This is a genomic window from Winogradskyella sp. MIT101101, assembly GCF_047126865.1.
Classification (GTDB): domain Bacteria; phylum Bacteroidota; class Bacteroidia; order Flavobacteriales; family Flavobacteriaceae; genus Winogradskyella; species Winogradskyella ouciana.
In genome coordinates this window covers 3,270,663-3,386,005 of sequence record NZ_CP138982.1, presented here as the reverse complement: position 1 = coordinate 3,386,005, position 115,343 = coordinate 3,270,663, and the positions used below count along the sequence as shown (strand labels likewise).

The following is a 115,343-nucleotide window of genomic DNA, read 5'->3' as shown; positions in this document are numbered from 1 at the left end:
ATAAACTCAATCGTGATAATTGCAAAATTGATTGGGAACAAGATTTAGACTCCATATATAATAAGATACGTGGCTTAAATCCTTTTCCGGCAGCTTGGTGCTATTTAGACAATGGCGATGAGGAATACCTTACCATTAAAATATATGGTATTGAAAAAGAATTAGACAAACACAGCCATAAACCAGGATCTATTTTTGTTTCGAAGGACGAGTTAAAAGTAGCATGTAGAGGAGGTTATATTAAAGTGAACGAAATTCAGCTTCCTGGAAAGCGAAAAATGGATGTAAAATCACTTTTAAATGGTTTTGAATTTTCAAAAAGTGCAAAACTGCTGTGAACCCTTATCGCTGTTGGTATCGTAAAAAATCCGACAAAATGCATTCCTTTATTAACAAATGCTATAACTTATTAACAAAATCGCTTATTTCCCTTGCTATTACTTGCGTAGCTTAATATTCCTAATAAATTTGTGTACGGATTTTTAAGAATCATAATTAAAAACCGAATTTTTAACAATTTAAATTTAAAATTTTATGAACAAAACAGATTTAATCAATGGTATGGCAGAGAATGCTGGAATTACAAAAGCAGCTGCAAAAAAAGCATTAGACTCTATGTTAATTGACATCGAAGGAGCTTTACAAAAAGGAAACAGAGTTTCTTTAGTAGGATTTGGTTCTTGGTCAGTTTCTAGAAGAGCGGCAAGAGACGGAAGAAACCCACAGACTGGTAAGACTATCAAGATTAAAGCTAAAAATGTAGTGAAATTTAAGGCAGGTTCTGACTTAAGTAGCGCAGTAAACTAAGACATTTTTTCTTAAAAATACAGAGCCTGCTCAATGAGTAGGCTTTTTTTTGTTCTAATTTTAGGAGTTTAAGTTGTTTAAATGGCAAAAATACCATAGATTTAGTAAGCGAAAATAGCCAGCTAAGATGACAAAACCCGAAAAAGGCAATTTGTTAATTGCAGAACCATCCATTATTGGAGATATGTCTTTTAACCGTGCAGTGATACTTTTAGCAGATCATAATGCGCTAGGCTCTGTTGGGTTTATACTAAACAAACCATTAGATTATAATCTTAAAGATCTTATTGATGGTACCGAATCAGAATTTACGGTTTACAATGGTGGACCTGTAGATCAGGATAATCTTTATTTTATTCATAAATCTCCAGAATTGATACCAAATAGTGTAGAGATTTCTAATGGTATTTTTTGGGGAGGAGATTTTAATATTGTCCTAGATTTGATCAACAACCAAAAGATTTCACAAGATGATATTCGGTTTTTCTTGGGTTATTCTGGTTGGGCAGAACAACAATTAGACAGCGAGTTAGAGTCTAATGCCTGGTTGGTTTCTGAAAATATATACAACAATGATATTATTGCCAAGTCATGTAATTCGTTTTGGCGCGAAAAGATGCTAGAACTTGGTGGAGATTATAGCATTTGGTCCAATGCACCAGAAAATCCGAGTTATAATTAAGACATCAGCCTCAATTTGGCATTAAGTTTTCCCACTACTTTCTGAGCAAAATCACTACCATAATTCTTCTTACGATATTTTGATATTGGCACAATACCCTTTATAACATTTGTAATAAACAATTCATCAGCTTTCTGTAGTTCAAACGGGCTAATAGAGGTTTCTTCTACATAGAGATTAACATCCTTGGACAAAATTTCTAGAACTTGCTTACGCATTACACCTTTAAGACAGCCATCCTCCAATGGTGGTGTTTTAATTTTGTCTCCTTTTACCAAGAACAAATTGCCATTTAGTGCCTCAATCACATTTTTATTGGTATTGAGAACCAAACAATTGTCAAAATCATTCTCCTTAGCATAGATGCTCCCAATGACCTGTATAGATTTGTTGTTAGATTTTAAACCCGATAATAAGCCAGGTGCCATAAAAAAATCCTTATACAAATCAACTACATAAGGTTTATCAGCATCAATTGTATAGAACGGATTATTGTGAGGTTCAGCTACTATATTAAAATTAACTTTCGAGTTTTCATCAGGTAAATACTTGCCACCTTCTCCTCTATCAACATTTAATCTTACTCTGGCTGAAGCATCAATCAATGTGTTAGCTTCAAGAGTTTTTAAAATTTCTGCTTCGAGAAATTCCATGGTAAAGTTCATGGGAATATCCATCCGCATAATACGCATTGAAGCCATGAGTCTAAAGTAATGATCTTCCCAAAAGAAGATTTTACCATTTACAACTTTTAAAGTTTCAAAAAGAGCGTCACCGTATTTATATCCTCTATTTTCTGAAGTCAATTTAGAGTTTGATTCAGCGACAAGATTTCCGTTAAAATTTATCATAAAAAAAGTCCCGATTTAGTTTAAAATTAAATCGAGACAAAGATATAATAGTTGAGTTAGTTACTTGTTACCTTGAGCCTAAAACTTGCTTAAGACTAGAGATTTGGTTATCCCAAAGCATTTTTCCTTCTTCTATCTCGTCTTCTTCCGCAAAGTCTGTAATCATAAGAGATACATCCTTAGTAATTTCATCTACCTGTATACGGATTTCAAAATAGCAGCTTGCACCATCTTCATCATCACTGAGCCAGCGAAATTTTACACGTTCACCACTTTTCTTGGTTAGTAATTTTGCTTGTTCTTCTGAACCGTCCCAAATAAACGTAAATAATTCTCCTCGAGAATTAACGTTATCGGCAAACCACTCAGACAAGCCTGAAGGTGTAGATATATATTGATATATAAGTGAAGGAGATGCCTGTATAACAAACTCCATTTCATATTTTTCTTTGTCCTCCATATACGCATTTTATTGTGTGCTCAATATATACAATTATGGTACAATTCAAAACTTTAAACTAAAATAATTTTTTGGATTGTTATGTTTGTTGTCGTTGAATTTGTTTTTATATTTGCAGCCGCAATTATGGCGAGGTAGCTCAGTTGGTTAGAGCGTCGGATTCATAACCCGGAGGTCTCGAGTTCAAATCTCGATCTCGCTACAGCAGTAAAAGTCCAGCACGAAAGTGTTGGGCTTTTTTTATGCCTTCTATTGAAACTACTCCATAAATTATTAGGTTTAATAACTAGGTTATGTTTTACTAAGTATTCTAATTTATAACTCAAGGAAATTAACCGTGAAATCAATATTAACTCTTTAGTTTTTCAGATTAAATAATATCTAAGCGTACGATTATATAAGTAGATTTTGATATTAAAATGCATTTCATCGGTTTTTTTATGCGTTTTATAGATTTTTTTAATATAATTTATATATTGCACTCAACATAAATTTCATTTAATCCCAAATCTGATGAAAAAAATTACTTTGTGGCTTTTGGCCTGTATGCTATTGTCAACAGCCTTCTCTCAAGAACTTCAAAAAAGAGAAGTTGACAATTTACTTAAAACCCAAGGAGAACTGACTTTCAATTTCAAAATTGAAACTAAAGAACAGCTAAAATCGTTATCAAAAACTTTAACGATTGTAAACTTTAATAGTAATACAAAAGAAGTTAAAGCATGGGCTAACCAAGAGCAATTTGAAAACTTCTTGACAATGAATATCTCCTATAAAGTATTTGAAGAAGATAATGATATTAATGAAAGATTAATGTCAGACGACATAAGTGTATTTTCAAGAGCTCCGAAGCCAGGATATACATTAGAGTTCCCTTTGACGGCCTATCCAACCTATGCAGACTATGCTTCTCAAATGCAAAATTTTGAAACTGAGCACTCAGACATTGTTGACTTTTTTAGCATTGGTACAACAGGCCAAGGTGATAAGGAAATTCTATTTGTTAAGATCTCTGATAATATCTCTACTGATGAAGCTGAACCAAAATTATTATATACATCATCTATGCATGGTGATGAAATAGCAGGTTATCCTATGATGTTAAATCTCATCGATTATATAATAACGGCTTACAAAGACAACACACATCCCGACCATACAAGGATAGCAGATCTTGTTAACGGTTCAGAAATTTGGATCAATCCTAATGCAAATCCAGACGGAACCTATCATTTAAGTGCAGATAATACTTCGGTTGCAAACGCCAGAAGAGGTAACGGCAACAATGTAGATTTAAACAGAAACTACCCAGATAATTTAGGTGGAGCACATACAGATGGTGAAGTTTATCAAGCTGAGACGTTATTGTTTATGCAATTAGCAGAAGATAATCACTTTGTAATATCTGCAAATTTTCATGGAGGTATAGAATTGGTAAACTATCCTTGGGATAATACTTATGACAGACATCCTGATGACTCTTGGTTTATATTAACAGCTGGAGAATATAGAGATAATGCACAAAACGATGGGCCTGCAGGATATATGGATGATGAAAACAATGGAATTACCCACGGTGCAGATTGGTATTTAGTTAATGGTGGACGACAAGACTATATGAATCACGATCACCAATGTAAAGAGGTAACAATTGAATTATCAAACACAAAAAAACCACCAGCCAATCAGTTAGATGATTTCTGGAATTATAATCGAGAGGCATTATTAGATTATTTAACTCAAGGAACATATGGTTTTAGAGGTATGGTAAAGGATGTCAATACCGGCAATCCTATTGAAGGAGCAACTATTAAAGCTGTAGGCCATGATGATTTAGGTTCATGGACCGTTTCTGATGTAGATGGTGACTATTACAGACCAATTTACGGAGGTACCTACGACCTTATCTTCGAGGCTCCATGCTATCAATCTGTAACATTATCGTCAGAAACCATTAGTAATTATCAAACTAAAATACTTGCAGACGTATTGATGACTCCTTTAACACCTACAGTTCCTGGGAGTTTAAATGCAACCAATATAGTGTCATCTTCTGCTACTTTAAGCTGGTCTTCTGCCACAGGATCTAGTTATGATTTAAGATATAGAGAAGTTGGCTCTGGTACTTGGGAGGAAGTTTTAGATATAGATTCAGATTCTTATAGTTTAACAGGATTGAACCCAGAAACAAATTACGAATATGAAGTACGTTCTAACTGTGGAACAAATTCATCGGCATATTCACCGACAGAAAATTTCACTACTGCTGTAGTTTCATATTGCGCTGCTCAAGGTAATAACATAAATGATGAATATATTGGAGAAGTTAGCTTAAATGGAACTGCTAACAATTCTCTAGGTACTACATCTTCCGGATATTCAAATTACAGAGGTTCTTCCATTTTTAGTCCCATAGAAATTGGTAGTACGGGAAACACCATTTCTGTTATGAAGTATTGGGAAACTACTCAGTATAATGAAGCGGTTTCTGTTTGGATAGATTATGACCAGGACGGAATATTTACTAACGCTGAAAAGATACTTGAAGCAGGAGCTTACATTAACCCACAAACAGTATCAAATACGTTTACAGTACCAAATTCTGCAAAAACAGGAGATACTGTTATGCGTGTTATTATGAAATACTACAACAACGCTAATGAAGGCACAAATCAAACAGATCCTTGTGAAACTTTTGCTTATGGTGAAGTTGAGGATTATACAGTTAATTTATTTGATCAAACTTTAGGTTTAGAAAATAATAATATTGAAAATATCAAAATATACCCTAATCCATTTAGTAATACAATTGATATAATAGTACCAAGTAATATCTCTGATGATAACGTTTTAGTAACTATATATGATGTATTAGGTAGAACCGTTTATAATCAAAGTGCAAAATCAGTAAATCAAACTATCAAACTATCGTCATTAAATCATTTAAAAGGTGGATCTTATATTTTGAAAATACAAAATTTAACCAAAAACCAAACCCTTGTTAAACAAATAGTTAAACAATAATAAATATTTAAATCCCTTTAAAAAAGCTCAGTTTTTGTAAAAATTGAGCTTTTTTTTATCACCCTGATTATTAATCATTTAAAAATTAAAATTGCATTTCATCGATTATTTTTGCTGTTTATGGAATAATGTTCTATGTTTGGTGCATAAATTTAGTCCCAAACTAAACTTAACCGCTTATGAAAACTATTACTCTAACCCTAGATAGGTATGCACTAATTGTATGTGCTATTCTTTTTACCACATCCATCTATTCCCAGACTTGTGGAACTACAATTTCGAGTTATCCTTATTCTGAAAATTTTGAATCTGGTGTAGGTTCATGGACACAAGACACTGGAGATAATATAGATTGGACAAGAGATTCAGGTGGAACTCCATCTGGAAGCACAGGCCCAAGCACAGGAAATGGGGATACATGGTATATGTACGTTGAAGCTTCGGGTAATGGAAGTGGCTTTCCAAACATGGTTGCCAATTTTGAAAGCCCATGTTTTGATATAACGTCTGAATCTAATGCATATTTTAGTTATAGCTACCATATGTATGGTGTAGATATGGGCACTTTAAATGTAGATATAAGTACAGATAATGGCTCAACGTACCCAACGACCTTAAGAACTTATTCAGGAAATTTGGGAAACACCTGGAATACTGATCTTATAGATTTATCATCATATGTCGGTCAAACAATCAAACTAAGATTCAATGCAACGACGGGTACAAACTATAGAAGTGACTTTGCTATAGATAATGTAAGTTTTACCACAACACCAAGCTATTGTGCGTCTAATGGTAATAGTACCAACGATGAGTATATAGGTAGATTTCAATTGAACACCATAGACAACTCTTCAGGTGTTGGTACTACAAGTACAGGGTATTCTGATTTTACGGCAATTTCGACCAGCCTCACTCAAACTAATAACTATACATTTACAATTACACCAACTTGGACAGGTACAACTTACGCAGAAGGTTATGCCATTTGGATTGATTATAATCAAGATTATGACTTTGCGGATGCTGGTGAATTAGTTTTCACGCAATCAGCAACGACAGCAACTCCTATATCAAGTAATTTCACTATACCATCTGGTGCCACTTTAGGAAACACAAGAATGAGAGTTTCCATGAAGTATAACGGAATTCCTACAGAGTGTGAGTCTTTTGGGTATGGAGAAGTAGAAGATTACACCATAAACATAGTAAGCGCTACACCTCAACCAGAAATAAATATTACAGGTAATGGTTCAACAATTGTTGATGGAGATGTTACACCAGCTGTGAGTGATGACACTGATTTTGGTAATGTCGCTACCTCTGGAGGGACGCAAGTAAACACATTTACAATTCAAAACACAGGAACTTTAAATTTAAATTTAACCGGTGGATCACCTTACGTTAATATTACTGGTGCCAATGCAGCAGATTTTACAGTAACGGCAATTCCAGCAACGCCAATTGCAGCAAGCGGATCAACAACATTTCAAATTACATTTAATCCAAGTGCAAATGGACTTAGAACAGCTTCTGTTTCTATAGCAAATAATGATAGTGATGAAAATCCATATAACTTCGATATACAGGGAACAGGGTTTACACCTGCACCAGAAATAAATATTCAAGGTAATGCTACTACTATTACTGATGGAGACATAACACCTACAACTGCAGATGACACCGACTTTGGTGCGGTATCAGTTACTGGCTCAACAGATACAAATACTTTTACTATTCAAAATGTTGGTACTGCAACATTATCTATTGGTGCAATCACTATTGGTGGTGCACACGCATCTGATTTTACAGTAACAGCCTCACCTGCCTCATCTGTAGCAGCATCTGGCAACACAACATTTGATATCACTTTTGATCCTAGTGCTGTAGGTCTAAGATCTGCTACAGTAAGTATAGTTAATGGTGATAGTGATGAAAACCCTTATAATTTTAATATTCAAGGTTATGGTGTTACACCTGGCACATGTTCGTCGACCGTATCATCATACCCATACTCAGAAAGTTTCGAAGCAGGCTTTGGGCTTTGGACACAAGAAATCAATGGTGTAGAAGACGATTTTGATTGGACAAGAAGAAACAGTGGCACACCAACGTCTCAAACGGGCCCTAATGCCGCACAAGATGGAAGTTATTTTATTTATACCGAAGCTACGGGAAATATTAATACAACAGCAAGATTAGTAAGCCCTTGTTTTAATTTAACAGGTACAGACAACCCAAGATTTACTTTTTTCTATCACATGTATGGAAATAATGGAACAACAAACTATATGGGTGATTTAACTGTAGAAATTAGCACAGATAATGGCTTATCATATTCAAGTGTATTGTACAGTGCATCTGGTTATGCCCAACCAAGTGATAACTCATCATTTACACCGATAGGTGTGGATTTAAGTAGTTATGTGGGTCAAACTGTTAAAATAAGAATTGGTGGAGATATATTGGGTGATGACCGAAGTGATATGGCAATTGACTTGGTTTCAATGGTAGATAAGGCCAGCCCTACCGTTGCGCCGGGCGGTGTAACATCAGGTTTAGCTCTATGGTTAAAATCTGACGACGGACACAGTTATACAGATGGACAAAGCGTTACGGCTTGGCAAGATCAAGGACTTGGTTCAGATGCTAGAGTTCAAAATAGTTCCCAAGCTCCAACATATCGAGATAATACAACACAGAATGTCAATTTTAATCCAGTGATTGAGTTTGATAATTCTTATGGAACATACACCGAAGACACAGATTACTCACACGACGATACGGGCTCTGAATTCCTATCAGGTGATTATGGCTTCTATACTCAAGATATTTTTATAGTTCTTATACCAGATGACACGCCCATCAATAACTCTTTTGGCTTTATGGATGTCTTTTGTAGTGATGCCCACCTCCATACTGCTGCTGAAGATGCAACCGGAATTGGTTTCGGCTTTTATACAGGTAGAGTAGATGGTGAAATCATTTGTTATGCACACGATTCTTACACGCAAGGGCAAACACCACCAGATGGCTATGCAGTAGCAGAAATCGGTACAGGGTCTAGTTATGACAATGTCGGAATTATAAACACAAGAAACAACAGCGCAAATACACAACAAGAGTTATATTATAATGCCAATGATATTGAAACCACTCAAAACGACATCGCAGAATACATGAATACCAATGATTCGAGATGGTGGATTGGACGAAGTGAAGGTTGGGAATCATCCTTAAATGCAAGAGTTGCTGAGGTTATCACATATTCTTCAAGAAAAACTGATGCAAACTTAACACAAGAACGTAATAGAATTCAGTCTTATTTAGCTATAAAATATGGTATTACTCTCGGCGTTAATGGTACTTCACAAGATTATGTAGATAGCGATGGTACAGTAATTTGGGATCAATCAGTTAATTCAGGGTATAATTATGATATTGCTGGTATCGGTAGAGATGATGATTCTGATTTAAACCAAAAACAATCTAGAAGTGTTAATAACGCTACTGATGGCACAGGCAGAATTCAAGGGTTCTTACTATGGGACTAACTGATATTTACGACACAAATAACCTAAACAAGTCAACAAACGCGACAACCTTTAACGATAAAGAGTTTTTAATGTGGGGAAATAATGGTGCAGATTTAAATCTAGCACCAACAACAATTACCGTAAACATGAGTTCTGGAATTACGCCGGCGCTTACAACTCAAGTTAGTTTTAACGGTATGCAGCGTATTTGGAAAGTCGTAGAAAATGGTGGAGATATTCCTGAAGTGAAGGTACGATTGCAAGAAGATGCCGTAAGAAACATTACACCTCCAGGAAGCTATTATATGTTTATCTCTAGTACCGGTGTATTTGATCCAACCGCAGACTATAGAGTTATGACTTCTGATGGTAACGGTAATTTAGAAACTGAGTATGACTTCGATGGTACAAAATATATCACATTTGGATATGCTCCGCAAGTCGTTACAGAACGCTCTGTTTATTTTGATGGTGCTGTAGATTATATAGACGTAGAAGATAATCTAGATTTAAATCCAACTGGTTTTACCATATCTGCATGGATAAAGCGTGATGCTGCAGACAGTGGTACTAAATCTATTATTTCAAAAAGACCGACATCATTTACAGCAATCTATGAAGGATATGATTTAAGAATCCTAAATGATAACAGAATACAAATGTATTGGAGAAACGGAGGTCTACAAACCGTAGTAACTACAACAAGTATTCCTGACGATGAGTGGCATCATGTTGCTGCTGTTTATGACGGTTCAACAATGTATTTATATATTGATGGTGTGCTAGATGCCTCGGCAGGCAGATCAGCGCCAGTTGCAACCGATCATTCTTTCGTAATAGGTGCAGCAGGTAAAGGCACTACCACACAACACTTTAGAGGTTTTATTGATGAAGTACGTGTTTGGGAGACTGATTTAACTGCAAACCAATTACGCTTTATAATGAATCAGGAGATAGAAGACAATTCGGGTCAGGTAATGGGCAAAGAAATACCTACATCAATTACAAAGCACGATATTGATGCTATTCCGTGGAGTGACTTAGCGGGCTATTACCCAATGTCTGTTTATACTTATACAAATACAGATGATGCTTCAGGAAATGGAAACCAAGGAGCTTTAAGAAACTTAAATACCGTTGCAAGACAGACGGCTCCACTACCCTACGAATCAACTCAAGATGGTGATTGGGACACAAAAGCGACGTGGGTAAATGGTAGCGAGCAATATATCCCTGGTTCTACATCAATAGTAGATTCTAATGTAACGGTAGATTGGAATATTGTAAGAACGGCACATAATATCTCTATAGATAACTCAAGCTTGCCAGCTTCTAAATTAGATAACAGAAAAGTATTGGGTCTTTATGTGGATGCCAACGAGGTAACTCTAACAGGTGATAACGCCACAAATACTGGTAATGGATTAACCGTATCGCACTACTTAAGGTTGACTGGTAAAATCGACTTAGAGGGCGAATCTCAATTGATTCAAGAAACAGGTAGTGATTTGCTGGTTGACGCTACTGGTGAGCTTGAAAAAGATCAACAAGGTACAGCTGACACATATACCTATAACTATTGGTCTTCACCAGTCGGTGAAACTGATATGGCGACAAATGATTACCGTTACACTGTACAGGATGTTATGTTCGATGGTACTAACGGAGTTAATTTCTCAAGTTCAGGACTTGACGGAGCAGCAACCAGTCCTATTAGAATTGCAGATTACTGGATATGGAAATTTGCCAACTTAACAACTGATGATTATTCTGCATGGCAACACGTAAGACGCACAGGCACCATAAATGCAGGTGAAGGTTTTACAATGAAGGGTCCTGGAACAGGTTCAATACTCACAGAACAAAACTATGTGTTCTTAGGAAAACCGAATAATGGCGATATTACTTTAACCATCAATAGCGGTAACGATTATTTAGTTGGTAATCCTTATGCTTCTGCTATAGATGCGGACGAGTTTATTTCTGACAACACAGATACTTCTGGTACCCTTTATTTCTGGGAGCATTGGGGAGGAGGTTCCCATATACTACAAGAATATCAAGGAGGATATGCATTGTATAACCTTTCAGGTGGTGTGCCAGCTCCAGCGCCAGATCCAGATGTGGCTCAAGTAGGTGTAGGTACTAAGACACCTGGCAGATATATTCCTGTTAGTCAAGGTTTCTTTGTAAGTGGCATCAGTACTGGAACTATAAATTTTGAAAATGACCAACGTGTTTTCCAAAGAGAAGGTGGAGCAAGTTCTGTGTTTTTGAGAAATTCTCATACTTCAAACAACGATGTGGAAACAGATGATAGAATGAAGTTTAGAATTGGTTTTAACGCAAGTCACTCAATGCAATTGCACAGACAACTGTTATTGACCATTGATGAAAATACAACAACAGATGTAGATTGGGCTTATGATGCTAAGTTAAATGACAATCAAACAGATGACATGTTCTGGATAATCAATGATGAACAATATATTATCCAAGGAAGTAACGATGCAGAAATTTCTGCTGTTTATCCAATAGGTGTTAAAGTTAATGAAGATGGTACAAATTCTATTACCATAGATGAATTAGAAAATGTACCTAGTGATTTAAATATCTACGTCCATGATAAGGATCTAGAACTTTATCATGACCTACGCGCTAGTGACTATGAAATTTTCCTAAACGCTGGTGAATATCTCAATCGTTTTGAAATCACTTTCGGAACAGCTGCTGATATTCTTGGTATTGATGATGAAGTTAGCGAAAATTTAGATGTGTTATACTCTAATGACAAAGAGAAAATCATATTAATAAACCCTAACCAAATAGAAGTAAAATCGATTGAATTATTCAATGTATTAGGACAATCTATTCATACTATTGAAAATATTTCAGAGAGCGGTTACTCTGAATACGAAGTTAAGAATTTAAGTACTGGAACTTATATCATTAAGTTATATGCTGCAAGCGGTTCAGTATCGACGAAGAAAGTTTTAGTAAAGTAATTTTTTGCCCCAAATCTTAAATCTTAACCTCAAAAAAGCCCTGATTTATTCAGGGCTTTTTTATTTTATGAAATAATACGGAAGTTATTTTAGTGCTTTTAACAAATCTTGAAACCCTAGCTTTTGTTGTTCGCCAGTATCCATTTTTTTTAGGGAAAATGTATCGGATTTCAATTCTTCCTCTCCCACCAAAACCACAAAAGGAATATTACGTCGGTTGGCATAAGTCATTTGTTTTTTCATCTGTTTACCTGAGGTAACTCCATCAGGATATATTTCTGCTTTTATATTACTTTCTCTTAATTTAGATACAGCTTGTATTGAAGCCATAGCTTCTTCTTCACCAAAACTAATAAACAATACTTTTGTCGCTTCCGTAATCGTATCTGGAAAAAGGTTCAACTCCTCTAAAACCAAATAAATTCTGTCCAAACCAAAGCTAATCCCTACTCCACTCATGCCTTTTAATCCAAAAATTCCTGTTAGATCATCATAGCGACCTCCACCACCAATAGAACCCATTTTTACACCTTCTGGTGCGGATACTTCAAAAATGGCACCTGTATAATAGTTTAGTCCTCTGGCTAATGTAACATCCAACTGAAGCTTGGCTGTTTTGAGTTTTAGTTTTGAAATAGCTGAATTAATGAATTCCAGTTCCTCTATTCCTGTTTTACCAATTTCTGAAGTACTTAAAATAGACTTTAAACTTTCTACCTGATCACCGAAATCTCCAGATAAAGAAAATAAAGGTTGAAGTTTGGCGATTCCATCCTCTGGAATGCCTTTGCCTCGCATTTCATCTTTTACTTTCTCCTCTCCTATTTTATCTAACTTGTCTAAAGCAACTGTAAAGTCTATCAATTTGTCTTGCGCTCCAATAACTTCGGCTATACCAGATAAAATCTTTCTGTTATTGATTTTAATGGTTACACCTTTCAACTTCAAAGCTGAAAAGACCGCATCGTACAACTGTACAAACTCCACCTCCTGAAATAAGGACTTAGAACCCACAACATCAGCATCACACTGATAAAACTCTCTAAAACGTCCTTTTTGTGGACGGTCTGCGCGCCAAACCGGTTGTATTTGGTAGCGTTTGAATGGAAATTCTATCTCATTTTGGTGTTGTACCACGTAACGAGCAAAAGGGACTGTGAGGTCGTATCTTAGGGCTTTTTCTGAGATTTTTGGTGTAATTAAACTTTCCGATTTAGAATTATAGTCTTCATCAGAGATTTTCTTCAAATATTCACCACTATTTAAAATCTTAAAAATCAAGCGATCACCTTCATCTCCATATTTCCCCATTAAGGTTTCTGAGTTTTCAAAACTTGGTGTTTCAATAGGTTGAAATCCATAGAGCTGAAACTGTTCCTTAATCGTTTCCATAATATAGGAACGTTTTGCAACCTCTTCGGCATTAAAATCCCTAGTTCCTTTTGGTATACTTGGTTTTTTTGACATAACATTTCCCGTGAAAACGGAAATCTATTTAAATGAAACTTAATTTAATTTGAATTCAATTGTCACACTAAGTGCAGTCGAAGTACTTTTTAATGAACAACACTGATGTGCCTCGACTGCGCTCAGCATGATAGCAGTTTAAAATTCAACATTCATCACAAAAATATTATAAATTTTAGAGGCATACCTAAGTAATTTCATTTTTATAGTAACTTTATGCGGTTTAGAACGTCTTATGGTTTTAAATAACCCAACTAACTTTAGATACAACTATGTTTTCACTGGCTAAAGAGAATATTAAAATTGCTTTCGGTTCTATTAAAAGTCAATTACTACGTACTATTTTAACGGTATTGATCATCGCTATTGGTATTATGGCTTTGGTAGGTATTCTAAGTGGTGTGTCAGCTTTAGAAAATACCATTTCAGGTAGTTTTTCTTCTATGGGTGCCAATACGTTCAATTTTCAACGTTATGAGTTTACCAATCAACGCCAAAGTAGTAGGGAACGTCAAAAGATAAATCCGGTTATTAATTATAGGAATGTAAAGGAATTTGAAGAAAACTACGATTATCCATTCACTAAGGTCGCAGTATCGTTTATGGGTACTTTTGCTGCTGAGGTAAAGTACGAAAACAAAAAAACAGATCCTGAAGTTGCCGTTATTGGGTCTAATGAAAATTTTATTGAAAATTCTGGTCTCGAGGTAGCAAATGGTCGATCACTTAATTTTTTTGACATAGAAAACAGTAGCTCGGTCTGTGTTATTGGTAGTGATTTGCAAAAAGCATTGTTCCCAAATGAAAACCCAATTGACAAAACCATTAGCATAAGAGGCTCAAAATTTAAGGTTATTGGTGTGTTAAAGGAAAAAGGCTCAACCTTTGGAAACAACCAAGATTTAAGGGTTATTATGCCGATACAAAAGGCACGTTCTATTTTTACCAATCCTAATATCAACTACACGCTTAGTGTAAAAGTTGAAAAAAACGATATGCTAGAAGGAGCGCAAGAGGATGCTATCTTAACCTTTAGAAATATTAGAGGACTCAACCCAATAGAAGAGAATGACTTTGGCATTGAGCGAAGTGATGACTTATTGAATCGTGTTGCTGAAAATACCAGCACACTCTACATTGCAGCATGGATAATAAGTATCATTACAATTTTTGGCTCCACTATTGCCTTAATGAACATTATGCTAGTTTCCGTTAGTGAACGTACTCGAGAAATCGGTGTACGAAAGGCTTTAGGTGCCAAACGCAGAACCATTGCCTTTCAATTCTTTATGGAAACTGTTATTATAGGTCAATTAGGTGGAATTTTAGGTATTTTTCTGGGTATTTTAATAGGTTGGGGCGTTGCCAAAGGGTTTGAACTCGATTTCTCCACACCTTGGGTCGCTATGATTTGGGCAACGAGTATAGCCTTTATAGTTGCTGTGATTTCAGGGCTTTATCCTGCAACGAAAGCCGCACGATTAGATCCTATTGAGTCTTTACGTTATGAGTAAAAGTTAGAATTTATGAAAAACTTTTTTCTAAGACTAAATAACTTTTTCAGAAATCTTCTTTTAGATGATGTTGATAAAGATTACGGCATATCTTTACCTTATCGATTGAAACCTCGCACTTTTAGGCAGTTAAAAGATGTGATAAAACAAAAAAGAGCCCAAGAACAAAATGAGCAAAGTAGAGGTATTTAATTATTGCCTTTTATCAATTTCTCAAAATACTGAAACAGTTCCCCTTTTGTAATGTTAGCACCTTGCTGTATCAGTTTAAAAATATCTAAGTGTTTATCGTCTGAGTAGTCTTTTTTCGCATTGAAAAATTCTATATCATCAGATAACAAATTATCTCTAAGCCACTGAAAACCATCTTTTGTAGTTAAATCGACCTTATTCTCCTTTACTTTTAATGCAATAAGATGCATATCTTTTTCCTTACACTTAAACAGATGAATCTGGTTTGGAGAGATATGCTCCAAGTATTCTACCTTATCTAAAACTCCATACCATACCAAATCGCTAAATACGTCAAGTTCTTGCTCAGCAACTTCTGGTTTGTTCTTTTTTATATCTTCCCATTCATCAGCTGTAATGGACTGTGTTGCCAAAAAATTTATAAATTCTTGGTGTAATTCTTCAAATTGTTCTTTTGTTAATCTCGCGTACTTCATAATCTTATATCTTAATTAATCGCTTTATAAGCTTCAAATGGTCTGTCTGTTGCCAAAACATCTGCTCCAAATTTGTGCCAACGCTTATACATCTCTTCGCCTCTAACTTCCGCTTGTTTGTCTAAGTTACCCAGAGTACCTAAAATGCAAACTATATTTTCATCATGCAATCTTTTGTACAATGACGCATTGGATAAGCGGGTTCCTGTAAAGGCTATCATATTTTCGGTTGGAATTTCGGTCTGGAGCAATCTATCTAATTCCTCATGATTTCTTGCAGATACAGACAGCAACAATTCTGGTGCCAATTTGTAAGCAGATTGTGCCTGTACAACATCATAAGTAATTATAATACTATTGTCTTCGGCCTTGGCCTTTTTAATAGCATCAATCACATCTTTTTGACGCACGCTGCGTTTAATATCTACAGTTAAGATTACATTATTTGTTTTGCACCAATCCAAAACCTCAGAAAACAATGGGATTTTAAAATTGGTTTGATTTCCGAAGTCATCAATGAGATTATAATTTTTTATTTCATCGTAAGTTAGATTCTTTACAGAGCCGCTTCCATTGGTAGTTCTATCTATGGAATTATCGTGCATTAGAATGAGCTGTCCGTCTTTGGTTTGAGCTACATCCACTTCAAAAATCGCCGAAATATTATCGTTTATGTATTGTATGGTCTCTAAACAATTCTCAGGATAATTTTTTAAACCTTTTCCGCCACGATGTACACTAATGTTAGGATAATCAGATTTTGAAGTTCTAAATATCTCAACTGGTTTAGACTTTTCAGTGTAATTATTTTTATCACTCTTACAATTGGTAAAAACAAATAAAACTGACAGAAAAAGTACGTATTGTAACTTAAATTTTTTCATAAAAAATGCGCCCTTAAACAAGAGCGCAAATTTAATTAATTATTATGTGTTTTGCGATTAGAAAATATATCTAATTCCGAATTGCGCCTGCCATCTAGACAATAAACTTACATCCGCACTAAATGTCTCTTCTAAATTACCGTCAAACGTGTAAGTTGGGTTATTGTTACCATCTACAGAAACTCCCAATGGTTGAATACTGTTAGGCACCTCAACAACTCCCCATTCACTATTAAGTAAGTTTCCAACGTTCAAGACATCTGCACTTAACTGAATGGTATGTGTTCTCTCACCTATCTTAAAGTTGAAATCTTGAAGAATTTTAATATCCCAACGACCTCTCCATGGAGATAGAGCACCATAACGCTCTGCATAACTACCTCGGTTTTCACTTAAATAATCATCTTGTTGAATATAGGCTTCAAAAGCTTCAGCTTGTCCTGCACCAGAAAAGTTCATTTGTTGTACCTCTCCACTGGTAGGAATGTATAATAAATCGTTGAAATTAGAGCCATCTCCATTTAAGTCACCACCATAAGTATAACTAAATCTTCCACCACGAGCATACTCAAAAAATGTTGAAATCGTAGTTGCAAATTTACCGTTGCCATATTCAAATTTCTTAGAACCTACACCTATAAATCGATGTTTGTCACCATATCTAGAATGAGATAACACATCATCATTGGCATTGCCAGAAATCGCATTACCAGCAAAAGCATCACCAGTAATTTCAGCTTCAATTGAATTAACATCTTTAGCATCTAAATAGTTATATGCTAAACTTGTATAAAATCCACCTTCAAAGGTTTTTTGAGCTTTTAACGTTCCATTCCAAATTCTTCCTTTATCAGAATTGGTAAATACATAAGCGTTAGTAGGTCCTCCGAACTCATTGGTTGCGATGTCTGAAGATTCATAAACCGGTCTGTTGTCAACACCTTGTAATGTACCAGAAGGATTATCCAATGCCCAATTTTGTACATGTGCACCATTGATATCTTTAGTGTATGAAATGTCTGCTGATAAGGTTAGACCATTTTCAAAACGATGATCTGCACCTATATTACTTCTCCAAACCTGTGGCCATTTAAAATCTGGATCAACCACTTGATAGAAGAAAAAGTCAACACCTTGTACTTGGTTACCTAACCATACAAATGGGAAACGACCTGTGAAAACACCTGTACCACCTCTAACTTGAGTGGTATTATCTCCATTTACGTCCCAATTAAACCCTAATCTCGGTGAGATCAATAATTCATTAGAAGGTAGTGTTGTAGAATCTAGATTAACCATCTCACCTGTATCAGGATCAAAATAATCTATCGTAGGCTGATAAGTACCTCCGGAGAAATCAGCAGGATTAAACGGACCACCTTTTCTATCTATATTTTCCCTGATTTTATCAGCGGTGTCAAAGTAAAGCGGTCTATCGAATCTTATACCATAGGTCAATTTAAAGTCTTCGGTAATATTCCATTCGTCCTGAGCATAAAAAGCCAATTGTCCTACGTTAGTTTCTGCCAAAGCCCAACCGCCTGGATTACCTACACCAGCTGATTCTAACGCATTGTGATTGGCAATAGCCATATCAAATAAATCTTGATAAAAAGCGACTAAATTTGCTTCTGCACCAGGATCTCCGGCTGCATCCCTAAACGACTGAATATCTGCAGTTGGGAAAAACACTCCCTGAGCACCATAAGCTCCTAAATTAAATGAGTTATCAAATTCAAACTTTTCGTAAGAAATACCAAAAGTAAACGTGTGATCCCCTTTAACCATGTTTAGATTATTGGTAAACTGAAACACTTTTTGGTCTAGAGTATTATTGATAGAGAATGGTTCATGACCAGCAATAATATAGTTTGCACCTCCATTAGTTATAGTGATAGTTGGAGCTGGTGTAGAAAATGGATTTCTAAAGTCATCAAAATGTGTGTAACCTATTTGAAGTTTGTTACTTATACCTTCATCCAAGTCACTATTTAATTCTAGTTGAAAAGAATCAATGTTATTGTTTATTTGGTATCCAGCATTTTGAAATTGTAACTGATTTGGACCAGGCCCTCTAAAGCCTAATGCCGAAGGGTGTGCAGGTTGCTCTCTAGATGCTTCCAAAAAGTTGTATATAAATGCAAGTCTGTTCTTGTCATTAATGTTCCAATCTAATTTGAAAATACCTTTTGTAGAGTTACTATCAAAGGTAAAGCCTTCGTAAGCACCAGGATTGTAAAATTCACCATTTCCTATGGATACTTGTCTTAAGATATTATCAACCAGCATAAAATCGGATTCTAATACACTAGACTCGCCTGCTGCATTACCTCCATTTCCTGGAAAAAAACCGTTTGTACCTAAATCTGTTCGCTGATCTTTCTCAAAATTAATAAAGAAAAACAGCTTATTTTCTACCAAAGGCCCTCCAAGGCTAAAGCCAAATTGGTTTTGTTCTAAATCTGGCTGTAATACGTCATCACCATTTACTTGACTACCAGTAAGGCTTTCATTTCTAGAGAAACCATATACGGTTCCATGGAATTCGTTTGTTCCACTTTTAGTTACCGCATTAACACTTGCACCTGTAAAACCAGATTGGGTAACGTCATAAGGTGCTAACGATACTTGAATTTGTTCTATCGCATCTAATGAGATTGGTTGTGCTCCACTCTGTCCTCCTGGTGTTGGCGAATCTAATCCGAACGGATTATTAAAAATAGACCCATCTAATGAAAAGTTATTAAACTGATCGTTTCTACCACCGAAAGAATTTCCTGTTGAAGATGGTTCTAAACGTGTAAAATCTGACGCAGACCTAGATATGGTTGGTAATCTCGTAAGTTCTCTACGGCCAACACTTGTCTCCGCTCCTGTTCTATCACTACTAAATGTACCAGATGAACTAGCTGTAATGACTACAGTATCTAATGCTTCATCACCAGGTGTCATTTGATGATCTATATTTTCTGTCTTACCTAAAGTTAAATAAATGTCCGAAAATACTTTTTCGGTATAACCTACATAAGTTATGGTTACCGTGTAAGGACCACCGACCCTAAGGTTTAATAAATTGTAGCGGCCTTCAAAATTTGAAATCGCACCATACTTTGTACCTGTAGGTGTATGTATAGCTACAACATTTGCTCCAGGTAGTGGTTGTCCTTCTTCGTCTTGTATAAGACCTTTGATGTTAGATGTCGTTACTTGTGCATATGAAAACGATGCAAAAAGTAAGCAAATAACCAGAATTGAATGTTTCATGAGAAAGTTATGAATTAATTGTTTAGTGATTATTAGTTGACGTAAATTTAATAATAAAAAAAAGAGCCTCTAAAAAGAGACTCTTTATTTATTAACTAAATACTTCTTTTATTAACTTTCTGCGATAACTTCAAAAGTAAAATCTACGGTTACAGATCTATGTAATCTAATTTCAGCATCGTACTGACCTAAACGCTTAATGTTACCACCTTGAATAGAGATAAACTTCTTTTCAATTTCGTGACCTTCGTTTCTAAGTGCATTCGCCAAATCCATATTGGTAATAGATCCAAATAACTTGTCACCTGCAGTTGCACCAGTACCAGCTTTTGCTGTTATCTTAATGTCTAATCCTCTTAGAGCTTCAGCAGTTTTTTCTGCTTCAGCAATAATAGATTTTTCTTTATAAGCTCTTTGCTTTAAGTTTTCTGCCAATACTTTCTTAGCAGAAGCCGTTGCCATTACAGCTTGGCCTTGAGGAATTAAAAAATTTCTACCATAACCGTTCTTAACCGTTACAATGTCGTCTTTAAATCCTAAGTTCTCAACGTCTTGTTTTAATATAAGTTCCATTGTTATGATATTTTTATTTTAATAAATCAGCAACATATGGCATTAAAGCTAAATGTCTAGCTCTTTTTACCGCCACAGATACTTTTCTTTGGTATTTTAAAGATGTTCCTGTTAAACGTCTTGGTAACAATTTACCTTGCTCGTTTACGAAACTCAATAAAAAATCTGGATCTTTATAATCGATATACTTAATACCAGACTTTTTAAAACGACAATACTTTTTTTGCTTTGTAGTTTCTATATTTAAAGGAGTAAGATATCTGATTTCTCCGTCCTTTTTTCCTTTAGCTTGTTGTTCTATAGATGACATAATTACGCTTTTTGTTTGTTTCTATCTCTTCTCTTATCAGCCCAAGCCGCTGCGTGCTTGTCTAATTTCACAGTTAAGTAACGCATAAAACGCTCATCACGTCTAAACTCTACTTCTATTTGCTCGATGACTTCACCAGCAACAGTGTAATCAAATAAGTGATAAAAACCACTTTTTTTGTTTTGGATTGGATAAGCCAGCTTTTTTAAGCCCCAATCTTCCTTGGCTATCATCTTCGCACCTTTAGAAACAAGAAAATCTTCGTATTTCTTTACTGTCTCCTTTATCTGATCTTCAGATAAAACGGGATTTAAGATGAAAACAGTTTCATAACGATTCATAAATATTTGTTTTTTGTTGTTAAAACGGCTGCAAAAATACACATTAATTACTATTCTACCAACGATTTATAGCGTAAAATTTCAAAATATTCAACTACTAAAGATTGTGTTAAATTTTACACTTTGTCGGTAAAATTTGTTTTTTAACCGAATTTATCGTACTATTGTCGATATCTTAACCTAATAAAATATTAATGTTATGACTTTAAACTGTGTAGTTGTTGATGATTCTGCGATTCAACGTCTTTCTATAGTAAAGTTAATCGAGAATCATTCTTCGCTTAACCTTATTGCAGAATACAGCAGTGCGTTAGAAACAAAAAACGGTCTTAATACCCACAAAGTAGATCTTATCTTCTTAGATATAGAGATGCCTGTATTAAACGGTTTTGAACTCTTAGATGTACTCAACAACAAACCCCAAATTATTTTTGTTACAGGTAAAACGGAATATGCTTTTAAAGCATTTAATTACGACGCTACCGACTATCTTCAAAAACCAATCACTAAAGAACGTTTTAATACTGCCGTAGAAAAAGCTATTGAGCAGCATAAGTTGAAATTAGATTTCAACGAAACGGATGGTGAACACATCTTTGTGAAAAGTAACCTTAAAAAACGTAAAGTTTACATTAAGGATATTAAGTGGATTGAAGCCTTAGGCGATTATGTAAAAGTTGTAACAGAAGAAAATAGCTTAGTGGTATTATCTACCATGAAAGCTTTTGAAAAGGAATTACCAGAAGGTAAATTTTTAAGAATTCACAAATCTTATATCGTGAATTTAGATAAAATTGACCGTTTTAACAGTAAAAATGTTGAAGTTGGTGCTTACGAAATTCCATTGAGTCGAAATAAAAAGACACAATTGGTTGATGCTTTGAATAATATGTAAACCATTATTTTATCATTTAAAGCATTACATTATAATTTATTGAAAATCCCATCAGAAATGCTGGGATTTTTTTTGTTACAGGCCTTCCCAGATCTTTCAGGTTTTAAAAACCTGAAAGATATCTAATTGGTTAATAATTATCCACATTCAATACCACTCTTACTGATCTAAAATCCTTTACGGCATTAAAGCTATTATCAATCTTTAAAATAGCCTCTTTAGTTTTAGCTAATGATTGCTTTTGTGGAATCTTAACAAGGATATTTTTATTGTAAAGGTTTCTAATCCTTGAAATAGGTGGAAATTCAGGCCCAAGGACATTAGCTTTAAACACCTGTCGAAGTGATTTTGCGTACCAATCTGCTGCTAAATTCACTCTGTTGTAGTCTTTATGTTTAAAGGTTATTTTAATCAATCTATAAATCGGTGGATATTTATAGTTATATCTATCATTCATCTGCTCAGCATACATGTCCTTGTATGCATTGGTAGAAACTTGCTGCAGAATATTGTGATGAGGATTATACGTCTGAATCAATACCTTGCCTCTAATATCAGTACGCCCTGCCCTACCCGAAACCTGAGCCATTAATTGGTAACTACGCTCATGCGCTCTAAAGTCCGGAAAATTCAATAGGTTGTCAGCATTCATAATACCAACGAGCTTCACATGTCTAAAGTCCAATCCTTTGGTGAGCATTTGGGTACCCACTAAAATATCGACTTCGCGTTGTTCAAAACTATTGATGATTTTCTCGAAACCATACTTACCTCGTGTGGTATCCAGATCCATGCGAGCCACTTTCTTTTCAGGGAACAACACCTTCACCTCTTCTTCTATCTGCTCGGTTCCGAATCCTTTGGTATCTAACGTCGTATTTCCACAGGCCTGACAGCTCTTTAGCATTGCCGAATTATAACCACAATAATGACAACGTAACTGATCTCTATACTGATGGTAGGTTAAACTAACATCACAATTTGGACATTGTGGCGAATTACCGCAGGTTGTACATTCAACTATAGGCGAAAACCCTCTTCGATTCTGAAATAATATAATCTGAAAGCCTTGTTCCAAGGTTTCGGTCATTTCTTCAATCAGTCGATCCGAAAAATGACCTTTCATGCGTTTACGTTTGTACTTATCTGCCAAATCCACCAATTCAATATCTGGCATTAGTACATTGTTGTATCGTGTTTTTAATTCTATTAGCCCATACTTACCTTGGCTGGCATTGAAATAACTTTCCAAACTTGGTGTAGCAGAACCTAAAAGTGTTTTAGCGTTATGCATATTCGCTAATACTACAGCTGCATCCCTTGCGTGGTAACGTGGTGCTGGGTCGAATTGCTTATAGGATTGCTCGTGCTCTTCGTCAACAATAATTAAACCTAAATTTGAAAATGGCAATAGCAATGCAGAACGCGCACCTATGACCACCTGTGCTTTTTCAGAATTATTAAGAAGATGGTGCCAAACCTCAACACGCTCGTTACCGGAATATCGACTATGAAACACAGCGACCTTTTCTCCAAAATAATCTTGTAAGCGCTGCACCAATTGGGTTGTCAACGCGATTTCTGGCAACAAATAAAGGACTTGTTTTCCAAGCTCCAATTGCTTTTCAATCAGCTGAACATAGATTTCTGTTTTACCAGATGACGTTACTCCATGCAATAACCCAACAGACCTAGTGTTAAAGGCTGTTTCTATTTGATTAAAAGCTTCGGTTTGTGCTTCATTCAAAATTTTAGAATCGGCATCACCTTCACCTTCAAATTGAATTCGGTCTGTTTTGATGTGGTATTCCTCTAAAATCCCTTTATCAATCAGTGCTTTTACCGTAGCTGAAGACGCTCCACTTCGTTTTACCAATTCTGAAACTTGTATGGGTTTGTTTTCAGAAGCCTCTAAAGTGAATAGCGTTAAAATTACTTCACGCTGTTTTGGCGCTCTACTGAGTTCATCCAATAATTCTTGAAGTTGTTTTTCGGATTTATGATGTTCATGAAGTTTTACATAGCGAACCAATTTAGGCTGATACTTTTCATAAAGTTCTTCTTGCAGATTGAGAACACCTTTTTCAACCAAACCATTAATAACAGGTAGTACACGTTTTTTATCTAAAATGGAAACCACATCCTGAATCTTTAAAGAAGACTGATATTGCAGAGCTTCGTAGATTAAAAACTCGTCATCCTTTAGCTCTAGATCATTGACTTCATTTTTTTCGTTCTTAGAAATGATGGTTTCACTTTCTAATATAAAAGCGTTGGGCATTGCAGCACGCATTACTTCACCTATACTAGACATATAATAGCTGGCCATCCATTCCCAATGTTTTAATTGCACTTCAGTAACAATTGGTTTTTCATCTAAAATCTGATGGATGGTTTTTGCTTCGTATGCTACTGGTGGATTGTTATGAATTCTATAAACTAAAGCCGTATAGATCTTACTCTTTCCAAAAGGAACTGCGACTCTCATTCCTATTGTAAGAAATTCTGCTTCAGCCTTGGTAATGTGATAGGTAAATGCTTTTTGAAGCGGAATAGGTAGTATGACGTCCAGGAAATAGGTCATACTATTCGTCCTTGTCTTTTTTAGGGTACTTTCTTAGAAACTGTAGGGATGCATTAAGTTCATAGCCCAGAAGTAGAATGTTGGAGTTTAACCATAGATAAAACAGTAGTATCAATAGCGCTCCAACCGATCCATATAATTCGTTATATCTTCCAAAATTTTCTATGTACAATCCAAATAGAAATGAGGTTAGTATAATCAACAAGGTGGTCAGTAATGCACCAACGGAAAAAAACCTGGAATGGCGTCCTTCCTTTGTTCCAAAATAATACAGTGTTGCTGTTGCAAAGTATATAACTATAACAAAGAACAAGTATTTGGCAAATACTATCCATCCCAATTCCTTACTTGGGTCCACTCCAATTTTGCCACCAAAGCTTTCGTAGAGCGGTAGGATAACATATATCTGAACATACCCAAACACGGCAACCGACAGTATGAGAATAAATGCAAGTATGAGTGCAATACCAAGTGCGAACATGTATTGCTTAAACACATTTCTATAAACTTGTCTATGGTAAGAGCTTTCAAAACCAGAAAAAACAGCATTAACACCATTTGCCATTAAAAAAACGGACAATACAAATACTGTTGAAATCAATTCTGCACTGGTGTTGTTTTGAATGTCCTCAAAAATATAACCGAAAAAGAAGTCTGAAGTTTGAGGAGGTAAGAACGAATTAAGAAACTCTAAAAAGTCGGTTTCAAATCCTTCAATTGGTATTTCAGGGATTACAATGATTACAAACAACAAAAACGGAAAAATCGCCGTAAAAAAACTAAAGGCAATAGCACTGGCTCTTGTGGTGAGTGCACCTTTAATTATACCCATCACATAAAGCTCCAGCAGATCGTAAATAGATAACCCTTCAAAACCAGGCAACCTTATCTGCTTAAAAAAACGAGCGATTAGATTAAGAACAGGAATTTTATCGAGTTTATCTTCAATATGTTTTGTCATATTATACTGCCTTTAGGCTCAAATCCATATTATACACCGAATGTGTTAATGCTCCTGATGAAATATAATCCACACCACATTCGGCATACTTTCTTAGGGTATGTTCATTTATTCCACCAGAAGATTCCGTTAGACATTGGTCACCTATTAACTTTACTGCTTTGCGTGTGTTTTCGTAATTAAAGTTGTCTATTAAAATTCTGTACACACCACCACAGTCTAAAATCTCTTTTATTTCTTCAAGATTACGAGCTTCTACGATTATTTTTAAATCTCTGTTAGTGTCTTTTAAATATTGCTTGGTGAGGTTAATGGCCTTAGTAACTCCACCAGCAAAATCAATGTGGTTATCCTTTAGCATTATCATATCATAAAGCGCGAATCTGTGATTTTCTCCACCTCCGATTTTTACAGCCCATTTTTCTAACGCTCTAATGCCAGGAGTGGTTTTTCTGGTGTCTAAAATCTTGGTTCCTGTACCTTCGAGCAAATCGACAAACTGCCTTGTTTTGGTTGCAATAGCACTCATACGTTGCATGGCATTTAACACCAAGCGCTCCGCTTTGAGAATGGACTGTGAAGCTCCTTCAATATAAAATACAATGTCACCATGCTTTACTTTGCTTCCGTCCTTTATTAGGGTTTCAACTTTCATATCGGCATCTACATAAGCAAACACGTGTTTTGCAAATTCAACTCCTGCGATTATACCTTTATCCTTAACCAATAATTTAGCTTTTCCTTGAGCTGACGCAGGTATACAAGCTAATGAGCTATGGTCGCCATCACCAACATCTTCGCGGATGGCATTGGCTATGATTAATCCTATTTCTTTATTGAATTGTTCTTGTGAAATCATGAAACCTAATATTTACTGTAAAAATAGGAATTGAAAGGTTAAAACTTCAAAAACTAAATACCAAATTCCAAAAAAGCATAACTTTGAAACCATGAACATAAAACTCATAGCCATAGGCAAAACCGACAATAAAAATCTTCAAGCTCTTATTGACGATTATAAAAAACGTCTTGGACATTATATTAGGTTTGAGTTTGAGATCATACCAGACCTAAAAAAGGTTAAACATTTGTCTGAAGCTCAACAGAAAGTTAAGGAAGGTGAACTCATACTTTCTAAAACCGAGAAATCAGACATACTTATTCTACTTGATGAAAACGGTAAGCAAATGGATTCGGTGGCTTTCTCAAACTATTTACAAAAGCACATGAACTCTGGTATAAAAACCCTAGTCTTTGTCATTGGTGGCCCTTATGGGTTTTCTGATGAAGTCTATAGTAGATCTAACGGAAAGTTAGGTTTGTCTAAAATGACATTTTCGCATCAAATGGTTCGGCTGTTTTTTATAGAGCAATTATATCGAGGCTTTACGATTTTAAGGAATGAACCTTATCATCATCGTTAGTAGCTAAAATCAAACATGTTGTTCGGATGCATTCAATAAGTCATTTACGCTTGCTCTAAATACTTTGTATGAATCTGATTCCTTTTCTTTCGGAGTAACATTTTCCAAGTAGGACTCAAGCAGTATTCTGCTATTCATAACCTGTTTAACATTACCAGAAAAGTCTAGCATCGCCATAGACCAATCACTCCATATTTTTTGCTCAGTTGATTGCTCTAAAAGAGTTGTAACCTTAAAATGTCTTTTATCTGCCTTTATCTCCTTATATAGATCTATAATAGCATCCTTTGGTCCCTGTATGAGTTGAATAAATTTATTATCACCATAAACAATACATCCTGTAATTTTAAGCCTTTTGTTTTTACGCTTGGCTTTCATAAGCATAAGCTCTATATCCATTGGCGCGAAATGAGACTGGGATTTTGATTGGTATATTACGGAATAGTACATTTTTTTAACTACTAAATTTTAAACTGCCATTAATAAACTAGGATTAGACACACATTGCGATGGCAGCACTCCAAATTTTTGTTTAAATATTTTACTGAAATAACTTCTGCTTGAGAACCCAATACTATATACCAACTCAGAAACATTATAATCCGTTTCTTTTATAAGTTGCGCAGCTTTATCTAAGCGTTTGTCTCTGACATACGAAGAAATTGTTGCATTAAAGAGATAATTAAATCCTAATTGCAACTTAGCTGGATTAAGCCCAGATATTTTCACTAATCTATCAATTGATAGATTCTCTGTTATATTTGAGTTTATAAAACTTTCTAAAGCTACTACTTTATCCAACTCTGAAGGTCTTAAGGGAGCTTCAATACCGTTAGTCTTAGAATCCTCTTGGTGTCTCTCCCATTGCGATGCCATAATATTTAAAATAGCGGCTTCAATAAACAATAAATCTGAAGATGACGGATTATTGTTATCTATAATTTTTTTGGCATAGATCGCTGGTTTAAAACAGATTCGACCTAAATATCTAAAATCTTCTTGTTTAAAATTATTTGATAATTCCTTAACTGCAGCTGTTCTTAAATCCAAGTTTTTATCCTCATCAATAATCCTCATACTATATGTATTGTCAAAAATTATAATACAAGCTTTAACAGGAACGCCACTTAAAAATGTAATGAAATTTGTCGTCTTTGGTGTTCTGCCAAATATAGAATTCTGACGAAAGGATATACATTCTAGTCTAGAGTTATTTAAGAATTTTTGCTTTACATGACCTTCCAGGCAATATATAAAGTCAATATTATGAGAAGTTTTGTTCTGAAGACTTATGCTTTGATCTTCACTAAAAACCACATCAAACGTAATCGCAGAAATAGAATCAGAAATTCTAACAATTGATATAGAACCGTTACCAAAAGTCGTGCTAAGAGTCATACTAACATAACTCTCATTAAAATAATGACTTGCATCTGAAAAAGCCGATAAAGACTTAGTTATCTCACCAATATCTGACCCAACGATATTTACATTTGTCATTAAAAAAAACCGATTGTTTAATCATTAAAGATATGACTTTAGTAAAAAATAGTAAAACATTTAATTTAACAGAGTTAAAATAAATTATAAATTTCTGTATTTCAACTATATATGAAATGTATTGTTTTAAGCTATTTAATAAATCTAAGCGTATAGAACGTTAAACAAAACTCTATTCTGAGCATATTTCTTAATAGACTTTATAAATCTCTTTCCGTTTTTCCAATTGTCTTTTTAGATCGTTAATGGTTTGATTAACTGCCAACTCATAGGTGTGCTCATTTGAGGTGGCAAACAGTCTCGGGCCAGGTAAGCTCAATTCTATATTACAGATTTTTCCAGCATCATGGTTTTTATCATTGTGTTTTATATATACTTGCGCGGAAATTAGAAACTCATATTTATTAGCTAATTTATCCAATCTTTCTTGGATGTACGTAGATAACGCTTCACTTACATCTGTGTTTACATACTGAAAATTTACTGTCATAATTCCTCCTTTTTTAAGTTAATATTAGCTAACCCTAAGATACAAAATTTAAAGTTTTTTACCATTGACATTTGTCATAAAAAAGGATTAAAATTATAAATGCCTGAAAACCTGAAAGACAAAATTTATTGTAGTATTGTGGTACTGTTGATACTTGGAAGTAAAAACTTAATTGCTGTAAAAATAAATTTATATTTGGGTTAAATTCTTAATTCATGCAACTCGTCTTCGCCACCAATAACCAAAACAAGCTAAAGGAAGTACAAGCTTTAGTACCTAATCATATTAAATTATTGAGCTTGGCAGATATCCTTTGTATAGAAGACATCCCAGAAACCCAACCTACCATAGAAGGCAATGCCATACAAAAGGCAGAATACGTTAAAACCAATTATGGCTACGATTGCTTTGCAGATGACACTGGCTTAGAGGTGGAAGCCCTAAACGGTGAGCCTGGTGTGTTTTCGGCGCGTTATGCTGGTCCGCAGCGCAATGCCAACGACAATATGGACAAACTACTCTCTGAATTAGAAAACAAAGACTCCCGAAAAGCCCAATTTAAAACCGTCATCGCCTTACACCTTAACGGAAAACTCGAAACCTTTACAGGGATTTGCAAAGGTGAAATCACCATCAAAAAACACGGTGACAAAGGCTTTGGCTACGACCCTGTTTTTAGACCAGAGAGCTACCAAGACACCTTTGCCGAGATGGATCTAGAACTTAAAAATAAAATAGGACATAGAGGAAAAGCAATTGCATTACTTATTTTCCATCTTAATACATTACAATAATGAAAAAGCACTTATGTATATTGTTGATACTGCTTACAACAATTAAAGTATCAGCTCAAGACCACTCTAAAACACCAGAAATAAAACCACTGGTTATTGGTGAAACGGTCACATTCCATTCTTCAGTACTAGATGAAAATCGTAAACTCAATATTTATTTACCTCAAAACTATGTGGCGGACTCAACAAAAACCTATCCTGTAATATATCTGTTGGATGGAGCTTTAGACGAAGATTTTATCCATATCGCTGGGATTGTACAATTCGGGTCGTTTTCTTGGATTAATATGGTACCAGAATCCATAGTTGTGGGTATTGCCAATGTGGACAGAAAACGCGATTTCACCTACCCAACCACAATTGCGCAAGACAAAATAGACTTTCCTACATCTGGTAAATCCGAGGATTTTATCAATTTTATCGAAAAAGACCTTCAACCCTTTATACAAGAGCATTACAGAACAGAAGGCACTACAACCATCATTGGGCAATCCTTGGGAGGCTTATTGGCCACAGAAATTCTGTACAAAAAACCTGAGTTGTTTGATAACTACATCATTGTAAGCCCAAGCTTATGGTGGGACGACCAATCGCTTTTACAATTAGAACCCAAAGCCTATCATTCTGAAAAGCAAATTTATGTCGCTGTAGGTAAAGAAGGTGAGATTATGGAACGTGATGCCAAATCCCTGTACCAAAACTTAGATGCCAACAAAAAAGAAAACACCAAAGTGTACTTTCAGTTTTTAGAAGCACAAGACCATGGTGATGCTTTACATTTGGCTGTTTATGGTGCTTTTGAGGTGTTGTTTGGAAAAGGGTAACTGATTTATTAATCTAATTTAATGAATTGTAAACTTAAGTTGTGTATAAAACCTTAAAACAATTCTTACACTATGAATTGTGAGTAATACGGGCAAAAATTTACCGTTATAATTTTATGATCAATTAAAATTTATGAAAAACTCAGTCCTTCTTTTATTCTTAGCATTATTGTTTTGTTCATGCAATAAAGATTCAACTAGTGGAATTGAAATTAATGGATATGTCAAAAATTCTGAACAAGAATATATTAGTTTGAACTATGCACCACGATTAAGAGGAAATCTAAATTTTGATAATTTTAAAACTATTGGTTCCTATATTGATTCAAATGGGAGTTTCAGCTTCCATTCGGACAAGATTACGGATGGAGCCAATTATACTTTGGAGTTTAAAAACAAAAGAATACCATTAGTCCTATTCGGTAACGATGACGTTAAACTAGATTTTGACATAGACAGCCCTCAAACTTCACTCTTCGCAACCGGTAATGGTGCTGGAAAAATAAACACATTAAATCTAACTCAATTTGGGTATGATAATTTTGATTTAGAAATAAAGAAAAATCTTGATGAATTCAACAATCATATTCTCAATATCATTTCGGAACAAAAAAGATTATTAGATGCTATTTATTTCAAAAAAACAAGTGAAAAAATAATATTAAGTGCCCAAAACAAAGCCGAGATTCAACGAATAATTAAAAACTCTCCACTTACTAAAAAAGAATATAATTTTCTTCTAGACCGAATTACCTTTCAAAAATACTCATTGATTACTAGTTTTTTATCCAAAATAGCTAACAACAAGAGTTTAGATTCTTCTCAAATCGATTTTGATAATGATGTTTTCAAATATTTCGACATTAAAGAGTACAGTAAACTCGACAATATCAATGATTGGCATTTAACAAATGATTTAGAAAGTATCCTACAAATAGAATATTTGCGTTACTTAAAAAAGCAAAAACGAATAAAGATCACCTACGGTAACTGGAACAAGTTTTTTAGCGATTCCCAATACACTAATTGGGTAGCAACATATTTGAAGTCTAACTTCAACGAAGATATTTACAATAAATACTTTGCAGATTTATCATCTTGGTTAATGACATTAGGCCATGACTATAAAACATTTTATGGGAAAATTGACACAATAAACCAACCTAATAAGTACTTTTTAAAACTTAATGCATTCGAAGATTTATTGAACAATGGACTTAATAATGAGGATTATGGACTTAATCAAAATAACTTGAATTTAAATCAAACTAAATTTGACTCCTTATTGGAAAGCTATAAAAACAAACCTTTATTGATTGTTTTTTGGTCCGCACAATTTGCTGGTGCATCAATAATCAATAATATTCAAGCCATTAAATTATTTGAGGATGCTAACAAAGAAAAGATTAACCTAATATATGTCTGTATTGACAAAGAGGTAAATAAAAAATTATGGGCAGCAAGAATTATTGACAACTCTTGGAAATCTAAACATTATTTTTTGCCAATTGAAGGAAATGATACTATATTGGATAAATTCAGTAACAAGAAAATATCGGAGTTTTGTTCTGGTGGCGCTACTTATGCTTTTATTGATAAAAATGGAAAAATTAATAATGAAATTGAATTTCCCTTTCATAAATCAATTCAAGAAATTGAAAAAAATAATTGAATAAAAACCGTTAGCTAATAGTGATTATTAGTGATAACCAAACCCAAAAATTGCCAATCCAATTAATTCCCCTACCTTTGCACCTTCAAAATCAAAAGATTGTATTTTGAGTACTCCTCAGAGTGAGGATGTGTTACCGGAAGTCTAAGGTTTAAGTATGTCGATACACTTCTTATGTAACACTGCATAACGTTATCGAATACTTACTTATTAGAATGAACACATTCCAAGAATTGGGTCTTAATGAAGACCTTCTTAAGGCTATTACGGATTTAGGTTTTGAAACACCTAGTGAAGTCCAAGACAAAGCCATCCCAATTTTATTAGAAAAAGAAAGCGACCTTGTGGCATTGGCACAAACAGGTACTGGTAAAACGGCAGCCTTTGGTTTCCCGATGCTACAAAAAATTGACGTAGATAGTAGAACCACACAAGGGCTTATCCTTTCACCGACGCGTGAGCTTTGTTTACAAATTACCAACGAGCTTAAGCTTTATGGTAAATACTGTAAAGGCTTAAACGTTGTTGCCATTTATGGTGGTGCAAGCATTACTGACCAAGCCAAACAAGTGAAGCGTGGTGCACAGATTATTGTAGCGACACCAGGTCGTATGAAGGATATGATCAGTAGAAAACTGGTGGATATCTCTAAAATTCAATACAGCGTATTGGATGAAGCTGATGAAATGCTGAACATGGGCTTTTATGAAGATATTACCGATATCCTTTCACATACTCCAGAAGATAAAAGTACATGGTTATTTTCGGCTACGATGCCTAAGGAAGTGTCTAGCATTGCCAAAAAATTTATGTACGATCCTATTGAAATCACGGTAGGAAACAAAAACGAAAGTACAAGCAACGTTTCGCACGAGTATTATTTAGTCAATGCCAGAGACCGTTACCAAGCCTTAAAACGTTTGGCAGATGCTAATCCAGATATATTCTCTGTAATTTTCTGTAGAACCAAGCGTGATACCCAAAAAGTAGCCGAAAACTTAATTGAAGATGGTTACTCTGCTGGAGCATTACATGGAGATTTAAGCCAAAATCAACGTGATTTGGTGATGAAATCCTTTAGAAACAAGCAGATTCAAATGCTTGTGGCTACAGATGTTGCCGCTCGTGGTATCGATGTAGATGACATTACACACGTTATCAATTACCAACTACCAGATGAGATTGAAACCTATACACACCGTTCTGGTCGTACAGGACGTGCAGGTAAAACTGGTGTCTCTATGGTGATTGTGTCTAAAAGTGAAGTTAGAAAAATAAAAAGTATAGAGCGCATTATTAAGAAGCAGTTCGAAAAGAAAGACATCCCTTCAGGTATGGAAATCTGCGAAGTGCAATTAATGAGCTTAGCAAATAAAATTCACAATACAGAAGTTAGTCATGAAATTGATAAGTACTTAGACAGTATCAATGAACTGTTTGAAGATACCGACAAAGACGAGTTGATTAAAAAATTCTTCTCGGTGGAATTTTCGCGCTTCTTTAATTACTACCAAAAATCGAAAGATTTGGCCGTTTCAGATTCGAGAGATTCTGACGGAGGACGCGATTATGGTAAATCATCTAATGACACGCGTTATTTTATCAATGTAGGTCGAAAAGATGGTTACGATTGGATGAAGCTAAAGGATTTCTTAAAAGAAGTTTTAGAACTAGGCAGAGATGATGTTTTTAAAGTAGACGTAAAGGATAGTTTTTCATTCTTTAATACCGAAAAAGCACTTCGGGAAAAAGTCTTGGCATTCTTTACGGATTACAAACACGATGGTCGTTTTGTAAACGTAGAAGTCAGTGAAAACCGAGGCCGTAGTGGTGGTGGAAGACGCGACAGAAACCGTGGTGGAAAACGCGACGATCGACGAGGAGGTGGACGCAGACGTGATGATAAACCAAGAAGCGAAAGACGTTCTCGCAGAAGTGGTGATTCAGACAGAAACGATAGAAAGCGTTCTGATAATCCAAAGCCGAGACGTTCAAAGTCGGCTTCTGATAGACCAAGACGTTCTAGACGTTAATAAAATTTAAATTACAAAGACTAAATTCCAATATGTACTACATGTATTGGAATTTGGTTTTTAGTTTATGTTTTTTGAGATTTAGGGCAAAGCCCTAATTTGTTAATATTAAGTCAAATCGCAATAGCGATATGTTAAAATCCGTTTTGTTTAGTACCTTTACAACGTAATTGACACAAATGCGGTATTTACTAATTATATTATTTTGTTTTACTACAGTTTACAGCTATAGCCAAGACAGTACAGCCACAAAAACGCCAGAGACGGTTAAGGGAACTATTGTAAGTTCTACATCAGAAGAGCCTTTAAGTGATGTTAATATTGTGAATATTAACCAAGTTGTAGGTGTGGCTACGGATGAAAACGGTGAATTTGAGATTAAGGCTAAAGCCAATGATACCTTGCACTTATCGTATCTAGGCTATAAATCCATCAAAGTCCGTGTAACCAATGACTGGTTAAAATTTGGAAATACTGAAATAGTTATGACCGAATTGGCATTGGCGCTAGAAGAAGTTACGGTGAAATCCCTTGAACTTACGGGTTATTTAGAAGTGGATATGAAACAGGTTCCTATTCGCAATAACAACCAATACAGAATTTCTGGTTTATACGGTAAAGCTTATGAAGGTGGGAAACCGAATATTGCCACTAAAGTTTTGGGCGCAATCTTTAATCCTGCAGACTTCCTCTATAATATGTTTGGAAAGAAACCAAACGAGATGCACAAGCTTAAAAAGATTAAGGAAGATGACGAGATTAGAAATCAGCTCGCTAAGCGTTTTGACAGGGAAATGTTGATGGTATTGCTTCAAGTGACCAAGTATGATTTGGATGAAATCGTGAATCAATGTAACTATTCCAAAGACTTTATAAATACGGCTAACGATCTTCAAATTTTAGATGCCATAAGTGAATGCTACGAAGAATACAAAGTGATTCAACGCAGTAAAGACCGTAAAAAGAAAAAGGATAAGGCTTAATTCCTATTTACTGGAATGAAGGGCAACTCTATTGCCTTCAGTATCTATAAAAGCTCCCATAAAACCGTGTTCGTCTGAGATTTTAGTTTTTGGCTGATAGATTTTTCCGCCTGCAGCTTCTATTCTATCCAATTCATTCTGCACATCCTCACACATAAAATAGACTAATGTCCCTTCTTGACTTGGAATATAAGACTCTTGCTTAATTAATGTGCCTGTGGCACCATGACCATCATTGTGATTGGGGAACCAACCCATTAACATACCGCCAAAATCCACTTCCTGAATTTCTACCTTAAATACGGTTTCGTAAAACTTTTTTGCACGACTCATGTCGTTAACCGGAATTTCGAACCATCCTATCATTTTGCTATTGTTTATTTTTTATTCTTACTGTTTATTACTTCTCTGTCAGGTTGAGCGCAGTCGAAACCCATATGAAAATAGAGTTCAATTAACCTCATTACTCTAACTTGTCTGGCATGATTTTTATTATTTAGACTCCAATATTTGTTTTAAATCATTTAGACCTTCTTCAAAATCCTTTCCAACGGTTTTATCCATATCAAAAAACAAGAAGAAAATATTTGAAGGCGGCTTATTAACACCTGAAAATCCCCAAGTGACCTTTGTGGTGTTTACATCTACGGATTTAACACCAAGATATGCATCGGATTGCGACTTCCAAGGCTTAAAAAAGCGTAGCTGGCTTTCTATAAGTTCATTTTCAACAATTCGTTTTATTTCCTGTTCTCCCGTGCCTACTTCTTTATTTCCTTCCCATTTAGAAATAAAACCGACCTCACCATCAGTCCCTATAAATTCCTGTGTCATATTTGGGTCCTTCTTCTTCCAAGGAGACCAATCATTTTGATTTTTAGTGAATTTTACATAATTGAATACTTCCGATATTGGTCTGTTAATGGTTACACTGCGGCTTACGCTGTAGGTTTTAGGAGTGACTAATGCCAATATTATTATAAGCGCAAAAACGGCAAGGACGACGTAAAGAACAATCATCATAATCTTTTGGTTTTAGTTAGTTCTTAAAGTTACGAAAATTAGTGTTGTGAATGGTATCGTTCTACGATGGAGTCGTAATTTTTAATGGTTTTTTTAATCCAGTCGAATCGTTTTTCAATCCATTCCTTTTCAGTCAATTTCCAATCGATTTCAGATTTACGCAATTTTGAAGTGACATGCTGTAGAATAATTGCAGCAGATACAGAAATATTAAGACTCTCAGTAAAACCAACCATTGGAATTTTTAAGAAACAATCCGCTTCATCTAAAACGTGTTGCGAAAGCCCTTCGGTTTCCCTTCCGAAGAAAAAACAAGATTTTTGGGTAATATCGAAATCAATAAGATCACAATCTTCGGCATGTGGACTTGTCGCTACAATTTGATAACCTTTGGATTTTAAATCTTCTATACAGGATTTTGTGGAGTGATATCGGTTTAGATCCACCCATTTTTGGGCTCCCATGGCAATCTCCCTATCAATACGTTTGGAGTTCACTTCTTCGATAACATTTACTTCTTGTATGCCAAACACGTCACAAGAACGAATTACAGCACTTGTATTGTGGAGTTGATAGACATCTTCTGTTGCTACAGTAAAATGTTTAGTGCGCTGTGCTAAAACCTTTTGAAACCGTTGTTTTCTGTGCTCAGTGAGATAGGACTCTAAGTGATTGAGAAGTTTTAAATCTGACATAGGATAAAAATAAAAAAACCTAGCCGTAAAGCTAGGTTTAATATAAAATATTGAAATGTATTATTCATTAATACCAATATCTCCTTGAGCAACTAAGGTGGCTAAATTAGCTGCGCTAAAATGTACATTGATATAGCCATCTGCAGTAAGAACATCGTCATAACCAAATGCAGTATCATCATCTAAGGCAGATACATTGGTTTTACTAACACCAGTTGTACCATCTACAGAATTAAAAGTAAATAAAATTGCTCCAGGTGCAGTAGCAACACTACCAGCATGTATATGTGCTGGGTGCATTTCACCATCCACACTATTAATTATATCGAGAGTTGCTAAAGCTTCACCATTAACACGCTCTTCAAAGGTTGCAGTACCAGAAGCTGTAGGTACATCAACTGAATTTAGTACGTACACTTTAGACTCTCCTGTCAATTCATTCTGTCCAATATCACCTTGGGCAACTAGCGTTCCTAAGTCACTTGAACTTAAATGAACGTTAATGTAACCATCGTAGTCTAAAATATCCACGTAAGCAATAGCATCTACATTGGTTTTGCTCATACCTGTGGTTCCATCAATAGAATTAAACGTAAATACTATATCACCACCTTCAGCAGCTGTATTAGCATGTATATGCGCTGGATGCATAGCTCCATCTGTAGTATTTTCTAAATCGATGGTAGCTAAAGCTTCACCGTTAACTCGCTCCTGAAACGTAGCCGTACCAGAAATCGCAGGATCATCTACCGAGTCTAGTGCATATACCTTAGACTCTCCTGTCAATTCATTCTCGCCAATGTCACCTTGCGCCACTAGTGTTCCTAAATCACTGGCACTTAAGTGTACATTAATGTAGCCATCAAATGTTATTAATTGATCATAGGTAATCGGATTACCATCATCTAATTCGCTAACAATAACCGTACTAAATCCAGTAGAACCATCAACAGTACCTAAGGTTACGGCGATATCACCACCTTCTGCAGCAGTATTAAAATGAATATGAGCAGGATGCATTCCACCACTTGGTGTTCCTACAAGCTCTAACTCAACGGTCGTAGAATTATTACTATTTTCTATAAATCTGGCTGTTCCAAAAATATTAGGGTCATCTACGGACACTAACGCGTAAGTTTTGGAATTGCCTGTCGGACCAATAACATTTCCGTCATCATCTAGACTACAACTTGTAAAGCCTAATGTGATAAAAAATATTATTGTAAATTTTAAAATGTTTTTCATAAGTATAATTGTTTTTGAGATTTAGTCTAAACTTATATTAAAATCAAAGATTAACTTTGCTATAAAGCAATCTATTTTAACTCATTTAATGACATTATGAGCCAACACAAAAAAAAACACATCGTTGTATTGACAGGAGCTGGTATGAGTGCCGAAAGTGGTGTTAAAACCTTTAGGGACCATGATGGCCTTTGGGAAGGACATGATGTTATGCAAGTAGCTTCACCTGAAGGGTTTAGAAAAAACCCTGAATTGGTTTTAGATTTTTATAACCAAAGAAGACGACAGCTAAAAGAAGTAGAACCCAACCAAGCACATAGAGATTTAGCTGCGCTAGAAAAAGATTACAAGGTGACCATTATTACGCAAAATGTAGATGATCTGCACGAACGTGCTGGAAGTACTGATGTGGTGCATTTACATGGTGAATTACTGAAAATAAGAAGTACTGGCAACCCTAACGACATTAAAACTTGGACTGAAGATATTAATCTTGGTGATCTGTGTAATGAAGGTTATCAATTACGCCCTCATATTGTTTGGTTTGGCGAAGATGTACCTATGATCGAAACTGCCGTTAAAATTTGCTACACTGCTGATATTCTTATCATTATAGGCACAAGTATGCAAGTGTATCCTGCTGCTAGTTTAATTAATTATGTACAACCAGACACTGTCATTTATTATATAGATCCTAGACCAGCTATAAGCAATGATGGTAATCTGAATGTTATAGCTAAATCTGCCACAGAAGGCATGAAAGCTTTATTAACCATTTTAAAATCCGATACGATATGAAAACGAATCAACTTTATACAATTCTCTTTTTGTTGTCTTTGTACTGTTGCCAAAACAGCAAAAAAGCAAATACTACAATAAATGAAACGGATTGTATTGAATCTGTTTTAGCAAAGGATAGTGAACTTGGTAAAACTAGAAATCATGAGTGTGAAACAATAACGTTGCATCAGACCATTGAAAATTACACTAATGCCATGCAAAATCTTAATTTTGAAGGTTGTCCAGAGGCATTCAGTACCGCTTTTGAAGGCCACATTTCTGCTTGGGACCGTATGGGTGAATTTACAAAAGCATATTCTGATTTAAGAGGGGAAATGCACGTATTGTTTGATAGTATTGAAAAAACTAAAGATAGTACCCAGTTTAAAGCGTTGTTAAAAGACATTTGGGACACTTGGGCAGAAGTTGAAGCGGCAAAACCTAATTCTAAATAAGAATTATTCAGCAATTAATCAATATTGAAACCAAAAAGCCCATTAAATTAATCATCTTTACTCAATTTGAAAAAGTCGTTCACTGGCTTACCAAAAACTTCTGATAATTTTAAAGCCAAAACCGTAGAAGGCACATAACGATTGGCTTCAATGGAATTAATGGTTTGACGAGAAACACCTATTTTCTTTGCCAAATCATCTTGGGTTAAATCTAAAATGGCACGTTCTACTTTAATTGTATTTTCCATTATCTGTTACGTTTTAATATTTCAAAAAACATAATTTGGATAATTAGCATAAAAGACAAGACCTGAAAGTAACTAAAATCATTGTGCTTAGACGCCTCATAAATAAAATTGTTTACGATATAGTCTGCAACAGGTTGAATTAAACTGTACATAACAGCCATAATAAATGCCAAAGTGTAAGCCTTAAATCGCAATGTTGTAACCATTTCATCTTCTATTTTCTCTTTAGATAAGGTTACGATTAAAAGTCCCACCAGCAACCCTTTTCGCAAAACATCCTTGAGCCATAAGGGCTCATTATCTATAAATTTTAAAGCTATCATAATTCCAAAAATCAGAAGACAAATAATTGTACCTCTTAATTTCCAAACATTTGGTAACTGAAATTCAGACCATTTTTCGATTTTGGTACGCTCACAATCCATTAGTTTCTTTGCATTCATAATTGACAAATATATTTTCTATTAAGTAAAATTATTTTTACTATATGACAAATATACTTTACATTATTGGGTTTTGCAAATGGTTTTATTGAAACTTGACTTTGTAAAAATTTTCAGCTAACTTCGTTAACGCTTGATAAAAAACATTGAAACGATTTTTTATCAGAGACATTGCCAGTAATTTGACCAAACCTCAATTTTACGTATTTACTCAATCAAATAGACTATTTACTCATTACTGTTTTTTATAATAATGTAGCTGAATTAAATTTGATAAAGACTAATAGAAAATGAAAAAAACAATCTTTATCGCTTTTTTAACGATTAGCTCATTCTTATTTGGACAGAAACCAGCTGAAAAAGTTGGCGAAATAGAAGTTCAATTAATTAGACATTTTTTTAAAAGAAATGCAGATTATGAACTAACCAAAAAGAAAACGAATAGAAAAAACCGACCTTATTTGAGAATGTACTTTGATTCCAAAGGGAATTTATTGAAATCGATAGGGTTCGGAAAACACCACAATACCGATTTAAGGCTAATAGATAGAATTCATATATACAACTATGACAAGAATGGAATAAAATCAAAAATCGACGTTTGGGAAACTGATTACAACAAAAACATTTCATACCAATATTATATCAAGTTTGATTTAGATAGCACCAAGTCAAAAATTATTTCGGAAAAAATGTATGAAATTGAATCCGACACGATATTTACTCAAACCGATTACTGGTATAACGAAAAAAGTGAATATCAAGGAGTCATTTTTGACTCAACATATTATTATCAGAGAAAATATAATGACAAAAAGCAATTAGTTAGTCTTCAACAAATTCACGACAGTAAATTGAGATGGGAATGGAAATATACTTATTCAGATAACAAGAGAATTGGAATATTTCAAACTTATTACAATGATGGAGAAGATTACTCAAAAAAAGAGATTCGAACATATGACGAACTTGGACGTTCCATTGAAATAGAAAAATTACAACTAACAAAAGACGGTCTTGAAACAAAATTTAAAGTCTATTACGATAAAGACGGAATTATTGACAAAATTGAAGTGTATGAATCTTACAATCGAGAAGATGGATACGGATTTGTTTCGTATGAGGAAGTCAAAGTAAAAAGTAGAGTAAGTATTAATTCCTCTACTGCTGAAAAAATCAACGAACTAATAATAACAGAATAAAAACTACTGGCAACACCATGTAAAAATAATTGCTTGGCACAAGCCTATTCGGAAAATCCTCGCGGATTTTCCAGTTAATTATGTACTTGTAATGGTTCGTGCCAGCCCACGCAACTATTATTACACGTATTCCAAGATTAAATTCCTAGTAATATTTAGTTTTATTCTTAGCCTCAATCCACTTGCTCAAATACTTAGTACTTTGCAAGGTTTGATGTTGCAACAAATTCCCAATAAAGTTATTTTGGCGATGTGATTTTAAATTCGCTTTTAGATCGGTTATTCTCTGAGAAAACTCACTTTCAAAACTCGTTTTATTAAAGCGCTCATTATTTACTGTAAATCCATTCTCTTGCTTGTTATGCCAGATTTTAGAGTCGTTGTATAATGTAATAGCTTTAGTAGCAAATGCTTTAGCATCATTTTCTATAAATCCATTTGCTTCCATTTCGCCAAACATACCTTCTGCTGCAATACTAGACATAACACACGGTGTACCATTTTGCATAGCATCAACGAGTTTACCTTTGAGTCCTGCTCCAAAACGCAATGGTGCCAAGCATATTTTAGCCTTTTGCATCACTTCATTGACATCTTCGGCAAAGCCTTTAATTAAAAAGTCTTGTTTTTCATTATGTAGTTGTGATACTTTTTGGGATTCGTAAGCGCCATAAATATGTAATTCTGCTTTTGGTAGTTCTCGTCTTATCAATGGCCAGATAGTTTGCTTTAAATGTAAAACCGCATCATAATTTGGTGGATGTAAAAAATTACCGATGGTGATGAAGTGTTGTCGATCTTCAAAAGTTGGTAGTTCTTTTATTTCATCTTCGGAAATTGGTTGTAATAAAAACGGTAAATAATAGAGCAAATCTCTATCTATTTTAAACTGTTTCGTCAGAATTTCGATTTCAGCCTCAGAAATCATTAAACTTAAGTCACATCGGTAGATACTGGCAATTTCACGTTTGGTAGTATCGTTTTGCAAATGTTCAACAGTCACTTCCACTCCATCCTTTAAAGCCAATTCCCTAGCTTTTCTTAAGCCGTGAAAGTCTTCCGTATCTAAAATTCGTAGTGCATTTGGGCAATACTCTGCCACGCGCCAGCCATACTGTTCCTCAGTCATAAAGCGGTCAAACACCACAACCTCTGGATTCAACTCTGTAATAAATATATCAAAAGACGAATCATTTAATACGATAGCTCGGGTTTTAACACCAATACCTGAAAGATCAAAGGTGTTTTGAGATGGTTTTGCCGCAGAAGCAAATGTAATGTCAAAACCTTGCTTTTGAAACTGCTCTATAAGCTGCAACATCCGACTTCCTGCAGCAGAACTGTTGGGCTCTGGCCAGACAAAACCAATAATTAAAAGGTTGCTATTTGACATAACAACCTTTTAAATTAAAGTGAATAGTGTATAAATATTTAGATGTAGAATACATTATGTGTTTTCTAATCCTTTAAATAAACAAAACGCTCGAGACGCTTAAGCTCTTTATCATCAACGTATTTCCCGATTTCTTTTCTAAATTGGTCCAGGTTTTTGTAAGGTCTGTATTCCTCAAATTCGTGCGCCATACGATTGCCAACACCTGGCAGTGCCTTAATATCTTCTTCTGAAGCCGTGTTTAATTCTACAGGAACGAACACATAGTTTAAATAGCGTTCTACTTCCTCATCATCTACGTACTTACCAATTTCTCTCTTAAACTGCTTTATGCTAACGTATGGTCTGTACTCTTCAAACTCATGCGCCATTTTATCTCCAACACCAGGAATCATCTTAAAATCAGCCTCAGCAGTTGTATTTAGATTAAAGGGAACGAACATTTTTTTATAAAGTTCTTCTTTATTTTCTCCTTCAAGCATGGCATCTAAATCTTTCATATCAACAAAAGGTCTTTTTTCTAAAATTTGAGAAACGATTTCTGAAGATAGTCCTAATGCATTCAAATCGGCTTCGGTAGCAAGATTTGCATTTAAAACTGTACTAGTTTCAGCTTCTGTCTCTTTTGTCATTTCTTTTTCCGTCGTTTCAGCTGAGTTGTTCATTTCTTGTTTTTCTTCATTCGAATTTTTACAAGATGTTAAGCTTAGGCCTATTAAAACGCATACTACGAGTAACTTTGTTATATTTTTCATTATTTTTGATTTATAAGTATTAAATATGAATATCCAATTAATGCTAAAACTACCATACTAAAAGGTGCCAATGCTGGTAATGCACCAGACAAACTCTCAATAAACAGATCCCAATTATTTGCTGTAGGCTTCATATCACGTTCAAACTCAAAATTAGCATCTAGGTGTAAATAAAAGCCATAAATACCACTAAGTGCAGTAATTAAAAGAAGCCATTTAAAAAAGTTCTTTATCCATCTAGTTCTATAAAAAATTAGAAGAATTACAGTTAAACTAATTAAGCCAGTGCAAAGTATTGGAATAAGTTGTGAAAGACTTTCATAATGATCCAAAAGATACAATTCTAATACGGTACCTATAACCATTAAAATAAAAGCAGATAAAATAACTTTCTTTAAGCTCAATTGATGTTTAGTATCTAATTTTATTAGTATGATGTTGCAAAATTACACACGAATGAGTGGAAATAAAAATTATTTAGATAAATTCTAAATAAAATTAATTCATTTTTATCCGAAACTATTTTTTAGCGGTAAAATTGATAAATTTATACTTCGAAGCTAATCAAAATTAAACTAAAAAGCTTTTTCTATTTTGACGAAAGACCAACTATATAATGAACTTAACTACGTGAATCATTCGCGCGAAAAGCGCTTGCACTATGCAAATCTAGTTATTGCCAATCCGGAATTAGTAAAACCACTCATAGAAATTCTTTTTGAAGTTGATGATAAAATTTCGTGCAGAGCCGCTTGGGTTTTTGAGTTTATGTGCGGCGAAAAACTAGAAGCCATTATTCCACATCTCAATTTATTTACGGAAAATATTGCGAAAGTACATTTAGATCCTGCCGTTAGACCAGTAGCCAAAGTTTGTGAATATCTTATCAAAGATTACTACTCAAAGTATGACAATAAAATTAAATCTGTACTAACTGAACAACACAAAGAGAAAATTGTTGAAGCCTGTTTTGATTGGATGATCAATGACGAAAAAATTGCACCCAAAGCCTATTCCATGAACTCTTTGTATCTACTCGGTAATGAATATGATTGGATTCATCCAGAATTAGCAATGATTTTAGAACGCGACTTTCAGATGCAGAGCTCAGGATTTAAAGCAAGAGCAAGACATATCCTAAAAAAACTAAAACCCAAAAACTAAATACCAAATTACAAAAACTTATGACTCCACGCTTCGTGCTTCTAGCTAACTTTGCTATCTTTGACGCTTCAAAAAACCAACTCAAATGGCACTTACGGCACTTAGCGCAATTTCACCAATAGATGGCAGATATAGATCTAAAGTAGAAGCTTTAGGCAACTATTTTTCTGAAGAAGCATTGATTAAATATCGTGTTTTAGTAGAGATTGAATATTTTATCGCTTTGTGTGAATTGCCACTACCTCAACTAGAGTCTGTTTCGCATTCTGTTTTTGATGACCTAAGGGCTATTTATAGGAATTTTACACCTGTTGATGCTTCTGCGATTAAAGAGATTGAAAAGGTTACCAATCATGATGTAAAGGCGGTTGAATACTTTATAAAAGAGAAATTTGATGCCTTGGATTTAGCGGATTATAAAGAATTTATCCACTTCGGATTAACATCTCAAGACATTAATAATACAGCTATTCCTTTAAGTATTAAGGAAGCTATGAATGATGTCTATGTTCCGGAATACCATACATTATTAGAGAAAATTGAAGCGTTAGCCAAAGAATGGTCAGATATACCAATGTTGGCAAGAACACATGGGCAACCAGCGTCACCAACACGATTGGGTAAAGAAATAGAGGTTTTTGCAGTAAGACTAAAGGAACAATTTAATTTATTGAATGATGTACCAAGTGCTGCAAAATTTGGTGGTGCAACCGGAAATTTCAACGCGCACAAAGTAGCCTACCCAAATATTGACTGGAAAGCCTTCGGAACAAAATTCGTTCAGGAGAAATTAGGTTTACAGCATTCGTTCCCAACGACTCAAATTGAACATTATGACCATGCTGCAGCTTTGTTTGATGCCTTAAAGCGCATCAACACCATCATCATAGATTTAGATAGAGATATTTGGACCTACGTGTCTATGGATTACTTTAAACAAAAAATCAAAAAAGGCGAAGTGGGCAGTTCTGCTATGCCTCATAAAGTAAACCCAATAGATTTTGAAAACAGCGAAGGCAACTTAGGTATTGCCAATGCCATTTTTGAGCATTTATCAGCAAAATTACCGATATCGAGATTACAGCGCGACCTTACTGACAGTACAGTGTTAAGAAACGTTGGTGTACCTTTTGGCCATACCCTTATTGGTTTTAAATCCACTTTAAAAGGTTTGGGCAAGTTATTGTTGAACGAGGCTAAATTTGCACAAGATCTTGAAAACAATTGGGCTGTTGTGGCTGAAGCGATTCAAACAATATTAAGGCGCGAAGGTTATCCAAATCCTTATGAAGCATTAAAAGGGTTGACGAGAACCAATGAAGCCATTACGCAAAAATCCATTTCAAATTTTATTGATACATTAGAGGTTTCGGATGCCATTAAATCTGAACTCAAGAGAATTACACCAAGTAATTATACGGGTATATGAAGTTATTTCCAATAAATAGAAATTCCATAGCGCTTTGCATCGTTGCTTTTGTTAGCATTGGTTTTTTTGTAGCTGGCTTATTTGATGTTCTAGATTATTTTATAATGAAAGCCTTATTATTTACAGGTTTTGCGGTTTTGCTAGTTATTGCACTCATCCATGCCCTTAAGAATAATGATAAAAAAAATCATCCTGAAGAAATTCCCCAAGACGATTCGCATTAACATTTTAAATAAATATTGTCAGTTTATTTAAAAAAGTCTTTTATTACCTCTAAATTGCTGTCATCAAAGTTCATGTCTTTCAATACGGATTGCAAGGACATTAACTTACCAGCATTCATATCATCACCTAAAACTCTTGCTACGACAAAACCTTTATCATTTGCATTTCCAAAGACAATAAGTTCATCTATATTCTCTACATCACCTATAAACTTCACCATAAACTTACCATCCTTAGTGTTACCACCTCGCATCAGTTCCTGATATTTTGAGTCCTTCAAAATAGCTTTAACTTTTTCTAGCTCCACTTTATACTCCTCCTTATTATCTTCTCCAAGGGTAAAAGCTAAAATATTAAGTTTGTCAACAGACTCATAAGCTTCTTTTTGCTCATCTGTGAGTTCTACTTTTTCAACATCGATAAAACTTGCAGGTATGTCACCAGATATAAAACCTGGTTTTAGCTCATTATCCACAAAATAGGTTTGCAATGTTGGCCCTTGGTTGCAGCTTGTAAAAGCCACAGCCAAAAGCAACACTACCATTGATTTTTTGATTGATTGTATCATGATCTTATTAGTCATTCTTTTCGCCAGCTTTCTTTAACTGCTCTCCACCTGGAAAATCCATTTGATTTGTGATTTTTGAAATCTGTCTCAAATCTATATCACCAGTTAAGGTCATAATTACAGTTTCAAACTCACGCTTTTCGCCATTGATTTCTATATTCTCACCTTTAGTCATTTCCTTTAGACCAGAAATAAACATCAATAATTCCTTTACATGGTTCTCATCCTTACCTTCCTTTACGTAAAACTTAACGGTTTGTTCACCATCCTTAATACGCATTAACTCTTCTAAGTCAGATGATTTTAAATACTTATCTACGGTAGCCTTCATATCTGCTGAGATACTTTCGTCTCCTGTAGTAAACACTTTAAATCCTGTAATGCTTGCTGCCATCTCAGCATATTCCTTCATTTCTGGGTCATCCATATCTATACCCATAGTCGCTAACATTTTGAACATTTTCTGATTTAAGATAACCGAAGTTACACCTTCTAAATCTTCAAATCTGTCAAAAACACTCTGACTGAATGAGGTCATTGATGTAAGCATTACTGCGATGATTAAAATTGCTTTTTTACTCATGATACTTCCATTTTTTAAGTATTCGTGAAAATTCTTTAAATTTTTCATGATTTCCTGTTTTTAATTTTTAATAATTAATTCTTTAATAATTTGTTTGTTGTTTCACTAAATTCTGCAATGTGGCTCGCTTTATTTAAGCCTACATTAAAGTTTTCAGAAGCTAAGTCTAGTGCATTGATACTTGATGTTCCGTCATTAAACTTATCTGAGAGCATCGCCAAAGCTGCTTTAGTTTCTAAATACAATTGTTGTTCCTCAGCTGTATATTTTTCCCAAGGATCTGTTTCTCCACCCCAATTAGGAATGAAAATTCCAAGCATAAGAACAGCAACTGCTGCGACAGAAATCCATTGATACAATTTTGTTCTCTTAGGTTTTAATGGAACGTCTTTAGTGTACTGCTCTTGTTGCGATTGCGAAAAGTATAGGAACATTGGTTTGTAATGTTCTAAATGTGGTGCTACATTATCACTCTCAAAATAAGCTCTCAGTTGCGCTTCTTCGGCTAACGATGTCTCAGCATTGTTATACTTTTCTAATAGTTTTTCTATATTATTTAATACCATATTGATGTGTATTAGTCAATTTTTCTCTTATTGTTTTACGTGCCCTGGATAAATTTACTCGTACTGCTGTTTCGTTCATTTCTAGCATTTCTGCTATCTCTGCATAATCGTACTGTTCTATATCTCTTAATTGCACTATTATTTTTTGTTGTTCCGGAAGGTCTTCCATTATCTTAGAAACCCAATCCACGCTATCTCTAGCTTCTACTTGTTTTTGTAATGACGAGTCGTTATTAGTATAATTACTATGAACGATCTTTAAATTTTGTGCCTGTTTGGATTTTAACCGATCCAAACAAAAATTCTTTGTCATTGTCATTGAGAAGGCTTCTACATTTTTGTATTCACTTATCTTCTCTTTATTTCTCCATAATTTCAGCAGTATTTCTTGCGTAGCATCCTCAGCTTCTTCACGAGAAACCAGTAAACGTTTTGCCAAACGGAATACCTTATCCTTAAATGGCATCACTAAGCTTACAAAATCTGCCTGCTTCATTACTTTTTTGATTGGTGGTTGAATACAATTTTACTTGCCTTCATAACTACGACGATACACATTACAATTTGTTACAAAGTTTTTTTATTTATAATAATGTAAGTAAATTTAGAGTTTTACAGACAGATGTAAAAAACGCTATAAAAAAGAAAATGATGAAAAAGTTTAGTCTTATTGCACTACTGTGCGCCTTTACCTTTGTTTTAACAGGCTGTTTTGAAGATTTAGATGATAATGCCATTGCAAATTCAGACATCAATGATTTTGTCTGGAAAGGAATGAATGCTTATTATCTGTATAATTCACCCAATCAAGTACCCGACTTATCCAACGATAGATTTGGCATTAACGGTATTGATGATAGATACGAGAAAACCGAAGAATACTCAGAATATCTTAATGGTTTTGCCACTCCAGAAGATCTCTTTGAGACTTTAATATTTGAACCTCTAGATCCTTTCTCTGTTATTGTACCAAATTATTTAGATATTATAAATGCCCAACAAGGCACAACGCTTAGTAATGGGATAGAATTTAGATTGTATTTGGTCCCTGGAAGTCAGACTGAAGTGTTTGGTGCGATAACATTAGTTTTAAACAATAGTGTTGCTGATAATTTAGGCCTAGTAAGAGGTCAGGTTTTTAGAGCTGTGGATGGAACAGATCTTACGACATCAAATATTAATACACTATTAGGGCAGGACTCTTATACATTGAATTTTGCTGACTATGATAATAACGGAACTCCGCAAGCAGATGACGACACTATAACTTTAAATGGTGAAAGCACAAACTTAACAAAAGCTGCCTATACAGAAAACCCTGTTCATATTGCTCAAGTCTTAAACCTTACAAATGTTAATGTTGGTTACTTGATGTACAATGGGTTTAGTAGCAATTTTGATAATGAATTAAATGATGCTTTTGGTCAGTTTCAGGCTGCTGGAGTGCAAGAATTGGTTATCGATTTAAGGTACAATGGAGGCGGAAACATACAAACAGCCGTTCATTTGGCAAGCATGGTAACTGGTCAGTTTAATGGACAGGTATTTTCAAAACTATTCTATAATAACAATCAGCAAAGTCAGAATAGAAATTACGAATTTACAAACGCATTGTCAGACAACACGTCGATTAATAGTTTAAATCTGAGTAAAGTATATGTATTGACATCATCAAGTTCTGCCTCAGCAAGCGAACTCATCATCAACAGTTTAAGACCTTATATAGAAGTTGTGCATATTGGTGATATGACAGCAGGAAAAACACAAGCCAATCGTCTTGTATTTGACTCACAAGAGTTTGATGGCAACAATGTTAATGGAAATCATAATTACGCTCTAATTCCGCTTATTGCTAATTCTACAAATGTTAATGATGGTTTAGTACCTACAAACGGGTTAACTCCAGATGTTAACATAGTTGAAACACCAAGCACTTTTGGAACTTTAGGTATGATTTCTGAACCATTATTGGCTGCAGCTATAGCTGACATTACAAATGGAGATCGATCTTTTAATAGAAATATAGATTTTCCTATTCTTGAAGAAATTAGTGCTAAAGAACTAAAGTCTCCAATTGAAAATCTAATGTTTGAAGACTAAAAAAAAGCCGCTTTAAAGCGGCTTTTTTCATTGACTACAACATGAGGTTAAACCCTAAATTAAATCCCCTTCCCTTAGTTGTAAAACCAAAAAGTTCTTGATAGTCTTCATTAAAAATGTTTGTAAGGTTTGCAAACACTGTCATTTTATTGTTGATGATTTTATGGCTGATGTAAAAATCCAGCAACCCATAAGAATCGAGCGTCACTGAATCATTTTCAAAAGTTTCATTGTTAAATACCAGATCTTCTCTCTCATCATTATATTGATAAGACAAACTTATTTGCATTAGTTCTGAAAGCGCATAGTCCAATCTCGTATTAACTTTAATTTCTGGAATCCTAAGACTTAAGTCTTCATCTAAAGTTGTGTAAGTTCCATTTAGATTAAGGTTCATGTCCTTAATCACTTTTATTTGTGCAACCAGTTCCAAACCACTAGCAGTAAAAGATTTTTCAATATTTTGATATTGAAACACAAAACCACCAGTATCTACAAAATCAATAAAATTATCTTCATTTCTAGTGAAGTAAACTAAGCTTATTGTGGCTCTATCCTTAATATTAACCTCTGCTCCTACTTCAATGGTTTGATTCTCTTCGGGTTCTAAATCAGGATTTCCAAAACTAGGCTCAAACAATTGATATAAAGATGGTGTAATAAAAGCGGTACTATAACTCGCTAATCCTTTTATGTAACCAAAATCCAAATCAATTTTATAAGACGGATTTACACTATAAACAAAGTGATTCCCATATTCACTGTGATTATTTAATCGTGCTCCAGCATTGACATTCAATCCAAAATCTGAAACATAAACCACGTTTACATATGGATCTGTAATTGTAAATTGTGCAGTTTCTGGGTCTATTGCTTGACTAAAAATCCGTTTCACCAAAAGGAATAGCAAAACTCTCCATTTGGTTATCTTGATAGTTAATTCCCAAAACAGTGTAGAACGTATCACTAAAATTATAGCGATTAAAAGCATCTACGACTATACTCTGGGCATTAAACTGTGAAGGAAAGCCAGATTCAATCTCGCGCTCAACATCATTATAAGCAGCATTCACGGTGATGCTTCCCTGTTTGTATTTAAATTCTGGTGACGCGCCTACTCTATATTGCTTGGAGATTGAAATATTGTCTGCATCCGTCAGACCAAAACTATCATCAAAATCGGCCTTATAGTTATCAAAACTTGCATAAGTGGTCAGTTTAAATGCATTACTGAACTTATATCCCAACTTTACATTTCCATTGTGACTGTTAAAAGCATCAGACTCTGTACCACCTTCTATTGCTGATAATCCGTCTGTAAATTGATGTCCGAAGCTGGCCAAATAATTAAATTTACCTAATTGTCCATTTACAGAAACACTATTTCTAAAATCCTCAATTGCATAATTATTTTCATCTGAAGATTGATTGGTACCCAATGTGCTTCTCAAACTCAAGTTAATAGCTTTTTTTGAGGCTTCCTTGAGTTTAATATTAATAACAGCAGTTGCAGCACCTGTTCCGTACAGTGTGCTCGATGCACCCTTTAAAATCTCAATAGATTCTACTTGGTCCGCATTTAACAAACGTAAATCGTAATCATTGGCAATTTGAGATGGGTCAGTAACCTGTACTCCATCAATAAGTATTAAAACCTGGCGATTACGTCCACCACGAATAAAATAACTTAGGTTCTGGCCAGCGTTGCTGCGAACACCGTTAATTTCTACACCAACCGTTCTACCGATAATTTCGGCAATGGACTGTCCTTGTAGTTTTTCTAAATCTTCTGAGGTAATCTTGGTAATGACCTTACCCGAATTTTCTCGTTTTAGTTGAAATTTTGAGTCCGTAACCACCACTTCCTCTAACTGCTCAACTTTTACTGAATCTTGCTCTTTTTGTGCAAATCCAACAGATAGCATACCTAAACTAAGTATGCTACAAAACACTTTTGTTTTGTTCATTTTAAAATTTAATTGCTCGAGAACACACTGAAATTAGTATGTAAACTTTTATCCCGAAAGTTTGACTTCTATGTTGAAATTGGCAGGTCTCCTGACTTGCGTCTTGCTATTCGTCTTCCCATACCTAGGTTTCGGCACAGTGACATTGAAGGTTATAACAAGCTTTATAGCTTACAGTTGCGGGAACAGTTTTGGAATTGAAAATTTTATTCGCACCAAATTCCCTTTTAATCCAATCGGTTAAGGATTGGAACCTAATTTCGGCGCAAAACTAAACATTTTGTTTAATGATTGACACAAAACTTTAAATAATATTACTTTTGAAAGAAATTGATGATTTTGAAAAAAACACTCTATATTTTTTTACCGATTTTAATTCTATTTAGCAGTTGCAAAGAGGATAAAGGCATCAAAAGGGATCTTCCTCCCTTAGATACAAGTTCAATAAATTTAAAATACGCCAAAGGCTTTTCAGTAACTGACAACAGAGATTATAAAATTTTAACCATTGAAACACCTTGGCCTGAAGCTGAGAAAAACTATAAATATCTTATTGCTTCTAAGGAACAGCTATCAAAAATGACTTTTCCTAGAGATGCTTATGACGGTGTCATTACAAATGATATTACAAAGCTCGTCGTTACATCCACGACTCACATTCCTGCTTTAGAATTGTTGGGTGTAGAACAAACTTTAGTCGGTTTTCCTGAAACAGACTATATTTCTTCAGAAAAAACCAGAAAGCGAATCAATAAAGGTAAAGTAAGGGAACTCGGTAAAAACGAAGGCATCAATACCGAAGTGCTTTTAGAGCTTAATCCAGATGTGGTGATTGGTTTTGGTGTAGATGGAGTAAACAAAACATTCGAAACGATAAAAAAAGCTGGTGTTCCTGTAATTTATAATGGCGATTGGGTAGAATCTTCAGCTTTAGCAAAAGCAGAATGGATCAAATTTTTCGGTGTGCTTTTTAATCAAGAACAAAAGGCGGATACCATTTTTAACAACATCGAAAAAGATTATTTAGAAGCAAAATCTATTGCAAAGCAAGCCAAAACGCAACCAACAGTTTTAAGTGGAGCCATGCATAAAGATGTTTGGTATTTACCAAATGGCTCTAGTCCTGAAGCACAATTTTTAAAGGATGCCAACGTCAACTACCTTTGGAGTGACACTACTGGAAATGGAAGCTTAGCATTAAGCTTTGAAGCTGTGCTAGACAAAGCAAAAGATGCTGATATATGGTTAAATCCATCCTATTACAGTAGCTTAGAGCAGTTGAAAAAAGCGAGTTCTTTATATACAAATTTTGAAGCTTTTAAAACAAAAAACGTTTTCTCATTTACCAATGCAAAGGGAGAAACCGGTGGAGTATTATATTACGAATTAGGAACAGCAAGACCTGATTTGGTCTTAAAGGATTTAATAAAAATTTGCCATCCGGAATTGTTAGATGGTTATACTCCATATTTCTTTAAGAACCTTAAATAAAACTAGAGACCTCACAGGTTTTAAAACCTGTGAGGTCTTATAAATAATGAAAATCAACTACAAATACCAATTCATAGCGCTCTCAGTAATTTTATTGCTATGCTTTTTTGTGAATATAAGTTTAGGCTCTATTAGTATTCCGATGGATAGTATTTTTGGTAGTCTTTTCGGAACTATAGAGAATAGCACTTGGGAGGTAATTGTTACCGATTTTAGATTGCCAAAAGCCATAACAGCCATTTTGGTTGGCTCTGGTTTAGGAATTTCAGGATTGTTAATGCAAACCTTATTTAGAAATCCCTTAGCAGGTCCATTTGTCTTGGGCATCAGCTCTGGTGCAAGTCTTGGTGTTGCTTTAGTGATTTTAGGTTCTGGTTTATTTGGAAGTCTTTTTGCTACAGCACTTATTTCTAAATGGAGTATTGTCATTGCTGCGAGTTTAGGCAGTTTCTTGGTACTATTGGCTGTTTTGGCGGTTTCAAACAAAGTCCGAGATACTATGGCTATTCTCATCATCGGTTTAATGTTTGGCAGTATTACGGCTGCTGTGGTTAGTGTACTCTCCTACTTTAGTTCAGCAGAACAATTACAACAATACATTTTTTGGGGTTTTGGCAGCTTGAGCAATTTATCTTGGGATGAGTTATTGATTTTCTTCGGGATTTACCTGGTTGGTCTTATTTTGAGTATTGCCTCCATCAAAGGTCTAAATAGTCTTTTACTTGGAGATAATTATGCCAAGAGTTTAGGTCTTAATTTAAAACAAAGCCGACTCATTATCATTTTAGCAACTAGCCTTATAGCAGGAACAATTACAGCCTTTGCTGGCCCAATTGCTTTTATCGGTTTGGCGATTCCGCATTTAACACGTCAAATATTTAAAACCTCAAATCACAAAGTGCTATTGCCAGCTGTATTTTTATATGGAGCAATAGTTATGTTAATTTGTGACAGTATTGCTCAAATTCCTGGAAGCGATTACACTTTACCAATTAATGCCATAACAGCTTTGGTTGGTGCGCCTGTTGTAATTTGGTTATTGGTAAGACAACGAAAAATGATGTTTTAGATGAAAAATGAAGCATCACATATCATCCTAAAAGCGGAACAACTTTCAATAGGTTACAAAACCAAGAAAGTTGAAACCGTAGTGGCGTCAAATATTAATTTTGAATTACAACAAGGGCAACTTATTGGTTTAGTGGGTGCTAATGGAATTGGAAAATCAACACTTTTAAGAACCTTGATTAAAGTACAGCCTGCGTTATCAGGGACTACTCTTTTAGATGACAAAGATTTAAAATCCACTTCTACTACAGATTTGGCAAAGCAGCTTAGCATTGTGCTCACTGAACAATTAACCTCAAAAAATCTTTCAGTATATGAGTTGGTGGCTTTAGGAAGACATCCTTACACTAATTGGATAGGCAACTTAACAGATAAAGATAATTCTATTATCAATTCGTCTTTAAAGCAGGTCAATATTTTTGATTTAAAAGACAAAAGATGCTACGAACTCAGCGATGGTCAGTTACAAAAGGTAATGATTGCTCGTGCTTTGGCTCAAGATACAGATGTGATTGTTTTGGATGAGCCTACCACGCATCTCGACATGTATCACAAAGCCTATATTTTAAAACTCTTGCAAAAACTCACCAAAGACACCGGGAAAACAATTTTATTTTCTTCACATGAAATAGATTTAGCCATTCAGCTATGTGACACTATGATTGTAATGCGAAAGGATGATGTCGTTTGTGACCAGCCATGTCAATTAATTTCAAAAGGTGTATTTGAATCCCTTTTTCCTGAAGATTTAATTTTGTTTGATGACAAATCCGGAAGTTTTCGGGTTAAGAAATAGCTTATTCATCTTCGGGCTTCATGCTTCAAACTTCGAGCTAAAAATGTATCTTTGATAAATTCTCTTTTTCAACATGAACGACACACTCATTTTATTTATTGCTATCATTTTTTCGGCAGGAATTGGCGCATTTATTGGGCTTAAGTTTGCACAACTAAAAAGCAAAGGTGACAAAAGTGCCCTTGAAGAACGCCAACTACAACTTAACAATACCATTGGAGAACTCAAGCAGACTATAGAGAAAATTGAAACGGATCGCGAAGCTATTAGAAAAGAAAAAGATTTTTTAAATACCGAATTATCTAGACGAAATACCGAATATGAGAACCTTCAGCAACAAAATTTAAAGCGAGACGAAGAGTTAGTCAAACAACAAGAACAACTCAGAAAGGATTTTGAATTGATGGCTTCAAAAATCTTGGATGAAAAATCTGAAAAATTTACACTTCAGAACAAAGAGAACATCAAAAACATCCTCAATCCGCTTGAAGAGAAAATAAAAACGTTTGAAAAGAAAGTTGAAGACACTCAAAAGGAGAGCATAAGTATGCATTCGGCTTTAAAGGAACAGCTACTTGGACTTAAAGACCTCAACCAGCAAATGGCACTTGAAGCCACCAATTTAACAAAAGCCTTAAAAGGTGATAGCAAAACGCAAGGAAATTGGGGCGAATTGGTTTTAGAGCGTGTTTTAGAGAAATCTGGACTGGAAAAGGATAGAGAGTATTTTGTTCAACAGAACTTTACGCGCGACGACGGAAGTCGCGTAATGCCAGATGTGGTATTGCACCTTCCCGATTCTAAGAAAATGATTATTGACTCTAAAGTGTCATTAACGGCTTATGAGCGGTTGGTAAATGCCGAGGATGAGGAGAGAGGTATGTATCTAAAAGCGCATGTAAATTCCATAAAAAACATGTTGACGATCTTTCCGCTAAGAATTATCACGATTTATATGATATAGAATCCCCAGACTTTGTGTTGATGTTTATTCCTATTGAGCCTGCTTTTGCTGTAGCCATTAATGAAGACAATACACTTTACAACAAAGCCTTTGAGCAAAATATTGTCATCGTTACACCTTCTACCCTTTTGGCTACGTTGCGCACTATTGATACCATGTGGAACAATGAAAAGCAACAGCAAAATGCTATTGAGATTGCGAGACAAGCTGGTGCACTCTATGATAAGTTTGAAGGCTTGGTAACCGATTTAACAGGTGTTGGCAAAAAGATTGATGCTGCTAAAAACGACTATTCGTCGGCTATGAATAAATTGGTTGAAGGTAAGGGCAATCTTATTTCGCGCGTTGAAAAAATTAAAAAAATGGGCGCTAAAGCCAAAAAAGCATTACCCGAGAAGATTATTAAAAGAGCTTCTGAAGATTTTGAATAAAAAAACTATCGACACTATTTACAAATGGACACTTCGGTTCTATTACGCTAGAATTTTAATCATTGGAATTAGCTTAATCTGCCTTTGTATAGTGGGTTTATTTACAGATTATATGTTTTCAGAAAACAACGACCTCAACTTGTTTTTGTGCTTAATCTTTGGCTTTTTGGGAATAATACTTCTTTTAATTGGTTTGTTTAAAAAAACAGAGACCGAATATGGCATCCGCAATAGACGGCATGAAAAAGATCTTGAATAAAAGCTTTAAATTTATATTCCATAAAAAAGGCATAATTTAAAATATTCCGTTTTTGAGGAATAAATTTGTTTATTCCGTTTAAAAGGCATATATTTGAATAAATGATATTTGTTATGACCAGTGTTATTACAGGAGATATTATAAAATCCCGTAAAGCTATAAATGAAGATTTGTGGCTAAAACCCTTAAAGACAGCGTTATCTGAACTCACTGAGGATGCCTCTTTTTATGACATTTATAGAGGTGATAGTTTTCAACTAGAATGCAGTAATGAAACTGATAGTTTTAGAACAGCTGTTTATATAAAAGCTTTTTTAAAAACTGTAAAAGGACTCGATGTAAGAATGTCTATCGGTATTGGAAATAAGCAGTACCAAGGTATTTCTGTGAGTGAGTCTAATGGTGAGGCCTTTGTTTTTTCTGGTGAAACATTTGAAATACTCAAAAAAAAGAAACAGAATCTTAGATTAAAAACAAGCAACGAAACACTTAACAAAGAAATTAATCTTTATTTTAGACTAGCTCTTATTGCCATGGACAATTGGACGACCAATTCCGCAGAAATAGTAAAATTAAGTTTAGAGCATCCAAATATGATTCAGTCTGAGTTAGCTGAGATTATTGGCATAAGCCAAGATGCCGTAAGTAAGCGACAAAAACGAGCTCACCTAGACGAAATTTTAGAACTAGACGCTATGTACAGACAAAAAATAGCACAATTATGATGATATTACTTCTTAAACTAATATTGGCTCATCTTATTGGTGATTTCTTTTTGCAGCCACAAAAATGGGTAAAGGATAAAGAGAAGAAAAAATTAAAATCGGTTTGGTTGTATATTCATGTAATCATCCATGTAGCTTTAATGTTCCTCTTTGTTTGGGATTTATCTTATACCAATTTAATCCTATTAATTGGTGCCTCACATTTAGTTATTGATGCCTTAAAACTCTTGTTGCAAAAGAAGAAAACAAAGCGATTCTTCTTTTTTGCAGACCAACTGTTTCATTTGGCTTCAATCTTTACTTTGACTATTCTTTTATTTGAGGATGATTTTGCATTCACAATAACGTTTAGTCCAAAATTACTGCTACTAATTATCTGCGCTATTTTTCTAACCATGCCTACCTCAATAATAATGAAAACCATATTCTCCAAATGGGATATTTCAAAATTGACCAAGGGCAATGAATCTCTAAAAGATGCTGGAAAATACATTGGTATTTTAGAACGACTATTGGTTTTTATATTTATTATCGTTGGACATTGGGAAGCTGTCGGATTTTTAATCACAGCTAAATCTGTATTTAGGTTTGGAGATTTAACAGCTTCAAAAGAGCGAAAGCTAACGGAGTATATACTCATTGGTACACTCATTAGCTTTGGTATTGCAATAATTACTAGTTTGGTGTACCTCAACCTTCAACATTATGCATAAAACAGTTGATTCTTCTCGTGTAAGCATTTCGCAGCTTATGCAACCGTCCCATTCTAATTTTAGTGGGAAAATCCATGGTGGCTATATATTAAACCTTATGGACCAGATTGCCTTTGCCTGTGCTTCTAAACACTCTGGAGCATACTGCGTAACTGCATCAGTAGATACCGTAGATTTTATAAACCCAATTGAAGTCGGTGATTTAGTCACTATGAAAGCTTCCGTTAATTATGTCGGTAGAACATCAATGGTTGTTGGTATAAGGGTAGAGTCTGAACACATACAATCCGGAACCAAAAAACACTGTAATTCTTCATATTTTACCATGGTAGCCAAAGGTGAAAATGGAAAATCTATTGAAGTGCCTGGCTTAATACTAAACGATAAAACAGAAGTTTTACGGTTTTTAAAAGCCATTAAACGAGCATCAACAAAAAAAAGCTCGTCAACAAGAGTTTAACCATGCTACCTTTACTCTTGAAAATTACCTTGAACAGCTAAAAAATTATAGAGTTAAAATTGAGCTTCCTACTGATTATTAAAAATAAAAAAAGCGACCAAAATTGATCGCTTCTCTATTTAATAAATTCTATCTCTATTGCTTTATAAAACGTTTAGTCTGTGTAATTGAATTATTTGAAATTCTTACCAAATACACTCCACTTTTCCATCTAGAAACATTTACAGAAGATTCTAATTGAGTCAATAATCCGTTATAAACACGTTTACCCAACACATCAAATACTTCAAGTTTCATATCATTACTGCCAGATGGTAAAGTAATATTCAATTTGTCCTTAGCAGGATTAGGAGAAATCATCAATTCCCTATTCTGACTTTCAAATTCTGTTGTGCTCAAAGATGATGATGCCGTAATATTATCCACTTGAATCACAGCTGAAATAACATCAGGTGCATCCCAAGTTGGAGAAGAACTACTTAAAATACGAACTGTAAAAACATCTGACAATACTGAAGCCGCATCGCCACCGCCACTTACTACGGTAAAGTTAGAAGGATCTATAGGAAAAGTAATTGACATCCATGCACCACCTGCTGCAACATTAATGGCACTTGTAGAACAAATTCTAGTACCATTGGTACCTTGCATAGCAATTCTTAGATTAAGATCATTGGTTTGTACTTTTACATCCATAGTGATTTGATCTACCCCTTCAGAAGAATAGTCTCCACTCCACTGCTGATTTTGGGAATAAAAAATCATTTTGCTAGCAACACCACCACCTCCAAGAGAAGTATACTGCAAGCAATTATCACCAGCACCAGCTGGTCCCTCGTCTGGTACGTTAACAGGTCCATTAGTTGCATTACCTGCACCACCTATTCTCCATTCTTGTGTTGTACCATCTTGAAAATCATCAACTTGATTTAAAGTTACCTGACCATAAAGTGTACATACAGTAAACAATAAAGAAAATAAAAGTAATGTTCTTTTCATCTAATATAATTTTAAGCTAAGTTAATAATTATTAGTGACATAACTTTGCACTTAATCGAAAAGCGTGAAAATTTACTTACTTAAGTACATCTTACGTCGAGAATATAAGTCATAAAACTCATCATCCTTTAAACTATCTATAAACAAGATACTTTCACCTGTACTCTTCATTTCTGGCCCAAGTTTCTTATTCACATTTGGAAATTTATTAAATGAGAATACAGGCTGTTTAATGGCGTAACCATCTAATTGAGGATTAAAATTAAAGTCTGTTACCTTTTTCTCACCCAACATAACTTTAGTCGCATAATTTACATAAGGTTCTTTGTAAGCTTTTGCAATAAAAGGTACTGTACGAGATGCTCTTGGATTGGCTTCAATGATATAAACCGTATCATCTTTTATGGCGAATTGAATATTGATTAACCCAACAGTATTTAAAGCCAAAGCAATTTTTTTGGTGTGGTCCTTAATCTGCTGCATTACAAACTCGCCCAAATTAAATGGTGGTAAAGTAGCGTTACTATCTCCTGAATGTATACCACAAGGTTCGATGTGTTCCATTATACCTATAATATAAACATTCTCGCCATCACAAATGGCATCAGCTTCAGCTTCTATAGCTCCATCTAAATAATGATCTAACAATAATTTATTACCCGGAATAGATTTTAATAAATCAATGACATGCTCTTCTAATTCTTGTTTGTTTATAACAATCTTCATGCCTTGTCCTCCAAGAACATAAGACGGTCTCACCAATATCGGGAAGTCAAGAACATCTGCAATCGCCAATGCTTCATCTGCCGAAGTTGCAACATCAAATTCTGGATAAGGAATGTTGTTTTCTTTTAGCAACTTTGAAAAGCTTCCTCTGTCTTCAGCCAAATCCAATGACTCATAACTAGTTCCCATAATCTTTATACCATAGCGATCTAGTTTTTTCCGCTAATTTCAATGCAGTCTGACCACCAAGCTGCACAATAACACCTTCTGGTTTTTCATGTTGAATAATATCGTAGATATGCTCCCAGAACACAGGTTCAAAATATAACTTGTCCGCTATATCAAAATCTGTAGAAACCGTTTCTGGATTACAGTTTATCATTATGGTTTCGTAACCACATTCTGCGGCTGCTAAGACACCATGCACACAACAATAATCAAACTCTATACCTTGACCAATACGATTTGGACCAGAACCTAAAACAATGATTTTCTTCTTGTCTGTGACAACACTTTCATTAGCTACAGACACAACACCATCTGCAGTTTCAACCTCACTTTCAAAAGTTGAATAATAATATGGTGTCTGAGCTTTAAACTCAGCCGCACAAGTATCAACCAGTTTGTACACTCGGTTAATATTTAACTCTCTACGCTTGTTGTAAACTTCACTTTCAAGACACTTAAGCATATGTGCAATTTGTCTGTCACCATAGCCTTTTTGTTTCGCCTCAAGCAACAATTCTCTATCTATGTTATCAATCGTATAGGTTGAAATCTCTTTCTCCAAATGATATAGCTCTTCATATTGCTTTAAGAACCACATATCAATTTTTGTGATTTCGTGAATACGACTCAAAGGAATTCCCATTTGTATGGCATCATAAATCACAAAAACCCTGTCCCAACTTGCGCGAGTTAGTTTTTCAATTATTTGATCGTAATTCTTATAACCCTTTCCATCTGCACCTAAACCGTTACGCTTTATTTCTAATGATTGTGTGGCTTTATGTAGTGCTTCTTGAAACGAACGACCAATAGCCATTACTTCTCCAACGGCTTTCATCTGTAGACCTAACGTTCTGTCTGAGCCTTCGAACTTATCGAAGTTCCAACGTGGAATCTTTACGATGACATAATCTAAGGTTGGCTCAAATAATGCAGATGTAGATTTAGTAATCTGATTATCCAACTCATCTAAAGTGTACCCTAAAGCTAATTTCGCTGCAATTTTTGCAATAGGATATCCTGTTGCTTTACTTGCCAGAGCTGAAGAGCGTGATACTCTAGGATTAATTTCTATAGCAATAATATCTTCCTCCTCATCAGGACTTACAGCAAATTGCACATTACAACCACCAGCAAAATCTCCAATGCTACGCATCATATGAATGGCCATATCACGCATTTTTTGGAAGGTTTTGTCCGATAAGGTCATAGCTGGAGCCACCGTAATGGAATCTCCTGTATGGATTCCCATTGGATCCATATTCTCAATGGTACAGATGATAACAACATTATCGTTTTTATCGCGTAATAACTCTAGCTCATATTCTTTCCATCCCAATAAGGCTTTATCAATCATGACCTCATGGATTGGAGAAATTTCCAACCCTCTGGTTAAAGCTTCATCAAATTCCTTCTCGTCATATACTATGGATGCTCCGGCACCTCCCAAAGTAAAAGACGCTCTAATACATAAAGGAAAACCAAATTCTTGCGCTATTTCTTTTCCCTTTAAGAATGACGTCGCTGTTGCTTGTGGTGCCATACCAACACCTATTTGCAACATTAATTCTCTAAATTTTTCTCTATCCTCAGTAATGTTTATGGCATCAATATCAACTCCTATAATATCAACATTAAAATCTTCCCAAATGCCTTTTTCGTCAGCCTCTATACATAAATTTAAAGCGGTCTGTCCTCCCATTGTTGGTAAAACAGCATCGATATTTGGATGCTCCTTTAAAATCTTAATAATAGACTTCGTTGTTAAAGGTAATAAGTAAACATGGTCTGCCATTGTAGGGTCTGTCATAATGGTAGCCGGATTAGAATTTATAAGAATTGTTTCTATTCCGTCTTCACGTAACGACCGTAGAGCTTGAGATCCTGAATAGTCAAATTCGCAGGCTTGACCAATAATTATTGGACCCGAACCGATAAGTAAAATAGACTTGATGTTTTTGTTTTTTGGCATGTGAATATCTTTTGGTTTGCAAAAATAAATATCAATAGGGTATAAAAAAAGGCGTTACACCTAAGTAACACCTTTAAAATATTAACAATTGTTAATCATTATTTTTTATGTCTTAATTCTGAAGATACAGACAATCTCTTTCTTCCTTTAGCTCTTCTACGTGCTAAAACTTTTCTTCCGTTAACAGAAGCCATTCTTTCTCTGAAACCGTGCTTGTTTCTTCTCTTTCTTTTAGACGGTTGAAACGTTCTTTTTGGCATGTCTTATCTTTTTAAATCTTATAATCTTTTTTAATTGTTGAGAGCTATCTCAAAACTGGGTGCAAATATACAACAAGTTTTTACTTTCGCAAGTCTATAAATAAAATTATTTCGATAGAATTTTATTAACTTTGCCAACCTTAAAAAACACACGATATATGTTCAATAAAAATATAAAATTAGTCATTGCTGCATTAATAATTGGATATGCCATATTCCAATTTACCGAAGGCTATATAGGTAATGGTATTATGTTTATACTTCTTTCAACCATATTCATTTTCCTTTACTTTAAGAATGAAATGATTCTAATGGCATTTTTTAGATTGCGAAAGCAAGATTTTGAAGGTGCTAAAAAATGGTTAGATAAAATAAAAAATCCTGAAGCGGCTTTAGTAAAAAAGCAACAGGGCTACTTAAATTACTTAAATGGTATTATGGTTTCGCAAACCAATATGAACGAAGCCGAAAAATATTTTAAGAAAGCCATAAACTTAGGTTTGTCTATGGACCATGATTTGGCAATGGCAAAGTTGAATTTGGCAGGTATTGCATTTTCTAAACGTCGTAAGCAAGAAGCTCAGAAGTTATTAACTGAAGCAGAAAACTTGGATAAACGTAATATGTTAGCTGAACAGATAAAAATGATGAAACAACAAATGAAAAAAGCTTCAATACCAAGACAACATTATGGCCAACCAACTTCTTCAAGACAAAATCGTAGAAGTAGAAGATAAATTTATAGTAGCGGAGCTGCTAACCTAGCCATTGACTCTTTAAACTTTATAAACTTAGATCTGTTTTTCCAGTTTTGGTAGTAAATTTTATCACAGTCTTTTAGATCTTCATTAAAAAGTTCTGTAAGCTGTTTGCTAAAAGCTTCATCATATATCAGTGCGTTTACTTCAAAATTAATATTGAAACTCCTATAATCTAGATTGGCAGTACCAACAGTGCTAAAAACACCATCAACTATCATGGTCTTTGCATGTACAAAGCCTTTGTTATACTGATAAATTTCTACTCCAGCTTCAATTAATAGCTCTATGTATGAATTGGTGGCATGTTCTGCAACCCAAGAATCAGACTTTTTAGGTATAATGATCTTTACATCTAAATTGCTACGCGCAGCTACTTGAAGTGCTGTAATAATTTCGTCATTAGGAATTAAATAAGGTGTGGTTATATAAATATGCTCCTCTGCATTGGTAATGGCCACGAAAATTGCCTCCATAATATTAGACCAATCGGTATCTGGTCCGCTAGCGGCAATTTGTAATGGGACATTCTCTTTGCAATTATGATCTGGAAAATAAGTTTTGGAAATTTTTAGCTCTGTTCCACTAGCAAAATCCCATGTTGTAAAAAACAATATCTGAAGTGGTTTTACAGCTTCTCCAATAATTTTGATGTGTGTATCTCTCCAATAGCGGTCATTGTTTGCATTAACATAATTGTCTGAAATATTAATACCTCCGACATAACCAATTTTTCCGTCGATAACAATTATTTTTCTGTGGTCGCGGTAGTTCATACGCCCTGTAGATCCTGAAAACAATACAGGCATAAATGAATGCATTTCCACGCCAGCATCCTTGAGTTTATTTTTCATTTTTGAAGAAATGGAACTCCCGACATCATCGATTACAATTCTTACCTCAATTCCATTTATAGCCTTATCGCATAGTATATCCAATACTTCAGTTCCTATTTTATCGTCTTTTATAATGAAGTATTCCATGTGAATGTGATACTCAGCATTTTTAAGATCTTCAATTAAAATTTTAAATTTTTCATCACCGTTTTTTATAAGGGTAACCTCATTGTTTATGGTTAACTTAGACTTTTCACTATTATACAAAAGTGGAATTAATTTGGATTTTTCGTCTAAAACTTCATCAACTTTGTCTATATCTTTTGTATCTAACTCAAGTTCTTCTTGAATCTTTTTAACAACAGATTGGTTTAGTACATTTTTTCTACTAAACATCTTTGTTTTACGATACTCTTGACCAAAAAGGTAATAGAAAATCAAACCCACAAATGGAAAAACCAACAGCCCGATAATATAACTTAAAGTCTTTGTAGGATTAAGTCTTTTAAACAAAATGGTTACAACAGCAGAAAGGGCTAAAATGTAGTTTAGCCCTATTAAAATCTGCCAGATATGATCTTTTATAAAATCCAAAGTTTAAGGATTGGTTTTATAATAGCCATCCTTCGGAATCTCAATAGTGTATAATTTTCTTGACTTATTATTTAGATGCGGTTCTCTTAGCCAAGGATTGTGAATCTTTAATATTTTGTAATTAATTCCAAAACGTTTAGCAAAACTTGCAAAATCGGTTACTGCTGTATCAACTTCGACTTTATAGGTTGGGATATAAGTATATAAATCACTTTTGTTAAAGTTAAATCCATATTTAGAAGGGTTACTTAAAATCTCTTTTAGTGCAACTATTCTAAACATATAGCGACCTGTTTCTTCACCTAAGAGTAAATCGTAATAGTCGTTAACGCCTTGTTCTTCCAATCGTCTAGATATTCCTGCATTACCTGCATTATAGGCAGCCGCAGCCAAAGTCCATGAGCCTAACTGTTCTTTTGCTTTCTTCAAATATTTACAAGCAACTTCAGTTGCCATTTCTAAATGGTAGCGTTCGTCTACGTTAGAGTTAACTTCTAAACCGTTTTCACGACCTGTAGCTTTCATAATTTGCCAAAATCCTCTTGCACCAGCAGGCGACACAGCGTTGGTCAATCCACTTTCAATTACGGCTAGGTATTTAAAATCATCTGGTACACCATTCTTTTCTAGAATAGGCTCTATAATTGGGAAATACTTCTGTGCACGCTTAAACATCAGCAAACCATTGGATTGCCAATATGTGTTCACCAAAAGTTCTCTGTCCATACGCTCATGAATATCTGGGTTTTCAACAGGCACCAGTTCACCCGCAAAATTCAACCCTTCTGGCATTTCTAAGGCATAGACATTATAATCATTAACAAGTGGTGATTCTTTTCCTATAGTTTCGTCTGAAGGCGCCTTTTGTACTGAAAAGATAAAAAGACCCGAAACACAGACTAATCCTATAATAGCTAATATATTCTTTAAGATTTGCATGGCATTATTTTTTTATACAATGTAACAAAACTATTGAATAATACAAGTCTAAGACTCAATAAGTTTTGGTAGATTTTCGTTAAACCATTTGTATTTATTAATCACCATAATGTGGGTTCCCCCTTTTAGCACTATGCAGTTGCCACCACATGAGTGCGGAAAAACAATATCCTTATCTCCGTGAATATAAATAGCGTCTGGGTGAGGTTCTTCTTGGCCCCAACACACTACTTGTTTAATGGCCCAATCTAGATAGACTTTATCGCTTACAGACAAGTATTTTTTATATAAATCTACTCGTTTTTTTATGGTCTCGCCAAATGCGTATTTTGCCAACAAATCGATATTACTAGCCAAGCTTGTTGGTAATATTTTATAAGCTTTTGTGATTTTAAGAAATTTTAATCGTTTTGGTAACTCATGGTGGCACTTTACGCTAGAAACTACAAACAGTTTTTTTAAATTTAAAAACTTACTCATCTCTTGCACTAGCATACCACCAAAAGAAACTCCCAATAGCACAGAGTTATCATGCTCAATAAAATCACACATACGCTTGGCATAAGCTTCAAAAGTTTCGTTCTTATCTGGTATTTGCCATTCTAACCAGTGTATTTTATAGGAGTCCTCAGGCAATCTAATATGTTCAAAGATTGATGGATTTGCCGCCATACCTGGCATTAAATATACATGTGTAAGGTTAGTGTTTGCCAACTTGTTATATACTTTTTTTTGGTTAAAATTTTAGAAGCGTCAATATAATGGCTTAAAATTTAAGGTTTTAACAACAACAATCTAAAAGTCTCATCGATTTTTTGTACCTTCGCACAGCAAAACTATGTAAATTTATAGTATCTACTTGCCAACCGCTAACTTAAAACAAAGAAAAATATGACTGACACTGCTGAATTGATTGATAATGACTTTCTGCGTCAATATGAATTAAAGGTTGAAAATGAGATGGCTGTTATAGAGTACTCTTTGCAAGAGCGTAAGATATTCTTAACAAAAATGATTATTCCCGAAGCGATTAGAACTTCAGATTTTGAAAAAGAGTTTTTGGCAATGGTATTTGAAGACATTAAAGAACGCAACATAAGTGTAGTTCCTACAAGTCCTGAAATAGCAAAATTTGTAAGAAGCAACAGAAAATACAAACGCATGTTACCAGTTGGCATCCGTATATAATTGAGAAAGAAATTAAAACAAAAACCCGAAATTGAAAAGTTTCGGGTTTTTGTTTTTATACAACTAAACTTTCTATAAATTCAAACCGCACCAAGCCGTCTTCATCTATTTTAGTTAATTCAACTTTATGCAAAGTATTCACCAATTCAGGATTCCAAGGTGTTTTCACTTTTACATAATTTTCTGTAAATCCGTGAATATAGCCTTCTTTGTTTTCACCTTCAAATAAAACAGTTCTCGTTGTGCCAATTTGTTTTTCGTAAAATGCTCTTCGTTTTTTAGCAGAAAGCCCTCGTAACATCTTACTTCGTTTAGACCTTATATTTTTAGGCACTACTCCATCCATTTCTGCAGCTTCCGTATTGTCGCGTTCTGAGTAAGTGAAGACATGTAAATAGGAAATGTCGAGTTCGTTTAAGAAATTATACGTTTCTAAGTAATGTTCGTCCGTTTCACCAGGAAAACCAACAATAACATCCACTCCAATACAAGCATGCTGCATTACTTCTTTTATTTTTGAAACCCGATCCACGTATAACTCTTTCATGTAACGACGCTTCATTTTTTTAAGAATGTCATTGCTTCCACTTTGCAAGGGCACATGAAAATGTGGTACAAACGCTCTTGATTTTGAAACCAATTCGATAGTTTCATTTTTTAGAAGGTTGGGCTCAATGGACGAAATTCGTAAACGTTCAATACCTTCCACTTTATCAAGCTCAGTGACTAAATCCAAAAAGGTGTGTTCGTGTTTTTTATTCCCAAATTCCCCTTTACCATAGTCACCAATATTTACACCTGTTAAGACTATTTCCTTAATCCCTTGCTCAGAAATTTCCTTGGCATTTTTCAACACATTTTCCATGGTGTCACTTCGCGAAATTCCTCTTGCCAGTGGAATGGTACAGTAGGTACATTTATAATCGCAACCATCTTGTACTTTTAAAAATGCCCTTGTTCTATCTCCAATAGAGTAACTCCCAACATAGAAATCTGCATCTTCAATTTCGCAACTATGCACTTCACCAAAGTCATTTTTGGTAAGGTCATTAAGGTAGTCTGTAATCTTAAACTTTTCTGTAGCGCCCAAAACCAAATCCACTCCATTGACATCCGCCAACTCTTCTGGTTTCAACTGTGCATAGCAACCAATAGCAGCGACAAATGCATCAGGATTCACCTTTTGCGCTTGTTTTACTATGGTCTTAAAGCGTTTATCTGCATTCTCAGTAACAGAGCAAGTATTAATCACATAAATGTCTGCTTCGTCTTTAAAATCCACACGCTCAAACCCTTCATCCTTAAAACTTCTAGCAATTGTAGAAGTTTCAGAGAAGTTAAGCTTGCAGCCTAAAGTATAAAAAGCGACTTTTTTTGATACCATCTTTTGTTATCCTGAACTTGTTTCAGGATCTTTTTAAATTTACCTTTATCACAAATTTTAAAAGCTAAAGCATCGCTTACAAATTTTGTGGCTGCAAATTTACAACATATTAGTTATATGCTAAAACTCACGAGATTATCATTTTTTTGCATTGTTGTGCTGTTTTCTTGCAACCAAAAAAAAGATACCGATAAAGATCACCTTGTTTTTAGATACAACGAACACAAAAGTATTGGCTCTTTAGATCCTGCATTCTCAAAGGATTTAGCAGATATTTGGGCTACACACCAACTCTTTAATGGGTTAGTGCAAATGGATGATCAATTGAACGTAAAACCTTGTATTGCCAAAAGTTGGACGATTACTGATAGTGCTACAACTTACACGTTCAACCTAAGGAAAGACGTCTATTTTCATAAACATGAGCTCTTCCAACAAGATTCTACAAGAACCGTAAAAGCCTCAGATTTTGAATATAGTTTTAATCGATTGGAAGATGAAAGATTAGCTTCACCAGGAAGTTGGGTGCTACAGAAGGTTGAAAGTTTTTCAGCAGTAAATGATTCTACATTTCAAATTAAACTGAAACAACCTTTTCCAGCATTTTTGGGACTGTTGACTATGAAGTATTGTTCAGTCGTACCCAAAGAAATAGTAGAACATTATGGCAATGACTTTAGGTCGCATCCTATTGGCACAGGTCCTTTTAAATTTAGGCGTTGGGAAGAAAATTTAAAATTAGTTTTTAGACGTAACAACAATTATTTTGAAAAAGATAACAACGGAAAACAATTACCCTATCTCGAAGCCATAGCCATTACCTTTTTACCAGACAAGCAAAGTGAATTTTTACAATTTGCCCAAGGCAATATTGATTTTGTATCTGGTCTGGATGCATCCTATAAAGATGAAGTGTTAACAGCCGACGGGAAATTGCGTGAACTATATGCCAATGACGTGAATATGATTCGTGGACCATATCTCAATACTGAATATTTGGCGTTTTTTATGGAAACTGACGTTGAAGCTTTGCAATCCGCAAAACTAAGAAGAGCCATTAACATAGGTTTTGACAGGGCTAAAATGATGACCTATTTGAGAAATGGTATTGGGATTCCTGCGTCGGGAGGGTTTATCCCAAAAGGGCTTCCAGGTTATGATGATTCCATTGGTTTTACATATCAACCTGAAAAAGCAAAGCAACTTATTGCAGAGTTTAAATCGGAAACTGGCATCCAAAATCCTGAAGTTACTTTAACCACAACAAGTAATTATCTCAGCTTTTGTGAATTTATTCAGCGCGAAATTCAGAAAATAGGCATTAATGTCAATGTTGATGTCATCCCAGCATCAAGCTTAAAAGATGCAAAAGCCAACGGTCAACTCGACTTTTTCAGAGCAAGTTGGATTGCCGATTACCCTGATGCAGAAAATTATCTATCCCTATATTATAGCAAAAACTTTGCTCCAAACGGTCCAAATTACACGCATTTTAGTAATGAGGCATTTGATGCGATGTACGAAGCAGCTTATCTCGAAACCAACCCTGTACTAAGAGCACAACTTTATACCAAAATGGATTCTCTAGTGATGGCATCAGCACCAATTGTACCGATGTTTTATGATGAAGTGGTACGATTTACCAGAAAAGAGGTAAAAGGGTTGGGAATTAATGCGACAAATTTATTAGACTTAAAATACGTGCAAAAAACTAGATAGTTAGTGCTCTACGGTTTAACCTATGAGATTTCTGGAGTCTCTTTTAATAGTCCCACTACAATAAAAAACTGAGATAAGTTAAATGCCAATGCAATTATAGTACTACTAAATAAATTGTATTGAAAGCCAGGCGTAAACATATTCAAGGCTGACAAACCATCTACGACCAAAATTAGTAAATAACCTATTAAAACCAGGACGAAACTAACTTTATTTACAGCCCTGTATCTAAGATATGTAAACAATCCAAATAAGAGGGTAATGAATAAGTACACCAAAACCTGAACAAAATAAATATCCTTTATATTGTTAATAATCGCTGTTAAAATAAAAAGTATATATAAACTACAGAAAATTAAGAATGGAATTATCCGCTTAATTTTAAAATCTTCATGATTTAAGAAGCGAACAATGAAACAAATTTTGGCAAAAATCAACATTACTATAGCCATATTAAAACTGAAAACAGAATAGCGATCTAAAAAAAATAAATCACCAAGAAAAAATAAAAGTATCCCAAAAACTACTAGTACAGCTTTTTCTCTTTTATAATTTCGAATATTCTTAAAAAAATAATGTAATATAAGTGCTGGTACAATTGGTTTTATGAAATAACGGTAGTAGCTCGAGTCGTCTCCATATTTTAGAGCAATATTAATAATTACAACAACAATGATTAGAGTTAAATAGCCTATAAAATGATAAGATAAAATTTTACGCATAGCTTATAATACTTTATAGCCCACTAAAAATAATTTGAATATACTCTTTAATTACGTGAAGAATTTTGATTACCAATTAAGTATAATTAATTCTACCTAAATTTCAAATTTGGATTAATAACCAATTCAATTATTTAAATTCTGAAAAATAATACAAATCATCACCACCTTCGCCTCTATAGCGCCTTGATGATAAATAACCCGTAGTTAAATCGTCATTCAAAAAGAAAGAAAAATCATCCCCTCTACTGTTTATAGGCTCATCCAAAGATACAGGAACTTGCTCCTCGTCACTAGATTCTAAATCATAAACATAAATATCCAAACCTCCTTTGCCGCCACGTCGATCTGAAGTAAAATACAGTTTGTTATCCGCACTTACAAAAGGAAAAATTTCAGTACGTGAGGAATTGATGGTTTCTCCCAATGGTGTAATTTCACCATAGGTTTTATGATTAGAGACTGAAACCTTGTATAAATCAGATTTGCCTTTTGTTCCTTTTACATCAGCGATAAAATACAGAGTAGATCCATCTGGACTCAAAGCAGGATGTGCAAAATTATGATCAGGGTCACAGAATGGTAAAGTTTCAAAATTGGTCCAACCTTTACCTTCTACATATTCTGCACGTCTTATTTGTAAATTATAGGTTTCAACACCTTTTAACTTGTTCTCCCCTTTATCGATGTGGTTTGTTGTAAAATACATGTATTTACCATCCTTAGAAAATGTGGCTGAAGACATATTAAATCGGCCGAGTTCTGTCTTAACGACAGGTTTTTCGTCCTTAATTTCACCATCTTCGCTCAACGGAGCTTCGTACATAATATAAATAAATCCATCGTACTTATCCTTAATCGCGCGACCTCGCTTAGTTGTAAGATTATGGCTAAAGAAGATTTTATCGCCTACCACTCGTGCTGCAAAATGATCGAGTTTGGTGTTAATCTCTAGTTTTTTTACTTCAACGTCTTCGCTTTGTGCAAAGCCATAGGCTAAGGTTAGTAAAAGTAGTATTGCAAATTTGGTTTTCATAATAGCTATTCTCTTCTATATTGTTTGGTTTCTTCAAAAACGTGCTCTAAAATGGCTTTATCCTTATCTGTAAATTCTTCTTTACGTCTTGCCATCACAACTTCTGCAACTTCAAACGCCTTGTTGGTTTTATAGGTTACAAAACCTTTGCTTCCTCCCCAAGAAAAACTTGGTACAAAATTGCGTGGAAAACCACTTCCAAAGATATTAGCACTTACACCAACAACCGTACCAGTATTAAACATGGTGTTGATACCACATTTACTATGGTCTCCCATCATGAGTCCACAAAATTGCAATCCGGTTCTGGCAAAACCACCAGTTTGGTAATCCCAAAGGCGCACTTCTGCATAATTATTCTTTAAGTTAGAATTATTGGTATCTGCACCAAGATTGCACCATTCGCCCAAAACGGAATTTCCCAAAAAGCCATCATGCCCTTTGTTAGAATAGCCAAAAAGGACACAGTTATTCACTTCGCCTCCAACCTTACTGTGTGGTCCAACTGTAGTTGGTCCATAAATTTTTGTTGCCAGTTTTAATGTGGCATTGTTACAAAGGGCAAAAGGTCCTCTAACTACTGAGCCTTCCATTACCTCAGCGTCACGACCAATATAAATGGGTCCTGAGCTTGCATTCAGTGTCACAAAATTGAGCTTTGCACCTTTCTCAATAAAAATATTTTCTGGCTTTATAGTATTTACCGTTGCTGGAATAGGCTTTGATTTTCTATCCTTTGTAATCAATCTAAAATCTTCCTCGATAGCTTCACCATTTTTTGAGAATATATCCCAAGTATGTTCAATTTTTATAATGTCTCCTGCAAACTCCACAGCTTCAAATGTTGAAAAATCAGTGACCTCCTCTCCTTCTTTTGCGAAAAAAGCAATCACATCTTCTCCTTTAAAAACCGCTTGGTTATGACTAAGGTTTTTCACCATCTCAACAACTTCAAGATTAGGTAAAAAAGACGCATTTATCATTATATTCTCCTCCATTTCCACCATTGGGAATTTATCCGAAAGATAATCCTCGGTTACTGTTGTTGTGGTATATTCTAAATATGATTCCCACTTTTGGCGAATGGTTAAAATACCTACTCTAATATCAGCGACTGGTCTGGTATATGTAAATGGCAGAAGATTGTTGCGATATGGACCGTCGAAAAGTATATAGTTCATGAGAGTTTGAAGTTAGAAGCACGAAGCCAGAAATAACTTTTCTAGAAAATCATACTTGTTTCAGTATCAAAAGTAATTTAATTGTAGAAAACAAAAAAGCCCTTCTGACATAGAAAGGCTTTTAACGTTTATCTGTGAACTAGGTTTATTTCTTAAACTTAGCGTATTTGTTTTTGAATTTATCAATACGACCAGCTGTATCTACCAATTTAGACTTACCAGTGTAGTAAGGATGAGAAGTTCTAGAAATTTCCAATTTCACTAATGGATATTCAACACCTTCAACCTCAATAGTTTCATTTGTCTCTGCAGTAGATTTAGTTAAAAACACATCTTCGTTAGACATATCTTTAAACGCTACTACTCTATAATTTTCTGGATGTATTCCTGCTTTCATCACTAAATGCTTTAAAATTTTTCGATTTTTTCGAGGTGCAAATTTAAGTATTTTTTATAAATGTACAATCTTTTTAATAATTTTTATTTTACAATTTACTGTAACAAATAACTATATTTGAGTACTAACTAAACAATTAACCACTAAAACTCATTTTAATTATGGAACATCAAAAACCAAAGGCTGGTAAATTTGCGCTTAACTATGGCCTAATCTTAGGGCTAGTAATGATCTCTATTGCAGTAATTATGTATGTTACTGGCTTGGCACTAGAAGGAGTGCAATGGCCAAATTATTTATACTACATTATATTCCCTGTAGTTATTTTTTATGCTATTGGGCAATACAAAAAAGCTAATGCTAATGTTTTGAGCTTAGGAGATGCTATAAAAGTAGGTTTAGCCATAGCTGTGGTGAGTGCACTCGTTTATGTAATCTATGGCTTTATTTTTAACTACGTAATTGATCCAGAATTTATGGCACAAGCATTGGAGGTTGCTAAAAGATAAAATGCTTGAGAATCCAAACATGACAGAAGAACAAGTGGAGCAAAGCATAAAAATGATTGAAATGTTTACCAATCCATTAATTGGTTCTGCATTCTGGGTTGCTATGAGTGCACTTTTTGGTTTAATCTGGTCATTAATTGCCGGATTAGTAATGAAAAATAATTCTTAAATAAGCCTTAAATAATTTCTTATTTTTGAAGTCTAGACTTTAGACAACATTATATGAACATATCAGTAGTAATACCACTACTAAACGAGGAAGAATCTTTAAAAGAACTACATAATTGGATTGTGTCTGTGATGCAATCCAATTCGTTTTCTTACGAAATACTGTTCATCGATGATGGCAGTACTGATAAGTCTTGGCAAGTGATTTCTGAACTATCGGAAAACAACCCATATGTTAAAGGGATTCGTTTTTTAAAGAATTTTGGTAAATCACAAGCCCTACATGCAGGTTTTGCACAAGCAGAAGGCGATGTGGTTATTACCATGGATGCTGATCTACAGGATAATCCAGAAGAAATTCCTGAGTTATACAATATGATCACTTCAGAAGGTTATGATCTTGTCTCAGGCTGGAAAAAGAAACGCTACGATTCTGTTATCTCAAAAAATTTACCTTCAAAATTATTCAATTGGGCAGCAAGACGAACTTCTAAAGTAAAACTGCACGATTTTAATTGTGGTTTAAAAGCCTATTCAAATCAAGTGGTTAAACATATTGATGTATATGGAGAAATGCATCGTTATATTCCTGTTTTGGCAAAAAATGCAGGGTTTACCAATATTGGTGAAAAGGTAGTGAAACATCAAGCCAGAAAATATGGTAAGACCAAATTTGGCATGAATCGTTTTATTAATGGCTTTTTAGACCTCATTACCATCTGGTTTATTTCACGCTTTGGTAAACGACCAATGCATCTCTTTGGTGCACTTGGAGTCATAATGTTTATTATCGGTTTTGGGTTTGCACTATATTTAGGATTGGACAAATTGTTCTTTGACCCAACTGGTCGATTAATCACTGACAGACCTCAGTTTTATATAGCGCTTTCTACCATGATTATTGGCTCCCAGTTTTTTATTGCTGGCTTTTTAGGAGAACTTATTTTGCGCACCAAACGCCAAGAGCAACGCTATTACATTAAAGATCACATTAATTTATCCTAACGCCCTCAATTTACTGGGTACTTTGTAAACATAAAAAGTCGAAATGTTTACATTTGTAGTATAAACACCGTTTATCCATGATTTACATTAAACCTGAAATTTTAGAGCGCGTCAACAGTTGGCTCACTCCAACATTTGACAAGGATACCCAAGACCAAATAAAACACATGATAGCTTCTGATCCCAAAGGGCTGGAAGAAAGTTTTTATAAGGATTTAGAGTTTGGTACTGGCGGAATGAGAGGTGTTATGGGGCTAGGAACCAATCGAATTAACAAATATACGCTAGGAAAGAATACGCAAGGATTGAGTAATTACCTCAATGCGTCATTTCCAGATGAAAATGTAAAAGTTGCTATTGCATACGATTGTAGGCATAATAGCAAGACTTTTGGAAAAGTAGTAGCTGATGTATTTTCTGCCAATGGGATCCAGGTTTTTTTATTCGAAGATTTAAGACCAACACCAGAGTTATCTTTTGCATTAAAACATTTAGGTTGTCATTGTGGTATCGTATTAACGGCTTCACACAATCCACCAGAATATAACGGTTATAAAGTCTATTGGCAAGATGGCGGACAATTAGTACCACCACAGGACGGTGAAATTATTACTGAAATCAACCAACTGGAGTATTCTGAAATTAAATTTGAAGCAAATTCCAGTTTAATTGAATACATAGGAAAAGCTGTTGACGATGTATTTATAGACGATTCAGTAAAAAATGGAAGTTTTGACACATCCAAAGAAGCGAGAGAAAATTTGAATGTGGTTTTCACCTCTTTACACGGAACGTCAATTATGTCCATTCCCGAGACGTTAAAGCGTGCTGGTTACACCAATTTGAACATTGTTGAAGAACAGGCTGATCCTAATGGTGATTTCCCAACAGTTGCATCACCAAACCCTGAAGAACCTGAGGCGCTTAGAATGGCAATGGCGCTAGCCGAAAAAGTAGATGGAGATATTGTAATAGGCACAGATCCAGATTGTGATCGTTTGGGTGTGGTAACTCGCAATTTGGAAAATGACCTCGTTATCCTAAATGGAAACCAAACCATGTTATTAATGACGGATTTCCTTTTAGAACAATGGAAAAATTCAGGAAAAATAAATGGCAATCAATTTATTGCCAGTACTATTGTATCTACACCTATGATGTCCGTTTTGGCTGATGCTTATGATGTTGAATATAAAATTGGCTTAACAGGATTTAAGTGGATTGCCAAAATGATTAAGGATTTTCCTGAGCTCGATTTTATTGGTGGTGGTGAAGAAAGTTTTGGGTTTATGGTTGGTGATTTTGTGCGAGATAAAGATGCCGTTACCTCTACCCTTTTGGCCTGTGAAATTGCCGCACAAGCTAAAGCTGAAGGCAAAACACTTTACGAAAAATTAATTGATTTATATGTTAAACATGGCTTCTACAAAGAGCGTTTAATTTCATTAACCAAAAAAGGTATTGAAGGTGCCCAAGAAATTAAACAAATGATGATAGATGCTAGGGAAAATCCATTAAAGGAAGTCAATGGTTCTAAAGTAGTAGGTGTTGAGGATTATCAATTATCCATTGCAAAAGATCTTATAAATGGTACTGAATCACCGATAGAGATTCCAAAATCCAACGTGTTGATTTACTATACGGAAGACGGTAGTAAAATTGCATTACGACCTAGTGGTACCGAACCAAAAATAAAATTCTACGTTAGTGTAAACACCAAACTAGACAATATGTCTGCTTTTAAGGAAACGGAGCAATTGTTGGAAAATAGAATTGACACCATCCTAAAGGACATGAAACTGTAGATGAACTATTTTAGACAAATTCTTGGTTTTGCCAAACCGTATAAAGGCTACGCCATATTAAATATTGTTTGTAATATTTTTTATGCTCTGTTTGGTACATTATCAATGGTATCACTTTTTCCTATGCTTAACGTGCTATTCGGAAAAACTGAACCTTTGATGGTAAAACCAGAATGGACAGGTTTAAGCAACATCAAAGATTATGGCGAAAATTATCTCAATTATTTTGTAACTCAAAAATCTATTGAAGGTCATGACGATGTGTTAATTTTCATGGTAGGTCTTGTAATAACAATGTTCTTGTTAAAAAACATTTTTGCCTATTTAGCGATGTACTTTATAACTTTTCTAAGAAATGGAGTACTAAGAGATATTAGGAACAAACTTTATGAAAAGATAATGGTTCTTCCTGTTTCTTATTATTCAGAAAAACGCAAAGGAGATACTATTGCTCGTATTTCAAGTGATGTTCAAGAAATTCAGTCCTCGTTCTTATCTATATTAGAGTTAATTGTACGTGAGCCATTGATGATAATTTTTACAATTATTATGATGGTGCTGATAAGTATAAAGCTTACTATTTTTGTATTTATCTTTATACCTGTAAGTGGTTTTATAATTTCTTTAATAGGAAAATCTCTAAAACGAAAATCGGGCTATGTTCAAAAGGAACAAGGCCAGTTTCTATCTATTGTTGAAGAAACCTTAGGCGGTTTAAAGGTGATTAAAGGTTTTAATGCAGAGTCTTCGTTTAACAAACGTTTTCAAGAATCCACAAATCGATTTTTTAACTTTTCCAATAAATTATTACATCGACAAAATTTAGCCTCACCTACCTCAGAGTTTCTAGGTATTACGGTTATCGCAATACTCTTATGGTATGGTGGCCGTTTGGTCCTTAGAGATAATGCCTTAGACCCAGGATTATTTATAGTCTATATGGGATTAGCTTATAATATATTGACACCAGCAAAAGCTATAAGTAAAGCAAGTTATAGTGTAAAAAAAGGTAATGCCGCTGCAGAACGCGTGTTGGAGATTCTCAATACTGTTTCTCCATTAGAAGATATTCCTAATGCCAAGATTAAAGAAGAATTTAATTCTGAAATAAAGTTAGACAACATCTCCTTTAAATATGAAGATGATTATGTATTAAAAAACTTTACGTTAACAGTACCTAAGGGCAAAAGTGTAGCCTTGGTTGGGCAATCTGGCAGTGGAAAAAGTACTATTGCCAATTTGGTTACGCGTTTCTATGATGTAAATACTGGAAGTATTTCTATTGATGGAGATGATATTAAAGGTTTAACCAAATATTCTCTGCGCAGTTTAATGGGATTAGTAACCCAAGACTCTATACTATTTAATGATACCGTTTCCAATAATCTAAGAATTGGAAAGGAAGATGCCACAGAAGAAGAGATCATAGAAGCGCTTAAAATTGCCAATGCTTGGGAATTTGTAAAAGATTTGCCAAATGGTATAGACACCAATATCGGAGATTCGGGTGGTAAACTGTCAGGTGGGCAAAAACAACGTTTGAGTATCGCCAGAGCTGTATTGAAAAATCCTCCCATAATGATTTTAGATGAGGCAACATCTGCATTAGATACCGAAAGTGAACGCCTGGTACAAGATGCGTTGGAAAAAATGATGAAAAACCGAACGTCTATTGTTATTGCGCACAGACTTTCAACAATACAAAATGCTGATTTAATCGTAGTGTTGCACAAAGGTGAAATTGCTGAACAAGGAACACACACAGAACTCTTAGCTAAAAACGGAGTCTATAAAAAGTTGGTTGAAATGCAGAGTTTTGAGTAAGTCAATTTAAACAATACTATCAAAGGAAAAAGGATGCACTGTTACATGCATCCTTTTCTTTTGTTACCAGATTTGGGGAAACTGATAACAGTTAATAGGTTAAGCTGAGCCAAACATATAATAAATAATTCTACAAAACAAGAAAAAAGTGCTTTTTATCGTATTTTTTTGCATTTTATCGAAGTTAAAAATTATAATTAGCTGATTTTCAATGTTTAAATATCCGAAGAGAAAATTAATATTTTTATCCATTAAACTTTTTAGTAATTTCAATGGTCTAAACAGTAAAGTAATTGGCTTGACCGACGAATCAGATTTCATATTACGTCTTCAGAATCCCAAATCTAAAGAAGCGGCTTTTAGAGAACTTCTAAATCTCTATAAAGAACGTTTGTATTGGCATATCCGAAAGATTGTGATTAGCCATGATGACGCTGATGATGTGCTTCAGAATACTTTTATTAAAGTGCATAGAAGCATAGACAAGTTTAAGGGAGATAGTAAATTATTTTCTTGGATGTATCGTATTGCAACCAACGAATCCATAACCCACATCAACAAGAATGCTAAACGCTTACAGATTTCTAACGAAGAACACCAAACCTATGCCATAAACAATTTAACTGCAGATGTTTATTTTGAAGGTGACGACATTCAATTAAAATTGCAGAAAGCCATTGCTACGTTACCTCAAAAACAACAACTGGTGTTTAATATGAAATACTTTGACGATTTAAAATACAAGGAAATATCAGAAATATTGGAAACAAGCGAGGGAGCTTTAAAAGCATCATATCATATCGCAGTAAAAAAAATAGAAAGCTTTTTAACTTCGGATTAAACCATTTTAGTAATTTGAAGTCTTAGATACAGATACTGAAAGAAGTTCAGAAAAACGTGAAAAAAAATAAGCTACATAACGTTAAAAAAACAGGTTTTAAAACACCTGACCACTACTTTGAATCCTTTGAGGACAAACTCTTTGAGCGTATGTCTGAAAGCCAATCGATAAGTGATGTGCAATCAACAGGTTTTAAAGTCCCAAAGGATTATTTTGATTCCGTTGAAGACAACGTAATGCGTAAATTAAATGAAGATGAAACTCGTGTAGTGAAGTTGAGTTCTAGGAAAAGATTATATTACATCGCTGGTATTGCAGCATCTTTAGTGTTGCTTTTTGCCATATTTATAGGAAAAGGTGGTTCTACTGAAGAACTTTCAGTAGAAATGGTAGAAACCTATCTCGAAAGTCAAGATTTAGATAGTTATGAGTTAGCGCAATTACTTTCTGACGCAGAAATATTGGAAGAAGACTTCACAATAACACAGACAAATTATAATGAAGAAAACTTAGAATCTTATTTACTAGACAATGTAGATATAGAAGCTATGTTAGAATAAATATTAAATACAATTATGAAAAAATTAATCCCAATACTAGTTTTGTTAATAAGCTTTTCAAGTTTTGCCCAAAATGGAGGTAAAATGCAAGAACGCATAAAAGCTCAAAAAATAGCATTCATAACCGAAAAGTTGAGCTTAACCACTAAAGAAGCACAACAATTCTGGCCTATTTATAATGCCTATGAAGCTAAAGTGGAAGACATTAAGTCTAAGGACTTACAGCCTTTAAAACAAGAAATGCGACGTGGTGATGTCTCCGACAAAAGAGCCAATGAACTCTTGGAAAAATTAATGAAGGCTGAAACCGATATGCATGAAGCCAAATTACAGCTCGTACAAGATTTAAAGGAAGTGATCTCCTCAAAAAAAATCATACTACTAAAAGCTGCTGAAGATCAGTTTAATAAAATACTATTAGAACGTTTAAAGCAAATGCGAGACAAACGCAACAGAAAAAATTAAAACAAATAAAAAAGAAGTCATCGGTTTCTTTTTTTATTCCCTAAACGTCAACTTACTAATTCGTCCTCTACCAGCAGCATAAGCCACGGAATCATTTAAAAACCGAATGGTGTAGAACCCTTCATCGCTTAAATGTTTCCAGGTTTCACCAGCATCATTGCTGTAATCTATACCTTTAAAACCAATAGCAACCAATTCCTTTGCATTGCTATTAGGTACATATTGCACACAACTTCTATAACCTGGACCTTTGCCATTGGCTACCACTTGCCAGGTTTTTCCGCCATCTTGGGTTCTTATTTTATTGTTTAGTGTATCGTTAGGTTTGGTGTAATCACCACCAATAGCAAAACCGTTATTTTCATCATAAAAATCTATGGAATACATACCTGTGGTTTCCTTGCCTTGTATAATTGGCGTGTCGTAAACGTTCCAAGTTTTTCCTTTATCTGGTGAATATAAAACTCGACTTACTTTGCCACCTGTGGCTACCCAAGTATGGTTTCCAATTATAGAAATATTTGTATCGCTCGCCGCAAATGCAGCTTCCCCTTCTTTAGCTTTTGGTAAATCATCGCAAGATAGTTTTGTCCAAGTTTCTCCACCATCTCTGGTAATAATAATACTCATACAATTGTCTGTTGGGTCACCAATTGCAATACCCTCTTGGTCGTTCCAGAAGTCCATGGAATCGTAGAAGGCTCTATCATTAGCCTCATAATACTTTAACCAACCTCCTTGAAATAATTTTGCTGGACTTCCAATTGATAAAGTATAAGTGTAGTCACCCTGAAAAGCTAGTGACCTAAAATTATTATTCATTAGTGAGTCTTCAGTTGTTTCCCAGTATCTGCCATAATCGAATTTATCATTAAACCCAATATTTTGATAAATATCCCCTTTTGAAGTTGCTGCTACAACTCTACCTTCATTTATTTCCAAAGCTCTAACATTTAAAAGCGAATCTTGTAATAATGTTTCAATTTCAACTTTAGAAATATTTCTAGGTTTCTGAGGCTCTTCAGATTTACAAGACATAAGACCAATTAGCACCAAACAGGTAATGAAATAACGCATACGTTTCAATTTTCCCTAAAAATAGAAAAGCTTTACGAAATTATCGCAAAGCCTTTCAAATTAACAATAAATCAAAAATTTTTGGACTAACTCAAATTCTTGTTTTAATACAGGTTGACTTATGTTTTTCTTCTTTAAGTCTTTATATATCTTTAGATGCAATTGACTCTAAAAACTTGTTGCTTAGAATGTTAAACAAAGCATAAAAAAACCTTCAAATAAAATTGAAGGTCTTTAAGTCAAACTTATACCGTTGCTAATCTTTTGAAGACGGTCGATGACCCTTATCCCTTTTTGATTTTCCATTACGGTTTCTATCCCCTCTATTTAGAGCATCTTTAAGAATTTTATCAAACTTTTCCTTTTGATCACCTTGGCACAAATCCCTTACCCTCTTAAAATAAGCAAACACTTCTTTATCCTTGGCTTTTTCTTTTTCAGCTATCAAACTCGTTAAAGAATCAATATAAGACTCAGAAACCTCATCTTCAGGAAGTTTATCAAACAAACTGTCTTTCAACACTTTTATATCATCAGATATTAGACGCATTCTTTCACGGTGTAAGTCTTTAAAGTTTTTAAATCTATCTATCTGCTCTCCCTCAAAACCAAGCTTTTTTATAATAAAACTTGTTCTGTCTTTTTGTCTATCTCGCTTTTTATCGTTATGCCCTAAATAATTGTACAGAAAAAATCCGTTGGCAATTATGAGAATGATAATCAATAAGTATAGAATGGTGTTCTTTTTCATAAGTCATTTAATATTGCAAGATCAGTATTTGTTGACAAACCATAGGACTCAGCAAATTCGTTAATGTTTTCATCATAGTTATTGTCCTCTAAATTTGAAAACGCGATAACGTTAAGTATCACAATACAGACCAAGGTTGCCAATTGTAGTTTTGGAGTAAACCAGGACAAAATAGTCTCGTTCTTATCTTCTGATGCATTTCTAATTTGATGCATTACTTTTTCCTTAAAAAAAGGAGACACCTTCACTTCTTCCATTTGCTCAATAGAAGACAAAGTCTGTTCAACTTTCTTTTTTATTTCAGGGTTCGTTCTCATACTCGTTGTATTTAGATGCAAAAGCCATTAAAAACTTGTGCTAATATTCATTTTTATAATAATCTTCCAATAACTTTTGTAAATTCTTCTTCGCTCTAAACATTACCGACTCCACAGAAGATAATGTTCTATTTGTTATTTCGGCTATTTCCTGATAACTCTTTCCATCCACTTTATGCAAGGTAAAAATTACGCCCTGGCTTTCTGGCAAACTACTTATGGCCTTAAATAAGGTAGCGTTAAGCTCTTTGTTTTCTAACAAAATTCCCGGATGATTGATTTCCGTAAAATAATTTGTCTTATCAATCGGAATCGCGTTACCAGTTATGGACTGCATAAAAGCAAAACGCTTTTTTGTGTTCTTTTTTCTAATAAACTCCAAACATTTATTAGTGGTGATTCTATAAATCCATGTCGATAATTTAGATTCTCCTTTAAATTTTGAAATAGAATTAAAAACCTCCACAAACACATCTTGCGCTATATCCTCCGCATCTTCTACGTTAGGCACAAAGGACATACAAGTGCCAAAGACTTTTTGCTGAAAATCGTCAACAAGTTTGCTGTAAGCAGCAGTACTTTTTAGTTGTAATTCTTTTATAAATTCTGTTTCAGTCAAAAAAATATCTTGCTATGAAGGTTACTATATATAGATGCAATTTTAGCAAAAAACTTGCGTCTATTTCTATTAATCATCAAAAGATAAAGACTTTATAATAAACTACCGTACATCCCAACTTTTCTATTACCTTTGCATGCTCTTAAAAAGTTCGCAGTTTGCAGTCTCAGTATACAGTTGTACTATAGATTCAACCAAAACAATAGCAATAGTATTCTGAAGACTGATAACTGAGACTGATAACTTAAAAAAAAATGCGACTACACCGAAATTTATGCTTTGCAGTCATTGATGGTTTACACAAAATCTTCAATGAAAACGAATATGCCGACAAGGTGGTTCAGCAATTGTTGAGACGCGATAAGCGTTGGGGAAGTCGAGATAGAGGTTTTATCGCAGAGACCGTTTACGAAATTGTGCGCTACAAACGACTCTATTCTGAAATTGCAGATGTTAAAGCACCATACGATAGAGATAATCTTTGGCGTTTATTTGCCGTTTGGGCAACGCTAAAAGGCATTAAACTACCCGATTGGAAATATTTCACCGACACACCTACCCGAAAAATAAAAGGGCGTTTTGATGAACTGTCCAGAACGAGAAAATACCGTGAATCCATACCAGATTGGATGGATGACTTGGGCTTAAAGGAATTAGGGGAAGCCGAATGGACTAAAGAAATAGAGAAGCAAAACGAGCAAGCGGATGTCATTTTAAGAGTGAACACCTTAAAGACCAATAAAAAAGATCTTCAACTAAAGTTACAGTCTGAAGATATTGAAACCGAATTTCTACCAGACCATCCTTCAGCACTAAAACTAAAGGAACGTGCCAATGTATTTAAAACCGAAGCTTTTAAAAATGGTTGGTTCGAGGTGCAGGATGCATCATCTCAATTAGTTGCAGATTTTCTTGATGTAAAACCAGGCATGAAAGTTGTAGATGTTTGTGCAGGTGCGGGTGGTAAAACTTTGCATTTAGCAGCATTGATGGAAAATAAAGGTCAGGTCATAGCTATGGATATTTACGAAAGTAAGTTGAAAAAGTTAAAGATTAGAGCACGTCGTAATGGTGTTCATAATATTGAGATGAAGGTGATTGACTCTACCAAACCCATAAAAAAACTGCATGGTAAAGCAGACCGTTTATTGATAGATGCACCTTGTTCTGGTTTAGGTGTTTTAAGACGAAATCCTGACGCTAAATGGAAATTAGAACCAGAGTTTATTGAAAATATCAAAAAAACACAGTCTGAAGTTTTAGAGCAATACTCTAAAATGGTAAAATCTGGTGGCAAAATGGTCTATGCGACCTGTTCTGTTTTACCTTCTGAAAACCAAGAACAAGTAGAAAAATTCTTAACTTCGGAGGCTGGAAAAGAATTTAATTTAATAAAGGATAAAAAAATATTAGCCCACAAATCTGGTTTTGACGGATTTTATATGGCTTTATTAGAAAAAAAATAGCTACGCTTCATTTTTAATTGCTTATGAAAAATTTTTACTTTTTAGTTGTATTAACACTTTTATGCACCATAGCGAGCGCACAAGCTCCAGCAAACTACTATAGCTCTGCTGACGGTTTAACGGGTTACACACTTAAAACCCAGCTTAAACGAATAATCAATAGTACAAATGACGGTTTATCACCAGAATACACGCATAACAATCAAGGTGACAATTTAGATGCCCTCTACGCTACCAGCGATAGGGACAATTATTACGAAAACGACAATACCATTCTCGATATTTATTCTGAAGATCCAAATGGCGCAGACCCATATAATTATAATTATGGCTCGGATGAATGTGGCAACTATGATAGTGAATCAGATTGCTATAACAAAGAACACATTATTCCACAATCTGCTGTAAATGATGCAAGTCCAATGGTAGATGATGCACACCATGTTGTACCTACAGATGGACGTGTAAATGGTTTTAGAAGTAATTTGCCGTTTGGTGTTGTTGATGATTCGCAGTTAATATCGCAAAGTGGTATTTCTAATCCTACGATGAATGGCTCCAAAGCTGGAGGGAATTTAAACAGTGGTTATTCAGCAGGTTACACAGGTACAGTTTTTGAACCCATTGATGAATTTAAAGGTGACGTAGCAAGAATGTATTTTTATTTTGTTACCCGCTACGAAGACCAAGTTGATAACTGGAGTGCTTACCCTATGTTTGATGGATCTAACGACAAAGCCATTGCTGATCCTTTTTTAAATATTTTACTCACTTGGCATCAAAACGATCCAGTATCTCAAAAGGAAATCGATAGAAACAATGCTATTTTCAACTATCAGAACAACAGAAATCCTTTTGTTGACAATCCACAATATGTTACAGACATATGGGTTTCAGAACCAGACACAGAAGCACCATCAAATCCAACAAATTTAGTGGCTTCTAACCCAACGAATAGTACAATTAATCTTACATGGACTGCTTCTACTGATAATGTTGCTGTCGATGCTTACGATATTTATATTGATTCGGTATACGCATTTAGTGCAAGCACCAATTCTGCAACTGCCACGGGATTAAACTCTGATACTACTTATTGCTTTACGGTAAAGGCCATTGATGCTTCCAACAATGAATCGGGTTTTAGCAATCAGGCATGCGAAACCACAACAGATAATGGAAGCGGGACAAATTGTGCACTTGAAGATTTTGAAAATATTCCAGCGTCAAGCTCATCTTATACGAGTAGGACCTGGACCGGAACCAACGGTCAATGGAATGCATCAGAGGCAAGAACGGACCAAACCATAGATGGAAGAGCTATTCTGATAGATTTTAGAAACACAACCAATGGTACGTTAACTTCACCAATAGTACCAAACGGTATAGGTGATTTAACCATCACAACGCAACGTAACTTTACAGGCACGGACGGTACATTAGACGTATTGGTTAATGGAAATTTAGAAGGTACAATCGCATATAATGATACCGTACAAACCATAACGATTCCTTCTATTAATGTTGAGGGAGATGTACAAGTTGTTATTCAAGACAATGATTCAGGGAGTGCAAGAGTGGCTTTAGATAATCTTTCTTGGACTTGTTATTCTGCGCTTAGTGTTGACGACAACACAGAAGAATTTTCCTCTGTTTATCCTAATCCTGTTAGACATAAATTAAACGTTAAGCTAAAAGCAGACATCTCTACTAGAATTGAAATTTATGATATAATGGGCAAACGCGTTCTAAAAACTTATATCTCAAATTCTAGTTCCGTAGATGTAAGAACACTTACGTCTGGTATCTATCTCATAAAGATAAGCCAAGGCAATAGTTCGGTAACAAAACGTTTGATAAAACGATAAAAAAAGGATAGCAGTGTGCTATCCTTTTTTGTTTAAAACCTGTTGAATAAGTCTTGGTATTGTCAACCAATTAATAGCTTACTTTATCTCAAAAAGAATTAACTTTGTGCTTTTAATTTTCTAATCAATAGAGCACATAATGATTCATTTCTTCGGAAACCAAAACAGTAAGGTATTTGCTGTTCAAGCAACAAAAGAATTATCAACTGAAACCATTTCTAAACTGACATGGTTATTTGGCGACGAGCCTAAAATAGAACAAGCATCGATCGATGCTTTTTTTGTTGGTCCCAGAGCAGCCATGATCACTCCGTGGAGTACAAATGCTGTAGAAATTACCCAAAATATGGGAATTGATGGTATTCTAAGAATTGAAGAGTTCACCAACTGTGCAGAAGACTTCAAAGGTTACGACCCTATGATTTCTGAAAAATTTTCAGGATTGAATCAAGATATCTTCACTATTGACATTCAACCTGAAAATATTAAGCAAATAGAAGATATTTCAGCATATAATGAAGCCGAAGGTTTGGCGCTTAGTGATGAAGAAGTTGAGTATCTCGAAGGTGTTTCAAAACGTATTGGAAGACCGTTAACGGATTCTGAAGTGTTTGGGTTTTCACAAGTAAACTCAGAGCACTGTCGTCATAAAATCTTCAATGGTACATTTGTTATTGATGGTGAAGAAAAAGAAACCTCTCTATTCAAACTTATAAAAGAAACCTCTAAACAAAACCCTAATGATATTGTTTCGGCATACAAAGACAATGTCGCTTTTATAAAAGGGCCTGTTGTTGAGCAATTTGCACCACAACGTGCAGACGTACCAGATTATTACACCACCAAAGATTTTGAATCTGTAATTTCCCTGAAAGCAGAAACACATAATTTCCCAACAACTGTTGAGCCTTTTAATGGCGCTGCCACAGGTTCTGGTGGAGAAATTAGAGATAGACTTGCTGGTGGAAAAGGTTCTTTACCATTAGCAGGTACTGCGGTTTACATGACCTCATATTCGAGATTAAATGAAGATCGTCCTTGGGAAAAAGCATTTCCTGAGCGTAAATGGCTATACCAAACTCCAATGGACATCTTAATTAAAGCCAGTAACGGAGCTTCAGATTTTGGTAACAAGTTTGGTCAGCCATTGATTTGTGGATCAGTTCTTACTTTTGAGCATGATGAATCAAATGACGTTTCGACTGCAAGCAACGGAACAGCTAGAAAACTAGGTTATGACAAAGTCATTATGCTGGCTGGTGGTGTTGGTTACGGCAAACGCGACCAAGCTATAAAAGAAACACCTGTAGCAGGTGACAAAATCGTTGTCTTAGGTGGTGACAACTACCGAATTGGTATGGGAGGCGCAGCGGTTTCTTCTGCTGATACTGGTGAATTTGCTTCTGGTATTGAATTGAATGCTGTACAACGTTCTAATCCTGAAATGCAAAAACGTGCCGCTAACGTAGTGCGTGGTATGGTAGAAAACGAAAAAAATGATATCATTTCCATTCACGATCATGGAGCTGGTGGTCACCTCAACTGTCTTTCTGAACTTATTGAAGATACTGGTGGTTGCATAGACTTAGATCAACTCCCAGTTGGTGACCCAACCTTATCTAACAAAGAAATTATCGGTAATGAGTCCCAAGAACGTATGGGTTTATTGATTGCTGAGAAAAACCTAGATCATATAAGCAAAATTGCAGAGCGCGAAAGATCACCACTTTACACTGTTGGTGACGTTACCGACGATAAGCACTTTTGTTTTGAATCTAAAACCAAAGGAGACAAACCTATGGATTTGGATTTAGAGGATATGTTTGGTAGTTCACCTAAAACTATAATGAAGGACACTACCGTAAAAAAAGAATATACCGACGTTGCTTACAGTAGAGATAAGTTTTACGATTATTTAGACCAGGTTTTACAACTCGAAGCTGTCGCTTGTAAGGATTGGTTAACAAACAAGGTTGACCGCTGTGTTGGAGGTAAAGTTGCCAAGCAACAATGTGCTGGTCCTTTACAATTACCTTTGAACAATGTCGGAGTTATGGCATTGGATTTTAAGGGAAAAGAGGGTATTGCGACTTCAATTGGGCACTCACCTATTTCGGGATTAATTAATCCTGAAGCTGGTAGCAGAAATTCAATTGCTGAAGCGTTGACTAACATTATTTGGGCACCGTTAAAGGATGGGTTAAAAAGTGTGTCGTTATCTGCCAACTGGATGTGGCCTTGTAAAAACGAAGGTGAAGACGCACGTTTGTATGAAGCTGTAAAAGCTGTGTCGGATTTTGCAATAGATTTGGGCATCAATGTCCCAACAGGAAAAGATTCACTTTCGATGAAACAGAAATATCCTGACGGTGATGTTATCTCTCCTGGTACAGTAATCATTTCTGCCGCTGCTAATTGTAACGATATTACTAAAGTTGTAGAACCCGTTTTTCAAAAAGGAAAAGGCTCAATTTACTATATCAATTTATCACAAGATTCGTATAAGTTGGGAGGAAGTTCTTTCGCTCAAATCAATAATAAGATTGGTTCCGCTACACCAAATATTAAGAGTGCAGAGTACGTCAAAACCGTTTTTAATACGATTCAAAAATTAATTAAGAATGATAAAATTGTTGCTGGACACGATGTAGCTTCAGGTGGTTTAATCACAACCTTGTTAGAACTCTGTTTTTCAGATAATAACTTAGGAGCAGAACTAAATCTCACAAGCCTACAGGAAGAAGATTCATTTAAAGTTCTTTTTGCCGAAAATGCAGGTATTGTTTTTCAAGCTGAGGATAATTCAGTAGAAAGCATTTTAAAAGATGCCAACATTGAGTTCCACAACATTGGAAAAGTAATGAATAGTGATGCTTTGGGTATTATTAATGGTAATGAATCGTTTAACATGACCGTCTCGAAATTAAGAGATATGTGGTACAAGACCTCTTACCTACTCGACCAAAAGCAAACGGCTAATGGATTGGCAAAAGAGCGTTTCAACAATTATAAAAAACAGCCTCTAGAATATACTTTTCCAGATCGTTTTACAGGGAAACTTCAAGACGTCATTGCGAACGAAGTGAAGCAATCTGTTTTTAGTGATGAGATTGCCACGTCACAAAAAAGTTCCCTGTCTGCCGACAGGCAGGCTCGCAATGATAGTACGCGACCAAAAGCTGCAATCCTAAGAGAAAAAGGAAGTAATTCAGAACGCGAAATGGCAAACGCCATGTACTTAGCTGGTTTTGATGTTAAGGATGTGCATATGACCGATTTAATTTCGGGAAGGGAAACGCTTGAAGACATTCAGTTTTTAGGAGCCGTTGGTGGTTTTAGTAATTCTGACGTTTTAGGTTCTGCAAAAGGTTGGGCTGGAGCAATCAAGTACAATGACAAAGCCAATAAAGTAATTAAAGATTTCTTTGCAAGAGAAGACACACTTTCTGTTGGCATTTGTAACGGAGCTCAATTGTGGATGGAATTGGATCTTGTGAATCCAGATCATGACGAACATGGAAAATTAACTTACAACGATTCTGGTAAGCACGAAAGCGTATTTACATCGGTAAAAATTCAAAAAAACAATTCTGTAATGCTTTCTAGCCTGGAGGGCTCAAGTTTAGGTGTGTGGATTTCCCACGGTGAAGGTAAATTCAAATTGCCTTACTCAGAAGACAAGTATGATATCGTTGCTAAATATGGTTATGATGCTTATCCTGCAAATCCTAATCATTCTGATTTTAATACAGCAATGATGTGTGATGCTACTGGTCGTCATTTGGTCACAATGCCACATATAGAACGCTCCATCTTTCAATGGAACTGGGCGTATTATCCAAAAGACAGAAAAGATGAAGTTTCACCTTGGCTTGAGGCTTTTGTGAATGCTAGGAAATGGATTGAAAATAAATAAGGACATTTAAATTTTAGTTATTAATATTTTTGTCGTAATTTACTTACATAAGCAATGTAGGTATGACACTAAAGTATTATAAGACTGATAGGGTAAGTTCTTTAGTGGAAGAATTTTTCCATCTCACTTTTGATGATAGCGATCTGCCATTTGAATCTACCGTTTTGCCGGTGTGTTCTACAGCAATTACCTTTATTTTTAAAAATCAACATAGATTTATTTATAAAAAAAAAGAGACCGAGCTCAGTGGACTAATTGTGACTGGTCAATTCTATGAATCATTTCAGTTTTTAGTTGAAGAAAAAGGGCATTCTTTTGGAATGATGTTGCATCCAACTACATTATATAAGTTAACAAAATTAGATGTTTCAAAAATTAAGAACAAACATGTGCTTCTAGATTCTTTTTCCAAAGAGCTACATAATTTGCTCAATACTATTTTTATAGAACATGAAAGTGACATACCCAAATTAGTTCAAAATTTAAAGCAAGCCATTTTAAAACTACCCAATGAAAATGATTCTGTTGTAGATATAATTGACGGGTTAATAGCTCATATCCATTCTAAAGAAGGTATGCTAAACACCTATGACTTGTTAGCTTACGTAGATTTTAGCCAAAAGACTCTTGAAACCCATTTTAAGAACATCGTTGGGTTAACTCCTGGCAGATATATACGCTTATATCGTTTTGTGAAGTTAATGCGTAAATACGAGAGCAATACTATAAAGTTAAAAGATTTAATCTATATGTATAATTATTACGATCGTTCTCATTTTACCAGAGACTTTAAACATTTTATGAAGCAGTCACCAAAGGACTATTTTAAAACCGAACATCCATTCTTAAATAAATATTTAAACAAGTAGCATTTCGATAATTTACATCAAATCGTCATTTATTGTATTTACATTTGATGAGATACTTTTTTTTGCTAATAAAGGGTTAATTACTTAGGGAAATGCTTACAATTTATTAGTAATTAGGGTTAAAAGTATCATTTATATTAAAGGGCTTTAACTTTCGTTAAGGCCCTTTGATTTTTCTGCATTGAGTATTTAAAGCACTGTCAACAAAAGAGCTCTACTTTATTTATAAATTTTGACTCTTTAAAATAATAACTGTAAATTTCATATTTTCGCAATATCCCTTAACTAGTATCTTTATATATGACAGAAGTAACTCGTCTTTTTGATTTTCCCTATTACCAATTAGAGCATAAACCCAATAAAAGTGCATTGGTTACCAAATATGATGGTAAATGGACACCGATGTCTACCAAAGAATACCTAGAAAAAGCAAATGCTGTGAGTCGTGCCCTTTTAAAAATGGGTGTGCAGAAAAATGACAAAATAGCTGTTATATCCTCAACTAACAGAACAGAATGGAATATTATGGATATAGGGATTCTTCAAACTGGTGCGCAGAACATTCCTATTTATCCGACTATTTGTGCTGAAGATTACGAATATGTACTCAATCATAGCGAGTCTATTTATTGTTTTGTTTCAGACGAAGAAGTGCTTGAAAAAGTTAGAAAAATCCAAGACAAAACTAAGTTAAAGGAAGTGTATTCATTCAATACCATTAATGGGTGTAAACACTATTCTGAACTGTTTGAATTAGGAAAAGATGAAATTAATCAACCAGAAGTTGAAGCAAGAAAAGATGCCGTTAAGCCCGAAGATCTGGCAACGATTATCTATACATCTGGTACAACAGGACGACCAAAAGGAGTCATGCTTTCTCACTGGAATATCACAAGTAACGTATTGGATAGTACTCCAAGAGTACCTCTTCCACCTACAGGTGAAACCAGAGTTTTAAGTTTTTTACCAATCTGTCATATTTTTGAGCGCGTACTCATATATGTATATCAATATGCAGGAACTTCAATCTATTTTGCAGAAGCATTAGATAAGATTGGTGATAATGCTAAAGAGATAAAGCCTAATCTTATGAGTGTTGTCCCACGACTATTGGAAAAAGTTTTTGACAAAATAATGCTTAAAGGCGAAGAACTCTCTGGCATTAAAAAAGGTTTGTTCTTTTGGGCCGTCGGCTTAGGTGAGCAATGGGTGCCCTATGGAAAAAATGGTGCTTGGTATGAGTTTAAACTAAAAATAGCCAATAAATTAATCTTTAGTAAATGGCGAGAAGCTCTTGGTGGCGAGTTAGGCACAATGGTATCTGCCAGTGCAGCGCTTCAACCAAGATTGGCGAGAGTTTTTGGCGCAGCTGGCATGCAGGTAATGGAGGGCTACGGTTTAACGGAAACCTCACCTGTAGTATCAGTCGGCATGTACAAAGACAAACATTATAAAATAGGTACAGTAGGTAAGCCAATTGATAATGTTGAAGTAAAAATTGCCGAGGATGGTGAAATCTTAATAAAAGGACCAAATGTAATGATGGGTTACTACAAAGACCCAGAAAAAACAGCCGAAGTCATGACGGGTGAATATTTCCATACTGGTGATAAAGGTGAAATTGATGAAGATGGTTTCTTAAAAATCACTGGTCGTAAAAAAGAAATGTTTAAGACCTCTGGTGGAAAATACATTATTCCAACACTTTTAGAAAACGATTTAAAACAGTCCTTATTTATAGAACAGGTTATGGTTGTTGGTGAAGGTGAAAAAATGCCATGTGCACTCATTCAGCCTAATTTTGAATTTGTTCGGGATTGGATAGAACTAAAAGGGCACAACGTAGGGAATACCGAACAAGAAATCTCTGCTTCTGAAATTGTGATTGAACGTATTCAGAAAGAAGTTGACAAATACAATAAAAAGTTTGGGAAATGGGAACAAATAAAACGATTTGAACTCACACCAGAAGCTTGGACCATAGAAGCAGGTCATCTTACTCCTACCATGAAAATGAAGCGTAGTGTTATACGCGAAAAGTATGATGCGCTTTATGAAAAAATCTATAGATCTTAAATTAACCTGTAATCCATTACCTACTCATTATTAATACTTTAGGCATTTTGTTATATATTTAGACATACTAACTAAATTATATAATATTATGAAAACAAAAACTTTTGTAATTGCAGGACTGGTAGGTGGTGTTGTAGATTGGCTATTAGGCTGGCTATTCTATGGCATTATATTCGCCGACATTTTTCCACAACCAGAGGAAGGCTCTAATGCTTTATTGTACATAACACTCGGGTGTTTCTCTTTTAGTTTCTTTATGTCTTATATTTATAACAAATGGGCACAAATCACTACGCTTGCTACTGGTGCAAAAGCAGGTGCCATAATTGGCCTTTTTATGGGACTAATAGCCAACTTCTTTAATATGGCAATGGATACGAGTGCAGACTTTCAAACATTTGCTACAGATATTGCCATATCAATCGTTATGGCTGCAATTGTGGGTGCTGTGATAGGTCTTGTAAACGGAAAAGTGAATTAAGGCCCATACACCTTACCCAATAAATTTTAAGCGTTTCTCACCGAAACGCTTTTTTTATGGAACAATTTTAAATAAATTTATTATGCACGCATAGTATTTTTTATTATCTTTGGAATTCATTAAAACTATATGAAAGACAAAACCATCGATTACATACTGAGAACCACATGGTTAGCAGTTAACAAAATGTACAACGAGGAAGCTGCAAAATTCGGCTCTACAATGGCTACCGGGTTTGCTTTATTGAGTATAGACCCAGAAAATGGTACACCTTCAACATCTCTTGGTCCTAAAATGGGTATGGAAGCCACTAGCTTATCTCGCACATTAAAAATGATGGAGGAAAAAGGTCTAATCATTAGAAAGCCAAATCCAGAAGATGGCCGTGGGGTTTTAATCCATTTAACCGAATTCGGAAGGGAAAAAAGGGCTTATTCTAGAGAGAAGGTGTTGACTTTTAATGAAACTATTAGAGCAAATGTCACTGAAGATGAACTGATAGGTTTTTATAAGGTAGCGGAAATCATCAACAACATGATTTCAAATAAACAAATTTACAACCAAAACGAACACAGTATAAAATAAGATGAGTAAACGAAGAATAAATAAAATAGCTATTATTGGTTCAGGTATTATGGGAAGCGGCATTGCTTGCCACTTTGCCAATATTGGTGTTGATGTACTTTTATTGGACATTGTTCCGAGAGAATTAAATGAAAAGGAGAAAGCAAAAGGTTTAACCTTAGAAGACAAAGCAGTAAGAAATCGTTTAGTAAACGATGCACTTACCGCTTCCATTAAATCCAAGCCTGCTCCACTCTATCATCCGTCTTTCAAAAATAGAATTACAACAGGTAATCTTGAAGACGATATCGCTAAAGTTGCTGATGTTGATTGGATTATGGAAGTCGTTGTTGAACGTTTAGACATTAAACAACAGGTTTTTGAAAAACTAGAAAAGCATAGAACACCAGGAACGTTAATTACATCAAACACATCTGGTATTCCTATTAAGTTTATGAGTGAAGGTCGTAGCGAAGATTTTCAGAAGCATTTCTGTGGCACTCACTTCTTTAATCCTGCACGTTACTTAAAATTATTCGAGATAATTCCTGGACCAAAAACAGATCAAGACGTTTTAGATTTCTTAAATGAATACGGTGAGAAATTCCTTGGAAAAACCTCTGTAGTTGCCAAAGACACTCCTGCTTTTATCGGTAACCGAATCGGGATCTTTAGTATTATGAGCTTATTCCATACTGTAAAGGATATGGATCTTACCGTTGAAGAAGTTGATAAACTAACTGGACCAGTTATAGGTCGACCAAAATCAGCAACCTTCAGAACGGTTGATGTTGTTGGATTGGACACTTTGGTTCATGTGGCAAATGGTATTAAAGAAAACTGTCCTGATGATGAACGTAACCAATTATTCGTACTTCCCGATTTCATCAATACCATGGTAGAAAATAAATGGTTAGGAAGTAAAACCGGACAAGGATTCTACAAAAAAGAAGGAAAGGAAATTAAAGCCTTAGACCTTAACACCTTAGAGTATAGAGAAAAGCAACGCGCAAAATTTGCAACTTTAGAATTGACCAAAACTATTGATAAGGTTGTTGATCGTTTTGAGGTTTTGGTAAAAGGAAAAGATAAAGCTGGTGAATTCTATAGAAAGAGTTTCGCTGCGCTATTTGCTTATGTATCTAATAGAATACCAGAAATCACTGATGATCTATACAAAATAGATGACGCTATGAAAGCTGGATTTGGATGGGAACACGGTCCTTTTCAAATTTGGGATGCCATAGGTGTTGAAGCAGGTATAGACATGATGAAAAGTGAAGGTTTAGAACCTAACGCTTGGGTCAATGAAATGTTGGAATCTGGCAGCAAGTCTTTCTATACTGTAAAGGAAGGTGCGACTTATGCATACGACATTCCTTCAAAAGCACAACAAAAAATCCCAGGTCAAGATAGTTTTATCATCCTTGATAATATTAGAAAGTCTAATGAAGTCTTTAAAAACTCTGGCGTTGTAGTTGAAGATTTAGGAGATGGTATTCTTAATGTAGAATTTCAATCTAAAATGAACACCATTGGTGGAGACGTGCTTGCTGGATTAAACAAAGCTATCGACATAGCCGAAAAAGATTTTGCAGGATTAGTTGTTGGTAACCAAGCAGCAAATTTCTCTGTTGGAGCCAACATAGGTATGATTTTTATGATGGCTGCCGAGCAAGAATATGACGAGCTAAACATGGCTATCAAATATTTCCAGGATACCATGATGCGCATGCGTTACTCAGCTATTCCAACGGTAGCCGCACCTCATGGTATGGCACTTGGCGGTGGATGTGAATTGTCTATGCATGCAGACAAAGTAGTGGCAGCAGCAGAAACTTACATTGGACTCGTTGAATTTGGAGTTGGTGTTATTCCTGGTGGTGGAGGTTCAAAAGAAATGGCCTTAAGAGCTCAAGATACATTTAGAAAAGGGGATGTAGAACTTAATGTGCTTCAAGAATATTTCTTAACTATTGGAATGGCTAAAGTAGCGACTTCAGCTTACGAAGCTTTTGATTTAGGTATTCTTCAAAAAGGTAAAGACATTGTTGTTGTAAATAAAGACAGACAAATTGCAGTAGCAAAACAACAAGCTAAATTTTTAGCGGATTTAGGCTACACACAACCTGTAAAACGCAAAGACATTAAAGTACTGGGCAAACAAGCTTTAGGCATGTTCTTAGTAGGAACGGATTCTATGGAAGACAGCAACTACATCAGTGAGCACGACCAAAAGATCGCCAATAAATTGGCTTACGTTATGGCAGGTGGCGATTTATCTGAACCAACAGAAGTCACTGAACAGTACTTATTGGATTTAGAGCGTGAAGCATTTTTATCATTGTGTACAGAACGCAAAACTTTAGAAAGAATCCAACACATGTTAAAAACAGGAAAACCGTTACGTAATTAGACCTCTTAGAAGGTTAGATTTCTAGAATGTTAGAAATCTAAAAAGTCTAAAAATCTAATTATCTAAAAATCAAAATTATGAAACAAGCATATATAGTAAAAGCATACAGAACAGCAGTTGGTAAGGCACCAAAAGGTGTATTCCGATTTAAAAGAGCTGACGAACTTGGAGCTGAAACCATTCAGCATATGATGAAAGAATTACCAAATCTTGATGTCTCAAGAATTGACGATGTTATTGTTGGTAATGCAATGCCAGAGGGTTCGCAAGGATTAAACATGGGACGTTTTATCTCCTTAATAGGATTAAACAGTGTTGACGTACCTGGTGTAACGGTTAATCGTTTTTGTTCCTCTGGAATTGAAACGATTGGAATTGCCACAGCAAAAATTCAAGCCGGAATGGCAGATTGTATCATTGCAGGTGGTTCAGAAAGTATGAGTTCCGTACCAATGACAGGTTTTAAACCAGAATTGAACTATGATACTGTAAAAGCTGGACATGAGGAATATTATTGGGGAATGGGAAACACAGCTGAAGCGGTTGCTAAGCAATTCAATGTATCTCGTGAAGACCAAGATGAGTTTGCCTATAATTCACACATGAAAGCTTTAAAAGCACAGGCGGAAGATCGTTTTCAAGATCAAATTGTACCAATCACTGTCGATGAAACATATATTGATGACAATGGAAAAAAGGCAACAAGATCTTATACTGTAACCAAAGATGAAGGCCCTAGAAAAGGAACTAGTAAGGAAGCACTAGCGAAATTAAGAGCAGTTTTTGCTGCTGGAGGTAGTGTAACAGCAGGTAACTCATCACAGATGAGTGATGGTGCAGCTTTTGTTATGGTGATGAGTGAGGATATGGTAAAAGAATTGGGTATTGAACCCATCGCACGACTTGTAAATTATGCTGCTGCAGGTGTTGAGCCTCGTATTATGGGTATCGGTCCAGTAAAAGCAATTCCTAAAGCATTGAAATTAGCAGGCCTAAAACAAGAGGACTTAGAACTGATTGAATTAAATGAAGCTTTTGCATCACAATCTCTAGCTGTAATCAGAGAATTAGATTTAAATCCAGACATCATCAATGTTAACGGAGGTGCAATAGCTTTGGGCCACCCACTAGGATGTACTGGAGCAAAACTATCTGTTCAACTTTTTGATGAAATGCGAAAGCGCGACATGAAAGGAAAATATGGTGCAGTAACCATGTGTGTTGGTACCGGTCAAGGTGCTTGTGGGATATTTGAATTTTTAAATTAAAAGAACTTAATACAATACTTATAAAATGGAAGCAATTGAAAAAGATATCCTTCGTGGAGGTCAATTCTTAGTTAAAGAAACAAAATGTGAAGACGTTTTTACTCCTGAAGATTTTTCTGAGGAGCAAAAAATGATGAAAGAAGCGGTTATGGAATTTAATGACCGTGAAATTATTGCACATAAAGACAGATTTGAAGCTAAAGATTATGCGCTTACTGAAGAAGTGATGCGTAAAGCCGGTGAATTAGGATTTTTGGGTGTTGCAGTTCCTGAAGCCTATGGAGGTTTAGGCATGGGATTTGTTTCTACATGTTTAACATGTGATTACATTTCATCTGGTACAGGTTCTTTCAGTACGGCTTTTGGTGCTCATACAGGTATTGGCACTATGCCAATTACACTTTATGGTACAGAAGAGCAAAAGCAAAAATATGTTCCAAAATTAGCTACTGGCGAATGGTTTGGCGCGTATTGTTTAACTGAACCTGGTGCAGGATCTGATGCTAATTCTGGTAAAACTACAGCAGAGTTAACAGAGGACGGAAAAGCCTATAAAATAAATGGGCAAAAAATGTGGATTTCAAACGCAGGTTTCTGTAGTTTGATGATCGTTTTTGCGCGTATCGAAGATGATAAAAACATTACTGGATTTATTGTTGAGTACGATCCAGAGAATCCGAATGGTATTGTTTTAGGAGAAGAGGAACATAAATTAGGTATTAGAGCGAGTTCTACGCGCCAAGTATTCTTTAATGACACAGTTGTGCCAGTTGAAAATATGTTAGCAGGACGTGGCGAAGGCTTTAAAATAGCCATGAATGCCTTAAACGTCGGTCGTATAAAATTAGCGGCAGCCTGTTTAGATTCTCAACGAAGAATACTTACTACTGCTGTTAACTATGCTAATGAACGTAGACAATTTAAAACTCCTATCGCGGATTTTGGTGCGATAAAAATGAAATTAGCCAAAATGGCTGCTGATGCTTATGCTGGTGAATCTGCAACATATAGAGCTGCAAAGAACATCGAAGATCGTATAGCTATTAGAGAAGCTGCTGGTAACTCGCATCAAGAAGCAGAACTAAAAGGTGTTGAGGAATATGCAATTGAGTGCTCAATATTAAAGGTAGCAGTTTCTGAAGATGTGCAAAATTGTGCAGATGAAGGTATTCAGATTTTTGGTGGCATGGGATTCTCTGAAGAAACTCCAATGGAAGCGGCTTGGAGAGATGCTCGTATTGCTCGTATCTATGAAGGAACCAATGAAATCAACAGAATGCTTTCTGTTGGTATGTTGGTGAAGAAAGCTATGAAAGGGCATGTAGATCTTTTAGGACCAGCTCAGGCAGTACAAGAAGAATTAATGGGCATTCCATCGTTTGATACACCAGATTATTCAGAATTGTTTTCTGAAGAAAAAGAAATGGTAGCAAAACTTAAAAAGGTATTCTTAATGGTAGCTGGTGCTGCTGTTCAGAAATTTGGTCCAGAGATGGAAAAACACCAACAATTACTCATTGCTGCTGCAGATATATTAATTGAAATCTATATGGCAGAGTCTGCAATTTTAAGAACTGAGAAGAACGCAAAGCGCTTTGGTGAAGATGCGCAATCTGTTCAAATTGCAATGTCTAAATTGTATTTATATAACGCTGTAAATACCGTTGAAGATAAAGGTAAAGAAAGTATTATTTCTTTCGCTGAAGGCGATGAGCAACGTATGATGCTTATGGGCTTAAAGCGTTATACAAAATATCAAAATTACCCAGATATCGTTGACTTGAGAAACGAGATTGCTGAAAGAGTAAAAGCAGAAAATAAGTACTGCTTTTAAATTAAGTTTAAGTTAGAAATGAAAAAGCCAATTCAATTGAATTGGCTTTTTTTATTTATTTTAAAAACTACTAGCTTAATATAGTATGGTCTTTTCAGAAACAGTACCTTGATCTGTTTCAATTAAGACAATATAAGTGCCTTTAGCGGGTTGATTATTAAAACGAATTTCTTGTTTAGATGTGGTTTCATCTAATGATTGGCTATAAATTAATTGGCCTGAAATACTATAGATAAACAATTCCTTTAATATGGTATTAGAAGGACTATTGAGCGTTAAGATGTTTGAGGCACTGTTGTAATAAATATTAAAATCAGTTATTTCACTCTCATCTTTAGGTAAATCAGGAGAAGATTCTACAGGGACTCTAAAAACCAATTCAAAGCGATCAAAGTATTCACCTGCATCTGCATAAAACTCATAATCACTATCTCTTAAGTTATGGTAAACTTCAAGCTCTTTATCAAATATATATAGGTTGAAATCTCCAGAAATATTTTCTAGCGCATCAATACCAATACTATTCATACCGTCATCATTGGTGTGAAATCCTAGAGGAAAATTTGATGTTTCATCTACAACATTTGTACCTTGAATGGTAAATAACTGACCTTCAATTAACCAATACATGTCATCATATTCTGTTTCATAATACTCACCATCATATCCCCAATCTATACCAGAAGTAGCATTTTCATCCTCTGTTAAAAGCAACTGTCTATGCATAGTGCTTGGTGCAGTAAAACCTAATCGAATCTTACGTCTATTGTCGTCGGGAGAATTAAAGTATGAAGACTTTTCACTTGCTGAGTAAGAACTATCATATGTAGCTCTATCATTCGCAAATGACTCTCCAATAAAAATAATAGAAACTAGTAATAGTCTAAATACTATTTTAAGCGTAGAAGTTTTCATAAGTAGGTTTTTACAATTCATCTATACAAACAAACTGAATATTCTTTGTGTATCAACATTGCTTCTGTAAAAAGTACGATAAATCGTTAAAACCCATAGCTATGTAATTTTTATCGATGAAGCGTAATAATAGCCTGACTGCGTGTTTATAGCATATTTAGCTATATAACATTAAAATTATTATGATAAATTTTGTTGTAGTAATTAAACCTATCCTCGTTTTTTTAACTCAGATAATTACTATATTTAAACAATCAATCTTGCTATCTGATGAAATATTTATTTTTAACCCTGTGCACCTCGCTAATTACTATTGTTCATTCACAATCTGAAACAGAAATTTTTTACTTTGATCTTGAGAACAATGGTGAAAAAATTGAAGTTAAAAACGGTAAAAATATTTCGAACAACAAAGGTTATGATAATCAACCATCGTTTATCGATGATGAAAAAATATTATATGCCTCAACCAGAAATGGACAAACCGATATTGCACAATACCAAATTAACTATAAAGCAAAAATTTTCATTAACTCAACTGAAGGAGGGGAATATACGCCAATAAAAATTCCTAATAAAAACGCTGTTTCTGCAGTAAGATTAGATACAGACGGAAAACAACGTTTGTATTCCTATAATTTAGGCAATGGTGAATCTACTGAACTTATTGAAGATCTAGTAGTTGCATATTATACTTGGTATAATGAGAATACTATTGTTTCTGCTGTAATTGAAGATGAAAAACTCAACCTATACGTAACTGATATAACAAATGGTAAAAGTGAAAGATATGCTACCAATGTTGGACGCTCATTTCATAAAATACCCAACTCTAATTTGGTAAGTTTTATTTACAAGGAAAATGATAAACAATGGCAGATAAGATCTCTAAATCCTCAAACAGGTAGAACAAGACTCATCGCTTATACGATTGAGGGTGTAGAAGATATTTGTTGGTTAGATAACAAAACTATAATTACAGGAAAGGAAGGAATACTATATAAATTAACACTAAAACAAGACAATAATTGGAAAAAAGTCGCTGACTTGTCTTCTTATGGAATTACAAATATTTCACGTTTAGCGGTTAATAACCAAGCAACAAAGCTCTTAATCGCAGCCGAAACAGATACCATTATTGATAATTCCGCAACTAACTTGCCTGAAAATATAAACACTGAAAACCCAAACACAGACACAATAATTACAGAGGTAAAAGCTGAAGACATTGTACAAAAACATATAGAGCCCTTTAATAATAAGAATTTGGATGAATTTGTTGATGCCTTTGCTTATAACGTCGAGGTGAATCAATTTCCAAACGAGCCAATGTACGCTGGCATAAATACACTTGAAGAAAACTATAAGAACTTCTTTAATAATTATGCGAAGGCACATGTAAAAGTCCTAAATCGCATGGCTTTAGACAATATTGTTATTGATGAGGAATTAGTGACCATTAATAATATGACGATTAGACAAGCCACAATTTATGAAGTTGAAAGAGAAAAAATAAAATCCATGACCTTCATTCGGAATAAAAACACATCCTCAAACCCAGAAATTATTGTGAATAAACAATTGGAAAAATACAATGAAAGAAACATCAAAGGCTTTGTTGAAACTTATACTGAGGATATAAAACTGTACAAACTACCAGGAACAGTTACTTTAGAAGGACAATCGGCTCTAAAAACAGAATATGGATTATTTTTTCAACAAACACCAGATCTAAATGCTGAAATTGTTAACAGAATAGTCCTTGGCAATAAAGTCATAGATAAGGAAAAAGTTATAATTAATGGTCAAACATTTTACGCCATCGCTATCTACGAAGTTAATGATGGTTTAATTTCTAAAGTTACCTTTGTTCAATAAAACTTAGTATAAATTAATTCTCAAAAAAATCAAATGAAAAATTTAATTACTATAATATTCTTAACATTTTCTATTCTACTGATTGCTCAAACGGATCCAAAAATCTACGATATCATTGAAGCCGTTTCAGAAGAACGGTTACGCAACGATGTAAAAACCTTGGCGGATTTCGGTACTAGACACACGCTCAGCGATACACTTTCAGATACAAGAGGTATTGGTGCGGCTCGTCGGTGGATAAAATCACAATTTGATAATATTTCTAAAGATTGTAACGATTGCCTAAAAGTGTTCTTTCAGAAAGATTTGGTTGCGAAAGGCACCAATCAACGGATTGTTAAAGACGTTATGGTCGTTAATGTGGTAGCCATTCAACGTGGTACAAAATACCCAAACCGTTACATTATTATGAGTGGTGACATAGATTCGAGAGTATCAGACCCAACAGATTTCACGTCAGATTCACCAGGTGCCAACGATAATGCTACAGGTATGGCAGGTGCCATTGAAGCAGCTAGAGTATTATCAAAATATAAATTTGAAAGCAGTATCGTTTACCTAGGTCTATCTGGTGAAGAACAAGGTTTATTTGGTGGACAGGGCATGGCAAGATATGCACAAGAAAACAACTGGGATATTATTGGTGTTTTAAATAATGATATGATTGGAAACATCGAAGGAGTTGATGGAGTCATTGACAACCGAACGTTTCGAATCTTCTCTGAACCTATTACAACCGCCGAAACGGATCCTGAAAGATTGGCAAGACAAGCACGAGGAAGACGCTTTTATGGTGGTGAAGTTGATGGCATTTCTCGTCAATTGGCAAGATATGTCCACAAAACCACTGAAACTTATATGCCAGAAATGAACCCTATGATGGTCTACAGATTAGACCGTTTTGGTCGCGGAGGCCATCACAGACCATTTAATGATGCTGGATTTGCAGGCATCAGAATTATGGAAGCCCATGAAAACTATACACAACAACATCAAGATATTAGAACTGAAGATGGTATCAATTACGGTGATACATTTGAGCATGTTAACTTTCCATATTGTAAAAAATTAACTGCGGTCAATGCCATCACTATGGCAAGCCTCGCCTCTGCTCCACCTGCTCCAAGTGAAGTTGGTATTGGAGGTATCGTAGAGCCTTCAGCAAAATTAAAATGGAACAAAGTTGATGGTGCAACTGGCTACAAAATCTATTGGAGAGATACTACCTCTCCGACTTGGGACTATAGTCGATACGTTGGTGATGTCACGGAATTTACTTTAGAGGGCATAGTTATTGATAATTTCTTGTTTGGTGTCGCAGCCGTTGGCGAAGATGGCCATGAAAGTGTGGTGGTATTTCCCAATAAAATTATGAGATAATCCTATTGTCATTCCTGCGCAGGCAGGAATCTAAAGTAAATGAAAATCAAATCTATTTTACCAGAATTATTTTTAATCGCTTCAGTAATCTACTACTGGACACTTACTGCCAATCCATTTAACCCAATAGCCATTGGGTTATTGGTAATACTTTTATATCAAGTTATTAGTAAAAAGCCACTATCTGGATTACTGATTTCAGCGGTGTTTATATTCTTAAATTTATTTATGGTATTGGCTCTAATTTCCGAATTATCAGAATTTGAAGCCGTCAATCAAAACTATAACAACCTTATCATTTTTGGCTCGTTATATCTTGGATTGAACTTATTTGTAGGAGGCATCATGTTTTCGAAATACTTAAAATTAAAGATCAATTAAACCATGAAACATTATTTAATTATAGTTTTTCTATTCATATTTTCAATCTCAGAAGCACAACTTCTTCAAGATAAAACCGAATTCACTAGACAAGATACACTTAGAGGAAGCATCACTCCAGAGCGCGAATGGTGGGATTTAACCTATTACCACTTAGATGTTGAAGTAAAACCCGATCAGAAATTCATTTCAGGCAAAAACACCATTCAATACAAAGTTTTAAAACCGCATCAGGTGATGCAAATTGATCTTCAAGAACCAATGCAGATGCTGAAAGTACTTCAAGATGGAAAGGAACTCGAAGTAAAACATGAGGGTAATGCACATTTCGTTCAACTTGAAAAAAATCAAAATAGTGGTGATATTAATACCTTAGAGGTGCATTACGAAGGCATTCCACGTGAAGCCAAACGCGCACCTTGGGATGGAGGGTTTTCATGGAAAAAAGATAAAAACGGAAAACACTTCGTTGCAACCTCAAATCAAGGATTGGGTGCGAGTGTCTGGTGGCCTAACAAAGATCATATGTATGATGAAGTGGATAGTATGCTAATCAGTGTTACCATTCCAAATGGATTGACTAATGTTTCCAACGGTCGCTTACGCAAACTCGAAGATTTAGGTAACAAGGTGAAATCGCACTGGTTTGTGTCTAACCCAATCAACAATTATGGAGTTAATATCAATATTGGCGACTATGTCAACTTTTCAGAAGTTTATGAAGGTGAAAAAGGAGAATTGGACATGGATTATTGGGTACTCTCCTATAACCTCGAAAAAGCCAAAGAACACTTTAAGGACGCACCAAAAATGATGGAAGCATTTGAACATTGGTTTGGGCCATATCCATTTTACGAGGATAGCTTTAAATTGGTTGAAGTACCATATTTGGGTATGGAGCACCAAAGCTCAGTCACTTACGGCAATAAATATAGAAAAGGATATTTAGGTAGTGATTTATCGCGTACAGGTTGGGGCTTAAAGTTCGATTTTATAATCATTCACGAAGGTGGCCACGAGTGGTTTGCTAATAACATTACGAATAAGGATGTTGCTGATATGTGGATTCACGAAGGATTTACAGCTTACTCAGAAAATCTGTTTTTAGATTACTATTACGGTAAAGAAGCGTCTGCGGATTATGTCATTGGTACACGGGCCAATATTCAGAATGATAGACCACTGATTGGTTACTATAATGTAAATAAAGAAGGCTCTAGCGACATGTATTACAAAGGTGCCAATATGTTGCACACCTTAAGACAATTGATTGAAGATGACGACTTATGGAGAGACATTCTTCGAGGCTTGAATAGAGATTTTTATCATCAGACCGTGACTACAAAACAAATCGAAGATTATATCAGCGAGAAGACAAATAAAGATTTATCAGCGTTTTTTAACCAGTATCTGCGAGACGTTCGCATCCCAACTTTAGAGTATAAAATTGAAAATGATGAACTAAAATTTCGTTATATGAATATTGTTGAGGATTTCGATATGCCAATAGAAGTTGAAATTGATGGTAAAACAGAATGGATTTTCCCAAGCTCGGAATGGAAAACCAAAGCTATTAAAGGTGAAGACTTTAAAGTTGATAGAGACTATTATATTTATTCTAAACGAATCTAAATACATTGGAATTCCCAGAACTCTATTTTGAACGTGACACAGACTGGTACGATTGGCTTCTTCATAACCATGATAAACACCAAGCAGTTTATCTCATCTTTTATAAATTAGATACTGGCATCCCAACCATGCGCTGGGAGGAAGCGGTTAAAGTAGCCTTGTGTTTTGGCTGGATTGATTCTACCGTAAAAAGTTTAGACAACGGAAAACGTAAACAATACTTTTCACCAAGAAACCCAAAAGGAACTTGGAGTGCCCTAAATAAAAAATACATCGTAGAACTCGAAAAAGCTGGTTTAATTCAAGAACCAGGATGGAAACTAATTAATCTAGCTAAAGAAACTGGGAAATGGACCGATATGGATGATGTTGAAAATGGTATCATTCCAAAGGAATTACAAGATGCTTTTGACAACAACCCACAAGCTTTTGAAAATTACCAAAACTTCGCAAAAGGCTATAGAAAAAGTTATTTATCTTGGTTACATAGTGCAAAACGGGAAGCCACACGGCAAAAAAGAATCGCAGAAATAATCAGGCTCTGCCAACTAAATATTAAAAGTAGGGACAGCTGGTAGTTAAAACATCAACTTCTTGATATTTTCCATATAACCTCTACTCACTCTTACCACATCACCATTTTTCATAGTAACATCATAACTTTTAGAATATTTATGTAATTCTTTTACAGCATTTAGGTTAATAATTGATGAGCGATGCACTCTGATAAATACGGCGGAATTCAACTTTTCTTCTAATGTAGAAATACCGTAATTACTAACAAAGGTTTGTTGCTCCGTCACCAATTTCGAATAATCTCCATAGGCCTCAATTCTTATAACATTTTCAAGTGCAATCGTTACTAATTTATTCTGTGTTTGTACCAAGATACGTTCGGGAGATTGCGACGTGTCCATCAAAAGACTTTCTGCTAATGGCCTTGCTTTATTTTCAGCACTATTCTTCTTTAATTTTTCTACTGCAACCTTAAAACGTTCTTTAGTATAAGGCTTCAATAAATAATCAACCGCATGGACTTCAAACGCTTTAAGCGCATATTGGTCATAAGCCGTAGAAAAAACAATCTGTGGTAGTTCTTTAAGATGGGTTAAGACATCAAACCCTGTCATGCCTGGCATCTGTATATCTAAAAACACCAAATCGGGTTTAAATTCATTAATCATTTTAACGGCATCTACACCATTATTAGCTTCACCCAAAATGACAAATTCAGGATAATCCTCTAAATATTCCTTTATAAGTTTACGACCTGCTGCTTCATCATCTACCAGAATAACCTTCTTCATATGGCAAAGTTTATTTTAAGACCTTGAGGCTCATTGTCCGTTAACAACAGTGTGCTTTGGTACATTTTTTCGAGTCGAAGTTTAGTATTGGTAAGACCAATACCTTTTTCAAAAACTGAAGTCTTATCTTCTATACCTACTCCAGTATCACTAATTTCAAAATGCAATTTATCTTCTTTTTTAAAGATTCTGATGGAAATTTTCCCTCCTTCAATTAAGGACGATAATCCGTGTTTTATAGAGTTCTCTACTAAGGGCTGCAATAACATTGGCGGTACCATTTCATTTCTTAATTTATCATCGACATTAATCTCTACCTCTAACCTATCTTGAAATCGTTCTTTTTCTAAGTCGAGATATTTATTGACAAATTCTAGCTCTTCTCCTAATGGCACTTTTTCAACTTTTGAAGCTTTTAACTGATACCTAAATAAGTCTGATAGTTCTGCAATCATGCTTCGCGTCTTTTCGTTCTCTGCTGGTACGGACGCACTTATGGTATTGAAAATGTTATATAAAAAATGCGGATTTAATTGCGCTTTTAATGCAGACAGCTCACTTTTGAGTGCTGCGTTTTTAAGTTCTCCTTCTACCTTTAGTTTTCGTTGGTTTTCCATAAAATAACGGTAGGCAAAAAAACATCCAAAAAAGATGAGCAGGAAAAGAAACGGAATGTACCAGTCCCAAATGGCCCCAGTTCCTCTTAGTCGGCCTATTTCTAAAACATCTAAAAGTGCGTAACGAACCTCACGGACTATATAAGTAACAATTGGAATTAAAATGGCAACAGCTATAATCTGATGTCGTGTTTTTTGGCTTCGTAAAAGGTAAACACCTAAAACCCATATAAAGCCAGACGCTAATAAGTAAAACAGGTACGACATCCCAGACATGTACCAATATTCTCTAAGATTGGCCCATCCCCAAAATCCTTCATTTTCAAATCCACCGCCATTATACCATAGTACAATACGATATAAAATCGAAAAGAATAAATAGAAGCCAATGGTTATTAAAAGGCTATTTCTTGTACTGCGTTTCATTATGATTGCATTTAAAATATAAATATAAGACATAGTTGGCGTCCATGTAAACCAAAACAGACGAGTGGACCTATATACAGACGAATGGGAATGGCAATTCATCAGCCTATATACCAACTCAACGGTTATGACGTGTGTAACCGCATAATGTTTCTCAGATTTGTATCAGATATTAAAAATAAACAGATATGAAATCAATTCTAATATATATTGCCTTATCAAGTTTTAGCTTTTTACAAGCGCAAAATATCATCTCAGGTAAAGTAATTACCGCAAACCAACAGCCTGTTCCGTCGGCTATTATATCATTATTAGATGCTGAAACCAATAGCTTTATTAAAGGAGAACTTTCTAATGACACTGGAAACTTCAATTTTAAATCCATTGAAAACGGTACTTATATTATTCTAATTACGAGTTTAGGCTTAAAGGACTATAAGTCTGAAACTTTTGTTCTAAACAACTCCAATAAAAACTTCAACACCTTTATAATGCAAGAAGATTTGGCCGAACTAGATGAAGTCACTGTCGTTGCAGAGAAACCAATGATAGAAGTAAGAGCAGACAAAACCGTTTTTAATGTGGCTAATACAGTAAATGCCATTGGTGATTCTGGTTTTGAACTACTCAGAAAAGCACCAGGAATCATTATCGATAATTCTGATAGCATCATTGTTGAAGGCAAAGCTGGAGTCCTTTTTTACATAGACGATAGACCTTCCGTATTGCGAGGACAGGATTTGGTTAATTTTCTTAAAACCCTGCAAGCGGCAGATATTGAATCGATTGAAATTATAACTCAGCCTTCGTCTCGCTTTGATGCTGAGGGTAATGCTGGGATTATTAACATTAAACTAAAAAGAGATAAGTCATTAGGTACCAATGGAACTGTAGCCTCTTCTCTAACTATTGGTGATTTTGCGAGAACGAGTAATTCTGTATCATTTAACAACAGAAATAAAAAAACAAGTTTATATGGAACTTATAGCAATTTCTTCGGAAAAAGTACAGGTTTCATTAACCTCAACAGAACACAAAACGGCACTAATTTTAATGCACGTACTACCAGTGTTTACGATGCTAATAGAAACAATATCCGAATAGGATTCGATTATTATTCTAATAAGAAATCGACCTTTGGTATTATTGTAAATGGTAATTTTAATAATTCAAATTCTGAAAGTGATTCTAGAACTCCAATAACACCAAGTGGTGCTAACAGCCCTACAGAAGTCTTGGTTGCAGGAAGTGATTCTGAAAACAGAACGACGAACTTCTTTAGCAATATTAATTATAGATTTAAAGATACTTTAGGCCATTCTTTAAATATAGATTTAGATTATGGTAAATACGATAGTGAGCGTGAGAACCTTCAACCTAACCGTTACTTTAATGGAGATGAGACCCAAGTATTAAGCGAAAATATTGTCTTTTTTGATACACCAATTGATATTTCAATTATTTCAGGTCAAATCGATTACGAACAAAACTTTCTGAAAGGTACTCTTAGTATTGGCGTAAAATATTCAAAAGTTAAAACTGATAATTCTTTCGATGCTTTTGATAGAGCCAATGGTAATAATGATTTGGACGAATCACAATCTAACGACTTTAGTTATGATGAACAGATAAGTGCTGCCTATTTTAATTTCAGTCGAAAAATTGACAAGTTCAATTTGCAATTTGGCCTACGTTTAGAAAATACGGTGTCTGACGGCATATTAACTAGCTTATTAGGCGATCAGGATGATAGAGTAAAGCGTAACTACACCAACTGGTTTCCTAGTGGTGGAATAACCTATCAGGTGAATCAAAAAAACAGCTTGGCACTGATATACAGTAAGCGCATACAACGACCAAATTATCAGAGTTTAAATCCATTTCAGTATAGAATTGATGAATTGTCTTTTAGACAAGGTAATCCGTTTTTACAACCACAGTATACAGATAATGTAAAGCTATCGCACACCTACAATTACAGATTAACGACCTCTCTGAGCTATAGCTTTATTTCCGACTTTTTTGCGCAGGTCACCGAAGCAGTTGGTGATGAGCAAAACTTTATTATTCAACGTAATGTGGCAAATCAAAAAATCATAAACCTAGGGATATCTTATCCTACAAAAATCAATGACTGGTGGAGAATCTATGCTAGCCTAAATGCTTACAGAAGTATCTACGAGGCCACGAATCCAGACTTTGTATCCACCAAACAAAATACTTTAAGCTTTTATGCCCAGAATACATTTAAGCTTCCAAAAGCTATCACTTTTGAAGTTTCAGGCTGGTACAGTTCGCCTTCAGTTTGGGGAGGTACCTATCAAACACGTAGCTTAGGGTCGTTGAATTTAGCCTTTCAAAAGAAATTCTTAAACGATAAACTCACAGCTAGACTAGGTTTTAACGATATTCTTTTTACCTCACCGTGGCAAGGGACAACACGTTTTGGAGATTTATTTATCGATGGTAATGGTGGTGGTGACAGCAGACAAATACGCTTTAATCTCACTTATAATTTTGGTCGCGATGAGATTAAAAAGGCACAACAAAGAGATACAAGTATCGAAGAAGAAAAAGACCGAATAAATTAAAAAACTAGAAAATATGAAAACTCAACAATTAATAATATTAGCAATGTTTTTGTGTACGGCATTAATAAGTTATTCACAGCGAACATTTTTAAAAATAACCCAGAGCGAGAATGCCATCGATGTTATAGTGTATCCTCCGGGAACCAAATTTGAATTAAAAACCAAGGAAGGTTACATCGTTTTTAAGAACAGTGATGATCCTGGCACTCTAGATATTGATGATGAATATACGCTGTATGTTTACCCTAGTTGGAAAGATGCTGTTGATGTGTTTAAATTAACTGAAGGTAAAGTAGAAAAAGTACTTACCTCAACGTATACAGATGATGAAAACAATAGTCAATCCACAGAGAATAATGATGTCACAGCCCATTTTACCGTTAGCGATTCTAAAGAACGCGAAGGCAAAAAGAATTTAAACTTCAAACTCAGTAATGGTATCACTTTTATTTATGAAGACGATAAATATAGAGCATACCTCAATGAAGAAGACAACTATATACGTATTAAAGGCACTTATGTAATTGAAACAGAATTAGGCACATTAAAACTAAGTTTTAATCCATCGAATGGTGTAGTTTGGTGGGTTTTTGATAAAAAACAAAATAATTTAATAGGAAATTGGAAAATTGACCTGAGACCTACTCCATCTAGTCCAGAATATTTTCAAATCTTAGTCATTTCAAAGGTTGAAGGTAAAACTATTGAAGGTACATTTTACGGAAGTCCAATTAAAGACGGCTTTATAAACACGAATTGGGAGAGAACCTACTTCTTGTTCACAACATCAGATGGCAGCTACGATTACTATCACTCTGGCTATATGTTAAATGGAAAGTTATATGGTATATCCTATTGCCCAAACAGAAGTTTAACTGCACCTTGGATAGGAAAATTAAAATAATAAAAAGGGAAGCTTATTTGCTTCCCTTTTTATTATAACCCACTTATATAACTACCGTAAGGGTCTTTTATTTGTAGGCCTTCGGAATAACGATATTTACTGAGTTTTTTAAACTGTACCAAGCCCCAAAGAATAAACTCTTTTTCAAAATAAACATCGCGTTTATCGATATCTGGTTGATAATCTGCCAGTAAGGCATCTAATGGTTTTACTTCATCTAACTTTGCTTTATATACAGCATCATCAAAATTATCTAAAAGCTCAAATCCATCTCCATTAAAGAACCAGGAAATAAGATCATCATAAGGTGTTTCTTCTCCTTGCTTTTCTAACTTTTCTATCTTCGGAAAATACTTAGGAAATAAAGTTTTTATTGCTTCATCAATAAGTGTGTTAGCCACAAAATCAGCGCCCTCCTGCTCCCCTTCATATACCAATTCTACCTTACCAGTAATTGATGGAATAACACCAATAAAATCTGAAAGTCTTACGGTAGTCTGCTCATCTCCTGCCAACAAAGCGCGTCGCTCTGCAGTACTCAATAAATTTTCGAATGCTGTGATGCTCATTCTGGCACTTACACCACTCTTTACATCGACATATTCACTCTCACGTGCTTCAAAACTAATTTGTTCCAATAAGTCCTTAGCCAAATCTGGCACATAAACAGATTCCGATTGACGTTCATCTAATTTAGCTTCCTGCGAGGTAATCGTTCTGGCAGTATCTACAGAATCTGGATAATGTGTAAGAATCTGCGACCCAATTCTATCTTTTAACGGTGTTACGATGCTTCCTCTGTTGGTATAATCTTCAGGGTTTGCAGTAAACACAAATTGCATATCCAACGGCAATCGTAATTTAAAGCCTCTAATTTGAATATCACCTTCTTGCAAAATATTGAACAAGGCTACTTGAATCCGAGCTTGCAAATCTGGTAACTCGTTAATGACAAATATGCAACGGTTGGCGCGTGGAATCATTCCGTAGTGAATCACACGATCATCGGCATAACTTAATTTTAAATTCGCCGCTTTTATAGGATCTACATCTCCGATAATATCGGCCACAGTCACATCTGGTGTGGCGAGCTTTTCAGCAAAACGTTCGTCTCTATGTAACCATGTGATTGGTGTATCGTCACCTTTTTCAGTAATTAATTCCTTGGCAAATCTTGAAATAGGCTGCAGAGGATCATCATTGATTTCTGAACCTTCCACAATTGGGATATACTCATCCAGAAGATTAACCATCATACGCGCTAAACGTGTTTTGGCTTGACCTCTCAATCCCAAAAGATTGATATTATGACGTGATAAAATAGCACGTTCCAATTCAGGTATCACTGTATTTTCATAACCATGAATACCTTCAAAGGTGGTCACTTTGTTTTTAATATTCTCAATCAAATTATCTCTTAATTCATCTTTAATAGATTTTGATTGGTAACCTGCTTTTTTTAATCCTCCTAGTGTTTTTATGTCTTTCATTTTCCAGCTTTTGGCTCTGAGCCTTTAGCTGTTAGCATACTCTTCACGAGCTAAGGGCTAACACCTAAAAGCTAACAGCTTTTATTTATCCTTTAATTCTTTTTTTTCTGTTGTTTTCGTAATCTTCAAATATCATTTCGCCTAAACCTTTTAAACCTGTATAAAATGCTTTCCCTCTATTGGCTTGTGTAAATTCTCTAATAAATTGCATTAAATAAGGATCTTCAGCAATCATAAACGTCGTTATAGGAATATGCAATCGCCTTGCTTGTTGTGCCATAGCATAACATTTATTAGTAATATATGGATCTAAACCATTACTGTTTTTATAATATTGGCCATCTGGCATACGCAAGCAACTTGGTTTACCATCGGTTATCATAAAAATCTGCTTATTCGTGTTACGCTTTCTTCGTAACATATCCATCGCCAATTGCAATCCTGCGACTGTATTAGTATGATAAGGCCCAACTTTTAAATATGGTAAATCCTTAATTTTTATAGGCCAAGCATCGTTTCCAAAGACTAATATTTCTAAGGTATCTTTTGGATAGCGTGTAGTGATTAATTCTGATAACGCCATGGCCACTTTTTTCGCAGGCGTTATACGATCTTCACCATACAAGATCATACTATGGCTTATATCTATCATCAATACCGTACTCATCTGGCTTTTGTGAAGGGTCTCCTCCACTACCAGGTCGTCTTCAGTTAAATTAAAGTCTCCTATTCCGTTATTAATTTGCGCATTACGTAAACTTTCGGTCATCGATACTTTGTCTAAAGCATCACCAAATTGATACGCTCTAAAATCACCTGTGTGCTCATCACCAAGTCCTACACCTTTACTTTTATGATTACCAGAACCACTGCGTTTTATTTTACCAAAA

105 protein-coding genes, 1 tRNA gene, 2 pseudogenes and 1 riboswitch (2 of these 109 cut by a window edge) are annotated in these 115,343 nt (G+C 34.9%); of the genes and pseudogenes, 58 read left to right on the top strand and 50 right to left on the bottom strand.

Annotated elements, in window-relative coordinates; all coding sequences use genetic code 11:
- The 3 genes from fmt to SIB89_RS15200 all read left to right on the top strand — a co-directional run.
- Positions 1-338, top strand: the 3' end of a protein-coding gene (fmt, locus tag SIB89_RS15210) for a methionyl-tRNA formyltransferase (protein ID WP_412560444.1). It extends 622 nt beyond the left edge of the window; 338 of the gene's 960 nt are visible here — the last part of the coding sequence; the start codon falls outside the window, past its left edge; it ends in the stop codon at positions 336-338.
- 196 nt (positions 339-534) lie between these two features.
- Entirely contained in the window at positions 535-807 is a 273-nt protein-coding gene (locus tag SIB89_RS15205) for an HU family DNA-binding protein (RefSeq protein WP_155089579.1), read from the top strand.
- A gap of 127 nt (positions 808-934) precedes the next feature.
- Positions 935-1,489, top strand: coding sequence for a YqgE/AlgH family protein (locus SIB89_RS15200; RefSeq protein ID WP_412560443.1), 555 nt, complete (start codon positions 935-937; stop codon positions 1,487-1,489).
- Here the strand turns inward: SIB89_RS15200 and SIB89_RS15195 are convergent.
- Both SIB89_RS15195 and SIB89_RS15190 read right to left on the bottom strand, forming a co-directional pair.
- Positions 1,486-2,340, bottom strand: a complete 855-nt coding sequence (locus SIB89_RS15195) for an aminotransferase class IV (protein WP_412560442.1) — start codon at positions 2,338-2,340, stop codon at positions 1,486-1,488. The two genes, SIB89_RS15200 and SIB89_RS15195, sit on opposite strands and share 4 nt — an antisense overlap.
- 67 nt (positions 2,341-2,407) lie before the next feature.
- Positions 2,408-2,800 carry an START-like domain-containing protein gene (locus SIB89_RS15190; RefSeq protein ID WP_155089576.1) on the bottom strand — a complete coding sequence of 131 codons (393 nt, stop codon included), beginning with the start codon at positions 2,798-2,800 and terminating at the stop codon, positions 2,408-2,410.
- Positions 2,801-2,928: 128 nt separating this feature from the next.
- Here SIB89_RS15190 and SIB89_RS15185 point away from each other — a divergent pair.
- The 4 genes from SIB89_RS15185 (at position 2,929) to SIB89_RS15170 (ending at position 12,365) form a co-directional block, all read left to right on the top strand.
- Positions 2,929-3,002, top strand: a tRNA-Met gene (locus SIB89_RS15185).
- 311 nt (positions 3,003-3,313) lie between these two features.
- On the top strand, positions 3,314-5,824 hold the full coding sequence (locus tag SIB89_RS15180) for a M14 family zinc carboxypeptidase (RefSeq protein ID WP_412560441.1): 2,511 nt from the start codon (positions 3,314-3,316) through the stop codon (positions 5,822-5,824).
- Positions 5,825-6,003: 179 nt separating this feature from the next.
- Complete coding sequence (locus SIB89_RS15175) at positions 6,004-9,378, top strand: choice-of-anchor D domain-containing protein (protein WP_412560440.1); 3,375 nt, start codon at positions 6,004-6,006, stop codon at positions 9,376-9,378.
- A complete protein-coding gene (locus SIB89_RS15170; RefSeq protein WP_412560439.1) occupies positions 9,369-12,365 on the top strand; it encodes a LamG-like jellyroll fold domain-containing protein in 2,997 nt (998 codons plus the stop codon). The genes SIB89_RS15175 and SIB89_RS15170 overlap by 10 nt, the downstream gene beginning before the upstream one ends.
- Before the next feature lie 84 nt (positions 12,366-12,449).
- Here the strand turns inward: SIB89_RS15170 and hisS are convergent, their stop codons facing one another.
- Positions 12,450-13,832: a histidine--tRNA ligase gene (hisS, locus tag SIB89_RS15165; RefSeq protein ID WP_412560438.1), complete on the bottom strand. Its 1,383-nt coding sequence runs from the start codon at positions 13,830-13,832 to the stop codon at positions 12,450-12,452.
- A 272-nt stretch (positions 13,833-14,104) separates the two neighbouring features.
- On the opposite strand from hisS, the gene SIB89_RS15160 reads away from it, so the two are divergent.
- Positions 14,105-15,346 carry an ABC transporter permease gene (locus SIB89_RS15160; RefSeq protein WP_412560437.1) on the top strand — a complete coding sequence of 414 codons (1,242 nt, stop codon included), beginning with the start codon at positions 14,105-14,107 and terminating at the stop codon, positions 15,344-15,346.
- A gap of 12 nt (positions 15,347-15,358) precedes the next feature.
- Complete coding sequence (locus tag SIB89_RS15155) at positions 15,359-15,538, top strand: hypothetical protein (protein WP_412560436.1); 180 nt, start codon at positions 15,359-15,361, stop codon at positions 15,536-15,538.
- Here SIB89_RS15155 and SIB89_RS15150 read toward each other — a convergent pair.
- The 6 genes from SIB89_RS15150 to rpsF form a co-directional block, all read right to left on the bottom strand.
- Entirely contained in the window at positions 15,535-16,014 is a 480-nt protein-coding gene (locus SIB89_RS15150) for a DUF6495 family protein (protein ID WP_412560435.1), read from the bottom strand. The genes SIB89_RS15155 and SIB89_RS15150 overlap by 4 nt on opposite strands.
- Before the next feature lie 11 nt (positions 16,015-16,025).
- On the bottom strand, positions 16,026-16,898 hold the full coding sequence (locus SIB89_RS15145; RefSeq protein ID WP_412560434.1) for a glycerophosphodiester phosphodiesterase family protein: 873 nt from the start codon (positions 16,896-16,898) through the stop codon (positions 16,026-16,028).
- 57 nt (positions 16,899-16,955) lie between these two features.
- A complete protein-coding gene (locus SIB89_RS15140; protein WP_412560433.1) occupies positions 16,956-20,162 on the bottom strand; it encodes a carboxypeptidase regulatory-like domain-containing protein in 3,207 nt (1,068 codons plus the stop codon).
- A gap of 111 nt (positions 20,163-20,273) precedes the next feature.
- Complete coding sequence (gene rplI, locus SIB89_RS15135) at positions 20,274-20,735, bottom strand: 50S ribosomal protein L9 (RefSeq protein ID WP_412560432.1); 462 nt, start codon at positions 20,733-20,735, stop codon at positions 20,274-20,276.
- A gap of 13 nt (positions 20,736-20,748) precedes the next feature.
- A complete protein-coding gene (gene rpsR / locus SIB89_RS15130; protein ID WP_273289456.1) occupies positions 20,749-21,048 on the bottom strand; it encodes a 30S ribosomal protein S18 in 300 nt (99 codons plus the stop codon).
- Positions 21,048-21,386, bottom strand: coding sequence for a 30S ribosomal protein S6 (gene rpsF, locus SIB89_RS15125; RefSeq protein ID WP_155089546.1), 339 nt, complete (start codon positions 21,384-21,386; stop codon positions 21,048-21,050). Before rpsF ends, rpsR begins: the two co-directional genes overlap by 1 nt.
- A 199-nt stretch (positions 21,387-21,585) precedes the next feature.
- Here rpsF and SIB89_RS15120 point away from each other — a divergent pair, with 199 nt between their 5' ends.
- Complete coding sequence (locus tag SIB89_RS15120; protein WP_076620930.1) at positions 21,586-22,281, top strand: LytR/AlgR family response regulator transcription factor; 696 nt, start codon at positions 21,586-21,588, stop codon at positions 22,279-22,281.
- 130 nt (positions 22,282-22,411) lie between these two features.
- Here SIB89_RS15120 and priA read toward each other — a convergent pair whose 3' ends face one another.
- Genes priA through nadC form a run of 3 tightly spaced genes read right to left on the bottom strand, consistent with a single transcriptional unit; the run spans position 22,412 to position 26,685 of the window.
- Positions 22,412-24,865 (bottom strand): primosomal protein N', encoded by a 2,454-nt coding sequence (priA, locus tag SIB89_RS15115; protein WP_412560431.1) that lies wholly within the window; start codon positions 24,863-24,865, stop codon positions 22,412-22,414.
- Position 24,866: 1 nt separating this feature from the next.
- Positions 24,867-25,826: a YihY/virulence factor BrkB family protein gene (locus tag SIB89_RS15110; RefSeq protein ID WP_273289402.1), complete on the bottom strand. Its 960-nt coding sequence runs from the start codon at positions 25,824-25,826 to the stop codon at positions 24,867-24,869.
- A gap of 1 nt (position 25,827) precedes the next feature.
- Entirely contained in the window at positions 25,828-26,685 is an 858-nt protein-coding gene (gene nadC / locus SIB89_RS15105) for a carboxylating nicotinate-nucleotide diphosphorylase (RefSeq protein ID WP_412560430.1), read from the bottom strand.
- A 91-nt stretch (positions 26,686-26,776) separates the two neighbouring features.
- Here nadC and rlmH point away from each other — a divergent pair, with 91 nt between their 5' ends.
- A complete protein-coding gene (rlmH, locus tag SIB89_RS15100) occupies positions 26,777-27,250 on the top strand; it encodes a 23S rRNA (pseudouridine(1915)-N(3))-methyltransferase RlmH (protein WP_155089543.1) in 474 nt (157 codons plus the stop codon).
- A 9-nt stretch (positions 27,251-27,259) separates the two neighbouring features.
- Here the strand turns inward: rlmH and SIB89_RS15095 are convergent, their stop codons facing one another.
- The 3 genes from SIB89_RS15095 to hpf all read right to left on the bottom strand — a co-directional run bounded on the left by SIB89_RS15095 (position 27,260) and on the right by hpf (position 29,240).
- Entirely contained in the window at positions 27,260-27,700 is a 441-nt protein-coding gene (locus SIB89_RS15095; protein WP_412560429.1) for a BLUF domain-containing protein, read from the bottom strand.
- 18 nt (positions 27,701-27,718) lie between these two features.
- A complete protein-coding gene (locus tag SIB89_RS15090) occupies positions 27,719-28,750 on the bottom strand; it encodes a helix-turn-helix domain-containing protein (protein ID WP_412560428.1) in 1,032 nt (343 codons plus the stop codon).
- A 190-nt stretch (positions 28,751-28,940) separates the two neighbouring features.
- A complete protein-coding gene (gene hpf, locus SIB89_RS15085; protein WP_412560427.1) occupies positions 28,941-29,240 on the bottom strand; it encodes a ribosome hibernation-promoting factor, HPF/YfiA family in 300 nt (99 codons plus the stop codon).
- 215 nt (positions 29,241-29,455) lie between these two features.
- On the opposite strand from hpf, the gene SIB89_RS15080 reads away from it, so the two are divergent.
- From SIB89_RS15080 to SIB89_RS15060, 5 genes are all read left to right on the top strand, one after another.
- Positions 29,456-30,034, top strand: a complete 579-nt coding sequence (locus SIB89_RS15080) for a non-canonical purine NTP diphosphatase (protein WP_412560426.1) — start codon at positions 29,456-29,458, stop codon at positions 30,032-30,034.
- Positions 30,034-30,858 (top strand): alpha/beta hydrolase, encoded by an 825-nt coding sequence (locus tag SIB89_RS15075; protein ID WP_412560425.1) that lies wholly within the window; start codon positions 30,034-30,036, stop codon positions 30,856-30,858. Before SIB89_RS15080 ends, SIB89_RS15075 begins: the two co-directional genes overlap by 1 nt.
- Positions 30,859-30,991: 133 nt before the next feature.
- Entirely contained in the window at positions 30,992-32,530 is a 1,539-nt protein-coding gene (locus SIB89_RS15070; RefSeq protein WP_412560424.1) for a hypothetical protein, read from the top strand.
- A gap of 215 nt (positions 32,531-32,745) precedes the next feature.
- Positions 32,746-34,563, top strand: a complete 1,818-nt coding sequence (locus tag SIB89_RS15065) for a DEAD/DEAH box helicase (RefSeq protein ID WP_412560423.1) — start codon at positions 32,746-32,748, stop codon at positions 34,561-34,563.
- 179 nt (positions 34,564-34,742) lie between these two features.
- Complete coding sequence (locus SIB89_RS15060; protein ID WP_155089536.1) at positions 34,743-35,546, top strand: carboxypeptidase-like regulatory domain-containing protein; 804 nt, start codon at positions 34,743-34,745, stop codon at positions 35,544-35,546.
- 3 nt (positions 35,547-35,549) lie between these two features.
- Here SIB89_RS15060 and SIB89_RS15055 read toward each other — a convergent pair whose 3' ends face one another.
- From SIB89_RS15055 to SIB89_RS15040, 4 genes are all read right to left on the bottom strand, one after another.
- On the bottom strand, positions 35,550-35,912 hold the full coding sequence (locus SIB89_RS15055; protein ID WP_273289390.1) for a VOC family protein: 363 nt from the start codon (positions 35,910-35,912) through the stop codon (positions 35,550-35,552).
- Positions 35,913-36,038: 126 nt separating this feature from the next.
- Entirely contained in the window at positions 36,039-36,569 is a 531-nt protein-coding gene (locus SIB89_RS15050; protein ID WP_412560422.1) for an SRPBCC family protein, read from the bottom strand.
- Between the two features lie 38 nt (positions 36,570-36,607).
- The gene (locus SIB89_RS15045) at positions 36,608-37,264 is read right to left on the bottom strand and encodes a TrmH family RNA methyltransferase (protein ID WP_412560421.1); all 657 of its coding nucleotides are present in this window, start codon (positions 37,262-37,264) and stop codon (positions 36,608-36,610) included.
- Positions 37,265-37,324: 60 nt separating this feature from the next.
- Entirely contained in the window at positions 37,325-38,509 is a 1,185-nt protein-coding gene (locus SIB89_RS15040) for a hypothetical protein (protein WP_412560420.1), read from the bottom strand.
- Between the two features lie 96 nt (positions 38,510-38,605).
- Here SIB89_RS15040 and SIB89_RS15035 point away from each other — a divergent pair, with 96 nt between their 5' ends.
- Together SIB89_RS15035 and SIB89_RS15030 are read left to right on the top strand one after the other, a co-directional pair.
- Entirely contained in the window at positions 38,606-39,307 is a 702-nt protein-coding gene (locus SIB89_RS15035) for an SIR2 family NAD-dependent protein deacylase (RefSeq protein ID WP_412560419.1), read from the top strand.
- Positions 39,304-39,744 (top strand): hypothetical protein, encoded by a 441-nt coding sequence (locus tag SIB89_RS15030; RefSeq protein WP_273289385.1) that lies wholly within the window; start codon positions 39,304-39,306, stop codon positions 39,742-39,744. The genes SIB89_RS15035 and SIB89_RS15030 overlap by 4 nt, the downstream gene beginning before the upstream one ends.
- 47 nt (positions 39,745-39,791) lie before the next feature.
- On the opposite strand, the gene SIB89_RS15025 is transcribed toward SIB89_RS15030, so the two are convergent.
- Together SIB89_RS15025 and SIB89_RS15020 are read right to left on the bottom strand one after the other, a co-directional pair.
- A complete protein-coding gene (locus tag SIB89_RS15025; RefSeq protein WP_155089529.1) occupies positions 39,792-39,992 on the bottom strand; it encodes a helix-turn-helix transcriptional regulator in 201 nt (66 codons plus the stop codon).
- Entirely contained in the window at positions 39,992-40,435 is a 444-nt protein-coding gene (locus SIB89_RS15020; protein WP_155089528.1) for a hypothetical protein, read from the bottom strand. The genes SIB89_RS15025 and SIB89_RS15020 overlap by 1 nt, the downstream gene beginning before the upstream one ends.
- Positions 40,436-40,725: 290 nt before the next feature.
- Between SIB89_RS15020 and SIB89_RS15015 the strand changes: the two genes are divergently transcribed.
- Positions 40,726-41,637: a hypothetical protein gene (locus SIB89_RS15015; RefSeq protein WP_412560418.1), complete on the top strand. Its 912-nt coding sequence runs from the start codon at positions 40,726-40,728 to the stop codon at positions 41,635-41,637.
- A 145-nt stretch (positions 41,638-41,782) separates the two neighbouring features.
- On the opposite strand, the gene SIB89_RS15010 is transcribed toward SIB89_RS15015, so the two are convergent.
- The 3 genes from SIB89_RS15010 to SIB89_RS15000 all read right to left on the bottom strand — a co-directional run bounded on the left by SIB89_RS15010 (position 41,783) and on the right by SIB89_RS15000 (position 44,189).
- Positions 41,783-43,030 (bottom strand): glycosyltransferase, encoded by a 1,248-nt coding sequence (locus SIB89_RS15010; RefSeq protein ID WP_412560417.1) that lies wholly within the window; start codon positions 43,028-43,030, stop codon positions 41,783-41,785.
- A 65-nt stretch (positions 43,031-43,095) separates the two neighbouring features.
- Positions 43,096-43,785 carry a helix-hairpin-helix domain-containing protein gene (locus tag SIB89_RS15005; RefSeq protein WP_412560416.1) on the bottom strand — a complete coding sequence of 230 codons (690 nt, stop codon included), beginning with the start codon at positions 43,783-43,785 and terminating at the stop codon, positions 43,096-43,098.
- On the bottom strand, positions 43,785-44,189 hold the full coding sequence (locus SIB89_RS15000) for a hypothetical protein (RefSeq protein ID WP_412560415.1): 405 nt from the start codon (positions 44,187-44,189) through the stop codon (positions 43,785-43,787). Before SIB89_RS15000 ends, SIB89_RS15005 begins: the two co-directional genes overlap by 1 nt.
- Positions 44,190-44,379: 190 nt before the next feature.
- On the opposite strand from SIB89_RS15000, the gene SIB89_RS14995 reads away from it, so the two are divergent.
- From SIB89_RS14995 to SIB89_RS14985, 3 genes are all read left to right on the top strand, one after another.
- Complete coding sequence (locus tag SIB89_RS14995) at positions 44,380-44,949, top strand: adenylosuccinate lyase (protein WP_412560414.1); 570 nt, start codon at positions 44,380-44,382, stop codon at positions 44,947-44,949.
- Positions 44,950-45,034: 85 nt separating this feature from the next.
- The gene (gene purB / locus SIB89_RS14990) at positions 45,035-46,378 is read left to right on the top strand and encodes an adenylosuccinate lyase (protein ID WP_412560413.1); all 1,344 of its coding nucleotides are present in this window, start codon (positions 45,035-45,037) and stop codon (positions 46,376-46,378) included.
- The gene (locus tag SIB89_RS14985) at positions 46,375-46,602 is read left to right on the top strand and encodes a hypothetical protein (protein ID WP_412560412.1); all 228 of its coding nucleotides are present in this window, start codon (positions 46,375-46,377) and stop codon (positions 46,600-46,602) included. Before purB ends, SIB89_RS14985 begins: the two co-directional genes overlap by 4 nt.
- A 23-nt stretch (positions 46,603-46,625) precedes the next feature.
- Here SIB89_RS14985 and SIB89_RS14980 read toward each other — a convergent pair whose 3' ends face one another.
- Genes SIB89_RS14980 through SIB89_RS14965 form a run of 4 tightly spaced genes read right to left on the bottom strand, consistent with a single transcriptional unit; the run spans position 46,626 to position 48,816 of the window.
- Positions 46,626-47,171, bottom strand: coding sequence for a DUF4252 domain-containing protein (locus tag SIB89_RS14980; RefSeq protein ID WP_412560411.1), 546 nt, complete (start codon positions 47,169-47,171; stop codon positions 46,626-46,628).
- 7 nt (positions 47,172-47,178) lie between these two features.
- Complete coding sequence (locus tag SIB89_RS14975; protein WP_273289375.1) at positions 47,179-47,802, bottom strand: DUF4252 domain-containing protein; 624 nt, start codon at positions 47,800-47,802, stop codon at positions 47,179-47,181.
- A gap of 26 nt (positions 47,803-47,828) precedes the next feature.
- The gene (locus SIB89_RS14970) at positions 47,829-48,320 is read right to left on the bottom strand and encodes a hypothetical protein (RefSeq protein ID WP_412560410.1); all 492 of its coding nucleotides are present in this window, start codon (positions 48,318-48,320) and stop codon (positions 47,829-47,831) included.
- Positions 48,307-48,816, bottom strand: a complete 510-nt coding sequence (locus tag SIB89_RS14965; protein WP_273289373.1) for an RNA polymerase sigma factor — start codon at positions 48,814-48,816, stop codon at positions 48,307-48,309. Before SIB89_RS14965 ends, SIB89_RS14970 begins: the two co-directional genes overlap by 14 nt.
- Positions 48,817-48,968: 152 nt before the next feature.
- Between SIB89_RS14965 and SIB89_RS14960 the strand changes: the two genes are divergently transcribed.
- Positions 48,969-50,420, top strand: coding sequence for a S41 family peptidase (locus SIB89_RS14960; protein WP_412560409.1), 1,452 nt, complete (start codon positions 48,969-48,971; stop codon positions 50,418-50,420).
- 34 nt (positions 50,421-50,454) lie between these two features.
- Here SIB89_RS14960 and SIB89_RS14955 read toward each other — a convergent pair whose 3' ends face one another.
- Both SIB89_RS14955 and SIB89_RS14950 read right to left on the bottom strand, forming a co-directional pair.
- Positions 50,455-51,315 carry a TonB-dependent receptor domain-containing protein gene (locus tag SIB89_RS14955; protein ID WP_412560408.1) on the bottom strand — a complete coding sequence of 287 codons (861 nt, stop codon included), beginning with the start codon at positions 51,313-51,315 and terminating at the stop codon, positions 50,455-50,457.
- On the bottom strand, positions 51,299-52,387 hold the full coding sequence (locus SIB89_RS14950; protein ID WP_412560407.1) for a TonB-dependent receptor: 1,089 nt from the start codon (positions 52,385-52,387) through the stop codon (positions 51,299-51,301). Before SIB89_RS14950 ends, SIB89_RS14955 begins: the two co-directional genes overlap by 17 nt.
- Before the next feature lie 63 nt (positions 52,388-52,450).
- A riboswitch (cobalamin riboswitch) is annotated at positions 52,451-52,660 on the bottom strand.
- Positions 52,661-52,720: 60 nt separating this feature from the next.
- Between SIB89_RS14950 and SIB89_RS14945 the strand changes: the two genes are divergently transcribed.
- The 7 genes and pseudogenes from SIB89_RS14945 (at position 52,721) to SIB89_RS14915 (ending at position 59,294) form a co-directional block, all read left to right on the top strand.
- Positions 52,721-53,878 carry an ABC transporter substrate-binding protein gene (locus tag SIB89_RS14945; RefSeq protein ID WP_412560406.1) on the top strand — a complete coding sequence of 386 codons (1,158 nt, stop codon included), beginning with the start codon at positions 52,721-52,723 and terminating at the stop codon, positions 53,876-53,878.
- A 46-nt stretch (positions 53,879-53,924) separates the two neighbouring features.
- On the top strand, positions 53,925-54,947 hold the full coding sequence (locus tag SIB89_RS14940; protein ID WP_412560405.1) for a FecCD family ABC transporter permease: 1,023 nt from the start codon (positions 53,925-53,927) through the stop codon (positions 54,945-54,947).
- On the top strand, positions 54,948-55,742 hold the full coding sequence (locus tag SIB89_RS14935; RefSeq protein WP_412560404.1) for an ABC transporter ATP-binding protein: 795 nt from the start codon (positions 54,948-54,950) through the stop codon (positions 55,740-55,742).
- Between the two features lie 73 nt (positions 55,743-55,815).
- A pseudogene (gene rmuC / locus SIB89_RS14930) lies at positions 55,816-57,137 on the top strand (DNA recombination protein RmuC).
- Between the two features lie 360 nt (positions 57,138-57,497).
- Positions 57,498-58,121 (top strand): SatD family protein, encoded by a 624-nt coding sequence (locus SIB89_RS14925; RefSeq protein ID WP_412560403.1) that lies wholly within the window; start codon positions 57,498-57,500, stop codon positions 58,119-58,121.
- Complete coding sequence (locus SIB89_RS14920) at positions 58,118-58,834, top strand: DUF3307 domain-containing protein (protein WP_412560402.1); 717 nt, start codon at positions 58,118-58,120, stop codon at positions 58,832-58,834. The genes SIB89_RS14925 and SIB89_RS14920 overlap by 4 nt, the downstream gene beginning before the upstream one ends.
- Positions 58,827-59,294 carry an acyl-CoA thioesterase gene (locus tag SIB89_RS14915; RefSeq protein ID WP_412560401.1) on the top strand — a complete coding sequence of 156 codons (468 nt, stop codon included), beginning with the start codon at positions 58,827-58,829 and terminating at the stop codon, positions 59,292-59,294. The genes SIB89_RS14920 and SIB89_RS14915 overlap by 8 nt, the downstream gene beginning before the upstream one ends.
- Positions 59,295-59,429: 135 nt before the next feature.
- Here SIB89_RS14915 and SIB89_RS14910 read toward each other — a convergent pair whose 3' ends face one another.
- The 3 genes and pseudogenes from SIB89_RS14910 to rpmH all read right to left on the bottom strand — a co-directional run bounded on the left by SIB89_RS14910 (position 59,430) and on the right by rpmH (position 63,479).
- Entirely contained in the window at positions 59,430-60,293 is an 864-nt protein-coding gene (locus SIB89_RS14910) for a T9SS type A sorting domain-containing protein (protein WP_155089505.1), read from the bottom strand.
- A gap of 72 nt (positions 60,294-60,365) precedes the next feature.
- Positions 60,366-63,219: pseudogene (gene carB, locus SIB89_RS14905) on the bottom strand (carbamoyl-phosphate synthase large subunit).
- Between the two features lie 98 nt (positions 63,220-63,317).
- Positions 63,318-63,479, bottom strand: a complete 162-nt coding sequence (rpmH, locus tag SIB89_RS14900) for a 50S ribosomal protein L34 (RefSeq protein WP_155089503.1) — start codon at positions 63,477-63,479, stop codon at positions 63,318-63,320.
- A gap of 158 nt (positions 63,480-63,637) precedes the next feature.
- On the opposite strand from rpmH, the gene SIB89_RS14895 reads away from it, so the two are divergent.
- A complete protein-coding gene (locus SIB89_RS14895; RefSeq protein ID WP_155089502.1) occupies positions 63,638-64,216 on the top strand; it encodes a DUF2892 domain-containing protein in 579 nt (192 codons plus the stop codon).
- 2 nt (positions 64,217-64,218) lie between these two features.
- Here the strand turns inward: SIB89_RS14895 and cls are convergent, their stop codons facing one another.
- From cls to SIB89_RS14880, 3 genes are read right to left on the bottom strand one after another with little or no spacing between them, the layout of a single operon-like run.
- Positions 64,219-65,667 carry a cardiolipin synthase gene (gene cls / locus SIB89_RS14890; protein ID WP_412560400.1) on the bottom strand — a complete coding sequence of 483 codons (1,449 nt, stop codon included), beginning with the start codon at positions 65,665-65,667 and terminating at the stop codon, positions 64,219-64,221.
- A gap of 3 nt (positions 65,668-65,670) precedes the next feature.
- Positions 65,671-66,606 carry a lytic transglycosylase domain-containing protein gene (locus SIB89_RS14885; RefSeq protein WP_155089500.1) on the bottom strand — a complete coding sequence of 312 codons (936 nt, stop codon included), beginning with the start codon at positions 66,604-66,606 and terminating at the stop codon, positions 65,671-65,673.
- A gap of 48 nt (positions 66,607-66,654) precedes the next feature.
- Positions 66,655-67,287, bottom strand: a complete 633-nt coding sequence (locus tag SIB89_RS14880) for an alpha/beta fold hydrolase (RefSeq protein WP_412561923.1) — start codon at positions 67,285-67,287, stop codon at positions 66,655-66,657.
- 210 nt (positions 67,288-67,497) lie between these two features.
- Between SIB89_RS14880 and SIB89_RS14875 the strand changes: the two genes are divergently transcribed.
- On the top strand, positions 67,498-67,794 hold the full coding sequence (locus tag SIB89_RS14875) for an N-acetyltransferase (RefSeq protein WP_155089499.1): 297 nt from the start codon (positions 67,498-67,500) through the stop codon (positions 67,792-67,794).
- A 55-nt stretch (positions 67,795-67,849) separates the two neighbouring features.
- On the opposite strand, the gene mtaB is transcribed toward SIB89_RS14875, so the two are convergent.
- Positions 67,850-69,178: a tRNA (N(6)-L-threonylcarbamoyladenosine(37)-C(2))-methylthiotransferase MtaB gene (gene mtaB / locus SIB89_RS14870; RefSeq protein WP_412560399.1), complete on the bottom strand. Its 1,329-nt coding sequence runs from the start codon at positions 69,176-69,178 to the stop codon at positions 67,850-67,852.
- A gap of 117 nt (positions 69,179-69,295) precedes the next feature.
- Between mtaB and SIB89_RS14865 the strand changes: the two genes are divergently transcribed.
- Complete coding sequence (locus SIB89_RS14865) at positions 69,296-70,897, top strand: ABC transporter substrate-binding protein (RefSeq protein ID WP_412560398.1); 1,602 nt, start codon at positions 69,296-69,298, stop codon at positions 70,895-70,897.
- Positions 70,898-70,917: 20 nt separating this feature from the next.
- Here the strand turns inward: SIB89_RS14865 and SIB89_RS14860 are convergent, their stop codons facing one another.
- The 4 genes from SIB89_RS14860 to SIB89_RS14845 form a co-directional block, all read right to left on the bottom strand.
- On the bottom strand, positions 70,918-71,619 hold the full coding sequence (locus SIB89_RS14860; protein ID WP_412560397.1) for a lysoplasmalogenase family protein: 702 nt from the start codon (positions 71,617-71,619) through the stop codon (positions 70,918-70,920).
- Positions 71,620-71,749: 130 nt separating this feature from the next.
- Positions 71,750-72,655 (bottom strand): TolB family protein, encoded by a 906-nt coding sequence (locus SIB89_RS14855; protein WP_412560396.1) that lies wholly within the window; start codon positions 72,653-72,655, stop codon positions 71,750-71,752.
- Positions 72,656-72,660: 5 nt separating this feature from the next.
- A complete protein-coding gene (locus SIB89_RS14850) occupies positions 72,661-73,836 on the bottom strand; it encodes a GlmU family protein (protein WP_412560395.1) in 1,176 nt (391 codons plus the stop codon).
- 145 nt (positions 73,837-73,981) lie between these two features.
- Positions 73,982-74,233: a type B 50S ribosomal protein L31 gene (locus tag SIB89_RS14845; protein WP_155089492.1), complete on the bottom strand. Its 252-nt coding sequence runs from the start codon at positions 74,231-74,233 to the stop codon at positions 73,982-73,984.
- A 161-nt stretch (positions 74,234-74,394) separates the two neighbouring features.
- Here SIB89_RS14845 and SIB89_RS14840 point away from each other — a divergent pair, with 161 nt between their 5' ends.
- The 8 genes from SIB89_RS14840 to SIB89_RS14805 all read left to right on the top strand — a co-directional run bounded on the left by SIB89_RS14840 (position 74,395) and on the right by SIB89_RS14805 (position 81,410).
- Positions 74,395-74,742, top strand: a complete 348-nt coding sequence (locus tag SIB89_RS14840; protein ID WP_412560394.1) for a DUF4199 domain-containing protein — start codon at positions 74,395-74,397, stop codon at positions 74,740-74,742.
- Positions 74,743-74,761: 19 nt separating this feature from the next.
- A complete protein-coding gene (locus tag SIB89_RS14835) occupies positions 74,762-74,911 on the top strand; it encodes a hypothetical protein (RefSeq protein WP_412560393.1) in 150 nt (49 codons plus the stop codon).
- Between the two features lie 53 nt (positions 74,912-74,964).
- Entirely contained in the window at positions 74,965-75,915 is a 951-nt protein-coding gene (locus tag SIB89_RS14830) for a glycosyltransferase family 2 protein (protein ID WP_412560392.1), read from the top strand.
- Between the two features lie 77 nt (positions 75,916-75,992).
- Positions 75,993-77,720: a phospho-sugar mutase gene (locus SIB89_RS14825; protein WP_412560391.1), complete on the top strand. Its 1,728-nt coding sequence runs from the start codon at positions 75,993-75,995 to the stop codon at positions 77,718-77,720.
- Positions 77,721-79,544 (top strand): ABC transporter ATP-binding protein, encoded by a 1,824-nt coding sequence (locus tag SIB89_RS14820; protein WP_412560390.1) that lies wholly within the window; start codon positions 77,721-77,723, stop codon positions 79,542-79,544.
- Between the two features lie 298 nt (positions 79,545-79,842).
- Positions 79,843-80,385 (top strand): RNA polymerase sigma factor, encoded by a 543-nt coding sequence (locus tag SIB89_RS14815; protein ID WP_155089487.1) that lies wholly within the window; start codon positions 79,843-79,845, stop codon positions 80,383-80,385.
- A 56-nt stretch (positions 80,386-80,441) separates the two neighbouring features.
- Positions 80,442-80,945 (top strand): hypothetical protein, encoded by a 504-nt coding sequence (locus SIB89_RS14810; RefSeq protein ID WP_155089486.1) that lies wholly within the window; start codon positions 80,442-80,444, stop codon positions 80,943-80,945.
- 15 nt (positions 80,946-80,960) lie between these two features.
- On the top strand, positions 80,961-81,410 hold the full coding sequence (locus SIB89_RS14805) for a sensor of ECF-type sigma factor (protein WP_412560389.1): 450 nt from the start codon (positions 80,961-80,963) through the stop codon (positions 81,408-81,410).
- Positions 81,411-81,443: 33 nt separating this feature from the next.
- On the opposite strand, the gene SIB89_RS14800 is transcribed toward SIB89_RS14805, so the two are convergent.
- The 4 genes from SIB89_RS14800 to SIB89_RS14785 form a co-directional block, all read right to left on the bottom strand.
- A complete protein-coding gene (locus tag SIB89_RS14800; protein WP_412560388.1) occupies positions 81,444-82,487 on the bottom strand; it encodes a WD40/YVTN/BNR-like repeat-containing protein in 1,044 nt (347 codons plus the stop codon).
- Positions 82,488-82,743: 256 nt separating this feature from the next.
- Positions 82,744-83,238 (bottom strand): hypothetical protein, encoded by a 495-nt coding sequence (locus SIB89_RS14795; RefSeq protein ID WP_412560387.1) that lies wholly within the window; start codon positions 83,236-83,238, stop codon positions 82,744-82,746.
- Positions 83,235-83,555 carry a hypothetical protein gene (locus SIB89_RS14790; RefSeq protein ID WP_155089482.1) on the bottom strand — a complete coding sequence of 107 codons (321 nt, stop codon included), beginning with the start codon at positions 83,553-83,555 and terminating at the stop codon, positions 83,235-83,237. The genes SIB89_RS14795 and SIB89_RS14790 overlap by 4 nt, the downstream gene beginning before the upstream one ends.
- Positions 83,556-83,595: 40 nt before the next feature.
- Positions 83,596-84,174, bottom strand: a complete 579-nt coding sequence (locus SIB89_RS14785; protein ID WP_155089481.1) for an RNA polymerase sigma factor — start codon at positions 84,172-84,174, stop codon at positions 83,596-83,598.
- A 254-nt stretch (positions 84,175-84,428) separates the two neighbouring features.
- Between SIB89_RS14785 and SIB89_RS14780 the strand changes: the two genes are divergently transcribed.
- The 10 genes from SIB89_RS14780 (at position 84,429) to SIB89_RS14735 (ending at position 100,932) form a co-directional block, all read left to right on the top strand.
- Positions 84,429-85,640: an RsmB/NOP family class I SAM-dependent RNA methyltransferase gene (locus SIB89_RS14780; RefSeq protein WP_412560386.1), complete on the top strand. Its 1,212-nt coding sequence runs from the start codon at positions 84,429-84,431 to the stop codon at positions 85,638-85,640.
- A gap of 23 nt (positions 85,641-85,663) precedes the next feature.
- Positions 85,664-87,508: an endonuclease gene (locus SIB89_RS14775; protein ID WP_412560385.1), complete on the top strand. Its 1,845-nt coding sequence runs from the start codon at positions 85,664-85,666 to the stop codon at positions 87,506-87,508.
- Between the two features lie 139 nt (positions 87,509-87,647).
- Positions 87,648-91,424: a phosphoribosylformylglycinamidine synthase gene (purL, locus tag SIB89_RS14770; RefSeq protein ID WP_412560384.1), complete on the top strand. Its 3,777-nt coding sequence runs from the start codon at positions 87,648-87,650 to the stop codon at positions 91,422-91,424.
- A gap of 62 nt (positions 91,425-91,486) precedes the next feature.
- Entirely contained in the window at positions 91,487-92,293 is an 807-nt protein-coding gene (locus tag SIB89_RS14765) for a helix-turn-helix domain-containing protein (RefSeq protein ID WP_155089477.1), read from the top strand.
- A 300-nt stretch (positions 92,294-92,593) separates the two neighbouring features.
- Entirely contained in the window at positions 92,594-94,369 is a 1,776-nt protein-coding gene (locus SIB89_RS14760; protein WP_412560383.1) for an AMP-dependent synthetase/ligase, read from the top strand.
- Between the two features lie 88 nt (positions 94,370-94,457).
- The gene (locus SIB89_RS14755) at positions 94,458-94,850 is read left to right on the top strand and encodes a hypothetical protein (protein ID WP_412560382.1); all 393 of its coding nucleotides are present in this window, start codon (positions 94,458-94,460) and stop codon (positions 94,848-94,850) included.
- 129 nt (positions 94,851-94,979) lie between these two features.
- Positions 94,980-95,435 (top strand): MarR family winged helix-turn-helix transcriptional regulator, encoded by a 456-nt coding sequence (locus tag SIB89_RS14750; RefSeq protein WP_273289336.1) that lies wholly within the window; start codon positions 94,980-94,982, stop codon positions 95,433-95,435.
- A gap of 1 nt (position 95,436) precedes the next feature.
- Positions 95,437-97,830, top strand: a complete 2,394-nt coding sequence (locus SIB89_RS14745; protein ID WP_412560381.1) for a 3-hydroxyacyl-CoA dehydrogenase NAD-binding domain-containing protein — start codon at positions 95,437-95,439, stop codon at positions 97,828-97,830.
- A gap of 77 nt (positions 97,831-97,907) precedes the next feature.
- Positions 97,908-99,098 (top strand): acetyl-CoA C-acyltransferase, encoded by a 1,191-nt coding sequence (locus SIB89_RS14740; protein WP_412560380.1) that lies wholly within the window; start codon positions 97,908-97,910, stop codon positions 99,096-99,098.
- Between the two features lie 25 nt (positions 99,099-99,123).
- Positions 99,124-100,932 carry an acyl-CoA dehydrogenase family protein gene (locus SIB89_RS14735; protein ID WP_412560379.1) on the top strand — a complete coding sequence of 603 codons (1,809 nt, stop codon included), beginning with the start codon at positions 99,124-99,126 and terminating at the stop codon, positions 100,930-100,932.
- Between the two features lie 75 nt (positions 100,933-101,007).
- Here the strand turns inward: SIB89_RS14735 and SIB89_RS14730 are convergent, their stop codons facing one another.
- Positions 101,008-101,847 (bottom strand): T9SS type A sorting domain-containing protein, encoded by an 840-nt coding sequence (locus SIB89_RS14730; RefSeq protein ID WP_412560378.1) that lies wholly within the window; start codon positions 101,845-101,847, stop codon positions 101,008-101,010.
- 270 nt (positions 101,848-102,117) lie between these two features.
- On the opposite strand from SIB89_RS14730, the gene SIB89_RS14725 reads away from it, so the two are divergent.
- The 5 genes from SIB89_RS14725 to SIB89_RS14705 are packed head-to-tail and all read left to right on the top strand — an operon-like array spanning position 102,118 to position 107,696.
- The gene (locus SIB89_RS14725) at positions 102,118-103,725 is read left to right on the top strand and encodes a nuclear transport factor 2 family protein (RefSeq protein WP_412560377.1); all 1,608 of its coding nucleotides are present in this window, start codon (positions 102,118-102,120) and stop codon (positions 103,723-103,725) included.
- A gap of 33 nt (positions 103,726-103,758) precedes the next feature.
- A complete protein-coding gene (locus SIB89_RS14720; RefSeq protein ID WP_412560376.1) occupies positions 103,759-105,105 on the top strand; it encodes a M28 family metallopeptidase in 1,347 nt (448 codons plus the stop codon).
- 39 nt (positions 105,106-105,144) lie between these two features.
- The gene (locus tag SIB89_RS14715; protein ID WP_412560375.1) at positions 105,145-105,486 is read left to right on the top strand and encodes a hypothetical protein; all 342 of its coding nucleotides are present in this window, start codon (positions 105,145-105,147) and stop codon (positions 105,484-105,486) included.
- Between the two features lie 3 nt (positions 105,487-105,489).
- A complete protein-coding gene (locus tag SIB89_RS14710) occupies positions 105,490-107,118 on the top strand; it encodes a M1 family metallopeptidase (RefSeq protein WP_412560374.1) in 1,629 nt (542 codons plus the stop codon).
- A gap of 5 nt (positions 107,119-107,123) precedes the next feature.
- Complete coding sequence (locus tag SIB89_RS14705) at positions 107,124-107,696, top strand: YdeI/OmpD-associated family protein (protein WP_412560373.1); 573 nt, start codon at positions 107,124-107,126, stop codon at positions 107,694-107,696.
- On the opposite strand, the gene SIB89_RS14700 is transcribed toward SIB89_RS14705, so the two are convergent.
- Together SIB89_RS14700 and SIB89_RS14695 are read right to left on the bottom strand one after the other, a co-directional pair.
- Positions 107,697-108,425 (bottom strand): LytR/AlgR family response regulator transcription factor, encoded by a 729-nt coding sequence (locus SIB89_RS14700; RefSeq protein ID WP_412560372.1) that lies wholly within the window; start codon positions 108,423-108,425, stop codon positions 107,697-107,699. It abuts the gene before it with no gap.
- Positions 108,422-109,468 (bottom strand): sensor histidine kinase, encoded by a 1,047-nt coding sequence (locus SIB89_RS14695; RefSeq protein ID WP_412560371.1) that lies wholly within the window; start codon positions 109,466-109,468, stop codon positions 108,422-108,424. The genes SIB89_RS14700 and SIB89_RS14695 overlap by 4 nt, the downstream gene beginning before the upstream one ends.
- Before the next feature lie 188 nt (positions 109,469-109,656).
- On the opposite strand from SIB89_RS14695, the gene SIB89_RS14690 reads away from it, so the two are divergent.
- Entirely contained in the window at positions 109,657-112,059 is a 2,403-nt protein-coding gene (locus SIB89_RS14690; RefSeq protein ID WP_412560370.1) for a TonB-dependent receptor domain-containing protein, read from the top strand.
- A 13-nt stretch (positions 112,060-112,072) separates the two neighbouring features.
- A complete protein-coding gene (locus tag SIB89_RS14685; protein WP_412560369.1) occupies positions 112,073-112,963 on the top strand; it encodes a hypothetical protein in 891 nt (296 codons plus the stop codon).
- Positions 112,964-112,995: 32 nt separating this feature from the next.
- Here the strand turns inward: SIB89_RS14685 and SIB89_RS14680 are convergent, their stop codons facing one another.
- Positions 112,996-114,453 (bottom strand): magnesium chelatase, encoded by a 1,458-nt coding sequence (locus SIB89_RS14680; RefSeq protein ID WP_412560368.1) that lies wholly within the window; start codon positions 114,451-114,453, stop codon positions 112,996-112,998.
- Between the two features lie 85 nt (positions 114,454-114,538).
- A protein-coding gene (locus SIB89_RS14675; protein ID WP_412560367.1) for a vWA domain-containing protein crosses the window boundary here: on the bottom strand, positions 114,539-115,343 show its 3' portion. 344 nt of this gene lie beyond the right edge of the window; 805 of the gene's 1,149 nt are visible here — the last part of the coding sequence; the start codon falls outside the window, past its right edge — the gene reads right to left on this strand; its stop codon occupies positions 114,539-114,541.

Bases quoted from the DNA above. Each gene is read 5' to 3' on its own strand.
- SIB89_RS15205 (WP_155089579.1), top strand. From the start codon at position 535: ATGAACAAAACAGATTTAATCAATGGTATGGCAGAGAATGCTGGAATT.
- SIB89_RS15200 (WP_412560443.1), top strand. From the start codon at position 935: ATGACAAAACCCGAAAAAGGCAATTTGTTAATTGCAGAACCATCCATT.
- SIB89_RS15195 (WP_412560442.1), bottom strand. From the start codon at position 2,340: ATGATAAATTTTAACGGAAATCTTGTCGCTGAATCAAACTCTAAATTG.
- SIB89_RS15190 (WP_155089576.1), bottom strand. From the start codon at position 2,800: ATGGAGGACAAAGAAAAATATGAAATGGAGTTTGTTATACAGGCATCT.
- SIB89_RS15180 (WP_412560441.1), top strand. From the start codon at position 3,314: ATGAAAAAAATTACTTTGTGGCTTTTGGCCTGTATGCTATTGTCAACA.
- SIB89_RS15175 (WP_412560440.1), top strand. From the start codon at position 6,004: ATGAAAACTATTACTCTAACCCTAGATAGGTATGCACTAATTGTATGT.
- SIB89_RS15170 (WP_412560439.1), top strand. From the start codon at position 9,369: ATGGGACTAACTGATATTTACGACACAAATAACCTAAACAAGTCAACA.
- hisS (WP_412560438.1), bottom strand. From the start codon at position 13,832: ATGTCAAAAAAACCAAGTATACCAAAAGGAACTAGGGATTTTAATGCC.
- SIB89_RS15160 (WP_412560437.1), top strand. From the start codon at position 14,105: ATGTTTTCACTGGCTAAAGAGAATATTAAAATTGCTTTCGGTTCTATT.
- SIB89_RS15155 (WP_412560436.1), top strand. From the start codon at position 15,359: ATGAAAAACTTTTTTCTAAGACTAAATAACTTTTTCAGAAATCTTCTT.
- SIB89_RS15150 (WP_412560435.1), bottom strand. From the start codon at position 16,014: ATGAAGTACGCGAGATTAACAAAAGAACAATTTGAAGAATTACACCAA.
- SIB89_RS15145 (WP_412560434.1), bottom strand. From the start codon at position 16,898: ATGAAAAAATTTAAGTTACAATACGTACTTTTTCTGTCAGTTTTATTT.
- SIB89_RS15140 (WP_412560433.1), bottom strand. From the start codon at position 20,162: ATGAAACATTCAATTCTGGTTATTTGCTTACTTTTTGCATCGTTTTCA.
- rplI (WP_412560432.1), bottom strand. From the start codon at position 20,735: ATGGAACTTATATTAAAACAAGACGTTGAGAACTTAGGATTTAAAGAC.
- rpsF (WP_155089546.1), bottom strand. From the start codon at position 21,386: ATGAATCGTTATGAAACTGTTTTCATCTTAAATCCCGTTTTATCTGAA.
- SIB89_RS15120 (WP_076620930.1), top strand. From the start codon at position 21,586: ATGACTTTAAACTGTGTAGTTGTTGATGATTCTGCGATTCAACGTCTT.
- priA (WP_412560431.1), bottom strand. From the start codon at position 24,865: ATGACCTATTTCCTGGACGTCATACTACCTATTCCGCTTCAAAAAGCA.
- SIB89_RS15110 (WP_273289402.1), bottom strand. From the start codon at position 25,826: ATGACAAAACATATTGAAGATAAACTCGATAAAATTCCTGTTCTTAAT.
- nadC (WP_412560430.1), bottom strand. From the start codon at position 26,685: ATGATTTCACAAGAACAATTCAATAAAGAAATAGGATTAATCATAGCC.
- rlmH (WP_155089543.1), top strand. From the start codon at position 26,777: ATGAACATAAAACTCATAGCCATAGGCAAAACCGACAATAAAAATCTT.
- SIB89_RS15095 (WP_412560429.1), bottom strand. From the start codon at position 27,700: ATGTACTATTCCGTAATATACCAATCAAAATCCCAGTCTCATTTCGCG.
- SIB89_RS15090 (WP_412560428.1), bottom strand. From the start codon at position 28,750: ATGACAAATGTAAATATCGTTGGGTCAGATATTGGTGAGATAACTAAG.
- hpf (WP_412560427.1), bottom strand. From the start codon at position 29,240: ATGACAGTAAATTTTCAGTATGTAAACACAGATGTAAGTGAAGCGTTA.
- SIB89_RS15080 (WP_412560426.1), top strand. From the start codon at position 29,456: ATGCAACTCGTCTTCGCCACCAATAACCAAAACAAGCTAAAGGAAGTA.
- SIB89_RS15075 (WP_412560425.1), top strand. From the start codon at position 30,034: ATGAAAAAGCACTTATGTATATTGTTGATACTGCTTACAACAATTAAA.
- SIB89_RS15070 (WP_412560424.1), top strand. From the start codon at position 30,992: ATGAAAAACTCAGTCCTTCTTTTATTCTTAGCATTATTGTTTTGTTCA.
- SIB89_RS15065 (WP_412560423.1), top strand. From the start codon at position 32,746: ATGAACACATTCCAAGAATTGGGTCTTAATGAAGACCTTCTTAAGGCT.
- SIB89_RS15060 (WP_155089536.1), top strand. From the start codon at position 34,743: ATGCGGTATTTACTAATTATATTATTTTGTTTTACTACAGTTTACAGC.
- SIB89_RS15055 (WP_273289390.1), bottom strand. From the start codon at position 35,912: ATGATAGGATGGTTCGAAATTCCGGTTAACGACATGAGTCGTGCAAAA.
- SIB89_RS15050 (WP_412560422.1), bottom strand. From the start codon at position 36,569: ATGATGATTGTTCTTTACGTCGTCCTTGCCGTTTTTGCGCTTATAATA.
- SIB89_RS15045 (WP_412560421.1), bottom strand. From the start codon at position 37,264: ATGTCAGATTTAAAACTTCTCAATCACTTAGAGTCCTATCTCACTGAG.
- SIB89_RS15040 (WP_412560420.1), bottom strand. From the start codon at position 38,509: ATGAAAAACATTTTAAAATTTACAATAATATTTTTTATCACATTAGGC.
- SIB89_RS15035 (WP_412560419.1), top strand. From the start codon at position 38,606: ATGAGCCAACACAAAAAAAAACACATCGTTGTATTGACAGGAGCTGGT.
- SIB89_RS15030 (WP_273289385.1), top strand. From the start codon at position 39,304: ATGAAAACGAATCAACTTTATACAATTCTCTTTTTGTTGTCTTTGTAC.
- SIB89_RS15025 (WP_155089529.1), bottom strand. From the start codon at position 39,992: ATGGAAAATACAATTAAAGTAGAACGTGCCATTTTAGATTTAACCCAA.
- SIB89_RS15020 (WP_155089528.1), bottom strand. From the start codon at position 40,435: ATGAATGCAAAGAAACTAATGGATTGTGAGCGTACCAAAATCGAAAAA.
- SIB89_RS15015 (WP_412560418.1), top strand. From the start codon at position 40,726: ATGAAAAAAACAATCTTTATCGCTTTTTTAACGATTAGCTCATTCTTA.
- SIB89_RS15010 (WP_412560417.1), bottom strand. From the start codon at position 43,030: ATGTCAAATAGCAACCTTTTAATTATTGGTTTTGTCTGGCCAGAGCCC.
- SIB89_RS15005 (WP_412560416.1), bottom strand. From the start codon at position 43,785: ATGAAAAATATAACAAAGTTACTCGTAGTATGCGTTTTAATAGGCCTA.
- purB (WP_412560413.1), top strand. From the start codon at position 45,035: ATGGCACTTACGGCACTTAGCGCAATTTCACCAATAGATGGCAGATAT.
- SIB89_RS14985 (WP_412560412.1), top strand. From the start codon at position 46,375: ATGAAGTTATTTCCAATAAATAGAAATTCCATAGCGCTTTGCATCGTT.
- SIB89_RS14980 (WP_412560411.1), bottom strand. From the start codon at position 47,171: ATGATACAATCAATCAAAAAATCAATGGTAGTGTTGCTTTTGGCTGTG.
- SIB89_RS14975 (WP_273289375.1), bottom strand. From the start codon at position 47,802: ATGAAAAATTTAAAGAATTTTCACGAATACTTAAAAAATGGAAGTATC.
- SIB89_RS14970 (WP_412560410.1), bottom strand. From the start codon at position 48,320: ATGGTATTAAATAATATAGAAAAACTATTAGAAAAGTATAACAATGCT.
- SIB89_RS14965 (WP_273289373.1), bottom strand. From the start codon at position 48,816: ATGAAGCAGGCAGATTTTGTAAGCTTAGTGATGCCATTTAAGGATAAG.
- SIB89_RS14960 (WP_412560409.1), top strand. From the start codon at position 48,969: ATGATGAAAAAGTTTAGTCTTATTGCACTACTGTGCGCCTTTACCTTT.
- SIB89_RS14950 (WP_412560407.1), bottom strand. From the start codon at position 52,387: ATGAACAAAACAAAAGTGTTTTGTAGCATACTTAGTTTAGGTATGCTA.
- SIB89_RS14945 (WP_412560406.1), top strand. From the start codon at position 52,721: ATGATTTTGAAAAAAACACTCTATATTTTTTTACCGATTTTAATTCTA.
- SIB89_RS14940 (WP_412560405.1), top strand. From the start codon at position 53,925: ATGAAAATCAACTACAAATACCAATTCATAGCGCTCTCAGTAATTTTA.
- SIB89_RS14935 (WP_412560404.1), top strand. From the start codon at position 54,948: ATGAAAAATGAAGCATCACATATCATCCTAAAAGCGGAACAACTTTCA.
- SIB89_RS14925 (WP_412560403.1), top strand. From the start codon at position 57,498: ATGATATTTGTTATGACCAGTGTTATTACAGGAGATATTATAAAATCC.
- SIB89_RS14920 (WP_412560402.1), top strand. From the start codon at position 58,118: ATGATGATATTACTTCTTAAACTAATATTGGCTCATCTTATTGGTGAT.
- SIB89_RS14915 (WP_412560401.1), top strand. From the start codon at position 58,827: ATGCATAAAACAGTTGATTCTTCTCGTGTAAGCATTTCGCAGCTTATG.
- SIB89_RS14910 (WP_155089505.1), bottom strand. From the start codon at position 60,293: ATGAAAAGAACATTACTTTTATTTTCTTTATTGTTTACTGTATGTACA.
- rpmH (WP_155089503.1), bottom strand. From the start codon at position 63,479: ATGCCAAAAAGAACGTTTCAACCGTCTAAAAGAAAGAGAAGAAACAAG.
- SIB89_RS14895 (WP_155089502.1), top strand. From the start codon at position 63,638: ATGTTCAATAAAAATATAAAATTAGTCATTGCTGCATTAATAATTGGA.
- SIB89_RS14885 (WP_155089500.1), bottom strand. From the start codon at position 66,606: ATGCAAATCTTAAAGAATATATTAGCTATTATAGGATTAGTCTGTGTT.
- SIB89_RS14880 (WP_412561923.1), bottom strand. From the start codon at position 67,287: ATGCCAGGTATGGCGGCAAATCCATCAATCTTTGAACATATTAGATTG.
- SIB89_RS14875 (WP_155089499.1), top strand. From the start codon at position 67,498: ATGACTGACACTGCTGAATTGATTGATAATGACTTTCTGCGTCAATAT.
- mtaB (WP_412560399.1), bottom strand. From the start codon at position 69,178: ATGGTATCAAAAAAAGTCGCTTTTTATACTTTAGGCTGCAAGCTTAAC.
- SIB89_RS14865 (WP_412560398.1), top strand. From the start codon at position 69,296: ATGCTAAAACTCACGAGATTATCATTTTTTTGCATTGTTGTGCTGTTT.
- SIB89_RS14860 (WP_412560397.1), bottom strand. From the start codon at position 71,619: ATGCGTAAAATTTTATCTTATCATTTTATAGGCTATTTAACTCTAATC.
- SIB89_RS14855 (WP_412560396.1), bottom strand. From the start codon at position 72,655: ATGAAAACCAAATTTGCAATACTACTTTTACTAACCTTAGCCTATGGC.
- SIB89_RS14850 (WP_412560395.1), bottom strand. From the start codon at position 73,836: ATGAACTATATACTTTTCGACGGTCCATATCGCAACAATCTTCTGCCA.
- SIB89_RS14845 (WP_155089492.1), bottom strand. From the start codon at position 74,233: ATGAAAGCAGGAATACATCCAGAAAATTATAGAGTAGTAGCGTTTAAA.
- SIB89_RS14840 (WP_412560394.1), top strand. From the start codon at position 74,395: ATGGAACATCAAAAACCAAAGGCTGGTAAATTTGCGCTTAACTATGGC.
- SIB89_RS14835 (WP_412560393.1), top strand. From the start codon at position 74,762: ATGACAGAAGAACAAGTGGAGCAAAGCATAAAAATGATTGAAATGTTT.
- SIB89_RS14830 (WP_412560392.1), top strand. From the start codon at position 74,965: ATGAACATATCAGTAGTAATACCACTACTAAACGAGGAAGAATCTTTA.
- SIB89_RS14825 (WP_412560391.1), top strand. From the start codon at position 75,993: ATGATTTACATTAAACCTGAAATTTTAGAGCGCGTCAACAGTTGGCTC.
- SIB89_RS14820 (WP_412560390.1), top strand. From the start codon at position 77,721: ATGAACTATTTTAGACAAATTCTTGGTTTTGCCAAACCGTATAAAGGC.
- SIB89_RS14805 (WP_412560389.1), top strand. From the start codon at position 80,961: ATGAAAAAATTAATCCCAATACTAGTTTTGTTAATAAGCTTTTCAAGT.
- SIB89_RS14800 (WP_412560388.1), bottom strand. From the start codon at position 82,487: ATGCGTTATTTCATTACCTGTTTGGTGCTAATTGGTCTTATGTCTTGT.
- SIB89_RS14795 (WP_412560387.1), bottom strand. From the start codon at position 83,238: ATGAAAAAGAACACCATTCTATACTTATTGATTATCATTCTCATAATT.
- SIB89_RS14790 (WP_155089482.1), bottom strand. From the start codon at position 83,555: ATGAGAACGAACCCTGAAATAAAAAAGAAAGTTGAACAGACTTTGTCT.
- SIB89_RS14780 (WP_412560386.1), top strand. From the start codon at position 84,429: ATGCGACTACACCGAAATTTATGCTTTGCAGTCATTGATGGTTTACAC.
- SIB89_RS14775 (WP_412560385.1), top strand. From the start codon at position 85,664: ATGAAAAATTTTTACTTTTTAGTTGTATTAACACTTTTATGCACCATA.
- purL (WP_412560384.1), top strand. From the start codon at position 87,648: ATGATTCATTTCTTCGGAAACCAAAACAGTAAGGTATTTGCTGTTCAA.
- SIB89_RS14765 (WP_155089477.1), top strand. From the start codon at position 91,487: ATGACACTAAAGTATTATAAGACTGATAGGGTAAGTTCTTTAGTGGAA.
- SIB89_RS14760 (WP_412560383.1), top strand. From the start codon at position 92,594: ATGACAGAAGTAACTCGTCTTTTTGATTTTCCCTATTACCAATTAGAG.
- SIB89_RS14755 (WP_412560382.1), top strand. From the start codon at position 94,458: ATGAAAACAAAAACTTTTGTAATTGCAGGACTGGTAGGTGGTGTTGTA.
- SIB89_RS14750 (WP_273289336.1), top strand. From the start codon at position 94,980: ATGAAAGACAAAACCATCGATTACATACTGAGAACCACATGGTTAGCA.
- SIB89_RS14745 (WP_412560381.1), top strand. From the start codon at position 95,437: ATGAGTAAACGAAGAATAAATAAAATAGCTATTATTGGTTCAGGTATT.
- SIB89_RS14740 (WP_412560380.1), top strand. From the start codon at position 97,908: ATGAAACAAGCATATATAGTAAAAGCATACAGAACAGCAGTTGGTAAG.
- SIB89_RS14735 (WP_412560379.1), top strand. From the start codon at position 99,124: ATGGAAGCAATTGAAAAAGATATCCTTCGTGGAGGTCAATTCTTAGTT.
- SIB89_RS14730 (WP_412560378.1), bottom strand. From the start codon at position 101,847: ATGAAAACTTCTACGCTTAAAATAGTATTTAGACTATTACTAGTTTCT.
- SIB89_RS14725 (WP_412560377.1), top strand. From the start codon at position 102,118: ATGAAATATTTATTTTTAACCCTGTGCACCTCGCTAATTACTATTGTT.
- SIB89_RS14720 (WP_412560376.1), top strand. From the start codon at position 103,759: ATGAAAAATTTAATTACTATAATATTCTTAACATTTTCTATTCTACTG.
- SIB89_RS14715 (WP_412560375.1), top strand. From the start codon at position 105,145: ATGAAAATCAAATCTATTTTACCAGAATTATTTTTAATCGCTTCAGTA.
- SIB89_RS14710 (WP_412560374.1), top strand. From the start codon at position 105,490: ATGAAACATTATTTAATTATAGTTTTTCTATTCATATTTTCAATCTCA.
- SIB89_RS14700 (WP_412560372.1), bottom strand. From the start codon at position 108,425: ATGAAGAAGGTTATTCTGGTAGATGATGAAGCAGCAGGTCGTAAACTT.
- SIB89_RS14695 (WP_412560371.1), bottom strand. From the start codon at position 109,468: ATGAAACGCAGTACAAGAAATAGCCTTTTAATAACCATTGGCTTCTAT.
- SIB89_RS14690 (WP_412560370.1), top strand. From the start codon at position 109,657: ATGAAATCAATTCTAATATATATTGCCTTATCAAGTTTTAGCTTTTTA.
- SIB89_RS14685 (WP_412560369.1), top strand. From the start codon at position 112,073: ATGAAAACTCAACAATTAATAATATTAGCAATGTTTTTGTGTACGGCA.
- SIB89_RS14680 (WP_412560368.1), bottom strand. From the start codon at position 114,453: ATGAAAGACATAAAAACACTAGGAGGATTAAAAAAAGCAGGTTACCAA.